The following is a 114,554-nucleotide window of genomic DNA, read 5'->3' as shown; positions in this document are numbered from 1 at the left end:
CGGTTCGGCCCGTGGCCCACAGCAGGGCCTGCCAGGGGTCCGCGTCGACCTGCACGTCGGGGAAGAGCCTGGTGAGCACGCGGCGGCACAGGTCCTGCGGCGGCTCCCAGCCGATGCCGAGGCCCTCGGCGACGTCGTACACGTGGACCAGGGTCTCCACGACGCCCATCGCCGCGAAGCCGCCCGCGTCCGCGACGCCGTACGGATGCCAGGCGCGCAGGTCCGGCGGTGCCGTGCGCACCATGGCCACCAGCAGCGCGCCACTCGCCTCCAGGACCCGCAGCAGGCCCGCCGTCCCCGCGTCCCGGTCCGCGAAGATCGTGTTTCGGGGGCCGCCCGGCTGTCGCGGCGCGAAGCTGAAGGGGATGCCGTCCGTCAACGGGGGGTTGTCCGGCGTGAGTTGAGTGGCATAGGTGAACAGGTCGTCGCTGAGATGCTCGACGGTGTCCCAGCAGTCCCACTCCAGGGGCCCTGCCTTGACGCTCCAGTCCGCCTCCGCCCCTTCGCTCAGGGCGGCCACGGCCAGCCGCACCACCTCGTGCACGTCTTCCGCTGTCACCAGCATGGTCCGGTATGTCCCGGCGTTTTCCGGCATGGCGTGAACGTATCAACGTGGTATGTGACGCCGCGCGCCGATTTCCGGACGGACAACGGCGGACGGAAAACCACGAGGGCGTTGTCAGTGGCCCGCCTTAGACTCGTGCGCGTTCGAGTGGGGACCGTGCGTCGCCGGGGAGCGCACGGTCCCTGCGGTACGAGAAGCGGAAGCGGTGGCGCGGATGGCAGGGCCCCCGAAGGACGGGCTCGCGCGGTGCGCGGCGGTCTTTCTGCCGGGGGAGCCGTCGCGTACGGGCAGGGTCGCCTTCTGGTATCCGGACGGCGCGGAACTGCCGCCGCCCGGTGAATGCGGGATCCGCGATGCGGTGCCGACGGAGCTGACGGTCGCACGGCGCCATGGAAAGGGCGCCCGTGCACGCACGGTCGCGGCCCTCAGCGTGGGTGTGGGTGACGCGCTGCCCCTGCTTGTGGGCGCACGCCAGGATCCGCAAGCACACCCGGCTGCCGCCTGCTGGGGTGCCGCCGCGCTGCACGCCCTGCACCTCGTCGCGCGGGGGCGTCTGCTGCCCGGCCTGGGCAGCGGGGACACCGACGCATGGCGGGCAGGACCGCTGGAGGCGCAGGACGTCGAGCATGTGCGGGCGATCGCCGCTGCCATGCCGGCCGAGGCGCATGCAGTGCCCGTGTCCGGCAGCGGCGGGCCGCTGCGGCTGCCGGCTCCGGAAGCCCTGGTGCGGTCCTTCCTCGACGCCGTCGCCGACACCCTGCCCCGCACCCCGGCGGCACCGCACGCCGTGGGCGCACCCTTCGCCGCGTCCGAGCCGCAGCGGCTCCCGGGAGCACGCGAGTGGGCCGCGGAGGTCGCGGCAGGCATGGATGTGGGCGTGCGGATCTCGCTTCGCCTCGACCTCGCAGCCCACGACCTGTTCGACACGGGCCCGGACGAGGAAGGCGCGGGCGACGGACCGGGCGGTGACGGGGTCCGCAGGAGTTCGGCGGCCGTCGTGCAGGTGCACAGCCTCGCCGATCCCGTACTCGTCGCGGATGCCGCCCAACTCTGGGCGGGAGCCGACCACTTCGGCCCCCGCGCCCGCATCGACACCCTGCTCGGGCTGCGCCGCGCCTCCCGCGTGTGGCCGCCGCTGGGACGGCTGCTGGAGCGTCCCGTCCCGGACGTGCTGCCGCTGTCGGAGGACGAGGTCAGCGACCTGCTCGGCAGGGCCGCAACGCGGCTCGCAGCCGCCGGTGTCGCCGTCCACTGGCCGCGCGAGGTGGCACGCGAACTGACCGCGACCGCCGTGATCCGCCCCGCCCCGGGCACGGCCTCCGACGGGTTCGGCTTCTTCGAGGCGGACGAACTCCTCCAGTTCCGCTGGCAGTTGGCGCTCGGCGGCGAACAGCTCAGTGAGGCCGAGATGGATGCACTCGCCGAGGCCCATCGGCCGGTCGTACGGCTGCGTGGTCAGTGGGTGCTGGTCGACCCCGGGCTCGTACGCAAGGCCCGCAAGCGCAACCTGGGCCTGCTGGAACCCGCCGACGCCCTGTCCGCCGCGCTCACCGGCTCGGCGGAGGTCGACGGGGAGAGTGTCGAGGCCGTCCCCGTCGGCTCCCTGGCGAAGCTGCGCGCACGCCTGCGCTCCGAACCGCCCCCGCTCGACCAGCCGGAAGGGCTGCATGCCATCCTCCGCGACTACCAACTGCGGGGTCTGGCCTGGCTCGACCTGATGACGTCCCTCGGCCTGGGCGGCTGTCTCGCCGACGACATGGGGCTCGGCAAGACCGTCACGCTCATCGCGCTCCACCTGCACCGCGCGCGGTCCGGTTCGCGGGCGCCCACCCTCGTCGTCTGTCCCGCCTCTCTCCTGGGCAACTGGCAACGGGAGATCGAACGCTTCGCGCCGGAGGTGCCGGTGCGCAGATTCCACGGCGCCGACCGCAGCCTCCCGGGGCAGGCCCCGGAAGACTCCGGTGCCGGCGGCTTCGTCCTCACCACCTACGGCACGATGCGCTCCAGCGCCTCCGAACTGGCCGCGCAACGCTGGGGGTTGGTCGTCGCGGACGAGGCGCAGCACGTGAAGAACCCGCACTCCGCCACGGCCAGGGCGCTGCGAACGCTCCCGGCTCCCGCACGGGTGGCTCTCACCGGCACACCCGTCGAGAACAACCTCTCCGAACTGTGGGCACTCCTCGACTGGACCACGCCGGGGCTGCTCGGCCCGCTCAAGTCCTTCCGCGCACGGCACGCCCGCGCCGTGGAGAGCGGGGAGGACGAGGAGGCGACGCGGCGCCTGGCGCGCCTGGTGGGACCGTTCCTGCTGCGGCGCAGGAAGTCCGATCCGGGCATCGCCCCCGAACTGCCGCCGAAGACCGAGACGGACCACCCCGTCGGGCTCGTACGCGAACAGGCCGGACTCTACGAGGCCGTCGTACGCGAGACCATGGCCAGGATCGAGGCGTCGGAGGGCATGGCCCGCCGCGGCCTGGTGATGAAGCTGCTGACCGCGCTCAAGCAGATCTGCAACCACCCGGCGCAGTATCTGAAGGAGACCGCGGTGGCACCGGGGCGCGAGAGCGGCGCCGTGATCGCGGGCCGGTCCGGGAAGCTGGAGCTGCTGGACGAACTGCTGGACGTCATCCTCGCCGAGGACGACGCGGTCCTCGTCTTCACGCAGTACGTGGAGATGGCACGGCTCATCGAGCGCCATCTGCAACAGCGGGGCGTGCAGGCGCAGTTGCTGCACGGCGGAACGCCCGTCGCGCGGCGTGAGGAGATGGTCGCCGGCTTCCAGAGCGGCGAAGTCCCGGTGTTCCTGCTGTCGTTGAAGGCGGCGGGCACCGGCCTCAACCTCACACGCGCCGCGCACGTCATCCACTACGACCGCTGGTGGAACCCTGCCGTGGAGGAACAGGCCACCGACCGTGCCTACCGCATCGGGCAGACGCAGCCCGTGCAGGTGCACCGCATCATCACCGAGGGGACGGTCGAGGAGCGGATCGCTCTGCTGCTCGACGCCAAACGGGAGTTGGCCGACGCGGTGCTCGACGGCGGCGACGCGACGGCGCTGTCCGAGCTGAGCGACGCGGAGCTGGCCGACCTCGTCTCCCTGAGGAGGCCGGTATGACCGGGCCAGGGAGCTCGCCGGGCGGCTTCGCCGCGGGCCGTGGTCACGGCGGTGCCCGCCCCGCCGTCGCCCGCACGCGCAGCCTCCCGCCCTTGCGTCCCCGCCCGGGTGCGCGCGGGCCCTTCGCGGACTCCTGGTGGGGCGACGCATGGGTGCGGGCTCTGGAGGAGTCCTCGCTGGACGCGGGCCGGCTCTCGCGGGGCCGCACCTATGCGCGCGCCGGGTACGTCGGCACGATCACGGTCACGCCCGGCCGGATCACTGCGCCCGTCAGCGGCACCCGTCCCCGCCCGTACCGCACGGTGATCCGGTCGCGGGTGCTGACCGCCCCGGAATGGGACGCGTTCCTGGACGCCGTCTGCGCGCAACCCGCCCACATCGCTGCCCTGTTGGACAAGGACATGCCGCACGAGCTCGTGGACGCGGCCACGGCGTCAGGGGTGCGGCTGCTGCCGGGGCCCGGCGATCTGGACCCCGACTGCTCCTGCCCCGACAACGGGCGTCCGTGCAAGCACGGGGCCGCCCTGTGCTATCAGACGGCGCGTTTCCTGGACTCCGATCCGTTCGTGCTGCTGCTTCTGCGCGGCCGTGACGAGGAGGAACTTCTCGACGAACTCGCGCGGCGCAACGCCAAATCGAGCGCGTGCGCCGCCCATGCTGTGGACGCCGCGGACGATCATCCCGACCACGCGGACAGCACACGGAAGGCGGTCTCCTCCGGCGTGCCGGCGCGCGACGCGCTGGCCACCTCCGTACGTCCGCCCCTGCCGGCACCTCTCGAGCCGCCCTCCGCGCCCGGCGAGCCGCCCCTGCTGCCCGAACTCCCCGGCGCACCCGATCCGTTGGACCTCGCCTTCCTCGCCACCGACACGGCAAGGCGGGCCCACACCGCCCTGACGACGACCGGTCACGCCGGGCTCGTACCGCTCCCGCCGCGGTACGACGCGATCCGGCTGGCGGCCACCCATCCCGATCTCACAGGGCGCGGCACGCTCTCCGCCCGCTTCGCCCGGCTCGCCCGCGAGAGCGGCCATACGGCTCCCGGCCTTGCACGGGCCGCAGCGGCCTGGCGGCAGGGGAGCGAGGGGCTGTCGGTGCTGGAGTCCGACTGGGACCCGCCGGCAGGCAACTTCGACCGCGCACGCGGGGCGCTGGCCGCGGCCGACCTGCCTCGGATGTCGGTCCACCGCAACCGCCTCACCGACCCCACCCGCACCTTCCAGCTCCGCTACGGCCGTGACAGCCGCTGGTACCCGTACCGCAGCGAGAAGACCGGTGGCGCGGGGTCGGAGGAGTGGTGGCCGGAAGGCCCGTCGGACACCGATCCGGCGGCCGCGTTGACAACGCTGATGGCGGGTTGAGGGCGCGCCTTCCGAACCCGCCGTCGGCTTCCCGTCGATACCATCAAATGCCGTGTGTGCACGTGGACTTCGGAGGGGGAGAGGCATGGACACTGCATCAGCGGGAGCGATCGCGGCGGCCGTCAGCGCGGCTGCCGCCTCCGCCGGTACGGAAGCAGGCAGACACGCGTGGGAGTCGCTGCTCGACCTGTGCCGACGCATCGGAAGGGGGCGGCCGGGAGCCGAGATCGCGTTGCCGGACGACGCAGATGACGAGGATCAGGTCCGTCAGCTGACCACTGGAGTGATCGACGAGAGCGAGAGGGACGAGGCCTTCGCGGCCGACCTGGAAACATGGGCCGGGCAGCATGGGTTCACCGTCCGCATCGACCGCGGCAGCGTCCACAACACCGTTTCCGGAAACGCCCGCATCAGCGGGCCTGTCATCCAGGGCCGCGACTTCTCCGGGCCCATCAGCTTCGGCGGCTAGACCGCGCATTCCGGCGCGCCTGATCATCTCCGTCCGTCGCACGTCGACTCTCAGCGGTCGTCGACGGCGGACGGGGGAACGCCGACCTCGGTGAACAGCCGGCGGTGGAAGGGGCCGAGGCCGTCGGGACGGTCACGGACCGGAATGCCTCCCGCGTCGGCAGCAGACGGCGGTGAGTCATCTCGAACTGCGGTTCCCACCGCTCCAGTTGCACCTCTGCCCGCCACATCGACCGGACCAGTACGAGGCCCTCCTGGTGGCCCCGGACGCATACGCCGCGGCTGAACCCGAGGAGCCGGCAGCCCGTCACCTCGCAGCAGGCTTCCTCACGTACCTCGCGGCGCATCGTCTCGACCCACTGCTCGTGCTGCTGGGGGCGGCCTGCGGTCAGACCCCAGCACCGGCCGTCGCGGCTGACCACGACGATGCGGTCGCCGGCGAAACACACCGCCTCGGCGCCGTGCGGAGTGCCAGGCGGAGGGTCCGGAGGCGGATGCCACGCGACGCGCCAAGTCTGGCCGTTGATGGCCGCGTTGAAGCCGACGCCGTCCTCGGCGGTTTCGGCGTGCTCGTCCATGTTCTTCTCCAGCGGAAGCGCGGAAGCGGTGGGTGGCCCGTGCGGGGTGCCGTCCTCAAGCTTCCGATGAAGCTCCGCTCACTGCCACGTCATCCGCATCGCCGTGGTGACCTCGAGCGGCGAGCCACCCGCCTGCGCGGCGAGGACACCCGCTCCCTCCGGCCCGCGCGTGTAGAGCGGTGTGCCCGTGCTGACGTACGTGTTCCACGCGGCCGCGAAGACGTCCGCGAGGCGGCGGTTCTCCGCGAGCGGCCCGGGCACGGCGTGGTGGACGACCGCATTCGCGGCGGGCATGCGGCACAGCGCGCGGAAGGCCGTGCCCACGGTGGGACGCGGCAGGAGATGGCGTGGCATCACATATCGGGGCGAGGTCAGGGGGGAGACGGCCTCGTCGAAGGCAGTCGCGAAGAGGGACGACGCCTCACGGGGCACCCCGCCCAGCTCGACGCGGTAGGCCCCGGTCTCGTCGGGCTCGAAGGAGACGCCCTCCGAACCGCGCGGTACCAGACCGGCCTTGTGCAGGGCCTCCGCCGTGGCCCACGCGATGTGCACGAGCACGGGTGCCCCCGCCACCGTCTCCAGGTGCCGCCGCGCCACGGCCGTGCGGGCCGTGGTGTACGCGGCGCACGCCGCGAGTCCGCCGGCCGCGGCGGCGAACGCCTCGGGAAGCGCGGCGGCCACCGAAGCCGCGGACCCGAGCGCCCCGGCGAGCGCCGCACCGGGAACGGCCGCACGGGAGAGCACGGAGCCGGAGGACGGACGGGCCGGACGGACCCCGTGCGGCGCGGGTACCGCCGCCGGAGGCGTGCCAGGTCGCGCCACGGGAGCGGCGGCCCTCGTGCGGGGGACGGTCACACGGACCGTGTGGATCAACTCGTCCTCGTACGGCTCGCCGAGCCGCCACCGCTCCCGTACCTCGTCACGGGCGGCGGCGCGCTGGAGCATCGTGACGTTGAAACGGTCGAACTCCGTTGTGGGCGGCGGCGCGTAAGGGGACAACTCGGGGTGGACGTGCGGCACGCCGACCATGACCTCACCCGCGTCCGTCAGCCCGAGATAGCCGTCGTGCTTGCGGACGAAGCGGTTCCAGTCGCGGTCGCCGCGCGGATGCGCGTCCGCGACGCACACCACCGACCAGGTGTTGGCGACCTTGCGGGGATGGTGAGGATCGAGCCGCAGCGCACGGCCCCGCGTCTGGACGACCGCGGTGGGCGTCGTCGCCTCGGTGAGATCGATCAGCGTGTTGACCCGGCGGGCGTCCCAGCCTTCGCCGAGCATGCCGCGGGTGCCGATGAGCACGCGGGTGCCGCCCCGCTCGAAGAAGCGGGTCACGAGCTCGACCCAGCGTCGGCTGTTCCAGCCCGACGTGCCCGCGAGGCGGACGAGCCGACCCGTACCGGCCACGACGCCGGCCATGCCTGTGTCCCCGGATCCCGGAACACTCCTGTCGACTTGACCGCCGTCGGCGGATGCGTTGCCCGCGTCCAACGGCTCGAGGCCCAGCTCCATCCTCGGAGGTCCCGCCTCACGGCAGTACGCCACCAAGCGCTCCGCGGTCTCCCGTGACGCGGCCACCGTTCGGCCCGTCACCAGCACCGGATCGAGCGATGCCGTGCGCGGATCGGCCGCCAGCTCCTCCAGCACCAGTACCGCCGAACCGGCCTGAGCCTCCAGCACTCCGGTCAGCCGCGCGGGCAGGGTCGCCGTCGCACGCTCGTGGTCGCAGACGACGACCGCGCGCAGCTGCTCGCCGAGCGCCGCGTCCTCCGCCGCGAGGATCTCCTTCACGGCCTGCGGCTTGGCCGCGCTGCGGGCCAGTACCCGGTCGACGGGCGAACGGCCGCCGCGGATGCCGCGCGCCGTCAACTGGTGCCCCACGGACGGGAGTGCCTTCCGCAGCGCCTCCAGGACCTCGGCGTCACGGGGCGAACCGCTGCGGCGCAGACAGTGCCGCACCCAGTCGTCCAGCAGCAGCACCCAGTCGTCCGCGCCGGGTGGGCGCCGGTGCTCCTCGTGCGGCCGTGCCCCTTCGGGCAGGGCGAGCAGCCCCGCGTGGTGGAACCGCAGTGCGGACGCCGTGAGTTCGGGACGTTCGCGTGCCAGCCGGGACCAGGGCATGCGTGCTCCGTCCGGGCCCTGGCGGATGACGAAGCGCTCGTCCAGCCAGCCGAGGAAGGGACGGTCGGCGAAGCCGGGGTCGAGGAGGCCGGTCGTCAGCTCGGTGAAGCGCTCGGCCTCCGCGGCGAGCCACTCACTCTCGACGGGCGTGGGTGCGGTCAGCCAGCACAGTTCGGCGTACGGGGCGAGGTTCCCCTCCCGTACGGCGGCGGGGATCGAGGGGCCCTGCACGGCGGGGCCGAACAGCTCGGCCACCAGCTCGGCCTGTGCGGGCGAGAGCCGGTCGGGAGGTGTGGCGGTGAGGCCTATGACCGTGGCGTCGGGAAGCTCACGCAGCAGCTCGGCCAGCAACTCGCCCCAGGTGTCGAGGAGATGGTGGCACTCGTCGAGGAGGAGCGTGAACGTCCCCGTGCGGCGCAGAGCTTCGACGAGTTCGAGGCCCTGTGGACGGAGTCTGTGCAGATGCCGGGCAGCCGCCGCGCGTGAGCCCGCCGAGTTCCGCTGCCTCCGCTCGCTGCCGTCCTCGTCGATCTCGGCGTCGGGGTCGAACGAGGCGAGCGACTGGTAAGTGAGCACGGTGACGGGGGAGTTGAGGCCCCGGTCCGTGCCGGCGGGCACGGTCGTCGCGGCTTCGCCGGGACCGTCGCCGGGGTCCGCCGGGGCACAGGTGCTTGCGTCGGGAACGAACGCCTCCCACGTCCGGAGCCACTGGCCCTGGATCGCGGTGTTCGGTGTGAGGACGACGACGGGGGCGCCGAGCCTGCGCGCGGCCTCCAGTCCTGTCAGCGTCTTGCCCATGCCGGGTGGCAACACGACCCAGGCACGCGCCTGTTGAGGCGAACTGCCGGAGCCGGAGGCATGGCCGGAGTCCTCGTCGGTCCTGTCGGGCTCGTCAACTCCAGCGCATCCGCGGGTCACCGATGTGAGGCGCGCCAGCGCGTCCTCCTGGTGCTTGCGCAGCGCGTACGGCGGGCGCAGGCGGCTCATTGCCTCGGCGAGGGAGTTCACGCACGTACCGTAGGGCGGCCCGCGAGCGCTCCGGGCAGCGGGGGCTTGCTCTCCCAGCTACCGCTGGCAGGTGCCCGCAGGCCGCGCCCGGAGCACTCACGGAGCGGTCCGGATGAACCGGCCCGGCCGGCGGGCAGCCTGCCCGCCGGCCGAGCGGTGTCAGCCGCGGTTCCCGAGCAGGTGGTGCAGCTCGGCGCCGCGGTCGGCGGTGCTGTTGGAGCCGTACGGTGCCGGCACGGCGGACTTGGCGTCCTCCGGGCTCAGCGGCTCCGGGTCGGGCAGTGCCTCACAGGTCGCGTCCGGTTCGCCGCTGCCCTGGCCCTCGGGCACCTTGCCGGTCGCGAGGTAGTCGGCCAGGAACTTGTCCAGGCACTCGCTGCCGCCCAGGCTGATGCCGTGGTTGCCGCCTCCGTCTTCGACGACGAGGCTCGAACCGCGCAGCTTCCGGTGCATGTTGACGCCGCCCTCGTACGGGGTGGCAGCGTCGTCGGTGGCCTGGAAGAGCAGCACCGGCGGAAGCTTCTTGTTCGTAACGTCCAGCGGCTTCTGGGACTTGGTCGGCCAGAACGCGCAAGGAGCGTTGTACCAGGCGTTGTTCCAGGTCATGAAGGGTGCCTTCTCGTACACCTTCGTCATGTCGCGGTGCCAGGTGCCCCAGTCCCGCGGCCAGGCAGCGTCACGGCACTGCACCGAGGTGTAGATGGAGTAGCCGTTGTCGCCCGCCGCGTCGACGGCTCCCATCGCCTCGTAGGCGTCGACGATGGGCGCGGTGTCCTTGTCGTTGACGAACGAGGCGAAGGCGGCGGCCAGATCGGGCCAGTAGCCGTTGTAGTAGCCGCCCGGGATGAAGGTGTCCTCGAGCTCGGAGGGGCCGACCTTGTCGCCCGCGGGGTTCTTGCGCACCGCGTCGCGCATCTTGTACCAGGCCTGCTCGACCTTGGCCGGGTCCTTGCCGAGCTTGTAGTCGGCGTCGTGCTTGGCGACCCACGCGGCGAAGGCCTTGTGGCGGGACTCGAAGGCGTAGTCCTGCGCGATGTTGTCCTCGTACCAGACGCCGTCGGGGTCGACGATGCTGTCCAGCACGACGCGGCGGACGTTCTCCGGGAACAGCTTGGAGTAGACGGCGCCGAGGTAGGTGCCGTACGAGTAGCCGAAGTAGTTGATCTTCTTGGCGCCGACCGCGGTGCGGATGCTGTCCATGTCCTTCACCGCGTTCACGGTGTTGATGTGGTTCAGCAGCTTGCCGTGCTTCTTGCCGCACGCCTCGGCGAAGCCCTTGGCACGCTTGATGTTGGCCTGCTCGCCCTTCGCGCTGCGCGGCACGCTGTCGGGGCGCACCGGGTCGAAGTAGCCCGGCTTGCAGTTGAGTGCGGGCTCACTCTTGCCGACTCCGCGAGGGTCGAAACCGATCACGTCGTACTGCGACGCGACCTTCTTCGGCAGCGACTTGGCGACGAAGCCCGCGAGAGTCAGCCCGCTGCCGCCGGGGCCGCCGGGGTTCACCAGCAGGGGACCCTGGGACTTGTCGGCGGTGTGCTGCACGCGCGAGAGCGCGATGGTGATCTTCTTGCCATCCGGCTTGTCATGGTCCAGCGGCACGCTGACCTTGGAGCACTGCAGGTCCGGGTAGTTCTCGGTGGCGCAGTCGGTCCACTTGAGTGTGCTGTTGGCACTGCCCGCCGTGTCCGCGGCGTCGGTGGATCCGGCGTTCGCCGCCACCGGAATGGCTGTGATCAGTCCGGCCAGCACGACCGCAGCGCCGCCGTATACGGCTATGACGCGTCTTTTCATCCGAGCTCCAGGGGGAGAGTCAAGGCCGCACCTGTCGCGGCCATATCGCATCGTGCAGCACTCCGCACCCGCTCGGGATGCTTCCGAGCAAAATAGGTCCGGTGCTGTGACCTGGAACGTGCCGCTCCCCCTCGCGTGCCGCCGCGCCGGAGCCGCGGGGCCGGGCCAACCGGCATGCCCCACGGACGAGTTGAGATCTGCCCGGAGCCTGTCGGGTTGCTTTGCGGCTTATGCCGGTTCCGAACCCCGGCCGGTACGAGAGCCGTCGGTCCCACCTCGCGCCCCGGAGCCCCGTCGCGTGCCCGGCCTCGCCTCCGCCCCGTCACCACCCGCGGCCTCGAGCGCCGTCGTCACCAAGGACTCCAGCCTGCCGCTGTGCGCGCCGCGCCAGAAGAGGCGGGAACACGAGCGGCAGCGCATGAACGTGTCGTACGTACGCCGTGTGCCCGGCCGCAGCAGCGCGGCGATCTCGGACTTCTCGACCGGCGCCAGCGTTCCGTTGCATGCCATGCAGCGTGTCCACGGTTTTAGGGCAGGGGCGAACCGGTCCAGGACGTCGAGGAGTTGATCGTCGGGGCGGGCTCCCCGCACATACGCACCCAGCCACAGGGCCCTGCGAAGGAGCAGCCCGCGGTCCTGCGTGAGCAGCACCCGCCGCTCGGCGTTGGCCTGTGCGAGTAGAGCGTCGTCGGAGCTGTCGTTGCCGTAGGCGGTGTCCAGCCCGACGAGCCGGAGGCGCCGTGCCAGCGCTCCCAGATGCACATCGAGGACGAAGCGCGGCGGAGCCGGCGGGGGAACGGGCTGCGGGCGGGCGGAGGTTGCGACGTCGGCGACCTCCGCGTCACGTGGACGGTACGAGGGTTCGACGCGGCGACCCGCGGCATTCTCCGGCCCGCGGACCGTCAGCTCGCCCACCTCCGTCAGCGGAACGCCGAGGGACTGGATGACATGGCCGAGCGTGGACGTCCCGTCGTGGGACAGGCTCGCCGCACCGGAACCGCGGTGGCGCGCGGCGAGGAAGAAGCGCAGGCCGTCGTCGAAGCGGAGCGTGATGTGCGCCGGTGTCACGGGCCGCTGTCGGGCGCGTCGCCGGGAGCAGGCTCGGCCGGTGGTGTCGGACGGACCTCGAAGGCGGTGAGCCCCTGAGGCTCCTCCTCGAAGTCCTCGACCTTCTCCACGTGGGCCGTCGGCGGCCCCTCGTGCGCCCAGTCGACGAGCTGCTCCACGATGCCCGTCTCACCTTCGAAGACGGCCTCGACCCGTCCGTCCGGGAGGTTGCGGACCCAGCCGTTCACCCCCTGTGCCTCGGCCGTCGCGCGGCAGGTGTCGCGGTAGAAGACGCCCTGCACCTCGCCTGAGACGATCACGCGCTTGCGGTACATCGTCCGGACACCTCCGGTGGGTCATCGAGTCGACGCCGGTGGACCACGCAACCAGGATAGGGACATTGCGGGCGGGTGATCCACCGGAGACCCTGCGCCTGCCGGACCGCCCGTCAGACGTCGCAGCCCACGCCGTCCCCGTCCCGGTCGAGATGGCGCCCGTAGCCCGGCTCACCCCGGTGCACGGGGGCGGCGCCCGCCTTGCGTGCCTCGGCGCAGTTGCCGTAGTGGACGGAGGCGGAGTCGCCCGTCCCGGGCTCCGCGTCCTGCGGGGCGGGCGCCTTCGCGGTGACGGTCACCGTGGTCCTGACCTTCACCTCCTTGGTCTCGGTGACGGTGGGGGCGGGCCCCGTCTCGGGGGAGGCCGCCTCGGGGGAGGCCGTCTCGGTGACGGTCGTGGTCGCCGCCGGGCGGGGACTCGCCCGCTCGGCCGGCCCGTCGCCGGGGGCGGAGCCGGACGCCCCGGAGGTGCCCAGGGCGAAGCCGAAGAACCACGTGAGGAAGAGGCCCGGTAACAGGACCCGCTTGCGTACCCAGCCCGGCCTGGGCGGCGGGCCGGGCTGTGGGCGGTACGGCTGGGGCTGCGGCTGACCGGGATGCATGACGACCCCCCTGTGATGTGAGGCCGCAAGTGTGGCCCGGTGTAGGGGAATTGAGGAGAAGAAGTGATGAAAAAGAGGGGATGTCAACCGAATTGAGACCCGCGAACTTGCCGGCCGCGCCCACCCCGAGGCAGCGGAGGGGACGGCACCCCACGCCGTGCGCACATGCACACCGTCGGCGGCGCACGTCAGGATGAGTGCGTGCGACTCGAAGCGATCACCTGGGAACGCCTCACCGAGCGGCTCGCCGGCCTCGTCGAGGAAGGCGCCGCCGGCTCGCGGGACGGCAGCGAGTGGCGCCGGGTCGCCGTCGACGGCGCACCGCCCGCCCGGCCCGGGGTCCTCGCCGGCCGGCTGGCCGAGGCCCTGCGCCTGCGCGGCCTGCCCACGCTCGTCGTGGACGCCGACACCTTTCCGCGGGCGGACTCCCTGCGCTTCGAGTTCGGCAAGCAGGACCCCGACGCGTACTACGACCTCTGGCACGACACCGGAGCCCTGTGGCGTGAGGTCTTCGGCCCTCTGGACCCGGGCGGCGACGGCCGGGTCCTCCCTGATCTGCGAACCTCGTCGGCCGACCGGCCCACCCGCAGCGCGCACGTGCAACTGCCCCCGGGCGGCGTGATGTTGCTGCACGGGCCGTTTCTTCTCGGGAGATGGTTCCCCTTCGACCTGTCGGTACATCTGGGGCTCTCCGGCGGGGCCCTGGAGCGGCAGACGCCGGCCGGGGAGCGCTGGACACTGCCGGCGTTCGCCCGCTACGAGGAGGAGGTGGCCCCGGGGGAGACCGCGGACGTCTTCGTGCGCGCGGACAAGCCGGAGCATCCCGCGTGGAACGGCCCACCGCGGCACGGCCGTTCGCTGCCGGACTGACGCTCCCGGCGCCGCGGCTCAGCCGCAGTGCACCACGGCGGCGAAGCGGCGCGCGAGCCCGTGCCAGATCCTGCGGGCCTCCGGTTCGTCACGTTCGGCCGAGCGGACCAACTCCTCCCGGTCGAAGCCCTGTTCACGAAGCCGTTCCGGGTCCCAACCCCGGATGGTGTGCGGTGTCGCCTCGGGATGGAACTGCAGGCCCCACGCGCGTGTCCTGACGCGGAAGGCCTGCACCGGACAGCGTTCGCTGCTCGCCAGCCAGTGGGCGTCCCGCGGCAGCACGGTGATCGCGTCGACACGGTGCTCGACGGCCTTCACCCGCGGCGGCAGCCCATGGAAGAGCCGGTCGTCCAACGCCTCGGGCAGCAGCGTCAGTTCGGTGCTCCCCGACTCCGGCAGTCCGTGCCGCGCCCGCACCGTCCCGCCGGCGACGTACGCGAGGAGCTGCGCCCCGAGGCAGATGCCGAGCGCCGGTACATCCTTTTTCAGTGCCTGCCCGGCCAGTTCGCGGACGGCGACGAGCCAAGGTGCACGGTCGTCTTCGTCGGGCATGTAGCCGCCGCCGAGCACGAGAAGACCCTGGTGGCCCGACAGGTCCTGCGGCAACTGCCCGCCGTCGTAGGCCTGCACGATGTCCAGCGTGAGGCCCTCTTCGCCGAGCCAGTCGCCGATACGTCCCGGCCCTCCGGCCGGGGTGTTCTGTACAACGAGAACCCGTGTCATCCCGCCCCGCCTTCCGTCGTCACCCCGGTTCCGGGACGGCGATAGGTTCCCGGCATGAGCAATTCAAGCAACGACGTCCGCGACGGCGCACCCGCAACCCCCGCGGCCCCGGGCAGCCACGGCTATGCGGCGACCGTAGCGGTGGAGCCGGCCGAGGTCGGCGCCGTACGCACCGCCTACGCCCCGGATCCGGACGGCGACCCGGACCCCGGCGAGATCGTCTGGACGTGGGTGCCGTACGAGGAGGACGACGGCAGGGGCAAGGACCGTCCCGTGCTGATCGTCGCCCGCGAGCGCCAAGGCACGCTGCTCGGCGTCCAGTTGACCTCGCGGGAACAGGACGGGTAGCGGGGCTGGCTGCCGCTCGGCAGCGGCCCGTGGGACCGCAGCGGACGCGACTCGTGGGTGGGTACGGAGCGGGTGCTGCGCGTGCATCCTGACGGGATGAGGCGCGAAGCCTGCGCGCTGGACCGGGCGCGGTTCAACCGCGTCGTGCACCGTCTGCAGCAGATATACGGGTGGCGGTGAGCAGGGGACGTCTCCGTACCGGGAACAACTTCGGAAACCGCATCCGGAACCGTGCCGGGAGCCGCGCCGCCCCGCCCGGCCGACCGGTGTGACGGGCTTGCCGGAATGGGCCGCGCGCAGGCGCGCGGGAACCTAACATGAGGTCCCCGTACATGTGTTCACCATGTGACGGTCCTGTGGCTACCGACTCACGCTTCCTGATGGGGATGACGGGCGATGTTCCGTACTGCTGCTACGCAGCCGGACGTTCTCACCTACGGACCGGTCACGCCGTTACTGGCGTACGGCATGGCCTGCGTCGGCAGCGCCGTCGGTCTCAGATGCGCCCTGCGGGCCCCCTTGCTCGGACGCCGAAGGGGAGCCGGGTGGCTGGCCCTGGGATCCCTCGCCATCGGAGTCGGCATCTTCACCATGCACGTCGTGGCGATGATCGGGTTCAGCGTGGGTGAGGTGCCCATCGGCTACGACATGCTGATGACGTACGCGAGTCTCCTCGTCGCCGTCCTGGTCTCGGCCGTGGCGCTCCTTTTGGTCTCCCTGCGCCGGTACACCTGGCTCGCCGTGCTCGGCGGAGGGCTGGTCCTCGGGCTGGGCGTCGCGTCCTCGCACTACGTGGGGATGATGGGGGTGCGGATCGCCGGTGCGGTCCGCTACGACGACCGGGTCATGATCATCTCCGCCGCCGTCGCCGTCGTCGTGAGCTCGGTGGCCCTGCTGTGCGCCAGGTGGGTGCGGCACATGGGCGCCTCGATCGCGGCGGCACTCATCATGGGGCTGGGCTTCGTCGCGATGCACTACACCGGCATGGCGGGGATGACGGTGAGCCTGTACAGCGACGACGGAGCCGTGGGCAGCTCTTCGCTGGGTACCCTCACACCCGTACTCATCGGACCCGTCCTCCTGTTGCTGCTCATCGCTCTGTTCGTCAGCCTCGATCCGATGATGGAACGGGACGGTCGGCGGAAGTGGGGAACACGTCCCGGGGAGGGGACGGGCGAGAAGCTGGAGTGGGTCCCCTTCGAACGCCGCTGACCCGTGCGGCCTGGCGGGCCGGCGCAGCCGGACAGGGAGTAGGTGGACGCGGTGGCCCCGAACAGCGGCGACCAACTGGCGGAGATGCCCGGCAACTGGACGAGGGCCCTCGCGGTCGTCGCACATCCCGACGACATGGAGTACGGGGCGGCCGCGGCCGTCGCCGAGTGGACGGCGCAGGGCAAGCAGGTCGCCTATCTCATGGTCACGCGCGGCGAAGCGGGCATCGACAATCTGGAACCCGCCGAGAGCGCACGGGTGCGAGAGGCCGAACAGCACGCGAGCGCTCGCAAGGTGGGCGTCGCCTCGGTCGAGTTCCTCGACCACAAGGACGGCGTGATCGAGGAAGGGGTGCCGCTCCGGCGGGACATCGCCGCCGTCGTACGCAAGCTGCGTCCCGAGCTCGTCGTCACGATCAACCACCGGGAGACCTGGGGCGGTACCGCTTGGAACACCCCCGATCACCGTGCCGTGGGCCGCGCCGTTCTCGACGCGGTGGGCGACGCGGGGAACCGCTGGATCTTCCCCGAGCAGCTGGAGCCCGGCGGAGAGGGCCCCTGGAGCGGAGTGCGTTGGGTGGCCGTCGCCGGGTCGCCGGAGACGACGCACGCGGTGCCCGTGGGAGAGGCGGCCGTGGAGCAGGCCGTGGCGTCGCTGTCCGAGCACCGCGCGTACATCGCGGCACTGAGCGACGAACCCGTGGAGAGCTACGCGCGCTCCTTCACCGAGTGGGTGGTGGGGCTGGCCGCGGAGCGGTTCGGCGGGCGGAGCTGCGTCACTTTCGAGCTGTATCCGCGGTGACGTCCGTGGCGTCGCCGCTCGCCTGTCCCGTGGGGTCACGGCGCGCCAGGCCCGCCAGCGTCATCACCAGGACCGGCAGCAGCAGCGCTGCCGAGAAGGCACTGAGCCAGCCGTAGCCCGCCGTCGAGACGATGAGTCCCGCGAGGGCGCCGCCGGCACCTGCGGCCGCGTTCATGGTCAGATCGGACAGGCCCTGCACCGCGGCGCGGGCCGGCTGCGGCACCGAGTCGGTCAGCAGCGCCGAGCCGGAGACGAGCGCCGCCGACCAGCCCAGACCGAGCATGAACAGGCCCAGGCCCGACTGGGTGTGGTGGCCGTCGGCGGTGCCCGCGAGGGCCGCCGCGCAGGTGAGCAGCGCGACGGAGAGCACGATGACGGTGAGCCGCCCGAAGCGGTCGGCGAGCCAGCCCATCACCGGCGAGAACGCGTACATGCCGACGATGTGGGCGCTGATGACGAGGCCGATCATCTCGATGCCCGCACCGTGGTGACCGAGGTCGACGGGCGTCATCACCATGATGGAGACCATCGCCGTGTGCGCCGCGGCGATCGTCACCAGGGCCAGCCGCGCATGCGCGGAGCCGGACACGGCGGCAAGTCCGGCGCGCAGCGAACGGTCGGCTCCTCGGGAGCGGCCCTTCCATGCCGGTGGCGGATGAACGCCGGTGCCCCCTTCGGGGCCGGTGGCCGACTCGCTGGATGCCGCATCCCGTGACGCGGCGTCCGCCTCGGCGTCGGCGAGGGCACGTGCCGTGAGCAGCGGATCGGGACGCAGCAGCAGATGGATCAGAACGGCCGTGACGAGGAAGACCGCCGACCCCCAGACGAACGCCCCCGCGGTCGCCGGAATGCCCAGCCCCGTGACGCTGTCCCCCGCGGGCCCGGCGATGTTGGGGCCGAGGACTGCTCCGACCGTGGTCGCCCATACGACGAGGGAGATGGCGCGGGCACGCCGATCCGGCTCGGCGAGGTCGGCGGCGGCGTACCGGGCCTGGAGGTTGGCGGAGCTCGACGCGCCGAAGGCGGTCATGCCCAGCAGCAGGAGCGGGAAGTTGCCGAGCACGGCTCCGGTGACGACGACGGCGCCGCCCGCCGCCCCGATCAGGTACGCGAGGCACAGTCCGGCGCGGCGGCCGCGCGCCGCCATGAGGGACGCGAGCGGCAGCGACAGCAGCGCCGTACCGATGACGGACGAGGTCGATGCGAGCCCGGACAGTGCCTCGGAGCCGCTGATCTCCTGGGCCAGCACGGCTGCCAGCGTGACGGCGGTGGCGACGCCGAGGCCGCCGAGCATCTGACTGACCACCAACACGCCCGCTGTGCGGCGACGCACCCGCGCCAGCTCGGCGCCCCGCGGCAGCGGGAGGTCGCCGGCACGGTCGGCGGAGCTGTCAGGTGCGTCCGCGGTGTTGTTGGTGTCGGTCACGTCGGGCAGTCTGCCAGCCGGCCGCACACAGGCCTACGGGGTTTCGCGCCTCGCCCGGACCGGTTCCCCACAGGCAGGCGGCATCTCGTACGCCGGCATCAGAACAGGGGCTCCGGGAGCAGCCCTTCGAGAGCCAGCAGGGTGCGTTTGGTCTCCAGGCCCCCGCCGAATCCGCCCAGGCCGCCGCCGCTCTCGACGATGCGGTGGCACGGGACGACGACCGGCAGCGGATTCGACCCCATGGCCATGCCGACGGCCCGGGCGGCACCGGGTTCGCCCACGCGGTCGGCGAGATCCTGGTAGCCGGCGGTGGCCCCGTACGGGACGGACGCCAGCAGCTCCCGCAGCACCTTCTCGTTGAAGCCGCCGGAGAGCGACCAGTCCAGCGGCACGGTGAACTCGCGAAGCTCACCACGGAAGTAGGAGTCCAGCTCCGCCGCGGCTAGAGCGAGAACGTGCCCGCGGGCCGGGTCTGCCGCCTCCGCGGGCGCCTCCACGTGGACCGGCGGCGCCCCGAGCCTGCCGGTGAGCCGGCCGAGGGTCCGGTCCGCCGTGCCCGGGTCGGCGTGGAAGACGACACCGACCAGGCCCTCGTCGGTCGCGGCGAGCAGCAGGGGGCCGACAGGGGTCTCCCGCACCGTCCAGATGCAGGCGCGGGCTGCCGTGCTCGCCGTTGTCTCAGTCATGCGGGAACCCTAGAGGGCACCTCTGACAACGGCCGGATCCGCGATGGACGGCCGCAGGAGGTGCTGAGGGGGGTTGAGGGGTTCACAGCGGTCGGGACGTGTGGGGGACAGAAGGGGAGTGGGGGATGGCGGGAAGTGGACAGACTTCCGGCCGGGGACACGGACATGAGGGCGCTGTGGGGGGTGGGGGTGGTGCTTCGCCGGCGCGACCCTCGGACCGGCGTCGCGCGTCAGCCGCCCGTCGCGTCCCGCACGACGTCCGGGAAGTTGCTGATGATGCCGTCCACCCCGGCCGCGTCGACCTTGCGGGCGGTCGCCGCGTCGTTCACGGTCCACGTGAGGACCTGCATCCGCTTACCGAGCGGACCCTTCCGTGCGTGCACCGCCTTGACGTAGTCCTTCGTCGCCGCGGAGTGCGTCGGGTTGATCTGGTCCGTGAACTTCGCGTACGCGTCCAGCTCCGAGACCTTCGGGTTGCCCAGGAACCCGGTCTTGACCCCGCTGTTGAGCACGTGGGTCATCTTGATCGAGTCGGCGTTGAAGCTCTGGATGATGAGCTTGCTCTTCATGTGGGAGCTGTCGAGCCAGCCCTCACTCTTCAGCTCTCTCAGGGTCTGGTACTCGATGCCGGGGTAGATCTCCGGGGACTTCAGTTCCAGCAGCAGTTTCTGGCCGCTCTTGGAGATCTGCTTCAGGTACTTCTCCAGAGTGGGGACTTTCTCACCCTTGTAGTCGTCGCTGAACCAGCTTCCCGCGTCCAGACGGGCGATCTCCTTGGACGTGAAATCTGAGACGTTCCACGGCGAGCGGTTCGGGTAGAGCTTCTCCACGTTCGTGGTACGGGCCAGCGTGGTGTCGTGCATGAGCACGAGTTCGCTGTCCTTGGTGCGCTGTACATCGGTCTCGGCCCAGTCGAAGCCGAGCTGGTCGGCCTTCTTGACCGCCGCGAGCGTGTTCTCCGGCGCGTAACCGGAAGCTCCGCGGTGGGCGACCGTTGTGGGCGCCCCGTCGCTCATGCTGTCCTGCCGCGCGGCCGCGTGGGCCGGGGACGCGGTGAGGGTGAGGGCGGACACACCCAGGAGCAAGCCGGTGGCGGCGGCTAGTGCACGGCGCATCGACATACGGGAACTCCTCGCGTTCGTGCGAACACTGTCGGCAAGAGACTTCCCGTTGTGCGATACACGGAAGCAGAACCGGAGTGGCGTGGGTGTGAACGTGACGCGACGCTTCGGTCCCGCTCCGTGACGCCGTTGACGGCGTCCCGCTGCGGAACGCCGTTGTCAGAGGTGGGTCGTACCGTTGTCTGCATGCGGCCGCAGATCCAGATCGAACGTACGGTGGCGCCTTTCGAGGTCGTCAGCCCCTACAAGCCCAGCGGTGACCAGCCCACCGCCATCGACGAGCTGGCGCAGCGCGTCGGCGGTGGTGAGAAGGACGTGGTGCTGCTCGGGGCGACGGGCACCGGCAAGTCGGCCACCACGGCCTGGATGATCGAGAAGCTCCAGCGGCCGACGCTGGTGATGGCGCCGAACAAGACCCTCGCCGCCCAGCTGGCGAACGAGTTCCGCGAACTGCTCCCGAACAACGCGGTGGAGTACTTCGTCTCGTACTACGACTACTACCAGCCGGAGGCGTACGTCCCGCAGACGGACACCTACATCGAGAAGGACTCCTCCATCAACGAGGAGGTCGAGCGGCTGCGGCACAGCTCCACCAACTCGCTGCTGACGCGGCGCGACGTGGTCGTCGTCGCGTCCGTCTCCTGCATCTACGGTCTGGGCACCCCCCAGGAATACGTCGACAGGATGGTGCCGCTCAGGGTCGGGCAGGAGACCGACAGAGACGATCTGCTGCGCCGCTTCGTCGAGGTGCAGTACACGCGCAACGACATGTCCTTCACGCGCGGCACCTTCCGGGTGCGCGGCGACACCATCGAGATCTTCCCGGTCTACGAGGAACTGGCCGTCCGCATCGAGATGTTCGGCGACGAGATCGAGGCGCTCTCCACGCTCCACCCTGTCACGGGCGAGGTCATCTCCGACGACGAGCAGCTGTACGTGTTCCCCGCCTCCCACTACGTGGCGGGGCCGGAGCGCATGGAGCGGGCCATCACCGGCATCGAGGCCGAGCTGGGGGAGCAGCTGGAGTCGCTCGAGAAGCAGGGGAAGCTGCTGGAGGCGCAGCGGCTGCGGATGCGCACCACGTACGACATCGAGATGATGCGCCAGATCGGCACCTGCTCGGGCATCGAGAACTACTCGCGCCACATCGACGGCCGCGATCCGGGCACCGCCCCGCACACGCTGCTGGACTTCTTCCCCGACGACTTCCTCCTCGTCATCGACGAGTCGCACCAGACCGTTCCCCAGATCGGCGCGATGTACGAGGGCGACGCCGCCCGTAAGCGCACCCTGGTCGAGCACGGGTTCCGGCTGCCCTCCGCGATCGACAACCGGCCGTTGAAGTGGGAGGAGTTCCTGGAGCGCATCGGCCAGACCGTGTACCTCTCGGCGACCCCGGGCCCGTACGAACTCTCCCGCGGTGACGGCTACGTGGAGCAGGTCATCCGCCCGACCGGTCTCGTCGACCCGGAGGTCGTGGTCAAGTCGACCGAGGGCCAGATCGACGACCTGGTGCACGAGATCCGCACCCGTGCGGAGAAGGACGAGAGGGTGCTGGTCACCACCCTCACCAAGAAGATGGCGGAGGATCTGACCGAGTACTTCCTGGAGCTGGGCATCCAGGTCCGCTATCTCCACAGCGACGTCGACACGTTGCGCCGCGTCGAGCTGCTGCGGGAGCTGCGCTCCGGGGAGTTCGACGTGCTGGTCGGCATCAACCTGCTGCGTGAGGGGCTCGACCTGCCGGAGGTGTCGCTCGTCGCCATCCTCGACGCGGACAAGGAGGGCTTCCTCCGCTCCGGCACGTCGCTGATCCAGACGATCGGCCGCGCCGCGCGCAACGTCTCCGGCCAGGTGCATATGTACGCGGACAAGGCGACTCCCGCGATGGAGAAGGCCATCGACGAGACGAACCGCCGCCGCGAGAAGCAGATCGCGTACAACAAGGAGCGCGGCATCGACCCCGAGCCGCTTCGTAAGAAGATCGGTGACATCGTCGCCGACATCGCCCGCGAGGACATCGACACTGAGCAGCTGCTCGGCTCGGGGTACCGCCAGGAGCACAAGGCAGGCGACCGTAAGGGCAAGGCGCCCGTTCCGGCGAAGTCGGCGGGCCGGAAGGAGCGCGGCGCCGAAGTCCTCACCGACCGCCCCGCGAGCGAACTGGCCGAGACGATCGAGCAGATGACGGAGCGGATGCGGGCCGCGGCCGCGGAGCTCCAGTTCGAGATCGCGGCCCGGCTCCGTGACGAGGTGTCGGAACTGAAGAAGGAGCTGCGGCAGATGAGGGAGGCGGGGCTCAAGTAGCGGCGGCAGCAGTTGCCGCCGGACGCCGGCCGGGCAACGCCCGGTCCGCCGCGTCGCACGTGAGTGTTGCAAGAGCGACACAAAGGAGTACGTCCTGACCGGGCGCTTCGCGTGCATGCGTAGGGTCGGAGCGTGACCGCCATCGCAAGCGGGATGGCAGCAGAAAGTCGAGAGGGGTAAGCACGTGTCGGTGAACTTGTCCAAGGGACAGGCCATCAGTCTGACGAAGAACGACGGTGGCAACCTGTCGGCCGTGCGCATGGGACTCGGCTGGAAGGCTGCCCCGCGCCGTGGCCTGTTCGGCAAGCGCAGCAAGGAGATCGACCTCGACGCCTCGGCGGTGCTCTTCGCGGGCACGGAGCCCAAGGACGTGGTCTTCTTCCGGCACCTGGTCAGCGACGACGGTTCCGTCAGGCACACCGGCGACAACCTCGTCGGCGGTGCCGGTCAGGGCGGCGACGACGAGGCGATCACGGTTGACCTGCAGCGCGTTCCGGTCCACATCGACCAGATCGTCTTCACGGTCAACTCCTTCACGGGGCAGACCTTCGCAGAGGTGGAGAACGCCTTCTGCCGCCTGGTCGACGAGACCAACGGCGAGGAGCTGGCGCGGTACACGCTCACAGGCGGCGGCGACTACACCGCGCAGATCATGGCCAAGGTGCACCGGCAGGGCAGCGGCTGGCAGATGACGGCCGTCGGCGCACCGACCAACGGCCGTACCTTCCAGGACCTGATGCCCGCGATGGTGCCTCACCTCTGAGCCGGGGCAGCGGCAGGCAGTAAGGGGGCGCGGCAGCGGTGGTCGTGGCCGGACCGTGAGACTTGGGGGAGAGGATGACGGCCGAGCTGGTGCGGGGGCAGAACCACCCCTTGCCCGGAGCGCGTCTGGAGATCCGGGTGTCCGTGGAGCGGCCGGTCATCGCCGGTGCGACGCTCAACGACGAGCACGGCAGGATGCGGGAAGAGACGTGGATAGCTCACCCCGCCCGGCCGCAGCTGCCAGGTCTGGAGGTGTCCCGGCAGGCCGCGGCCGAGCACCGGCTCGCCGTGGATCTCGACGCCCTCCCCGACGAAGTCCACCGCGTCAACGTGCTGCTGGCTCTGCCCGCGGCGGCGGACGGTCCGGCACGGTTCGGGGAGCTCGCACCCCCGTCCGTGAGCGTGACCGAGCTCGGCGGTGACGGGATCGCGAACTGCACACTCACCGGCCTCGACGCCGAGTCCGCCGTCCTCGCCCTGGAGCTCTACCGCCGCCAGGGCAGCTGGAAGGTCCGCTCGGTCGGGCAGGGTTTCGCCGGCGGGCTCTCCGCGATGCTCGCCGACCAAGGGCTCGTCCGCGCACAGGAGTTGGCCACGACGATCAATGAGGCGGTCGCGGCGGGCCGCGCCCGGTCCGTCGCTCCGCCCCCGCCCCGTACGGACGGGGGGCGCTCCCGCGAAGCCACGGTCGGCGGCGCGAGAGGCGTCGCCGACGGTGCAGCGGACACGGCCGCCCCGGGCGACGGGCGCATCAGCTACCAGCATCCCGGCCGCGCGTCCGCGCCACCGCCCCCGTCACCGCCGTACCCGGCCGCGGCCTCCTCCCCGGTACCCCCGCCGGTCCCGGCCGCAACCGGCAGCGGCGGCAGCGGCGGTCCGTATGTGCCGGTCGCCGGCGACGCCACCGGCTGGAGCATGGACGAGCGGCTCTACAACCAGATCTGGGACATGTTCGAGGACTTGGCCCGTACGGTCGCCGCCTACCGCTCCGCAGTCGACTTCGCCGAGTCGCGGATGGAGCAGGAGCTGGACAAAGTGCTCTCGGATCCGCGGACCCGCGTGGGCCCGGCCGCCGACTCGGCGCGCGACGAGGCACGCTCCAAGCAGACCCGGCTCGTCGAGCAGGCCCGCGAGGTGCTCGAACGGGACCTGGGGCAGCTGTGCGCGGAGGCCGCGGTCGTCGAGCCCGCGCTGCCACCCGCGTACGCCCGGTGGGACAACCCCGTCTGGCACGGCTACCGGCCGCCCACGCAGACGCCGATGGCCATGCGCCTGGGCGACCTGTGTCTTCCCGAGAGCGCGGGCCTGCGGATCCCGATGCTGGTGCGCCTGCCGCTGGAGCGGGGTCTGTGGATCGACAGCGGCCGCAGCGGTCAGGCCGGCTCCTCCGCGGCAGGTCCGGCAGCCGCCTCCGTCGTCGGCCCGGACGAGCTGCGCCGGCTCGCGGCCGAGACCGCGACGGCCGTCGCCGCACGTCTCGCCGCCGTCTATCCCGCGGGCGACTGCACGCTCCACGTGATCGACCCGGCCGGCTCCGCACAGGCCGCGCTCGCGCCGCTCATCGACAGCGGTGTGCTGCCGGAGCCGCCGGCTGCGGGCGCCGCCGGAGTGAGCTCGGTGCTCGGACAGCTCACCCGCCGCGTCGACCTGGTGCAGATGGCGGTCCGCAGCCGCGCCACCGACGCACTCCCCGCGGACCTCGACACCGCCGAACAGCTCCTCGTCGTCCACGACTTCCCGCACGGATTCGACGACCGTGGCGTCACTCAGCTGCGCTACCTCGCCGACGAAGGCCCGTCCGTCGGGGTGCATCTGATGATGGTCGCCGACCGTGATGACGCCCGCGCCTACGGCCCCGTGCTCTCGCCGCTGTGGCGGGCGCTGCTGCGCATCACACCCGTACCGGACGATCATCTGGCCGATCCCTGGGTCGGCCACCACTGGACGTACGAGCCTCCGCTCGTGCCGCACGGAAGCCAGGTGCTGACACAGGTGCTGAGTCAGGTCGCGTCCGCGCGGCGCACACACGGCACGGAGGGCTGAGCCAGGGTCAGCTCCGGGGCGGCTGCACCTCTGGCCAGCGTCTCTTTACGTTTCTTTGGTGTTGCTTTACTGTTCCTTGTGCGGAGGGGAGTACTCCCAGAACCCAGCGGCGTGCCCGTCAATACGGACCAGACGTGACCGGTCCCGGGGCGCCGGCCGGCCGGCACATGCGGTGCCCGCCAGGTGGAGGAGACCTCCGGCCGATGTGAGCACGCGAGCCGGAGGATGAGTACATGGATGTCTCCCTGACTGTCTGGGCGCTGACGATCGTGGGCCTCTGCGCCCTCATCGCAGCCGATTTCTTCATCGGCGGCCGCAAACCGCACGAGGTCTCCCTCAAGGAGGCGGCGGTATGGACGACCGTCTGGATCGTCCTCGCCGGCATCTTCGGGCTGGGGCTCTGGCTCTTCGGGACGGGCGAGGCGTCCGGTGAGTTCTTCGCGGGATTCCTCACCGAGAAGTCGCTGAGCGTCGACAACCTCTTCGTGTTCGTCCTCATCATGGCGAAGTTCGCCGTTCCGACGATCTATCAGCAGCGTGTGCTGATGGTGGGCGTCCTGATCGCGCTCGTGCTCCGGGCCGTCTTCATCGCCGCCGGCGCCGCGATGATCTCGGCCTTCTCGTGGATCTTCTTCGTCTTCGGTGCGTTCCTGATCTGGACGGCCTGGAAGCTCATCCAGGAGGCCCGTGAGGACAACGAGGAGGAGTACGAGGAGAACCGCTTCATGAAGCTGATCGAGCGGCGCTTCCCCTCCACCGACCAGTACCACGGCACCAAGCTGTTCATCGTCGAGAACGGCAAGCGGCTGATGACGCCGATGCTCATCGTGATGCTGGCCATCGGCTCGACGGACGTCCTCTTCGCGCTGGACTCGATCCCCGCGATCTTCGGCCTCACCCAGGACCCGTACATCGTCTTCACCGCCAACGCCTTCGCCCTGATGGGCCTGCGCCAGCTGTACTTCCTGATCGGTGGCCTGCTGAAGAAGCTGGTGCACCTGTCGTACGGGCTGTCGGTCATCCTCGGGTTCATCGGCGTCAAGCTGGTGCTCCACGCGCTGCACGAGTCCGGTGTGCCCGTGCCGGAGATCAGCATCCCCGTGTCGCTGGGCGTCATCTGCGCGGTCCTCATCGTCACGACACTCACGAGCCTCGCAGCCACGCGCGGCAAGAAGGACGTGGAGGTCTGAGCCCTACCCTGCTCGCGGCATATCCGGCTCGCGGGCGTACCGGGCATAGCCCGGCACGCCCGTCGAGCCGGACAGGATCAGCGGGTGATGCTCACCTGCCTCTCCGTCCGCTCACCGGCCACCTCGACCGTGAGCGTGACGGTTCCCGGCCGGTGAGCGGTGAGTGTGCCGGTCCGCGGATCGTACGAAGCCGAGCAGCGGACCTTCGCGTCCCCTCGGGCTTCGCCCGGGGGAGGCCCCACGTCCGCGGCGCTTCGGCCCCCTCTCACGCAGAGGTTGCCGGAGCCGGACCAGTCCGAGCTCAGAGGCCAGGCCACCGGCACCTTCCGTGCCGACTCGCCCTCTCCCTGGGTGATCGTGGCCGCAGCACGGGCCGATGCGCCCACCGGCATCTCGCCCGGTGCCTCCATCACGAGGCCGTCCACGTGCGCTCTGGTCTGGGCGGCCAGCCAGTCCACGTCGTGCCGCTCTGCGTTCTGATCGACGCCGAGCAGCGACCAGCCCGTGAAGCCGCCGCGGGAGGGCGGCGCGGCAGGTGACTTCCCGGAGTTGCCGTTGACCAGGTACGGGACGCCGTCGACCCGCGACGCGTCGAAGACGCCCACGTGTGCCCCGATGAACGCCGCCCTCTTGCCCGAACGGGCGCGGAAATCGCCCAGCCAGTCCTCCAGCAGGTCGGCTTCCATGCGGTCCGTGAGCTGGCTCGCCTGCTGCCCTGTCGGGTCCCGTGGCGGTACATGCTGCACGACCGCAACGGAGGAGACGGAAGGATCGTCCTCGGCGTCGTCCAACTGCCGTCGCAATTCCTGAAGTTGGGTGTAGCCGCCACCGCGCACCGTCAGCGACGAGGTGTCGAGCGTGATGAATCGGGTGCCCTTGTGGTCGAACGTGCGTTGTGCCGCGCCGAATTCGGCGGTGAAGTTCGCGATGCTGCCGCCCATCACCTCGTGGTTCCCGGGCACGTAGATCCAGTCGACGGCGTCCCCCAGTTCCTCCTCCAGCACGCGGTGGGCAAAGCTCAGATCCTCCTTCGACCCCTCGTCGACCAGGTCGCCGTTGATGACGACGAAGTCCGGTCCGGCAGTACGGATCTCCCTCAGGGTGCGGCGTGCCTGTCGCACGACGGCGCTGTCCGGATCACGGGCCACGAACTGCGCGTCGGACATCACCGCGAAGCGCCAGTCGCGCCCGGCCACGTCGGCCGCCGTCGAGATCAGCGGATCGTGCGGACGCTCGGTCTCCGGCAGTTCAACGTCGGGTGGTACGCGTGCTGTCAGTTCGTCGAGGACGACCTCACCGGTGTACTGCTCGGCGGGTCTGGTCTCGGCGAGGTAGAAACGGTGCAGCCGCAGCGGGTAGTTGACGGTTTCCGGCACCTCGAAGGTGGCCTGCTGCCAGCCCTCCTCGGTGAGGTGCTCGCCGCGCAGCACCTGGTCGGTACCGCTTGCGTCCTTCAGGTGCAGCGAGGGCCATGCGCCCTTGCCGTCACTCTTGATCCACATGGTGAAGCTCTGCGGCTGCCCCGGCACGGGCACTTCCGCCGGCGGAGTCGCGTACGCGGCGCGCGTGGCGGTCGAGAGGCTGAAGTCGTACGTCATTCTCAGCCCTGTGCCCTCCTTGCCCTCCGGGTCGGCCGCGAGGGCCCCCTCGGCACGGGCGGCGCTGAACTTCCAGTCCGTGGCGTCGTCGAAGCCGGCTGTCCTCTCGTCGTGGAGGCCGACCGTGACCGCGAGCTTCGTGGTGCGGCCCTTGACGTCGACGGTGACGATGCCGGACGCCGATTCCTGCCCGGGCCTGGCCTTCACCGTGAAGCCGCCGCCCGCATCGTCCGGTGAGATGGAGAACAGCGAACGGTCGTACCGCAGACGGGCGTCGGCCGGATCCACGGGAGCGCTGGTGCCCTGGGCGTCGAAGCCGATGATGCCGAACGAGCCCTCGGCCGTGCCGTCCTCCAGCCCGACACGTTCGCGGGTGGGGCGGATGCGGTCCAGCTCGCCGACGACGGACAGATGCGTCGAGCCCCGTGCGTCGCCCTGGTGTGCGGTGACCTTTGTCGAGCCCGTGCCACGGGCGTGGAAGACACCCTCACCGTCGACCCGTCCGACACCGGGGCGTGCCGCCGACCAGCGAGGGGTGCCCTCGGCCGGGCCGTAGGACTCGTCGTAGCCGGCAGCGGTCAACTTCCGCGTCAGACCCTGGAATACGCGGTCCGGGTGGCCGACGGGCATGTTGTCGGCGGTGGGCGCGGAGGCCGGATCGGCGGTGGTCTCCACCCAGAAGTGCTTGAGCGAACCGCTGCCCACCGGGGAGGTAAGCGCCACGCCGTTGGGCACCTCGCGCTCCTCCCCGTCGGACGGCGCGTTCTCCAACTGGAGGTCATCGGTGCCCGGTTCGCGTGCGAGGAGGGTGGACGAGCCGCCGCCGTCGAGGTTGAGAGCGTTGTATGCCCCCAAGTCCTTCATCATCAGGGCGAGTTCGGTGAGCGTCACACCGCCGGACGCCGCCTGGCGCCCGTCCACCGACATCACGTGCATCGTCGAGCCGTCCTTGGAGAAGCCCACGGCCGTGCGCGGTGCTGTCGCGTTGTTGGGTCTGCCCTCCCAGTTCTGCGGTTGCCCGTCGACGACGAGCAGGCCGCGTCCGCCGACTGCCGTGCGCGGCACGGGGCTGCCGTCGTCCGTACGCACGTGGTACTCGAGCGAGACCCGGTCGCCCACCTGCAGTCCGTCGAGCGTCTTCGCACCGGTGCCCCGGCCGACCAGAACGGTGGTGCCCTCGGCTATCGGGCCGCTGCCGGGCTCGTCGAGGATCCGGCTGACACGCCCGTGCCGCAGGAGTACCTCCGTGGACTCGGGGTCGCTGTCGGTGGTGAGGTCCCGGTCGGCCTCGCCCCACCGGGAGTTGTAGGCGCCGATGCCGTTCTCGGGGACGTTGGCGGCGTTGTACGCGGTCAGCGGCTGCGTGCCGCCGGCGAGGGTCAGGGTGCCCTCGAAGTAGAGCGCGAGTACCCGGCCGGCCGCGTCCGGTCCGAAGCCGAGGGACTCGCTGTTGCCGACCGCGGGGGAGTGCGTGACCTTGCCGTTCCGCACGCCGGGACCGAGCGGCGCCCCGGTCTCGTCGATGTCGAAGAAATCGGAGTTGAAGGCTGCCACCGTGCGGCGGCCCTTGCCGGGGTCGTGGCTCTCGGCCTGCTCGCTCAGCGGCGCACGGGTGGAGACCTCACCGCTGGACAGGTAGTCGGCGCGGGTGCCGCCGCCGCTGCCGCCTCCGAGATCCACACTGAGGGCGTCCGCCCGCAGCCACTTGTCCGACTCCAGCCGCTGGAAGGACGTGAGCCGGGCACCGGGTGCGATCGGACGGCTGGCGCGGGAGATCTCCATGCCGTCGCCGTCCGGGATGCCGGTCGGGGCGGGAGTCGTTGCCGCAGCCTGCGTCGTGGCGGTCCGTGCGGCGGTGGAGGGTGCGGCCGGTGCGGTGTCGGCCGAAGCAGGCTGCACGACCGCCAGAAACGAAAAGGCGGTCACTGCGGGGAGCAGTGACCGGGCGAGGACTCTTCTGCGTACGTTTACTCGTATCACAACATCCCCTGTAAACACGGGTGTTCCATGCGCTTCTGCGCACAGCGCCGCAAAGGGTCTCAGCGCTTACCGGGACGCACCAGATGCCGGGAAGAAATTCGAACAACGGCCGTAAACACGCCAACTACCGAGCCCTGGGCGAGTAGTTGAAGAAGGAAGCGGTGAGCGACGCCGAAGGAGCAGGTGAAGGAGAAGAAAGGGACGGAGGAGGATTCCGGTATGGCATTCCGCCGGGACGATCCCTCCGCGAACGAAAGCGGCGGCGGGGAGTTCGCGGACCGAACCGCGAACTCCCCGCAGCCTCAGCGGAATTCAGATGTGACTGTTCACGAGCCGTGACGGGGGAGGCCCGCCCGCCCCCGGGCCGCCACCCTTACCGCTTCGCCTTCGACGCCCGCTTCCGCGCGCCGCCACCGGACGTGGCCTTGCGCGCCGCCGGCGGCGGCGCGTCGCTCACGCGGTCGCCCAGCACGTCCCGCAGGAACTTCCCGGTGTGACTCGCCGGAATCGCGGCCACCTGCTCCGGGGAGCCCTCGGCGACGATCAGGCCACCCGCGTACCCGCCCTCGGGGCCCATGTCGACCACCCAGTCCGCGGTCTTGATGACGTCCAGGTTGTGCTCGATGACGATGACCGTGTTGCCCTTGTCGACCAGCCCGTCGAGCACCGAGATGAGCTTGCGGATGTCCTCGAAGTGCAGCCCCGTCGTGGGCTCGTCGAGCACGTACACGGTGCGTCCGGTGGAGCGCTTCTGCAGCTCGCTGGCGAGCTTCACGCGCTGTGCCTCACCGCCGGAGAGCGTCGGTGCCGGCTGCCCGAGCCTTACGTAGCCCAGGCCCACGTCGTTGAGGGTCCGCAGATGACGGGCGATCGCGGGCACCGCCTCGAAGAACTCCGTCGCCTGCTCGATGGGCATCTCCAGCACCTCGGAGATGTTCTTGCCCTTGTAGTGGACCTCCAGCGTCTCCCGGTTGTAGCGCGCGCCGTGGCAGACCTCGCACGGTACGAACACGTCCGGCAGGAAGTTCATCTCGATCTTGATCGTGCCGTCACCGGAGCAGTTCTCGCACCGGCCGCCCTTGACGTTGAAGGAGAAGCGCCCCGGCTGGTAGCCGCGCACCTTCGCCTCCATCGTCTCGGCGAAGAGCCTGCGCACATGGTCGAAGACCCCTGTGTACGTCGCCGGGTTGGAGCGTGGGGTGCGCCCGATCGGCGACTGGTCGACGTGCACGACCTTGTCCACCAGGTCGTCGCCGTCGACGCGGGTGTGCCGCCCCGGAACCGACTTCGCGTTGTTCAGCTCCCGCGCTAGGTGGGTGTACAGGATGTCGTTGACGAGGGTCGACTTACCCGAACCGGAGACGCCTGTCACCGCCGTGAGCACGCCGAGCGGGAACGACGCGTCGATGTCGCGGAGGTTGTTCTCGCGTGCACCGCGCACCGTCAGCTGCCGCTCGGGATCGGCCGGCCTGCGCATCTGGGGCAGCGGGATGCTCTTTCTCCCGGCCAGGTAGTCACCGGTGACCGATTCGGCGGTCTCCAGCAGCTCCTTCATCGGACCGCTGTGCACGACCTTGCCGCCGTGCTCGCCCGCGCCCGGGCCGATGTCCACGACCCAGTCGGAGGCCTTGATCGTGTCCTCGTCGTGCTCGACGACGATCAGCGTGTTCCCCAGGTCCCGCAGCCGCACCAGCGTCTCGATCAGCCGGTGGTTGTCGCGCTGGTGCAGCCCGATCGACGGCTCGTCCAGCACATACAGCACACCCACCAGACCCGAACCGATCTGTGTGGCCAGGCGGATGCGCTGCGCCTCGCCGCCGGAGAGGGTCCCGGCGGCGCGGTTGAGCGAGAGGTAGTCGAGGCCGACGTCGACGAGGAAGCGCAGCCGCTCGTTGACCTCCTTCAGGACCCGCTCGGCGATCTTCTTGTCCCTGTCGCTGAGAGTCATCTCCCGCAGGAAGTCGGCGCATTCGCTGATCGACATCGCGGAGATCTCCGCGATCGACTTCCCCTGCATCGTCACCGCGAGCACGATCGGCTTCAGCCGCGTGCCGTCACAGGTGGGGCAGGGCACCTCGCGCATGTAGCCCTCGAAGCGCTCCCGGCTGCTGTCGGTCTCCGCCTCCTGGTGCCGGCGCTTGACGAAGGGCACGACGCCCTCGAATGCCGTGGTGTAGGCGCGCTCCCGGCCGTACCGGTTGCGGTAGCGCACCTCGATCTGCGTCTTGTGTCCGTACAGCAGTGCCTTCTTGGCCCGCTGCGGCAGCCCGGCCCACGGGATGTCCGTACGGAAGCCCAGCGCGTCGGCGAGCGCGCCGATGAGGCGGCCGAAGTAGTCCCGGGTGTGCCCGTGCGACCAGGGGTGCAGAGCGCCCTCGTCGAGCGACTTCTCCTCGTCCGGGACGATCAGATCGGCGTCGACCTCCATGCGCGTACCGATGCCGGTGCAGTCCGGGCAGGCGCCGAAGGGGGAGTTGAAGGAGAAGGTGCGCGGCTCCAGCTCCTCGAACGACAGGTCGTCGTACGGGCAGTAGAGGTGCTCGGAGAACATCCGCTCGCGCTGGGGGTCGTCCTCTTCCAGGTCGACGAAGTCGAGGATGACCATCCCGCCGGAGAGCCCGAGCGCCGTCTCGACCGAGTCCGTCAGCCGCCGCTTCGCGCCCTCCTTCACGGTGAGCCGGTCGACGACGACCTCGATCGTGTGCTTCTCCTGCTTCTTCAGCTTCGGCGGTTCGGACAGCTGGATCGTCTGCCCGTCCACGCGTGCCCTGCTGTAGCCCTTCGTCTGAAGCTCGTTGAAGAGATCCACGAACTCGCCCTTGCGCTCGCGGACCAGCGGCGAGAGCACCTGGAAGCGGCTGCCGGGCTCCAGGCCCAGCACCTTGTCCACGATGGCCTGCGGCGACTGGCGGGCGATGGGCCGGCCGCACTCCGGGCAATGGGGCTTCCCGATGCGGGCGAAGAGCAGCCGGAGGTAGTCGTAGACCTCGGTGATCGTGCCGACCGTCGAGCGCGGGTTGCGCGAAGTCGACTTCTGGTCGATGGAGACGGCGGGGGAGAGGCCCTCGATGAAGTCCACGTCCGGCTTGTCCATCTGACCGAGGAACTGCCGGGCGTACGCGGACAGCGACTCGACGTAGCGGCGCTGCCCCTCGGCGAAGATCGTGTCGAAGGCCAGGGAAGACTTGCCCGACCCCGACAGACCGGTGAAGACGATGAGCGAGTCGCGCGGGAGGTCGACCGAGACATTCCGGAGATTGTGCTCGCGAGCGCCACGGACAAGGAGACGGTCAGAGGCCACGCCGGTTGGCACCTTTCGTGTGAGAAGCAGGGTGCCCCGACTGCGCAGGAGCCCCCCGCTCAAGACTAGAGGCGGTGCCGCCCGAGTGTGTCCCGGACAGTGTCGGTACCGCCTTCAGAGCTTATAGTACGTGTATTCGATTCTGAGCCTCCCTCGCGGGAAGTTCCGCGGTTCGCGCCGTCTTCCACCCGAAGGAGTGGCGGAGCTAGCTTGGGGATCATGACGCAGCCAGCGAACCCCGCCGCTCCCGTGCCCGACCCCTCAGCCGACACCGCTGCCGTGCGCGCCGCCACCGACCGGCTGCTCGCGGCCGTCGAACAGCTCGACGACGCCACCGCGTCCAAGCCCTCGCTGCTTCCCGGCTGGACCCGCGGCCATGTGCTGGCTCACCTGGCCCGCAACTCGGACGCCCTGCTCAACGTGCTCGCCGCGCGGCCCATGTACGCCAGCGCCGAGAGCCGCGACGCCGACATCGAGCGCGACGCGCACAGGAGTGTCGCAGAGCACCTGCTGGACCTGCGCGAGAGCGCGGCCCGTCTCGACGGCGCCTTCGGCGCACAGCGCGACCCGGACTGGGAACGAACGGTAGAGCTTCGTAACGGTGTGACGGACCACGCGTATTCCCTGCCCTTCCGCCGCTGGATCGAGGTGGAACTCCACCACGTCGATCTGGGCATCGGCTACGCCATGGACGATCTGCCCGCGACGTTCATCGAGCGTGAACTGGCCAACATGGCGCGGCGCTTCTCCGGCCACCCCGATCTCGCGGTGCCGGTCGAGCTCCGTACGGAGGACGGCGTCACCTGGCGCACGGGCGCGCCCGACGGCTCCGAGAAAACAGTGGTCGTCGTTGGCAGCCCCACCGCCCTGGTCGCCTGGCTCACCGGACGCAGCACCGGTTCCGGGCTCTCGGCGCGTGACCCGCTGCCCGATCTGCCGGCTCTCTGACGGGCCGGGGCGGGGGCCCGGCGTCGGTGCGTGAGCCTGCCCGCGCGCCGCCGCCCTCTGTTTCCGCGTCCCTCGCCGCAGCCCACGGCATGTCCTCATATCCGCCACGCCTCCGCTCTGGCGCCCGCCCGCGGGGCACGGCCTAGGGTGTCCCCATGGCTTACACCGGAGAGGTGCAGGTCGGGGGACCTGCCGACGTGCACGAGCTGACCGACTTGATGATCTCCAAGGTCGCGGTCGGCCCCATGAACAACAACGCCTACCTGCTGCGTTGCCGAAGGACGGGCGAACAGCTGCTGATCGACGCGGCCAACGAGCCGGAGACACTCCTCGAACTCATCGGCTCCGACGGGATCGCCTCCGTCGTCACCACCCACCGGCACGGCGACCACTGGCAGGCCCTCGCCCCCGTCGTCGAGGGCACACAGGCCCGCACGTACGCGGGCCGCTACGACGCCGAGGGAATCCCGGTGGGCACGGACGTGCTCGTCGAGGACGGCGACACGGTGAAGGTCGGCGAGGTCGGGCTGACGGCACGCCATCTCGTCGGCCACACACCCGGCTCCATCGCCCTCGTCTACGACGACCCGCACGGGCATCCGCATCTGTTCACCGGCGACTGCCTCTTCCCCGGCGGCGTCGGCAACACCCATGACGACCCTGAGGCGTTCGCGAGCCTGCTGCACGATGTCGAGACCAAGCTCTTCGCCGAACTCCCCGACGAGACCTGGGTCTACCCCGGTCACGGAGGCGACACGACGCTCGGTGCCGAGCGTCCCAACCTGGACGAGTGGCGCAAGCGCGGCTGGTGACGCGCCCCTTTCTGACGCCGCGGTAGGCGGGGTCGTCCGCCTGGATCCCGGGCGGGAGGCCCCGCCTCCGCACTCTGCCCTCCCTCTCTCCGCCGTGGGGGCGGGCGGGGGCTCCCGGCCGGAGGCAAGGCGAAGGTCTGTCAGGGCACGGACGTAGGCTGTGCTGCATGGCAGACCCCTCCAGCTACCGCCCCGAACCGGGCGAGATCCCGGACTCGCCGGGGGTCTACCGGTTTCGTGACGAGCACGGCCGGGTGATCTATGTCGGGAAGGCCAAGAGCCTGCGCCAGCGGCTCGCGAACTACTTCCAGGACCTGGCCGGTCTGCATGTGCGCACCCGCACGATGGTCACCACGGCCGCGTCGGTGGAGTGGACGGTGGTCTCCACGGAGGTCGAGGCGCTCCAGCTGGAGTACTCCTGGATCAAGGAGTTCGACCCCCGGTTCAACGTCAAGTACCGCGACGACAAGAGCTATCCGTCGCTCGCCGTGACCCTCAACGAGGAGTATCCGCGGGTCCAGGTGATGCGCGGCCCCAAGAAGAAGGGCGTGCGCTACTTCGGTCCGTACGCACACGCGTGGGCGATCCGCGAGACCGTCGACCTGATGCTGCGTGCGTTTCCCGTACGCACCTGCTCCGCCGGTGTCTTCAAGCGCTCCGCCCAGATCGGCCGCCCCTGCCTGCTCGGGTACATCGGCAAGTGCGCCGCGCCCTGCGTCGGGCGCGTCACCGCGGAGGAGCACCGCCAACTCGCGGAGGAATTCTGCGACTTCGTCGCCGGGCACACGGGTTCGTACCTGCGCCGCCTGGAGCGGGAGATGACGCAGGCGTCCGAGGAGATGGACTACGAGAGGGCCGCGCGGCTGCGTGACGACATGGACGCGCTGAAGCGCGCGATGGAGAAGAGCGCCGTCGTCCTCACCGACGCGACCGACGCCGACCTCATCGCCGTCGCCGAGGACGAACTGGAGGCGGCGGTCCAGATCTTCCACGTGCGCGGCGGCCGCGTACGTGGCCAGCGCGGCTGGGTCACCGACAAGGTCGAGGAGATCGGCACACCCGAACTGGTCGAGCACGCACTCCAGCAGCTCTACGGGGAGGAGAGCGGCGAGGGCGTCCCCAAGGAAGTGCTGGTTCCCGCGCTGCCCGACCCGCCGGAACCGGCCGCCCAGTGGCTCGGCGAGCGTCGCGGCAGCGCCGTCAGCCTGCGCGTGCCGCAGCGCGGCGACAAGCGCGCCCTGATGGAGACGGTCGCACGCAACGCCCAGCAGGCCCTCGCCCTGCACAAGACCAAGCGCGCCTCGGACCTCACGACGCGTTCGCGCGCGCTGGAGGAGATCGCCGAGGGCCTCGGCCTCGACTCGGCGCCGCTGCGCATCGAATGCTTCGACATCTCCCACTTCCAGGGCGACGACGTGGTCGCGTCCATGGTCGTCTTCGAGGACGGCCTCGCCCGCAAGAGCGAGTACCGCCGCTTCCAGATCAAGTCCGTCGCCGGCCAGGACGACGTCCGTTCGATGCACGAAGTCGTCAGCCGCCGCTTCCGCCGCTACCTCCGCGAGAAGCGCCGCACCGGCGAGTGGGGCGGCGAAGGGGACGAGCCCGGCGAGGGCGAGGGCCCGGAGCCCGCGGAGACGGAGAACTCCCAGGGGCTGCCGGACGGGGAGGCAGAAGGCGCCGGCACCGCCGGGCGCGACGAGGACGGCAGGCCGAAGAAGTTCGCCTACCCTCCCCAGCTCATCGTCGTGGACGGCGGCCGCCCTCAGGTGTCCGCCGCACGCAGCGCGATGGACGAGCTGGGCATCGACGACGTCGCCGTCTGCGGCCTGGCCAAGCGCCTCGAAGAGGTCTGGCTGCCCGGCGAGGAGGACCCCCTCGTGCTGCCACGTACGAGTGAGGGCCTCTATCTCCTCCAGCGCGTCCGCGACGAGGCGCACCGCTTTGCGATCAGGTATCAGCGCAGCAAGCGCTCGAAGACGATGAAGGCGAGCCCGCTCGACGCGGTCCCCGGACTCGGGGCGTCCCGTAAGCAGGCCCTGCTGAAGCACTTCGGCTCCCTCAAGCGGCTGCGTGCGGCGACGGTGGACGAGATCTGCGAGGTGCCGGGTGTGGGCCGCAAGACGGCGGAGGCCGTCGCCGCGGCGCTTGTCACGAAGTCCTCCGGGCCGGAGGTGAACACAGCGACCGGTGAGATCGTTGAAGAAGAGTGAGCCACGAGGTCGGGGGGCCAAGAGCATGAACGGTCAGCAGCATCAGGAACAGGAACAGCACACCCGCCCGGAGGCGGAGCCGGCGACGCCCGGCTTGGCCACCGGCACGGGACCGGACCCGGGTACGGGACCGGGCACGGCCAGGGACGCGGGTACGGAGATGGACACGGTCACGGACGCGGCAGGCGAAGCGGTGATCCCCGAACTCGTGATCATCTCCGGGATGTCGGGCGCGGGCCGAAGCACCGCGGCCAAGTGCCTGGAGGATCTCGGCTGGTTCGTGGTCGACAACCTGCCGCCCGCGCTGATCCCCACGATGGTCGACCTGGGGGCACGCTCGCAGGGCAATGTCGCGCGCATCGCCGTCGTCGTCGACGTGCGCGGGCGGCGCTTCTTCGACAACCTCAAGCAGTCCCTGGCGGACCTCGCACAACGGCAGGTCAAGCGCCGCATCGTCTACCTGGAGGCGAGCGACGAGGCACTGGTGCGGCGCTTCGAGTCGGTGCGCCGCCCCCACCCGCTGCAGGGCGACGGCAGGATCGTAGACGGCATCGCCGCCGAACGCGACCTGCTCCGGGAGCTGCGCGGCGACGCCGACCTGGTCATCGACACCTCCGGCCTCAACGTCCACGAGCTGAGGGCCAAGCTCGACGCCCGTTTCGCCGGCGACGAGGAGCCCGAACTCCGCGCCACGGTGATGTCTTTCGGGTACAAGTACGGGCTCCCCGTTGACGCCGATCTCGTCGCCGACTGCCGCTTCCTCCCCAACCCGCACTGGGTGCCGGAGCTGCGCCCGTACAACGGCACCAGCCCGGAGGTCTCGGAGTACGTCTTCGACCAGCCGGGCGCGAAGGAGTTCCTGGACCGCTACGCCGAACTGCTCCAGCTCATCGCCGCCGGGTACCGCAGGGAGGGAAAGCGCTACGTCACCATCGCGATCGGCTGCACGGGCGGCAAGCACCGCAGCGTCGCCGTCTCGGAGAAGCTGGCCCGCCGGCTCTCCGGTGCCGGCGTGGAGACCGTCGTGGTGCACCGCGACATGGGACGTGAATGAGGACGTGAGAAGCGCGAATGCCTCGTAGGACCATCCGGCTGCGGCGTCCGGTCAGCACGCGCGCGGCACAGCGCGGCACCCAGCCGAAGGTCGTGGCACTCGGCGGCGGCGCGGGCCTGTCCGCCTCGCTCACCGCGCTGCGCCGCATCACAGGGGACCTGACCGCCGTCGTCACCGTCGCCGACGACGGCGGCTCCAGCGGCCGGCTCCGCGACGAGCTCGGCGTGCTGCCCCCCGGCGATCTGCGCAAGGCGCTCGCCGCGCTGTGCGGCGACGACGAGTGGGGCCGCACCTGGGCGGAGCTGGTCCAGCACCGGTTCGTCAGCCGAGGCGACCTGCACGACCACGCGGTGGGGAATCTGCTGATCGTCGCGCTCTGGGAGCAGCTGGGCGACCACGTCCAGGCCCTCGACCTGGTGGGCAAGCTGCTCGGGGCGCACGGGCGGGTGCTGCCGATGTCCGCCGTCCCGCTGGAGCTCCAGGCGCTGGTGCGCGGCCACGACCCGGAACGCCCCGACGAGGTCTCGACCGTGCGCGGACAGGCCAACGTCGCGCTCACCACGGGCGAGGTGCAGCAGGTGCACCTCGTTCCGCACGATCCGCCCGCCGTCTCCGAGGCCGTCAAGGCCGTGCTCGACGCGGACTGGGTCGTGCTCGGACCGGGCTCGTGGTTCTCGTCGGTCATCCCCCATCTGCTCGTTCCGGAATTGCTCGACGCGCTGACGCAGACCAAGGCCCGCAAGGTGCTCTCGCTCAACCTCGCTCCGCAGTCGGGCGAAACGGAAGGTTTCTCCCCGCAGCGTCATTTGGACGTTTTGGCCCGACACGCCCCTAAACTCGCCTTCGACGTGGTGCTGGCCGACGAGGACGCCGTTCCCGACCGGGACTCCCTGTGTCAGGCCGCCGAGCGGCTCGGAGCGACAGCACAGCTGTCACCGGTCGCGGCGGCCGGAGGCGCTTCCCAGGGCGAAGGCCCCGCGGGAGGCGCAGCCAGGCACGACCCGGAGCTGCTGGCCGCCGCGTACGACCGTATTTTTCGGATGCATGGAAGGATCGGCCCATGGCGATGACGGCTGCGGTGAAGGACGAGATCTCCCGACTCCCCGTCACCCGGACCTGCTGCCGGAAGTCCGAGGTCTCGTCGATCCTGCGGTTCGCGGGCGGCCTGCACCTGGTGAGCGGGCGGATCGTGATCGAGGCGGAACTCGATACGGGCATTGCGGCCCGCCGCCTGCGCAAGGACGTACTGGAGATCTTCGGGCACAGCTCTGACCTGGTGGTGATGGCGCCGGGTGGTCTGCGGCGCGGCAGCCGCTACGTCGTACGTGTCGTGGCCGGGGGTGACCAGCTCGCCCGCCAGACGGGGCTCGTGGACAGCCGCGGCCGTCCGATCCGGGGTCTTCCACCACAGGTGGTCTCGGGGGCCACCTGCGACGCGGAGGCCGCATGGCGGGGCGCGTTCCTCGCGCACGGATCGCTGACCGAGCCGGGCCGCAGCTCCTCCCTGGAGGTCACCTGCCCCGGGCCCGAGGCGGCGCTGGCCCTGGTCGGCGCGGCGCGCAGGCTCCAGATCGCGGGGAAGGCGCGCGAGGTGCGCGGCGTGGACCGCGTGGTCGTCCGTGACGGTGATGCCATCGGCGCGCTGCTGACACGGCTGGGCGCCCACGAGTCGGTGCTGGCGTGGGAGGAGCGGCGGATGCGCCGCGAGGTCCGCGCCACCGCGAACCGGCTCGCCAACTTCGACGACGCCAATCTGCGCCGCTCGGCGCGCGCCGCCGTCGCGGCCGGTGCGCGCGTGCAGCGCGCGCTGGAGATCCTCGCCGACGACGTGCCCGAGCACCTGGCAGCGGCCGGCCGGCTGCGCATGGACCACAAGCAGGCGTCCCTGGAGGAACTGGGCGCGCTGGCCGACCCGCCGCTGACGAAGGACGCCGTGGCCGGCCGCATCCGGCGGCTGCTGGCGATGGCCGACAAGCGGGCTCAGGACCTGGGGATTCCGGGTACGGAGACCAGCCTCACGGAGGAGATGGTCGGCTGACCTCCCCCTCGGCCCTTCGGGCCCGGGGGACCCCACCCCGGGCCCGAAGGGCCGAGGGGCATCGCCCCGCTCGACACGCTTCGACCCTTTCTCCGCCCCCGGTCTCCGGCGCCGTGTCACGGCCCGTGGACCCCGGGTGGCCGATGTCACCGTAAAGAGTGGAGCGCGGTAGGGTCGGAAGCGGTCGGGGACATCCCATACAGCTTTGCCGGTGTCCGTACCGGCGTACCAACGAGGAGATCGGTTCGTGACGATCCGCGTAGGCATCAACGGCTTCGGCCGCATCGGTCGCAACTACTTCCGCGCACTGCTCGAGCAGGGGGCGGACATCGAGATCGTCGGTGTCAACGACCTGACCGACAACGCGACCCTGGTGCATCTGCTGAAGTACGACAGCATTCTGGGACGCCTCAAGCAGCAGGTCAGCCACACCGACGACACGATCACGGTGGGCAACCAGACCTTCAGGACGATGGCGGAGAAGGACCCGGCCCAGCTGCCCTGGGGCGAGCTGGGTGCCGACGTCGTCGTGGAGTCCACGGGCATCTTCACCAAGCGCGAAGACGCGGCCAAGCACCTGGCCGCCGGCGCGAAGAAGGTCCTCATCTCGGCTCCGGCCAAGGAAGAGGACATCACCGTCGTCATGGGCGTCAACGAGGACTCCTACGATCCGGCCAAGCACCACGTCATCTCCAACGCCTCCTGCACCACCAACTGTGTGGCGCCGATGGCGAAGGTCATCGACGAGAACTTCGGCCTGGTCAAGGGCATGATGACGACCGTCCACGCCTACACCAACGACCAGCGCATCCTGGACTTCCCGCACAAGGACCTGCGCCGCGCCCGCGCCGCCGCCGAGAACATCATTCCGACCTCGACCGGCGCCGCCAAGGCCACCGCTCTCGTGCTCCCGCAGCTCAAGGGCAAGCTGGACGGCATCGCCATGCGCGTGCCGGTGCCCACGGGCTCCGTCACCGACCTGGTCCTGGAGCTGGACCGCGAGGCGAGCAGGGACGAGATCAACGCGGCCTTCCAGAAGGCCGCCGAGGGCCAGCTGAAGGGCGTCCTGGAGTACACCGAGGACCCGATCGTCTCCTCGGACATCGTCAACTGGCCCGCGTCCTGCACCTTCGACTCGGCACTGACGATGGTCCAGGGCAAGCAGGCCAAGATCGTCGGCTGGTACGACAACGAGTGGGGCTACTCCAACCGTCTGGTCGACCTGACGACCTTCGTCGGCGGCAAGCTCTGAGCGTTCCCCCCGGGGTAGCCGACCAGCGCCGAGAGATGGCAGACCATGGCAGGGCTCGCGGGGCGCGACGACGCGCCCTGCGAGCCCTGATCCATGAGGCCGCCATGTGGGACACCGAGGGCCTGAACTCCAAGGAGAACAGCAGCAAGCATGAAGACGATCGACGAACTCATCGCCGGGGGAGTGGCAGGCAAGCGGGTCTTCGTCCGCGCCGACCTGAACGTCCCGCTGGACGGGGAGACCATCACCGACGACGGCCGTATCAGGGCCGCCGTGCCGACCATCCGCAAGCTGGCCGACGCGGGCGCCCGTGTCGTCGCCGCCTCGCACCTGGGCCGGCCCAAGGGGGCGCCCGACCCGCAGTTCTCTCTCGCTCCGGTGGCGAAGCGGCTCGGTGAACTCCTCGGCGCGGACGTCACGTTCGCTTCCGACACCGTCGGCGACAGCGCCACGGCAGCGGTGGAGGCGAGCACCGACGGCAGCGTGACCCTCCTGGAGAACCTTCGCTTCAACCCGGGGGAGACCAGCAAGGACGACGCCGAGCGCGCGGCCTTCGCCGGTGAACTCGCCGCGCTCGCCGACCTCTACGTCGGTGACGGCTTCGGTGCCGTCCATCGCAAGCACGCGTCCGTCTACGACCTTCCGGCACGCCTTCCGCACGCGGCCGGCGGCCTCATCGCCACCGAGGTCGGCGTGCTGGAGAAGCTCACCGAGGACGTGAAGCGCCCGTACGCGGTCGTGCTCGGCGGGGCGAAGGTCTCCGACAAGCTGGGCGTCATCGAGCACCTGCTGCAGAAGGCCGACCGCATCCTCATCGGAGGCGGCATGGCCTACACGTTCCTGAAGGCCCAGGGGCACGAGGTGGGCGGCTCGCTGCTCCAGGAGGACCAGATCCCCGCCGTCCAGGGCTATCTCGAGCAGGCGGAGAAGCTGGGCGTGGAGTTCGTGCTGCCGGTGGACGTGCTGGTCGCGGAGAGCTTCCCCGACCTCAAGACGAAGGCGCCGGCGTCGCCGGAGACGGTCCCCGTCAGTGCCATCCCCGCCGGTCTGATGGGCCTGGACATCGGCCCGGAGACCCGCAAGCTGTACGCCTCGAAGCTCGTCGACGCCGCGACCGTCTTCTGGAACGGCCCGATGGGAGTCTTCGAGCACCCCGACTACGCCGAGGGCACCAGGGCCGTCGCGCAAGCACTGCTGGACAGCGGCTCGTTCAACGTCGTCGGCGGCGGTGACAGCGCTGCCGCCGTCCGCCTGCTCGGCTTCGACGAGAACGCATTCGGCCACATCTCGACCGGCGGCGGTGCGAGCCTCGAGTACCTCGAGGGCAAGACGCTGCCCGGCCTCGCCGCACTGAAGGACTCGTGAGCGATGCGCGTGCGGCCGCCGCGCCGCAGGCCGCACTCTGCCCGCACCTCTGCTCCCCCTGCCTTCGGTGCGCGGTACACCCAGCCCGCCGGAGAAGCGAACAATGGAGGACTGACTCTTGACCACCCGCACCCCGCTGATGGCGGGCAACTGGAAGATGAACCTCAACCACCTCGAGGCCATCGCCCACGTCCAGAAGCTCGCCTTCGCCCTGAACGACAAGGACCTTGCGGCCGTCGAGGTCGCGGTTCTGCCGCCCTACACCGATCTGCGCTCCGTCCAGACGCTGGTGGACGGCGACAAGCTGAAGATCAAGTACGGGGCGCAGGACCTCTCCGCGCACGCCTCCGGGGCGTACACCGGTGAGATCTCCGGCGCGATGCTCGCCAAACTGAAGTGCTCCTTCGTCACCGTCGGCCACTCCGAGCGCCGCCAGTACCACGCCGAGGACGAGCCCCTGGTCAACGCCAAGGTGAAGGCCGCCTTCGCGAACGACCTGACGCCGATCCTGTGCGTCGGCGAGGAGCTCCCGGTGCGCGAGGCGGGCGATCACGTCGCCCACACGCTGGCCCAGGTCGACGGCGCGCTCAAGGATGTCCCCGCCGAGCAGGTGTCCACCCTCGTGATCGCGTACGAGCCCGTGTGGGCCATCGGCACCGGCAAGACGTGCGGCGCCGACGACGCGCAGGAGGTCTGCGGTGCCATCCGCGCCCGCGTCGCCGAGCTGTACGGGCAGGAGGTCGCCGACGCGGTCCGTATCCAGTACGGCGGCTCGGTGAAGTCCGGGAACGTCGCCCAGATCATGGCGCAGCCCGACATCGACGGTGCGCTGGTGGGCGGTGCCTCGCTGGACGCGGACGAGTTCGTCAAGATCGTGCGCTTCCGCGACCAGTGACACGTCCCCGCACGGGCGGTGGAGCGTAGCCCGAAAGGGCAGGCGTATGACGGCGGGCCGTGACCCGTCGTAGGCTGTCGGGGGCCGGGCGTGCGTCCGGCCCCCGTACATGTGAAGTCTTTCCCGCGAAGTCCGAGAGAGTTGGTCCAGCCGTGATCATGGGGTTCTCTATCGCCCTCATCGTCTTCAGTTTCCTGATGGCGCTGCTGGTTCTGATGCACAAGGGGAAGGGCGGCGGCCTCTCCGACATGTTCGGCGGCGGCATGCAGTCGTCCGTCGGCGGTTCGTCGGTCGCCGAGCGCAACCTGGACCGGCTGACCGTGGTGGTCGGGCTGATCTGGTTCGCGATCGTCGTGGTGCTCGGTCTGCTGATGAAGCTGCAGAGCTGACCCACCGGGCCGAGCCGCGGGGCGCGCGCACCCACCGTCCCGCCTCTCACCTGCCGCCTTCGGGGCCCGGCGCCCGGCCGCGCCCCGAGGGGTGTCCCGGGTTTGCAAGAGCAGCCGCAAGTTGCCGAACCCGGCCTATCATGAGGCTCGCGTCCTGAGCCGACGCAGTAACTCCGGTCACTGGACGCGCGTTGGGCCCTACGTACACTAGGGCGCCCGCGACGACTCATCGTCGATGTTCCGCGGCACCGCGAGGCAGGGAGTTGGACCGTGGCAAGTGGCAACGCGATCCGGGGGAGCCGGGTCGGGGCGGGGCCGATGGGCGAGGCCGAGCGGGGCGAGACAGCGCCCCGGCTTCGCATCTCCTTCTGGTGCTCCAACGGACACGAGACGCAGCCCAGCTTCGCCAGCGACGCACAGATCCCCGAGACCTGGGACTGCCCCCGCTGCGGCTTCCCGGCCGGCAAGGACGAGGAGAACCCGCCGGACCCGCCGCGCACCGAGCCCTACAAGACCCACCTCGCATACGTGCGTGAGCGGCGCAGCGACGAGGACGGCGAGGCGATCCTGGCCGAGGCCCTCGCCAAGCTCCGGGGCGAGATCTGAGGCGGATCACGCCGGGGTCGTCCCGGGCCTCCATCCGGCTCTGACGGACGACCTGCCCCCTCGCGGGGCACCCTGACACCCGCTCGTGCGCCCCGTCGTCCCGCGCCCGGGTGCTCCGGCCGCACCGTCCCCTCGTCGTCGCTTCCCACCTTCTCCACGGCCCTTCCGGCGTCACCGCCCGGTCGTCCCTTGCGGTGCGCGCCGCCGGGTTGCCCGTCAATTAGGTTGGTGCGCGGCGTATCCAGGACGAGGAAAAGGTGACGACCGCCGATGAACGCAGCACGCCGCACCCGGCTCGATCAGCTGCCCGAGTGGCACGCGCTGGCCAAGCACCGTGAGGAGTTCGGCGACACACATCTGCGAACGCTCTTCGCCGACGACTCCGGCCGTGCCGAACGGTTCGGTGTGCAGGTGGGCGACCTCCACCTCGACTACTCCAAGCATCTGGTGACGGACGAGACGCTGCGGCTGCTCGGGGAGTTGGCCGCCGCGTCCGGCGTGGCGGAGCTGCGCGACGCGATGTTCCGCGGCGAAAGGATCAACGTCACCGAGGACCGCGCCGTCCTCCACACTGCGCTGCGTACCCCTGCCGCGGCCCACGTCCGCGTCGACGGCGAGGACGTCGTGCAGAGGGTGCATGCGGTGCTGGCCAAGATGGCGCTCTTCGCCAACAAGGTCCGCAACGGCCACTGGACCGGCCTCACCGGCAAGCGCATGAGGACCGTCGTCAACATCGGCATCGGCGGCTCCGACCTGGGGCCGAAAATGGCCTACGAGGCGCTGCGTCCGTACACGCGGCGCGACCTGGACTTCCGCTTCGTCTCGAACGTGGACGGTGCCGACCTGCACGAAGCTGTCCGTGACCTGGACCCGGCCGAGACCCTGTTCGTCGTCGCGTCGAAGACCTTCACCACCATCGAGACCATCACCAACGCGACCGCTGCCCGCCGCTGGCTGCTGAGCGGCCTGGGTGCGGGCGAGGACGCCGTCGCCAAGCACTTCGTCGCGGTCTCGACGAACGCCGGGAAGGTCTCCGAGTTCGGTATCGACACGGAGAATATGTTCGAATTCTGGGACTGGGTCGGCGGACGCTACTCGTTCGACTCGGCCATCGGGCTCTCCCTCATGGTCGCCATCGGGCCGGACCACTTCAACGAGATGCTGGCCGGCTTCCACTGCGTCGACGAGCACTTCCGCGAGGCGCCCCCCGAGGCCAACGGGCCTTTCCTGATGGGCCTGCTGGGCATCTGGTACAACAACTTCTTCGACGCGCAGTCGCATGCCGTGCTGCCCTACAGCCACTACTTCTCGCAGTTCACCGCCTATCTCCAGCAGCTGGACATGGAGTCGGACGGGAAGTCCACCGACCGCGAAGGCCGCCCCGTGAACTGGCAGACGGGCCCGATCGTCTGGGGCACTCCCGGCACCAACGGCCAGCATGCCTATTACCAACTGCTGCACCAGGGCACCAAGATGGTCCCCGCCGACCTCATCGGCATCGCGCGCCCGGCTCCCGGCCTCGGCGACCTCGCAGGTCAACACGACTTGTTGATGGCCAACCTGTTCGCTCAGGGGCAGGCGCTCGCCTTCGGCAAGACCGAGGAGGAGGTACGGGCGGAGGGCGTCGCGGACGAGCAGGTGCCGCACCGCACGTTCCCCGGCAACCGTCCGACGACCACGATCCTCGCCGAGGAGCTGTCACCGTCCGTCCTGGGCCAGCTGATCGCGCTGTACGAGCACAAGGTCTTCGTCCAGGGCGCGGTGTGGAACATCGACAGCTTCGACCAGTGGGGAGTCGAGCTGGGGAAGGTCCTCGCCAAGCGGCTGGAGCCGGCCCTGACGGACGGGGCGGAGGTCGAGGGCCTGGACTCCTCGACCTCGTCCCTCGTCGGGCGGTACCGGGAGCTGCGGGGTCGCTGATCCCTCCTGGACCCGGGACCATGCCGCGAGGAGCAATGTCCCGGGTCCAGGCGAACCTGGGCCTGGTCCGAGTGAATCGGCAACCTACCCCATTCCAGGGACGGTTCGACTCGGCGAACGTAGCTGCTGTGAGTGGCCGCAGACGTCAGTCGGCTCTCGGGCGGCACAGGTCGCATGAAGATAAGGTCGACCAGGCAATCTGCACGCCCTGAAAGGGAACGGACACGCGGAGGTCGGACCGTTGGCGGCAGCGAAGAAGCCCTCAACACACAAGCCCGGGCAGCCCCGCAAGAAGCGCTGGTTCCAGCCCCGCCGCTCGGCGTACTCGTGGGAGCAGGACGGACTCGACCACATCCGGCAGTTGATGCCGAAGGCCGAGCCGTACAGGGCTTGGGCGAATTTCTCTTTCACCGCCGCTTCCGGCCGGACCAACGAGTGCGACCTGTTCATCGCCGTCCCAGGGGGCCTGTATCTCCTGGAGCTCAAGGGACACCCGGGCCGCGTCGTCAACCACGGTGACACCTGGCAGTTCCACGACGACCGCATCCGGACGCTGAAGACCCCCCCTTCACCTTACCGACCTGAAATGCAAGGAACTCAAGGACCAACTGCAACGTGCCGCACGGGACATGGGCGAGGACCCACGCCGCGTCCCGTTCATCAAGCCCGCTGTCTTCCTGCACGCTCCGGGGCTGGTCAGCGGACTTGACCAGTTTCAGCGGATCAACGTCTACGGACGCAACGACGCAAGCGGCGGACTGAAGCGGATCTGGGACGACCTCCTTGGCATGCCGCCGCAGCGCGAGAGTTGGCGCGTGACCCCGCAGAGGGCGCAGTGGCTGGAAGAGCTGATGCTGAGGATCGGCGTCACCCATTGCACCGCTCACCTGCGATACGGGGACGACCCGCTGGAGTACGACGCCGACCGTGAGCGATATCTTTCCGCCCCCTGTCGAGGGCGCCCGCTGGTCCAGCTCGACCTATACCCGTACCAGCGTGCTCGTCGCCGAGGCGAGGGCGGCGGCAGCGGCGGGGCAGGACCCGCAGGCCGCTCTGCGCGCCAGGATGACGGCGTCCGTGCGGCGTGGCGGATTCCTCGCCCTCACCCTTAAGGGAGCGGACCTGCCCGGTACGGCTGCCGAGTTCGGCGTCGTACCGGTGGACCTCAACGCCGAGTTCCTGGCTATCTTCCGGTCTCTGGCGGAGGAATTCGGCACGGACTAGTCGAAGGTGCTGCGCGCGGACGCCGCGTTCGGCGCGGGCGGCGAGCTGAAGCCAGGGCTGCGCTCCTACGTACAGCGCGTCACCGAGCGGCTGTGCAGGCCAACTGACCGCGCTCGCTGAGAAGTCGGGCCCCAAGGCGGTGCTTCGTGCACAACTCGAGTTTGCTCGCCCGCTATTTCGACGGCGGCGGTCACGATCTGCTCGTAGGACCCCAGCAGGTGTCCAGGCGTCCTGCGCAGTCACCGCACGGACTGTGGTGGCTGTGTCCCATGGAGGACCCGAAGCAGACGCCGACGCTGGACGGCCGCACCGTGGAGGTTGTCGACCGTGGCACCGAGTGGGTGGTTCTGGACTCGCTGTTCGTCAAGGAGTTGCACGGGAGCGCGCGCACCTGAGAGGTCGTGATCTTCAGGTGGCGACGTTCTCCATCCGGCGAAGGAGATGGATCACTCCTCCCGCACCTCCAGTGCTGCAACCTGTTTGACGAGAGACACCCTTACTGCTTTCAGTGCAGACAGCGACGCTTGGAAAGCCACAGTGTGAAGTCCTTTACCGCCTTCTCAACTCAGAAGAGACAAGGTCACCAGGCAGGCAACACAGGATACAACCATCCCCGCAGTTCCAAAATTCACCAGCTTCCGACGTTTGCGCCTCCAGCCGACCACCACGACAGCGAGTCCCGAATATGTACACGCGAGGTTCATCAGCGTGACCCAGAGATGATGTCCGGTTGCAATTGAGAGATACACAAGCAGCAGCGGCGCCAGGATACCCAGAACGAGCAGGATGATGCTGAACTGCCCCGCCTCGCGTGCGGCGAGGTCTCGTGTCGGGCTGGACGCCCCCAGGTCAGGGAGTTCGGAGTTCATTCTTTCTCCTCATTGTCAGTGAACTAGATAGGGTTTGCGATGCAGGAAATGCTGAACGCGCATTCTGCCACTCACTCAGTAAAGACTCCACCCCTTTGCACGGTGTCGCATTCTCGACTGCGGAACCTGGGAACCCGACTTCTCGCGCTGCTCTCGGTCGATCTCCTTCTGGCACTCGTCAAAGATTCTCCTTCCTTCCTCCTCGGCTCTCATCTTCTCCTCTGAAGACATCTGGTCCACATTCCTCTGAGTCTCATTCATGTGAGAAATGATCTCCTGCTCGTACGAGCTGATTTGCACGGCTTGTCGGAGGTCCAGACGTCCCGACAGTACCTCCTTCGCCATTTCGCTCAGAGTCTGGCCGCCTTCTCCGTGGGCAAGTGCATCGAGCTTCTTTCCCAGCAGTCTGGCAATGGCTGGGTTTCGCGCGACCTGCAGGAATTCTTCGTCGTCGACCCGTGATGCGTCTCGGTGATCATTCATGACTTGCTCTCCTGTGATCAAACAGCCGGGTTGTCATACCCACTCCTCGGAAGTGGGAATTTGACCATCTTTGCCTCGACCAGTCGATTTACCTGCACGACGGCCCCGGTGGATCCGCTGACCACGGTTTGAACAGTCGAAATCACGGCTGTGAATTTCGCATAGAGTGTCGCCATCATCGCGAGCTCTCCGGCAATTGCGCCTCCTGCGATGGCCGGCCCCACGAGCGTCCAACTCGTGGAAGCACCAGCTGCAGCGGTGAGCCCAATGATCAGAGCAAGGTCCAGCATGCCACTGAGGATGTCGCCGGATGCTTCAGTCGCGTGCCATACGGCTTCCGTGAGAGCTTCGTAGTGCTCCTTGAGGGAATCAAAAGATTCCTTCATGTCCGCGATGTCTTTGGACAACTTTTCAAAATAAACGTGGGTGCCGTCTGCGGCATTTCCGGACCAGGAATCCTCAAGTGCTCTATTTCCCGCCCCGATATTTCTTGCGAGCTCGTCACAGAACTTCCCGAGCACCGTCCAGGCTTCGGCGCACTCGGCGTACTCTTCCCAGTTGCCGGCCAAGACCTTCTTGGCCTCGTCAATGGGGTTGAACTCAAGCCCGAACCAGCTGCAGAAGATTTCGATACCCTTGCTCGCCACCCACGAAGGACTGAGAGCGTCGCCGTACTTCGTCAGCTCACGGTAGGCCATGGTGGGCTCATCCGCTTCGGAGTCGACGGTGGGAGGAACGAGGCGCTCTGCTGGTTCCGCCACATCATTGAAACTGCTCTTACCGGTCCCAGCTCCCCGTCCGGGAACAGTGCGTCCGGAAGCTCCCCCACTGATGGCCGGATACGTCGCATCCACCGCGAAGCTTCGCTTCGGTCGGTATTTGCGTAGTACTTTGCGCTCTGCGACATCTCTCGCTTTGAGGAGTCGAGAATTTTTCCCAGTTTCTCGAGACTGGACTTCGTACTGCTGAATACTTCTTCGTGGCCTGATTTGAACATCGAAGCGATTTCCGACAATGGTCCCCTGTCGAAGGGGCCGATCGTGCATTCCTTCTGCATGTAGTCAAGTGCACTGCGAACGTCGCCCGATGCCCTAGCCAGCTGCCTGGAGAAGGCCTCCAAGTCGTCCGGGTCAACCTCGAATCCCACCGTTGATTCCTCAAGTAGTCGCGCTGCCAGGACCGTTGGACATGTGGCGTACTACTTGGCTGGCCAGCGAGGCAGGGCAACCAGATCTCCTTCGCCAGGGCGCCGAATACCCGGGTATACGAATTCCGTGGTTTGTGGTGCAGATGTGTTTGTGCTGTTCATGGAGAAGTTGCTTGTGTGACGACGGTGTTCCACCGCTCGTGACATGCGCGGACGACGGGTTGATGCCGTCCGACGGACAGCGCGGGACTTGGTGGGCGGTGGGCCGCAGCATGTCAGCAGATGACGGATGGTCGGCATCGACGGTGGCGGTTGTGCTGGCTCACGAGTCGCTTTGCCGGACTGGGCCGAGTTGTGACGGCTTGGGTTCTCCCGCGCAACAATGATGTCGAGCACCCCGGGGAACGTGAGTCGAGGAGTATGCGTTGGTGGACAAGGCCGCACTGCTGAAGGATCTGCGCCCGCAGGTCGCCGCACTTGAGGACGATCTGCGGGCGCGGACCGACTCGGTGGCTCGTCTTCTGCGAATCGCGCAAACTGGTGGAGGAACTCGGTGAGAAGCTCCGGCTTCGAGGTGTGACCACCTTCCTGTCCCATGCGTCGCTGTCGGCGGACGAACGACGTCGCTCGGAGCAGGCGTTCGCCGAGGTCCGGGACTGCGTCATCATCTCCACGAGCACGCTGGAACTCGGCATCGACGTGGGCGACTTGGACCGCGTCATCCAGATCGACGCGCCGAGTACGGTGGCGTCCTTCCTTCAACGGCTCGGACGCACCGGACGTCGCGCGGACACCAAGCGCAACTGTTTCTTCCTCGCCCTGTCCGAGGACGTGCTGGTGTCCGCAGCGGGTCTGCTGCTGCTGTGGTCGCGTGGCTGGGTGGAGCCGGTCGCCGCACCGCCAGAGCCCAGCCACATCGTCGCCCTATGTCTGCAGGAACATCAGGTCGGCAACCGACTGTGGAACGAGTGGTGGAAGGAGTTCGGGCTCTTCGGACAGCCCGCCGAGGCGATCGTGCGGCACCTGGTGGACGAAGGCTATCTGGACTGCCACGGCGGCATGCTCTTCATCGGCCCCGAGGCCGAACGCCGCTTCGGGCACCGGCACTTCATGCTACTGACCGCCATCTTCACGGCACCGCCGCAGTTCACCGTGCTGAACGGACGTACGGAGATCGGCGGGACGGACCCCGACCTGCTCACCGAGGAGATCGACGGCCCCCGGAAGTTGCTGCTCGCGGGCCGCAGCTGGATGGTGACCTACATCGACTGGACCCGCAAACGCTGCTACGTGGAGCCGGCTGATGGCGGCGGCAAAGCGAAGTGGAGCAGCTTCGGGTTCGTGCAGGCAACATCGTTCGAATTGACCCGCGCGGTGCGTGAGGTGCTGCTCGGCACCGAACCGGCCGTGAGGCTGACTAGCCGAGCTAACGTCTGCCTTCGGCAGGCAAGGGAACACTTCATGGACGCCGTGCACCCGGGGGGAACGCTGATCACACGCGGCAGCGGTGGTCACACGCGATGGTGGACTTGGGCCGGGCACGGGGCGAACGCCACGCTCGCCGCGTCTCTCAAAGCGATCACGGTGCCCGCACAGCGCGTCAACGACTGCTGGATCCGGCTGCGCGAGGACATCGACCCTGGTGCCTGGAGGCAGGCCTTTGCGGACGCGTCCGACCGGCTGTACCCGCCCGATGTCGACGCGCAGGCGGTGAAGGGGCTGAAATTCGCCGAGGCGCTGCCGCCCGGTGTCGCCGAGAAGACGCTGGCAGCCCGGTTCTCCAATGGCGCGGGGGCACGGGCGGTGTTGGAGGAGCCGACACGGTTCGTGAGGGGTCTTGTCGGTTCCTGACCTATTCCCTTTCGCGTTTCCTGAGCCTCATCAGGTCGGGCAGGGTGAAGGCTGGCCTGTCAACTTGTGGTCAACCTGTTCGCTCAGGGGCAGGCGCTCGCCTTCGGCAAGACCGAGGAGGAGGTACGGGCGGAGGGCGTCGCGGACGAGCAGGTGCCGCACCGCACGTTCCCCGGCAACCGTCCGACGACCACGATCCTCGCCGAGGAGCTGTCACCGTCCGTCCTGGGCCAGCTGATCGCGCTGTACGAGCACAAGGTCTTCGTCCAGGGCGCGGTGTGGAACATCGACAGCTTCGACCAGTGGGGAGTCGAGCTGGGGAAGGTCCTCGCCAAGCGGCTGGAGCCGGCCCTGACGGACGGGGCAGAGGTCCCGGGCCTGGACTCCTCGACCTCGTCCCTCGTCGGGCGGTACCGGGAGCTGCGGGGTCGCTGATCGCCCCCTTTCCCGGTGAGGCGGGGCCGGCTCCTGCCGGATGGTTCCGGCGGTGGAAGCCGGCCTTTGCTTCCGGGGTGTAAAAGGTAGGTTGCGGCGGTCGGTCAGGGCCTGAGTCCGGGCGGTCCGTCCGGCCGAGCGACCGCTCTGAGCTGCGCTTTCTTTTCTGTTCGAAATAATGAACCGACAGCGGAAAACCGTCCCCCAAGAGACCGCTTGACAAGGGGCGAAGCGTGACCTCACAGTAGGCGCTACGCACAACGCAACCAGATGCGTTCTCTGCGTAATTCCGATTAACCTTCTAGCGCCGTTTGAGGGCCCGCCACAAGTGTGCCCTGCGGCGTAATTCTTCCTGCCCGTACGGTCGTCGATTGCCTGCGAGCGAGCCAAGCCGCTCGAATCAGCGGAAGAATTCCGCGAGTTCCCTGGGAATCAGCCCTGCCCTGGCCTTCCATGCCAGGACGGCTCCGAACGTGTACGTGCGAGTAAGTGCCTATCAGTGACCGGAAAGGGTGAGTGCCAAGTGACACATTCAGCTGTCGAGACGCCGCTGCAGGTTCTCGAGCATGAACCCTATCTGCAGGTCACATGGCGCGACACCAAGACTTCCGCTCGCGGTTTCGTCGTGATCGACGAGCTGGTGTGCGGTATCGCCACCGGTGGTCTGCGTATGCGGCCCGGCTGCACACTGAACGAGGTCGGTGAGCTCGCCCGGGAAATGACCCTGAAGATGGGCGCCTTCGGAATTCACGTCGGCGGCGCCAAGGGCGGAATCGACTTCGACCCTTCGGACCCGCGGGCCGAAGAAGTGCGGGAGCGGTTCCTGGAAGGCGTCCGGCCGCTGCTGGAACGCTTCTGGGTGACGGCGGGCGACCTGGGGACGGGGCAGGAACAGCTCAACCGCGCCTTCTCCCGTGTCGGCATCGGTGAGACCTCGTTCCACGCGGCCGTGGTCCGCTCCACGGACGAGGCCGAGGTGCGCGAGCGCATCCACCAGGCATTCACCGCGGAGACCGAGGGCCTGAAGCTGTCGGAGCTGATCGGCGGCTACGGCGTGGCCGAGGCCGCGCTGGCGGCCCTGGAGCACCGGGACATCCCCGCCGGGACGGCCCGCGCGGTCGTGCAGGGCTTCGGTGCGATGGGCGGATCCACGGCGCTCTACCTCGAGCACGCCGGGGTGAAGGTCGTCGGGATCACGGATGCCCAGGGCATGATCCTCAACGAGTCCCGCGGCCTCGACGTGGAGCTCCTGCTGTCCGCGCGGACGACCAGCGGCATCATCGACCGCTCCGTACTGCGCGAGGACGACGTGGAACGTCCCGGCGACGAGTGGCTGGGCCTGGACGTGGACGTGCTGGTGCCCGCTGCCGTCGGCCACACGATCACCGCGGACAACTGCGACCGGATCCGGGGCAAGTTCGTGGTGGAGGCGGCGAACGTGCCGACGACTCCCGAGGCCGAGCAGCTTCTGCTGGAGCGCGGGGTCACGGTGATCCCCGACTTCATCGCCAACACCGGTGCCGCCGCTGGGGCCTGGTGGGTCATCCTCGGCGAGGTGGTCAGCCCGTCCGGTGCGTGCATCCGGCTGTCGGAGCAGATCCGTCCGCTGGTCCGCGACCTCATGTACCGGGCCGACGGGTCCGCGCTGTCGGTGCGGACCGAGGGGATCCTGTTCGCGAAGGAGAACTCGCAGCGCATGATCGACGAGTACGGCGGAGCGGTGGCGTTCCGTGACCTCTTCCCCGACATGGGGCAGGAGCAGTACCTCGCCGACGGCGACGCGGAGCCGGCGGTCGAGCTCGAGACCGTCGCGGACATCGCCGAGACCGTCGTCCACCCGCCGAACGGTGTCGCCTTCCCGGCGTCGTCCGATCTGGCCGACCCCTCCCTGGTGGAAACCGGACGGCGGCCGGCCGCAGCGTTCCCGGCGTACTGGCCGGGGCCTGCCGACGAGGCGGCCGACGGCCAGGCCTGAGCCCGCAGCGCGCACGAATGACGGTGCCCTTGTGACCGGAACTCTCCGGTCACAAGGCACCGTCGCGTCGGTTGAGGAACACCGGGCGGCTGCGCTTCTTCCGGTCCGTCGTGACCGGCGGAGACAGCCGGTGGCGGCTCCCCCGCTTCAGGAACGCGCGGACGGCGGCAGGAGACCGCTCGGCAGCTTCGCCGCTGCCGCCTCGTCGAGGAGCCAGAGCGTTCCGTCGCGGCCGCGCGCACCCGCGGCGGGGGCTTGGGGTGCCTGTGACTCGTCTGTCTCCGACAAGGCGCGAGCCACCGCCTGAGCCTTGTCCTCGCCTGCCGCCAGGAGCCACACCTCACGTGCCGCCCGGATCGCGGGCAGCGTGAGCGAGATGCGTACGGGCGGCGGCTTCGGCGAGTCGGACACGCCGACGACCGTGCGCTCCGTCTCCCGGACTCCGGGGTGCCCCGGGAAGAGCGAGGCCACATGCGTGTCGGGACCGACGCCCAGCAGCAGCACGTCGAAAGAGGGGACGCGCCCTTGGTCCTCCGGGCCTGCTGCTGCGGCGAGTTCGGACTCGTACGCTCCGGCCGCGGCCTCCACGTCGTTGCCGTACGCTCCGTCGGACGCAGCCATCGGGTGGACGCGGGCGGGGTCGAGCGGCACGGAGTCGAGCAGGGCGTCACGCGCCTGAGTGACGTTGCGCTCCGGATGGCCCTCGGGGAGGAACCGCTCGTCGCCCCACCACACGTCCAGCCGGGAGAAGTCGACGGAGCCGCGGGAGGGCGAGGAGGCCAGCGCGGCGAGCAGCCCGTTGCCGTTGCGCCCGCCTGTCAGCACCACCGAGGCGCTTCCGCGTGCCGACTGTGCTTCGGTCACCCGGGCGACGAGCCGTTCCGCCGCCGCGCGGGCCATCTCGTCCTTGTCGCCATGCACGAAGACCCGGGCGGCGGGGCTCACTTCTTCGCCGCCCTCTTCGCGGTGGACCTGGCCGCCTTCTTCGCAGCCGCGGGCTGTTTCGCCGACTCCTCCTCCGCCTGCGACTGCGTCTGCTTGCGGCTGCGGCTGCCGCTGCCGCCACCGTTTCCGCCGGTCCGCGTTCCGGAGCTCCTGCCTTTGCCCTTGCCGCGCTCCTTCGTGCCGGACTGCACGGCCGACGCGTACGCCTCGTCCGGGTCCAGGCGGCGCAGCTCCTCCGCGATCAGCTCGGACATGCCACGCCGGTGCAGCGCCACATGCCGGTCCGGCTGTCCCGGTACGGCCAGTTCGGCGAGCGAGCCGTCCGCGCGGTCCAGGCAGATCGAGCCGTCGGCGGTCTCCATCCGTACGGCCGTGATGCCGGGGCCCTCGGTGACCTTGCGTTCGACGGACACCCGCAGTCGCTCGGACAGCCACATCCCGAGCAGCTCCGCCGAGGGGTTGTGCCCCTCGCCCTCGACCACGGCGGAGCGCACCTTCAGGGACTGCTGGTCCAGACCCGCCGCGAGCACGCTGCGCCAGGGCGTCAGCCTTGTCCACGACAGGTCGGTGTCGCCGGGCGCGTACGTCTCGCCGCGCAGCTTCAGCTCGCCGACCGGGTCCTCCGCGGCGGCGGCGTCGGTGATCCTCCGCTGTGCCAGGGTGCCGAGCTTGTCGTCGGAGGGATGCTCCGGGGCGTCGTCCGGCCACCAGACCACGACGGGCGCGTCCGGCAGCAGCAGCGGCAGCACGACGCTGTAGGCGTGCGAGGCCAACTCGCCGTGCAGGCGCAGCAGTACGGTCTCTCCCGTACCGGAGTCGCTGCCCACCCGCACCTCGGCGTCGAGCCTGGCCATTGCGCGGTCACGCGGCGAGCGGCCGGGACGGCGGATGACCACGAGGATGCGCGAGGGGTGTTCCTTCGACGCCTCGCTCGCTGCCTTCAGAGCGTCGTAGTGGTTGCCCTCGTCGGTGACGATCACCAGCGTGAGCACCATGCCGACGGCGGGGGAGCCGATCGAGCGCCGTGCCTGGACGAGGGTGGTGTTGATCTGGCTGGAATTGGTGTCCGTGAGGTCGATGTTCATGGCCGGCGCCAGCTCCGTCCGTCGCGTGCGAGCATCTGGTCGGCGCCCTGGGGACCCCAGGTGCCGGCCGCGTACTGCTCGGGCCTGCCGTGCTTCTCCCAGTAGTGCTCGACGGGGTCGAGGATCTCCCAGGACCGCTCGACCTCCTGGTGCCTCGGGAAGAGATTCGCGTCGCCGAGCAGGACGTCGAGCAGCAGGCGCTCGTACGCCTCGGGGCTGGACTCGGTGAAGGACTCGCCGTACGCGAAGTCCATCGTCACGTCGCGGATCTCCATCTGCGTGCCGGGCACCTTCGAGCCGAACCGGATGGTGATGCCCTCGTCCGGCTGTACGCGGATGACCAGGGCGTTCTGGCCGAGTTCCTGGGTGTCGGTCGCGTCGAAGGGGGAGTGCGGCGCGCGCTGGAAGACGACCGCGATCTCGGTGACGCGCCGGCCCAGGCGCTTGCCCGTGCGCAGATAGAACGGCACTCCGGCCCAGCGGCGGTTGTCGATCTCCAGACGCATGGCCGCGAAGGTGTCGGTCTTCGACTTCGGGTCGATGCCCTCCTCCTCCAGATAGCCGCGCACCTTCAGGCCGCCCTGCCAGCCGGCCGTGTACTGGCCGCGCACCGTGTGCTTGCCCAGATCGTTCGGCAGCCGCACCGCGTTGAGCACCTTGAGCTTCTCGGTGAGCAGGGCCTTGGCGCCGAAGGAGGCGGGCTCCTCCATGGCCGTGAGCGCCAGCAGCTGCAGCAGGTGGTTCTGGATCACGTCGCGGGCCGAGCCGATGCCGTCGTAGTAGCCGGCGCGGCCGCCGATGCCGATGTCCTCGGCCATGGTGATCTGCACATGGTCGACGTAACTGCGGTTCCACAGCGGCTCGAACATCGTGTTGGCGAAGCGCAGCGCCAGGATGTTCTGGACGGTCTCCTTGCCCAGGTAGTGATCGATGCGGAAGACCTGGTCGGGGTGGAAGACATCGTGCACGATCGCGTTCAGCTGCTGGGCGCTGGGCAGATCGCGCCCGAAGGGCTTCTCGATGACCGCGCGGCGCCACGAGCCTTCGGCGCTCTCCGAGAGGCCGTGCTTCTTCAGCTGCGAGACCACGGTGGGGAAGAACTTCGGCGGCACAGAGAGGTAGAAGGCGAAGTTGCCGCCCGTGCCACGGGACTTGTCCAGCTCCTCGATCGTCGACTTGAGGGTGCTGAAGGCCTCGTCGTCGTCGAAGACACCGGGCACGAAGCGCATGCCTTGCGACAGCTGCTCCCAGACCTCCTCGCGGAACGGCGTCCGCGCGTGCTCCTTGACGGACTCGTGCACGACCTGGGCGAAGTCCTCGTGCTCCCAGTCCCGGCGGGCGAAGCCGACGAGGGAGAAGCCCGGCGGGAGCAGACCACGGTTCGCGAGGTCGTAAACGGCAGGCATCAGCTTTTTACGTGACAAATCACCCGTGACGCCGAAAATAACCAGTCCGGACGGTCCCGCGATGCGCGGGAGCCGCCGGTCCAGTGCGTCACGCAGCGGGTTGGCTGCGTCGGTCAACTTCCTTACGCCTCCTTCGGCGTGAGGCGCTTGAGTTCCGCCTCGGTGGAAGACAGCAGTTCGTTCCAGGACGCCTCGAACTTCTCCACGCCCTCGTCCTCCAGGACCTGCACGACGTCGTCGTAGGAGATGCCCTGGGAGGCGACCGAGTCGAGGACCGCCTGGGCGTCCGCGTAGCTGGTGCGCACGGTGTCGCCCGTGATCTCGCCGTGGTCGTCGGTGGCCTTCAAGGTGGCCTCCGGCATGGTGTTGACCGTGTTCGGGGCGACCAGCTCCGTGACGTAGAGGGTGTCCGGGAGCGTCGGGTCCTTCACGCCCGTCGAGGCCCACAGCGGGCGCTGGCTGTTGGCGCCGGCGCGCTCCAGGGCCTTCCAGCGCTCCGGAGGCTCGGCCGACCCGTCGGCGGGGCCGAAGACCTGCTCGTAAGCCTGGTAGGCGAGGCGGGCGTTGGCGATGGCGGACTTGCCCTTGAGCTCCTTGGCCTCCTCGGTGCCGACGGCGTCCAGCCGCTTGTCGATCTCGGTGTCCACGCGGGAGACGAAGAAGGACGCGACGGAGTGGATCGTCGAGAGGTCCATGCCCAGAGCCTTGGCCTTCTCCAGCCCCGCCTGGAAGGCGTCCATGACCTCGCGGTACCGCTCCAGCGAGAAGATCAGCGTGACGTTGACGCTGATGCCCTTCCCGATGGTCTCGGTGATGGCGGGCAGGCCGGCCTTTGTCGCCGGGATCTTGATGAAGGTGTTGGGGCGGTCCACCAGCCAGGCCAGCTGACGCGCCTCGGCGACGGTCGGCTTGGTCTTGTGCGCCAGGCGCGGGTCGACCTCGATGGAGACCCGGCCGTCCTTGCCGCCGGTGGCGTCGAAGACCGGACGCAGCACGTCCGCGGCGTCCCGCACATCGGCGGTGGTGATCATGCGCAGCGCCTCCTCGACCGTGACGCCGCGGGAGGCGAGGTCGGAGACCTGCTGGTCGTACTTGTCGTCGGAAGAGATGGCCTTCTGGAAGATCGTCGGGTTCGTCGTGACGCCCACCACGTGCTGCTCGTCGATGAGTTCGCTCAGGTTGCCCGACGTGATCCGGTGACGGGACAGGTCATCCAGCCAGATCGCGACGCCTTCGTCGGAGAGGCGCTTGAGAGCGTCTGTCATGGGAATTACATCTCCTGCTTGTCGTAGCTTTCTGTACGTGTCGGGGGCGTCAGCGGGACGCGGCTTCGAGTGACTCCCGTGCGGCAGTGACGACCGCCTCGGCAGTGAGGCCGAACTCCCGGTAGAGCGTCTTGTAGTCGGCGGAGGCGCCGTAGTGCTCCAGCGAGACGATCCGCCCCGCGTCACCGACGTACCGGTGCCAGGTCAGACCGACGGCCGCTTCGACCGCCACCCGTGCCCGCACGGTCGGCAGCAGCACGGTGTCCTTGTACGCCTGGTCCTGCTCCTCGAACCACTCGACGGACGGCATGGACACGACCCGCGTACGCACACCCTCCGCCTGGAGGACGTCGCGGGCCTCGACGGCCAGCTGCACTTCGGAGCCCGTGCCGATGAGGATCACCTGCGGCTCGCCGCCGTCGGCCTCGAACATCACGTAACCGCCCATGGCGGCCTCGGGGTTGGGCTCGTAGGTCGGCACGTTCTGCCGGGTCAGCGCCAGGCCGTGCGGCGCGGGCTTGTCGGCGTGGCGGCGCAGGACCTCGGCCCAGGCGATCGCCGTCTCGTTCGCGTCGGCCGGACGGACGATGTTCAGGCCCGGGATGGCGCGCAGAGCGGGCAGCTGCTCGACGGGCTGGTGTGTCGGGCCGTCCTCGCCGAGACCGATCGAGTCGTGCGTCCACACGTACGTCACGGGCGCCTTCATCAGCGCCGCGAGACGCACCGCCGGACGCATGTAGTCCGAGAAGGTCAGGAAGGTCCCGCCGTAGACGCGAGTGTTGCCGTGCAGCGCGATGCCGTTCATGGTCGCGCCCATCGAGTGCTCGCGGATCCCGAAGTGCACCGTGCGGCCGTAACGGTCCGCGCCCGGCAGCGGGTTGCCCTCCGGAAGGAAGGAACTCTCCTCGAACGAGGTGTTGTTGGAGCCGGCCAGGTCGGCCGAACCGCCCCACAGCTCCGGGATCTTCGGGCCGAGCGCCTTGAGTACGGCGCCCGAGGCCTTCCGGGTGGCCATGTCCTTGCCCGCCTCGAAAGAGGGCACTGCCTTCTCCCAGCCGTCGGGCAGGTCGCCGGCGCGGATGCGGTCGAACTCGGCGGCACGCTCGGGGTTCGCCGAACGCCACTCGGCGAACTGCTTGTCCCAGGCGGTGCGCGCCTCGCGGCCCCGGTCCCACGCGTTGCGCGTGTGCTCCAGCACGTCCGTGCCGACCTGGAAGTGCTGCTCGGGGTCGAAGCCGAGGACCTTCTTGGTCTTGGCGACTTCTTCCTCGCCGAGCGCGGCACCGTGAGCAGCCCCTGTGTTCTGAGCATCGGGCGCGGGCCAGGCGATGATCGAGCGCACGGCGATGAAGGACGGACGGGAGGTCTCGGCCCTCGCCGCCTTGAACGCCTTGTAGAGGGCCTTGGGGTCGAGGTCGCCGTTGGGCAGCTGGTCGACGCGCTGCACGTGCCAGCCGTATGCCTCGTACCGCTTCACCACGTCCTCGGAGAAGGCCGTCTCCGTGTCGCCCTCGATGGAGATGTGGTTGTCGTCCCACATCACGACGAGGTTGCCCAGCTTCTGATGGCCCGCGAGGGAGGAGGCCTCGCCCGAGACGCCTTCCTGGAGGTCGCCGTCGCTGGCGAACGTCCAGATGGTGTGATCGAAGGGCGATTCGCCGGCGGGCGCCTCCGGGTCGTAGAGGCCGCGTTCGTAGCGGGCCGCCATCGCCATGCCCACGGCGTTGGCGACGCCTTGGCCCAGCGGGCCGGTCGTCGTCTCGACGCCCACGGTGTGCCCGTGTTCGGGGTGGCCGGGCGTCTTGCTCTCCCACGTGCGGAAGCTCTTGAGGTCGTCCAGCTCGAGGCCGTAACCGGCGAGGTAGAGCTGGATGTAGAGCGTCAGGCTGGAGTGGCCGACGGAGAGTACGAACCGGTCACGGCCCGACCAATCGGGGTCGGACGGGTCGTGACGCATCAGCTTCTGGAAGACCAGGTAGGCCGCCGGTGCGAGTGCCATCGCCGTGCCGGGGTGGCCGTTGCCGACCTTCTGCACGGAATCCATGGCCAGAACCCGGACGGTGTCGACAGCCCGCTGGTCCAGATCGGTCCATTCGAGGTCTGCGGTGGTCGGCTTCGTGCTCACCCTGAGTCAGGGCTCCTCTCCACAAGTCGGTGACCGGTGCCGTTGCGCTCACCGGCGGTGTCGAGCGTACCCCTGTGCTACACGCATCTCTTCCGGGTGCTCACCAACGGCGCACCGACAGTTGTGGGAACAACACGCGTTGCGCCGCGATTCCCTGCGCAAGGCGGCGAGCCGCTCCTCGCGCGGCGTAGCGGAGCATCCGGCGGCGACTCCGCGCGGGCGGTGCGGCAGCAGCGTCGTGAGACCCCCCGCGCAAGGCGCATACCGGCGCGGTCTAAAGTGGCGTGGTACGCGCGAGCCTTACGGAACGTGCACCGTTCCCGCTCGCATTTCATGTATTGATCAGGGGTGTTCGTGACGGCCGTCGGATCCCGTCCTGCGGGGGTGCTCGAGACCAGCACCGTGGACCGGTCGTTCTCTGCCCGGCTCAAGGCGTACGTCGCGCTGACCAAGCCCCGCATCATCGAACTGCTCCTCATCACCACGATCCCGGTGATGTTCCTCGCCGCCCAGGGCGTGCCGGACCTCCTGCTCGTGCTGACGACGTGCGTCGGCGGATACCTGTCCGCCGGCGGCGCCAACGCGCTGAACATGTACGTCGACCGGGACATCGACGCGCAGATGCACCGCACCGAGAGCCGCCCCCTCGTGACGGGCGTCCTCACCCCGCGCGAGGGCCTCGTCTTCGGGCTGAGCCTGGCGGTCGTCTCCACGCTGTGGTTCGGACTGCTCGTCAACTGGCTCTCGGCGGCGCTCTCCCTGGGCGCGCTGCTCTTCTACGTGCTCCTCTACACGATGGTGCTCAAGCGGCGCACCTCGCAGAACATCGTGTGGGGCGGCATCGCGGGTTGCATGCCGGTCCTGATCGGCTGGTCCTCGGTGACGAACGACGTCAGCTGGGCCGCCGTCATCCTCTTCCTCGTCATGTTCTTCTGGACGCCGCCGCACTACTGGCCGCTGTCGATGAAGGTGCGCGAGGACTACGCGCGCGTCGGCGTGCCGATGCTCCCGGTCGTCGCGACGAACAGAGTGGTCGCGCGCCAGATCGTGCTCTACAGCTGGGTGATGGTCGCGGTCTCGCTGCTGCTGTGGCCGCTGGGCTACGTCGGCTGGTTCTACACCGGGGTCGCCCTGGTCTCCGGCGGCTGGTGGCTCTGGGAGGCACACGCGCTGCTGGCGCGCGCCAAGTCCGGGGCGACAGGCGCGAAGCTGAAGGAGATGCGCCTCTTCCACTGGTCGATCACATACGTCTCGCTGCTCTTCGTAGCGGTCGCGATCGATCCGTTCCTGCGCTGACTGCCGCGCGTCCCGCTGATTCCCAGGCGTCCTGCTCTGATTCCCGTACCGGCTCCCTTGCCGCGGGGGCACTCACGGGTACGCGATGCTCCGGACCCGGCCGCACCGGCACCCTCGTGCATGAGTGAGGGCCCGGACCAGTGACGGTGGTCCGGGCCCTCACCGTTCCCCGGCGGAACGTGTGTGGTGAGTGCGCCGTGTCAGGCGCGGGCGGTGCTGCCGCTGGGGCCTCCGAGCTGGATGCCCGCCATGCGGCTCCACTCGTAGGGGCCGGTCTTCACCTTGTCGGCCATCTCGCCGGCGAAGGACTCGTTCACGGTGATGCCCGCCTGCTCCGTGGCCTTCCGGGCGGTCTCCACCGAGGGCGCCATCAGATCGCCCCAGGTCCCGTCGGCACCGACGAGCGAGATACGGGCGCCCGCCTGTCCCACGTAGGCGATCTGCCCTTCAGCGCTGCCGCCGTGCCGCTGCGCGAACGCGGTGATCTCCTTGGCGAGCCTGGCCGCCCGCTTGCTGCTGTCTGCCATACCTCGATGCTACCGGCGGGTAGTCGGTGCGGCCACAGCGTCTGCGGGTGCGAGACCCATGCCACACGGGCCGCGTCGTGATTCTGGACACCCAGCGGCGCCTCCGTTGTCAGTGGCGGCGCCTAGGGTCACGGCATGATCAATGGTGGACACGTCATCATCTACAGCCGCGACGCGGAGGCCGACCGCGCCTTCTTCCGCGACGTACTGGAATACCCGCACGTGGACGCCGGGGGCGGCTGGCTGATCTTCAAGCTGCCTCCCGCGGAGATCGCCGTACATCCCGCCGACGGTCCCGGTGCGCACGAGTTCTACTTCATGTGCGACGACGTCGACGCGACCGTGGCCGAACTCACGGCCAAGGGCGTCGAGTTCACCCAGCCGGTCACCGACGCCGGCTGGGGGCGCCTCACGAGGTTCCGGCTGCCGGGAGGCGGCGAGGCAGGCATGTACGAACCGAGGCACGAGCGGGCCACGGAGCTCTGAGGCCACTGGCCGCTGTGCACTGGCCGGTCGCCGGGCAGGGGTCGGGTCCGGCCAGAGGGCCGCGCGCCCGACTTGGGACAGGGGATCCGGTCAGCGGGGCTGGGTGACGGTGGCGGTCCGGTCCGGCTCGTCGTCCGCCGCGGCCGGGCCGGGAATCAGGGCCTCCTGTGGACGGCTCGGGGCCTCGCCGGACTGCTTCTCGGCGACGTCGGTCGCCCGCGCAACGGGGGTGACGCCCGGCGGCAGTCCGCGCTCGCGCAGCGACATCAGCAGCCGCAGGGCCGCGATCCACACCAGCGCCGCGCCGAACAGGTGCAGCCCGACGAGCACTTCGGGCAGCTCGGTGAAGTACTGCACGTAGCCGATGACACCCTGCGCCAGCAGGACCGTCAGAAACTCACGGGTGCGCTGCCGCGGGCCCGACGGGGCGTCGAACGCGCGCAGCAGGAGCCACACCGCCAGCGTCAGTGCGACCACGATCCATGCCAGGGCGGCGTGCACCTGTGTGGCCGTCTCCGGATCGACGGGCATCCGAGGCACCTTGCTGCTGTCGCCCGCGTGCGGCCCCGAGCCCGTGACGACGGTGCCGGCCGCCACCAGCAGGGCGGCCGTGACGGTCAGCGCCCGCACCAGCTTCCTCACCGTGGTGCCCGCGAGCGGATGCGGCTCCGTGTCACCCTCACCGGCACGCAGCCAGGTCAGGGTGGCGACGGTGAGAAGCCCGGTGGCCAGAAGGAAGTGCCCCGCGACCGTGTACGGGTTGAGCCCTGTCAGCACGGTGACGCCGCCGATGACGGCGTTGCCCATCACGAGCCAGAACTGCGACCAGGCCAGGCGGCTGAGGCCGCGTCGCCGCGGCCTCGCGGCGCGCGTCGCGACGATGGCCCAGCCGACGGCGGCGCTCAGCACGTACGTCAGCATGCGGTTGCCGAACTCGATCGCCCCGTGCACGCCCATCTCGGACGTGGCGTACAGGCTGTCGCTGCTGCACTTGGGCCAGGTGTCGCAGCCCAGTCCGGAGCTGGTCAGCCGCACGGCGCCGCCGGTCACGATGATGACGACGCTCATCACGAGCGCCGAGAGGGCGGCGCGCCTGACCGTGGCAGGTGCGGGCGTCCAGCGCTTGGAGATGTACGCGATCGGGTTGCGTACGAGTTCGAACAGGCTCGGCACGAGATGCACGGCAGACATCGTACGGGTGAGCTTGTGCGCGCATTCACGAGGGGCCCCTGAGGCCTCAGGACGGGCCTCGGGCGGTACGACGCCGGTGGGTGCGCTCACTCCCACTTGAAGAAGCGTGCTGCGGCGCCCGTTCCCGCCACGGCCCAGACGGCCAGCACGCCCAGGTTCTCCCAGGGAACGCCGGCCCCGTGCTGGAGCACGTCTCGCAGACCGCCCGACAGCGCGGAGATCGGCAGCAGCCCGAGGACGCCCTGCGCGGCCTCCGGGAACCGCTCCAGCGGCACGATGACGCCGCCGCCCACGAGCAGCAGGATGAAGACAAGATTCGCCGCGGCGAGGGTGGCCTCCGCACGCACGGTCCCCGCGAGCAGCAGTCCGAGACCCGAGAACGCGGCCGTCCCCAGGATCAGCAGCAGCGCCACCGCCGGCAGGCTCCCGTGAGGCGACCAGCCCAGCCCCAGCGCGGCCGCTGCCAGCAGCAGCACCTGCAGCACCTCGACGACCAGCACCGAGCAGGTCTTCGCCGCCATCAGTCCCCACCGGGGCAGCGGCGAGACGCCGAGCCGCTTGAGCACCCCGTAGCGGCGTTCGAACCCGGTGGCGATGGCCTGCCCGGTGAAGGCGGTCGAGAGCACGGCCAGCGCCAGGATGCCGGGGGTGAGGAAGTCGACGCGGGCGCCGCCGCCCAGCTCGACGATGTCGGCCGAGCTGAAGACCACGAGCAGCAGCGACGGGATGACGATGGTGAGCAGCAGCTGTTCGCCGTTGCGCAGCAGCATCCGGGTCTCGAGGGCGGTCTGGGCGCCGATCATGCGCCACAGGGGTGCCGCCCCGGGCGCGGGGGTGAAGGTGCCGGCGCTCACGAACGAAGCTCCTTGCCTGTGAGTTCGAGGAAGACGTCCTCGAGGGTGCGGCGCTCGACCGAGATGCGGTCGGGCATGACGCCGTGCTGCGCGCACCAGGAGGTGACCGTGGCCAGCAACTGCGGGTCGACGGTGCCGGTGACGCGGTAGCCGCCGGGGACGAGCTCGGCGGCGGCGGCGTTGTCGGGGAGTGCCTTGAGCAGTGAGGCCAGATCGAGGCCGGGGCGTCCCGTGAAGCGCAGGGAGTTCTCGGCGCCGCCGCGGCACAGCTCGTCGGGCGAGCCCTGGGCGACGATGCGGCCGCCGTCGATGATGACGACGTCGTCGGCGAGCTCCTCGGCCTCATCCATGTGGTGCGTCGTGAGTACGACGGTGACGCCGTCGTTGCGCAGCGACCGCACCAGCTCCCATGTGGCGCGGCGCGCCTGCGGGTCGAGCCCGGCGGTCGGCTCGTCGAGGAAGACCAGTTCGGGGCGTCCCACGACGGCCATGGCCAGCGAGAGCCGCTGCTGCTGCCCGCCCGAGAGGCGCCGGTAGGGCGTGCGGCCGCAGCTGTCCAGTCCGAGGGTGTCGACGAGCGCGTCGGTGTCCAGGGGATTCGCGTACAGGCCGGCCATGTGGGCCAGCATCTCCTCGGCGCGCGCCCCTGAGTACACGCCTCCGCTCTGCAGCATGACGCCGATGCGGGGGCGCAGCTGCGACGCCTGGGCGACCGGGTCGAGCCCGAGGACCCGGACCGTTCCGCCGTCCGGTCTGAGGTAGCCCTCACACGTCTCGACCGTTGTGGTCTTCCCCGCGCCGTTGGGCCCGAGGAGCGCCGTGACCGTGCCGTGCGGGATGGACAGGCCCAGACCGTCGACTGCCGTCTTGCTGCCGTACCGCTTCACCAGGCCCACGACCTCGAGGGCCCCACCGCTTCCCATATGGGGGAGTCTAGGGATTCCCAAGTGCCTTCCGTGGCCGGGGGTTGAGATGCGTTACAGACCCCGGGGCGAGGCGCGCGGAGCCTGGGCCGTAAGTGATGAGTAAGGGTCCCCTTACGTGACGCAGGCCATCCAGCCAGGTCAGGACGCGGCTTGCCGTGTCCCGAAGAATTACGCAACAATGGCGTTGTGAAAAAGACGGCTGAGGGACACGAGACGCGATCGGCGGCCGGAGCGGCCGCCGACGGCCCGTTCGTGTCCGGTCCGGCCGGCCAGTCCGGGGCCCCCGGAGGCCATGACGAGCAGCACGGTACGCGCAACAGGGTGGCCCGATCGATCCTCGACCACGGGCCGTCCACCGCCGCGGAGCTGGCGCTGCGCCTGGAACTCACCCAGGCGGCCGTCCGCCGCCACCTCGACTCGCTCGTAGGAGAAGGAGTCGTCGAGCCGCGTGAGAAGCGGGTCTACGGCTCGCGAGGCAGGGGCCGGCCCGCCAAGGTCTTCGCGCTCACCGACTGCGGCCGGGACGCCTTCGAACAGGACTACGACAATCTGGCTGCTGACGCCCTGCGCTGGATAGCGCGGAGTGCCGGCGGCGGAGAGCGCGGCGACGCCGCAGTGGCGGACTTCGCGCGCGCCCGCGTGGCCGCACAGGCCGAGCAGTACAGACGCGAACTGGAGCGTGTGCCGCCCGAGGAGCGCACACGGGCGCTGGCCGAGGCACTGACCAAGGACGGGTACGCTGCCACTGCGCGCAGTGCGCCCGCCTCCGCCGGGGGCACGGCCGCCGGCGAGCAGCTCTGCCAGCACCACTGCCCGGTGGCGCACACCGCGGAGCAGTTCCCGCAGCTGTGCGAGGCGGAGACGGAGGTCTTCTCCCGCCTGCTCGGCACGCACGTCCAGCGGCTGGCGACGATCGCCCACGGCGACGGGGTGTGCACGACCTTCGTCCCGCAGGGCCATCCCCTGCCTCCGGCGCGGAGACCCGGCGGGTCTTCCGCGGGTGGACACCGAGGCGGATCCCCGTCGCAGCCCCGGAACGTCACAGAGACCAGCAGCACGATCACCGGCAGCCCAGCCGGTGAGGCCCCGAGCAAGACGAGCAAGAACGCAAGCAAGACCGACAACAGCAGGACCAAGGCGAGCAACGCCACCACCGCACCTGCGAACACCGCCGGGAGGAACCCCGCATGACCTCTCCTACGGAGACTGCTCACCCGGAGCTTGAGGGACTGGGCAAGTACGAGTACGGCTGGGCCGACTCCGACACGGCCGGTGCCACCGCGAAGCGTGGCCTCTCCGACGAGGTCGTCCGCGACATCTCGGGCAAGAAGAACGAGCCGGAGTGGATGCTCAAGCTCCGCCTCAAGGGGCACAGGCTCTTCGAGAAGAAGCCGATGCCGAACTGGGGCTCGGACCTGTCGGGCATCGACTTCGACAACATCAAGTACTTCGTGCGCTCCACGGAGAAGCAGGCCCAGACCTGGGACGACCTGCCCGAGGACATCAAGAACACCTACGACAAGCTCGGCATCCCCGAGGCGGAGAAGCAGCGTCTCGTCGCCGGTGTCGCGGCGCAGTACGAGTCCGAGGTCGTCTACCACCAGATCCGTGAGGACCTGGAGCAGCAGGGTGTCCTCTTCCTGGACACCGACACGGCGCTGCGCGAGCACCCGGAGATCTTCCAGGAGCACTTCGGCACCGTCATCCCGCCCGGTGACAACAAGTTCGCCGCGCTCAACACCGCGGTGTGGTCGGGCGGTTCGTTCATCTACGTGCCGCCGGGCGTGCACGTCGACATCCCGCTCCAGGCCTACTTCCGCATCAACACCGAGAACATGGGCCAGTTCGAGCGGACGCTGATCATCGTCGACGAGAACGCCTACGTGCACTACGTCGAGGGCTGCACGGCTCCGATCTACGACTCGGACTCGCTGCACTCCGCCGTCGTCGAGATCATCGTCAAGAAGGGCGGCCGCTGCCGCTACACGACGATCCAGAACTGGTCGAACAACGTCTACAACCTGGTCACCAAGCGTGCGGTGGCCTACGAGGGCGCGACCATGGAGTGGGTCGACGGCAACCTCGGCTCGAAGGTCACCATGAAGTACCCGGCCGTCTACCTAATGGGCGAGCACGCCAAGGGCGAGACGCTCTCGGTCGCCTTCGCGGGTGAGGGCCAGCACCAGGACGCCGGCGCGAAGATGGTCCACATGGCGCCGCGCACGTCCTCCAACATCGTCTCCAAGTCGGTGGCCCGCAGCGGTGGCCGTACGTCCTACCGCGGTCTGATCGAGATCGCCGAGGGCGCCGAGGGGTCGAAGTCCAACGTGCTGTGCGACGCGCTGCTCGTGGACACGATCTCCCGGTCGGACACCTATCCGTACGTCGACGTCCGCGAGGACGACGTGACGATGGGCCACGAGGCCACGGTCTCCAAGGTCAGCGACGACCAGCTCTTCTACCTGATGAGCCGGGGTCTGTCCGAGGACGAGGCGATGGCGATGATCGTCCGCGGCTTCGTCGAGCCCATCGCGAAGGAGCTCCCCATGGAGTACGCGCTGGAGCTCAACAGGCTCATCGAGCTGCAGATGGAGGGTGCGGTCGGCTGACGCCGGCCCCGCGGCCCGCACCGCAAGCGACTTGACCCCAGGCAGCTTCCGCAGAGTCCCTTCGAGGCTTCCGATCCCAGAGAGTGAGCAACACGAGCGCCATGGCTGAGGCTCAGAACTCCCCCAAGGACGTCGTCCAAGGGGGACCCCCGCCGGTCGGTTCGAACACCGCCGGATCTATTGCGGTGGCAGCTGAGTCCACCGTCGCCACCCGGATGAGTGCACCGCCCTCCTTCGACGTGGCGGACTTCCCCGTGCCGCACGGCAGGGAGGAGGAGTGGCGCTTCACACCGATCGAGCGGCTCAAGGGGCTGCACGACGGTACGGCCGAGGCGTCGGGTTCGCTCAAGGTCGAGGTCGACGCGCCGGAGGGCGTGACGGTCGAGACCGTCGGACGCGACGACTCACGGGTCGGCCGGGCGGGCAAGCCGGTCGACCGGGTCGCCGCGCAGGCGTTCTCCTCCTTCGAGAAGGCCGCGGTCGTCACCGTGCCCAAGGAGGCCGTACTGAAGGAGCCGGTGCGGGTCTCCCTGCACGGTGAGGGCGGCGTCAGCTACGGGCACACGGTCTTCGAGGTGAAGGAGTTCGCCGAGGCGGTCATCGTCATCGACCACACCGGCGACGCGGTGCGGGCCGCCAACGTCGAGTTCGTCGTCGGCGACGGCGCCAAGCTGACCGTCGTGTCCGTGCAGGACTGGGACGATTCGGCCGTCCACTGCTCCCAGCACAACGCGCTGGTGGGCAGGGACGCCACCTTCAAGTCGGTCGTCGTCACCTTCGGCGGTGACGTCGTCCGTCTCCACCCTCGCGTCAACTACGCGGGCCCGGGCGGAGAGGCCGAGTTCTACGGCCTGTTCTTCACGGACAACGGACAGCACCAGGAGCACCGCCTCTTCGTCGACCACGACAGGCCCAACTGCCGCAGCAACGTGGTCTACAAGGGCGCCCTCCAGGGCGCGGAGGCGCATGCGGTGTGGATCGGCGACGTGCTGATCCGCGCGGCCGCCACCGGCACCGACACATACGAGCTGAACCGCAACCTCGTCCTGACGGACGGCGCGCGGGTCGACTCGGTGCCCAACCTCGAGATCGAGACCGGTGAGATCGTGGGGGCCGGTCACGCCTCGGCCACCGGCCGGTTCGACGACGAGCAGCTGTTCTACCTCCAGGCCCGGGGCATCCCGGAGCAGGAGGCGCGGCGGCTGGTCGTGCGGGGCTTCTTCGCCGAACTCGTCCAGCAGATCGGTCTGCCGGACGTGGAGAAGCGCCTCATCGAGAAGATCGAGGCGGAGCTGGAGGCGTCCGTATGAGCGGCGAAGGCTTCGTGCGCGTCGCGGCACTCGGCGAGCTGGAGGAGGACACCCCCAAGAGGGTGGAACTCGAAGGCGTGCCGGTGGCCCTCGTCCACACGGAGGGAGAGGTGTTCGCGGTCAACGACATCTGCTCGCACGCGAACGTCTCACTGTCCGAGGGCGAGGTCGAGGACTGCCAGATCGAGTGCTGGCTGCACGGCTCCAGTTTCGACCTGCGCACGGGCAAGCCCTCGGGCCTGCCAGCTACCCGGCCCATCCCCGTATACCCCGTACGAATCGAAGGCGACGGCCCCGATGCGGCCGTGCTCGTCTCCGTCACACAGGAGTCCTGAAGTCCCCATGGCAACGCTTGAGATCAACGACCTGCACGTCTCCGTCGACACCGAGAACGGTCCGAACGAGATCCTGCGCGGAGTCGACCTGACTGTGAAGCAGGGCGAGACGCACGCGATCATGGGGCCGAACGGTTCCGGCAAGTCCACGCTCGCCTACTCCCTCGCGGGTCACCCCAAGTACGCGATCACCGGCGGCTCGGTGAAGCTGGACGGCGAGGACGTCCTCGAGATGGCCCCGGACGAGCGCGCCCGCGCCGGCGTCTTCCTCGCCATGCAGTACCCGGTCGAGGTGCCCGGTGTCTCCGTCTCCAACTTCCTGCGCACGTCGGCGACGGCGCTGCGCGGCGAGGCCCCCAAGCTGAGGCTCTGGGTGAAGGAGGTCAAGGAGGCCATGGAGCGCCTCCAGATCGACCCGTCCTTCGCCGAGCGGAACGTCAACGAGGGCTTCTCCGGCGGTGAGAAGAAGCGGCACGAGATCCTCCAGCTGGAGCTTCTCAAGCCGAAGATCGCGATCCTCGACGAGACCGACTCCGGCCTCGACGTGGACGCGCTGCGGGTAGTCTCCGAAGGCGTCAACCGCGTCCGTGAGAACGGCGAGGTCGGCACCATGCTGATCACCCACTACACGCGCATCCTGCGCTACATCAAGCCCGACCACGTGCACGTCTTCGCCAAGGGCCGGATCGCCGAGTCCGGCGGCCCGGAGCTGGCCGACAAGCTGGAGGAAGAGGGCTACGAGGCATACGTGAAGGGGGGCGCCGCTTCGTGAGCAAGGTGACGCTTCCGGGTCTGCTCGACACCGAGGCGATCCGCAAGGACTTCCCCATCCTGGACCGCACGGTCCACGGCGGGCAGAAGCTCGTGTACCTGGACAACGCGGCGACGTCGCAGAAGCCGCGCCAGGTGCTGGACGCGATGAGCGACTACAACGAGCGGCACAACGCCAACGTCCACCGCGGCGTCCACGTCCTGGCCGAGGAGGCCACGGCGCTGTACGAGGGTGCGCGCGACAAGGTCGCGGCGTTCATCAACGCGCCCAGCCGTGACGAGGTGGTCTTCACCAAGAACGCCTCGGAGTCGCTCAACCTCGTGGCCAACATGCTGGGCTGGGCGGACGAGCCCTACCGGGTGGAGCACGACACCGAGATCGTCATCACGGAGATGGAGCACCACTCCAACATCGTTCCCTGGCAGCTGCTTTCGCAGCGCACGGGCGCGAAGCTGAAGTGGTTCGGCCTCACCGACGACGGCCGGCTGGACCTGTCCGCGATCGACGAGGTCATCACCGAGAAGACCAAGGTCGTCTCCTTCACCCTCGTCTCCAACATCATGGGCACCATCAACCCGGTCGACGCCATCGTCCGGCGCGCCCAGGAGGTCGGCGCCCTCGTCGTCGTGGACGCCTCGCAGGCGGCGCCGCACATGGTGCTGGACGTGCAGGCGATCCAGGCCGACTTCGTCGCCTTCACCGGGCACAAGATGTGCGGTCCGACGGGCATCGGCGTGCTGTGGGGACGGCAGGAGCTGCTGGACGACCTGCCGCCCTTCCTGGGCGGCGGCGAGATGATCGAGACGGTCACGATGCACTCGTCGACCTACGCGCCCGCCCCGCACAAGTTCGAGGCGGGGACGCCTCCGATCGCGCAGGCGGTCGGTCTCGGCGCCGCGGTCGACTACCTCTCGTCCATCGGCATGGACCGCATCCAGGAGCACGAGCACGCGCTGACCGCGTACGCCGTGGACAGGCTGAGCCAGATCCCCGACCTGCGCTTCATCGGTCCCACGACGGCCGAGGACAGGGGCGCGGCGATCTCCTTCACCCTCGGGGACATCCACCCGCACGACGTGGGCCAGGTCCTCGACGAGCAGGGCATCGCCGTCCGCGTCGGACACCACTGCGCACGGCCCGTCTGTCTGCGGTACGGAATTCCTGCGACCACGCGGGCGTCGTTCTATCTGTACTCCATGCCGGCCGAGGTGGATGCCTTGGCCGAGGGCGTGGAACACGTACGGAACTTCTTCGCCTAGGACGACGGGCGCGGCCGCAGAGGACTGGACGGACGGACTGACTCGTGAAGCTGGACTCCATGTACCAGGAAGTGATCCTGGACCACTACAAGAACCCCCACGGCAAGGGCCTGCGGGAGGGCGACGCGGAGGTGCACCACGTCAACCCCACGTGCGGTGACGAGATCACCCTGCGTGTGCGCTACGACGGGGAGACGATCCGCGACGTCAGCTACGAGGGCCAGGGCTGCTCCATCAGCCAGGCCAGCGCCTCGGTGCTCAACGAGCTGCTGGTCGGCAAGGAGCTCGGCCAGGCGCGGACCATCCAGGAGACCTTTCTGGAGCTGATGCAGTCCAGGGGACAGGTCGAGCCTGACGACGCCATGGAGGACGTGCTGGAGGACGCCGTCGCTTTCGCCGGGGTCTCGAAGTACCCGGCGCGCGTCAAGTGTGCTCTGCTGAGCTGGATGGCATGGAAGGACGCCACCGCCCAGGCGCTGGGCGAGGACTCGGTAAAGGAGAAGACCGCATGACCGAGACCACCGCGAAGCCCGCGAGCGAGGACGAGGTCCGTGAGGCTCTGCTCGACGTGGTCGACCCGGAGCTGGGCATCGACGTCGTCAACCTGGGCCTGATCTACGGGGTCCACATCGACGATTCGAACATCGCCACGATCGACATGACGCTCACGTCGGCGGCCTGTCCGCTCACGGACGTCATCGAGGACCAGGCGAAGTCCGCCACCGAAGGCATCGTCGACGAGCTGAAGATCAACTGGGTCTGGATGCCCCCGTGGGGCCCGGACAAGATCACCGACGACGGCCGCGAGCAGCTGCGGGCGCTGGGCTTCAACGTCTGAGCGCGGCTCACGCAGCCGCCGTCATCGGCACGCGATTCGTGTGCGTCACGGCCATGCCGCCAGGACCCTGGCGGCATGGCCGTTTCTTTGCCCCAGATCATCGTCGACGCCCACGATCTGCCGGGTCTGGCCCCCAGTGGCCGACCCCGAGAGCAACGAGTTCTGCGTGCTGCGGCCGCGCAGGAACCTGGTGGAATTCGCGGACTGAGCGACTCGCGAGGAAATGTCGTGTACGAGCGTACACATCGTTGTGTACGCTCGTACGCATGGTCTATCTGACGCTCGGTGGAGCGATCCTGGCCGAGGTCCTGGGCACGACCGCGATGAAGTACAGCGACGGCTTCAGCAGACTGTGGCCCTCGGTGATCACCGCCCTCGGCTACCTCGTGGCCTTCGCCCTCCTCGCACAGACGCTGAAGTCGATGGCCGTCGGCACCGCCTATGCGATCTGGGCCGGTGCCGGCACCGCCGCCATCGCCGCGATCGGCATCGTCTTCATCGGCGAGTCCGTCACGGCGGCGAAGATCATCGGCATCGTGCTCGTCATCGCGGGAGTGGTGGTGCTCAACCTCGGGGGGATCCACTGATGGCACGCCGGTACGACCCCGAGCGGCGCGAGCGCATCATCGACGCCGCCATCCGGATCGTCGAGATGAAGGGCATCGGTGCACTCAGCCACCGCACCGTCGCCGCCGAGGCCGGTGTGCCGCTCGGGTCGACCACGTACCACTTCGCCGGCCTCGACGACCTGCTGGTCGCCTCCCTCGAGCAGGTCTGCAGCGGGCCTCGCAGCGCCATGAAGGACTGGGAGGGGGCGCTGTCGGCGGAGGCGCCGTCCGTCGATCACGGCCTGGGGGAGAGGGCGCCCGAGCCGGGGAACCGCAGACCCCTCGCCGATGTGCTCACAGGACTGCTGGAGGAGTACGCGCGCGGGGCCAGCGGGCGTATCCGCCTGGAGTACGAGCTCTATCTCGCGGCGCTGCGGCGCCCGGCTCTCCAGCCGGTGGCCGCCGCCTGGCTGGACGAGATGGTCGAGGTCATCGGCAGACACACCGACGAGGTCGCCACGGCCCGCGCGCTGGTCGCCCTGATCGACGGCCTGCTGCTGCAACTTCTGCTGACCGACAGGCCGTTCGACCGGGACGCCGTCCGGTCGGCCCTCGCGCGCGTCACCGGCGAGACCTGAGGCGTCAGCGGGGTGCGTCTTCCGTGGGCTGAGACCGGTTGGCCCTGCCCGTGCGAGGGCCGATAACGTGCCCGGCATGACGCAAGCAGCCAGCACAGCCCGCACGACCGGCGCCGTCGGCGTCGGGCTCGCCACGATCTCCCGCGGAAGCGACGGCGAAGAGACCGTTCTCGACACCTGGTTCCCCTCCCCCGAGCTCGTCGGGGAGCCCGACGGGCCGGCCGGGAGCGAGCGCCTGAGCCCGGAGCGCGCCGCCGAGGCCCTGGGCGAGTCTGCGCCGAAGGCGCTCGGCGCCGACCCGGTGCGCGGTGTCGAGATCGTGGCCGTGCGTACGGTCATCGGCTCGCTCGACGACAAGCCGGCCGACACCCACGACGTGTATCTGCGGCTGCATCTGCTCAGCCACCGCCTCGTGCGTCCCCACGGGCTGAACCTGGAGGGCCAGTTCGGGCTGCTCGCCAATGTCGCCTGGACGAACCTCGGCCCCGTCGCCGTCGACCGGCTGGAGCAGGTGCGGCTGGCAGCGCGGGCCGCGGGCAAGCACCTGAGCGTCACCAGCGTGGACAAGTTCCCGCGCATGACGGACTACGTGGCGCCGAAGGGTGTGCGCATCGCCGACGCCGACCGTGCCCGGCTCGGGGCGCACCTGGCCGAGGGCACGACGGTCATGCACGAGGGCTTCATCAACTTCAACGCGGGCACGCTCGGGACGTCCATGGTGGAGGGCCGCATCAGCGCCGGCGTCGTCGTCGGCGACGGCTCCGACATCGGCGGCGGCGCCTCGATCATGGGTACGCTCTCGGGCGGCGGCAAGCAGACGATCTCCATCGGAGAGCGCTGCCTGCTCGGTGCCGAGGCCGGTATCGGCATCTCACTCGGCGACGACTGCATCGTCGAGGCGGGGCTGTACGTCACGGCCGGTACGCGGGTGTCCCTGCCCGACGGGAAGATCGTGAAGGCGCTGGAGCTCTCCGGCGCCGACAACCTGCTCTTCCGCCGCAACTCGACGACCGGAAGGGTCGAGGTCATCCAGCGCAGCGGATCGTGGGGCGGCCTGAACGAGGCGCTGCACAGCCACAACTGACCGCGGACGGCCCGCATCCGTCAGGGCGGGCAGGCAACTCGGCCCCTGATCAGCCAAGTTGATCGGGGGCCGTTGTCGTGGGTGCTGCCCGTCCCAGACGTGCGAGCGGGGACAAAGCCATCACGGCCGGGGACAGCATCATGCCTGCGGCCGTCACCAGGAGGCTGATGCGCATCCCCCACTCCTGTGCGAGGAATCCGCCGAGCACAGATCCGAGCGGCGTCAGCCCCATGCCGACAAACGTGATCGTCGCGGCGGCGCGGCCCTGCATTCCGGCCGGAGTGACGGCCTGCCGGACGGCCATGAGCGTGACGTTCACCAACTGGCTGCCGACACCGAAGACGAAGTTGATCGCCAGGAGCGCGGGGACCGTCACGCCAGATGCACTGTGCAGCGCGGGCACGCACAGGAACACGCCGTCGCCGACCACGGACGCGGATACGAGCACCGCGCCAGGTCCGAACCGGCTCGGCAGGCGGGCGGCCAGCATCGAGCCGAGGAGCGCGCCCGGCCCCGTCGCCGCAAGGGCCAGCCCGACGGTCGTGCCTGACAGATGCAGTTCCCGTGTCAGGAAGAGCAGATAGGCGGTCATCATGGCCGCGAAGGAGAGCTGGAAGGCGGCCGAGGCGAGGCACACGGTCCGCAGCAAGGTATCGCTGACGACAAAGCGGAGGCCTTCACGGATTCGCCGCCAGACCCAAGGGGGACGTTTCGAGCGCTCCGGGATCGACTCGCGGCGATGGATCTGTCGGATCGACAGGAACGACATCGTGAAAAGCAATGCACTGGAGGCGGCGGCGATCGGCGCCGACAGGAGTGACACCAACGTGCCCCCGAGGGCGGGACCACCGATCTGGGCGGCGGACCGGCTGCCTTCGAGCGCGCTGTTGCCCTGCACCAACTGATCGCGTCTCACCAGCCGTACGAGAGACGCCTGGTATGCCAGGTCGAAGAACACGGACAGGGTCCCGACGGCGAAGGCGACCACGAACAGCGCGGGCAGGCCGAGCCGGCCAAGGAGGCCGGCAACTGCCACGGCTCCCAGTGCCAGGGCCCGGCCGACGTCCGCCAGGACCATCACGGTGCGGGTCCGCCATCTGTCCACCCACGCGCCGACGAAGAGCGACAGCAACAGGATCGGCGCCTGCCCCACCGCGCGGAGGACGCCCAGCTCGCCGGCAGCGGCGTCGAGCGTCAGGACGGCGAAGAGCGGGAGGATCACCAGGCTTGCATGTTCGCCGAGTTGGGAGGCGGTCTGGCCCGCCCAGAGTCTGCGGAAGTCGTGGTCCCGCCACAGGCTTGACGGAACGGGCAGGCTGGAACCGGATTCAGCGGAGGAATCGGACGGCACGGAGACCCTTGGATTGCCGACAACGAGGCCCGGTACCCGGCGCACAACAGTGCACCGACGGTTCAGGCAGAGAAAGGCTCGCTGTGCCGCGCATCAAGGGCAGCACGCGATGACAGGCCGATCACGGCCCCACAACGTCAACGCGCGCTCGGACGACCGACCATTTCTGCAACTCCTCATGGGTCAACTCGCTGCACCCGACACTAACTCCCGGCGGATCGGTGCGAAAGGCGGTTCAGTACCGGGGCGGAGGGCGAAGTCCCCGTCCCGGCTCGTCGGCATGGAGTCGTCAGGGCGCACGTTGAACGCCCGCCAGTTGTCCGCGGCGGCCGCTGAGTTGTCCGTCCGCGTGCAAGGGCGAGGTCATGTGGTCCCGACTGCCGTTCGGGGGCGGGTTGCGGGCCGAGTTGGGCTCAACCGAGCGCTCGTGGCGCCTGGGCAGCAGTCCGCGCTCACGTGTGTGGCGCGTGCAGCTGGCCGGAGCACCGGTGGTGGTGAAGCAGATCGTCGGTGGTCCCGACGCCGATGAGCGGTACGCCCGCGAGGTGGCCGCGCTGCGCCTGGCCGCCCGGGCTGACACACCCGTGGTGCCCGCGCTGGATCCGCGAAAGCCCTCGGTACGTGCGCCGGGGACGCAACCGCCGTCACCGCCCGTGCCCGCGTCAGTCCGCGCCGGGTCTTTGCTGCACCTGCACCGCCATCAGCGCCATGTCGTCCGCCGACGCACCGCCCGTATGTGCCTGTACGTCCACGAGCACGGCGTCGAGGAGCATCTCCGGGTTGTCGAAGACACGCTCCGCGAGCGCCTTGTCCGGCTCGAAGAACTCGCCGCCACTGTCCCGCGCCTCGGACAGGCCGTCCGTGTAGAGGAGCAGCTGCGTGCCCCACGGGAAGGGGACCTCGTCGGCCCGTACCGGCCCGTCGCCCAGCTCGGACATCCCAAGGGGCAGAGCGGCCTCGCCCGGGTCGATGAAGCGGGTGCGGCCGTCGGCGAGGAGCAGCGGCGGAGGGTGGCCGCGATTGACGATGCGCAGTGTCTCGGGACGTCCGGTCGGGATCTCGGCGAGCGCGGCCGTGGTGAAGCCCTCGTCGTACTCCCGGCTGTGCTTCTGCTGGGCCTCGCGGTGCAAGGCATGCTCCAGGCGTGCGACGACGGCTGCGAGGTCCACCTCCTGCTCAGCGGCTTCCCGGAAGGTCCCGATCACGACCGCCATCGCCTCGACCGCGTCCATGCCCGCGCCGCGCACATCCCCGACGATGAGCCGTACACCGTACGGGGTCTCCTGCACGGCATACAGGTCACCGCCGATGCGTGCGTCGACCTGCGCGGCCCGGTAGCGCGCCGCGACCTGGAAACCGCAGAGCCGGGAGGGCGGCACAGGCAGCACCGCGAGCTGAGCGGCCTCGGCGATGGTCCGTGCGGAGGAGGCAGCGGCACCGCTGCGGTGCAGCAGGCGGCTGATGGCGACCGCGAGAAGGGCTACGACGGTGGTGGAAGAAGTCTCGGCGAGGTCCATCTCTCCGGTGGACATCTCATCGAGTACGCGCATGAGTGCGACGGCCCCGACCGAGAGCATGCCGATCAGCGCCGTGCCGATGGTCGTGAAGAAGGGAGCGGCCACGAGCGGTGCCGCACAGAAGAGGGCGGAGCCGGTCAGCGTGGGAGCGGTGGCCAGGTCCAGAGCGACGGCGACCAGGATCATCACGATGGGTAGCGGATATACGACGCGGCGGACCAGCGACGAGGCTGCGAAGCGGCCCTCGCCTGGGATCCGCCCGCCCCACCTGTCCGTCTGCCGCTCTTTCCCGCGCCGCAGCTTCCAGTGCCTGTTCTGGTCCTCCACCCTCTCAATGTGACCGGGGTCCCCAGGGACGGCCACTCGAGCGGTGGTCCCACGGGGCGTCCGCCCAGTTCGTGGACGTCACGTCGCTATGGCGTCGCAGTCCGCGTGGTGAGTCGATTCGCCACCGCCTGCCGCAGGCCGGCGGCCTTCGTCATCCGCCTCGAGTGGTTCCTCGCCGCTGCGTCGAATGACCGGCAACGGGCCGAGATCCGCGCTCACGATCCTCCAGCGGTTCGGCTGGAGCGCCGCAGGCGGCCGGCCCGGCAGCGGGCTGCGCGCTTCTGCTGCTCATCACAGTAGTGGGGATCGCTCCTGAGACCGCCCGGTTCAGCGGACGGTGGCCACGAGGGCCTCCGTGACCGCCCGGCACATCTGGGGGTCCTCGGTCAGGCCGATCCCGAGGGCCCAAAGCCAGTAGTCCACCGTGCGTACGACCGTCCAGGCGTGTGCCCGGTCGGCGTCGAGGACGGCCGTTTCCGTGAGGCAGGCCAGACGGGTCGTGATGCCGGCGGCGCCGTCCATGTCCGCGAACCGCCGCCAGATCAAGGGCGCCACCGCGTACTCGGGGTCGCCGGCGAGCGGCTTGGGGTCGATGGCCAGCCATGGCTCCCGGCGGCCGGCCAGGACGTTCTCGTAGTGCAGGTCGCCGTTGACCAACTCCCGGGCGGTTGTTGGGCCGTACCCGGCGGCGAGACGGGCGGCCGCGTCGAGCAGACGACGGGGGAAGGGCCGGCCGAGCTGCTCCCACCGCCGGTCCAGGGAGTCGGGGAGCTCCTCAGCCACGTCCCGCAGTCCGGAAAAGCCTGGCGGGGCCGGGATCGACAGGCGCCGCAGCAGCTGCCCGGCGGCGGTGACGGCCTCGCTCGCGGGTACGTCCGCGAGGGTTCGTCCGGAGTCGAGTCGCTCCAACAGCAGGGCGCCGGCGGCCGGTTCCTGGTCCAGCAGCAGCACCGTCCCCCGGCCGTCCCAGGCCGTGAGGGCCGGCCCTTCGTCGAGTGTCGTGGCGTCCTGCCAGGAGACCTTGAGCGCGCAGGGCTCGTCGCCGCGCCGCACCGGCAGCACCAGGCCAAGGTGGCCGTGGAGCACCGAGCCTTCCACGGTCAAGTCCCACCGGGTGCACAGACTCTCCACCAGTGCGGGCAGGGAGTCGGCCCACTCCTGCCCGTTTCGGCCTGCGCGCTTCACCGCCGCCGTCGCGAAATCCGCGGGAACTTCGATCATGTTCCTGATCCTCCCAGGATCCGGCCCGTATGTGCGGTCACGAGCGACATCGAGCGGTCTCCGGACTGCCCCTGAGCTGTGATGACTCGTGCCTCGCTGCGACTTCGGACCCGCCACAACTGCTCGCCGACCGCGTCGCGTTCACCGCCGCCGCGGTCCGCCGTAACGCCCACAGGGCGGCCCGCACGTCCGGAGGCCATAGGCTTACGGCATGCGAGATCTCGCCGCGGGGATGCGGTACTTGGGGCGTGGGCAGCGTTGGGCGTTCGGCCACGGACGGTGGTTCGGCTTCGGGCTGCTGCCCGCGCTGGTGACTCTGGTTCTCTACGCTGCCGCGCTCACCGCGCTGGCGTACTTCGCCGACGACGTCGCAGCCTGGGCCACGCCCTTCGCGGACGACTGGGACGAGCTGTGGCGGGACTCCCTGCGCGGACTCTTCGCGGTGCTGCTCTGGCTCGGCGGGCTGCTGATCTCGGTTCTCACCTTCACGGCCGTCACGCTCGTGCTCGGCGAGCCCTTCTACGAGAAGCTCTCGGAGCAGGTCGAGGAGTCGGAGGGCGGCGCGCCCGCCGCCCTGGACCGTTCCCTGTGGCGGGAGGTGTGGATCTCGATGTGCGACAGCCTCTACGTGCTGTGGCGCATGCTGATCTTCACCGTGCCGCTCTTCCTCCTGGGCTTCCTGCCGGTCGTCGGACAGACCGTCGTCCCCGCGATCGGCTTCGCCGTCTCCGGGTTCTTCCTCACCGTCGAGCTGGTCTCCGTGGCCATGCAGCGCCGTGGGATCCCCGTACGCGAACGGCTGCGCATCCTGCGCACCCGCAGGGGCCTGGCGTTGGGCTTCGGCGTCCCGCTGGTGCTGGCGTTCCTGGTACCGCTGGTCGCGGTCGTGCTGATGCCGGGCGCGGTCGCGGGCGCGGCCCTCCTCGTACGCGACCTCATGGGCGGGGACGAGCAGCAGCCGGACCGCGACGGCCGGGACGGGGACGACGCTCTCCGGCCCGGCGGCGCACCGCACTTCGGGCCCGGGATCGGTGCTCCGAAGGGCACCGCCCCGTCCGAGCCGTGGGGCCACGGGACAGGTCCCCGGTAATCCCCGCAGACACAGCAGCCGGCGGGCGCCCACCCTCAAGGGCGCCCGCCGGTGGCCGTGCGGCCGGTGCTTGGGCCGGTCGGAGTCCGCCTTACGGCTTGATACGGATGACGGACGGGTCGTGGTCGCTGGCCTGGTCGTGGAACTCGGCGTTGATGTGCACGATGTCGTACTTGACGCGTCCTGTGCCCGGGCTGGTCACCGCGTGGTCGAGCACCTGCGAGTTGCCGTTGAAGACGTAGCCGTAGCGCTCGCCCGCGGGCAGTTCGTCCATGGGGCTGGTGAAGACGCCGCCCTTGCGCATGGCGTCCAGGCTGGGGGAGAAGGGGAAGTCGTTGAAGTCTCCCAGCGCGATGACCGAGGCCTTCTTGTCGACGGACTCGACCTTCCCGGCAAAGGAGTTGACCAGCTTCGCCTGCGCGGTGCGCTGCTTCTCGGACTCGCGCACGGGGGGCTGGTTGCGGCCCTCCATCGGCTGGTCGCCGCCCTTGGAGCTGAAGTGGTTGGCGACGACGAAGACCTGGCGGCCCTTGAAGGTGAACTCACCGGCCAGCGGCTTGCGGCTCTCCGTCCACGCCTCCTCCTCGGGGGCGATGCGGCCGGGGTTCGCGGACAGCTTCGGGGAGCCGCCGTCGTCCGTCACCTTCACCGGTGTGGTCGCGTCGCCGCCCTTGCGGTCCGCGAACTCGACACGGTCGGGGTTGAAGAGGAACGCGACGCGTATGTTGCCGCCGGGCTGGCCGCCGTCGGCGTTGTTCTCGGGGTCGATGGAGCGTGACTCGTAGGAGGGGCCGCCTGCCTTCGCGATGGCGGCGGTCAGCTTCTCCAGGGTCTTGTCGGCGGCGACCGTGCCGTCGTCCTTCGGGCCCGAGTTGTCCTGCACCTCTTCGAGTGCGACGACGTCGGGGGAGGCGAGGTTGTCGACCAGAGCCTCGGCGAGGCGGTCGAACTTCGCGGGCTCGCTCTCGGGGGAGAGGTTCTCCACGTTGTAGGTGGCGACGGACAGTTCGTCCTTGCCCGCCTTGCGCGTCTTCTCCCGCTTGAGCTTGTTGTCCTTCAACTCGCCCATGGTCGTGGCCCGTATGCCGTAGCCGCCGAAGTTGTCGTAGTCGACGGGTCCGGCGGTGGCGCCGCTCAGGGCGTCGCCCACGTTCGCCTTCGGGAAGGGGTGCTCCTCGCGCGGCAGCAGCGAACTGACCTTCATGCGGGCGCCGTTCTGCTGGTCGTAGTCGCCGTAGAGCGTGCCGCCGCGCGGTGTCGGGTGCTCGTCGGGGTCGGCCGTGACCCACAGCTCGCCGAACTCGGTGGTGGGGCCGGTGACCGGTGCGTTCTTGATGCCGGCGCGCATGCCTTCGAGGGACTCGTAGAGGTCCAGGGCGTACTTGCGGGGCTGGAGCTTCAGGGACTCGACGTTCCCGTCGTCGCCCTTGCCCTCGGGCACGTACGCGCCAGGGACGCTGCCGGCGGTCAGGGCGAAGGCCTTGGGCAGCTTCTTCTTCTTCGCCTTGCCTGCCGCCTTCCACGTCGCGCCCGTCAGCTGGGTGACGGACTGGCCGCCTGCCTCCTCGCCGCCCGGGTAGAACTCGCTCACCTTCCCGGATATCCGTAGGGAGTCCCCGGCCTTCACGTCGGGTGTCTCCTCGCCGGTGAAGACGAAGATGCCCTCGCTGGTGGCGGGATCGTCGTCCGGCTTCGGATCCTGCAGCCAGAATCCGCGTGCCTTGCCGAAGCCGCGCACCGCCGTGACGACTCCCGGTACGTCCGAGACCTCCTTGCCGGCAAAGGGCGAAATCCGGGTGTTGCCCTGGATGTCGTGGAGACGTGGCTCCTCGGCCGTGTTGCCGGACGCGGTGACGGCGGTGACGACGAGCAGTGCGGAGCCGCAGACCGCAGCGGCGGTGAGTGCGGAGGTTCTGGCGAGACGGGACGACAACGGTGCCTCCGGAGGGGGGTGGCGGACGACGAACTGTCCAGTTCCGGGCGTTCATTACGGGCCGGTAATCTCTACGCGCGTAAAAGTCTGTCGTGCTCATCTCACTTGTCAAGCGGATGCAGGACGATTGAGTACAGCGCCACACAACTCAGCGTCGCCGTGCCCCCGATGACACACAGGGTCGTCCCGGGGTGACTCAGGGACGCCGGGGACGACGGGCGCGCGATTCGGGAGCCCGGGACACATCCCGTCTACGCTGGGGGTCGCATCTTTCCGCAGCATGCAGCACCCCGTAGGAGATGAACGCGCTGATGTCCGGTGAAACGACCGGGGGCGACCGTCCCGCCATGCCGCCCGTGCGGCTGTCCTCCGAAGCCGAACTCGCGCGGGACGCACTGGCCGCACCGCTCTTCTCCTGGGCCGCACGGCTCTCGGCGTGGGCCGGTGAACCGGGCAGCGGCGCCGCGGGCGCGGACGGGCCCGGCGTGCCCGTCGGCGCCGGAGGGGAGCTGCTCGCGCCCCAGTTGAAGGAGGCCGTCGCCCATCTCGGCCTCTCCGACGACGAGGACGGCGAGATGCACACGGCTCAGGCCTGGCAACTCGCCGTCGACACGGGCCTGCTGGAGGTCGAGGAGGACGGCGACGGGGCCGGTGAGGAGGGCGGCGGTACGCGCGCCGTCCTCACCGAGGAACCCGTGGGTACCGCACGCCCCGGGGAGGAACTGGCCCAACTCCGAGGCGAAGGCAGCCCCGAGGACGTTCTGGAGATCTGGCAGGGCGGCCTGGAGAGCGTGCTCGCCGACGCCGCTACCCCGAGTTTCGAGGACCTGGTCGGCGGCCTCGAGGACGTCACCGGCGAGGACGGGCAGATCGATCCGGAGGCCATCGACCTCGACTCGCTCGACTGGAACCCGGAGAAGGAAGCCGACTTCCTCGACGGCGCGCTGGGCAACCTCTACGTCCTGACCGCCGGCGACCAGGCCGTCTCCGCCGGTGCGATGGTGCCGCTGCCGGTGCTCGCGGCGTCGATGATCGTCCCGGACGACATGGACGAGCCGACGGACGCCGTCCTCGAAGAGGTCTCGGCGGCGATGATGAAGCTCGACGAGCAGTTCCGGATGCTCGCTCCCGCCGGGCTCGTCGAATACCAGCCCGTCGACGAGGCGTTGACGGAGGAGAGCGACGAGGACGCCGAGCTGCCGGAGAACCTCGACGAAGAGGACGTCTCCCGCTACGGCATGGTGCGGCTGACCCCGCTGGGCATCCACGGTGTGCGGGTGCGCCTGCGGGAGGCGGGCGTCGAGGCGCCGGCCGTAGGGGACCTCGCGGACGCGGACGCGGAGAAACTGCTGAGCGCACTGCCGGTGTACACCGAGGAGAACGCACAGGCCGAGATCGAGTCCTGGCTCGCCGCCCGTACACCGTTGGAGTCCGCCAGGGACCTTCTCGCGGCGGCACGTGGCACCGACGAGGACGCCCCCTCCCGCCGCCTCGCGTGCCAGCAGGCCCTTTCCCTCATCGGCACGGAGGCCGAGCCCGCGCTGCGCGATGTGCTGGAGGACCGGCAGCTGGGCGGGCTGGCGCGGGTGTGGCTCGTCGAGCACGGGGCGCAGGACGTTCCGCAGCCGGACGAGGAGATGGTGTTCTGGCTGACCGTCGACACCATCGCCGCACAGCTGGCGACGGCCGGCGAGGCCGCCGAACTCCAGGGCCTGGTACAGGGGTTGGTCGACCAGCACGCCGGCTTCTTCGACAAGGCGTGGAAGGTCGACCACCCGGCCACAGCCGATGTCCTGGAGGCCATGGGCCGCGTCCACCCCGACAGGCAGGCCGCCAAGGAGGCCCGCAAGGCGGCCTTCAAGGCGCGCAGCCGGCTGGGCTGAGCGCCCGGCGCGGACTCAACCGGCCGGAACACAGTCGGGCCTGGCTCGGACCGGCCCGGATCAGATCGATTCGAAGTCGCCGTGGCGGCCCGCACCCGCCGCGAAGCGGGCCGCTCCTTCGGCTGCTTCCGCCAACGCGGCCTGCCCGTACCGGAGTTCGCGGGCCATCGCCTCTTCCTCAGGGAGACCTTCCTGCTCGTGCACGGAGGCGAGGTCGCCGCGCAGGCAGGTCTGCGGGAAGCGGGCCAGCTGGGCGGCGAGTTCCTCGGCCGCCGCGCGCGACTGCCCCTGCGGCACGAGCCGGTTGGCGAGGCCCATGCCGTACGCCTCGGCAGCCGGGACGGGACGGCCGGTGAGGATGAGGTCGAGGGCCCGGCTCGTGCCGATCAGACGGGGGAGGCGTACCGTTCCGCCGTCGATCAGCGGGACGCCCCAGCGCCGGCAGAAGACGCCGAAGACGGCGTCCTCCTCGGCCACCCGCAGATCGCACCACAGGGCGAGTTCGAGCCCCCCGGCGACCGCGTGGCCGCTGACCGCGGCGATGACGGGCTTGGACAGCCGCATCCGGGTGGGGCCCATCGGGCCGTCGCCGTCCGGCGCGACGCGGTTGGCGCGGTCGGTGCCGATGGCCTTCAGGTCGGCACCGGCGCAGAATGTGCCGCCCTCGCCCCACAGCACCGCCACCAGGGCGTCCGGGTCGGCCTCGAAGGCGCGGAAGGCGTCTGCGAGTTGGGAGGCCGTGGCACCGTCGACGGCGTTGCGTGCGGCGGGGCGGGAGAGGACGACGGTGGTGACCGGCCCCTGCCTCTCGGTACGTACGGCCATGCGGGCTGGACCTCCGGTGGGGACGGGCAGGTGCGGGCTACGGCGGAGCGGTGCCGACCCTACCGGCGGCGCGGGGATCTCCACGGGCGGGCTGGATCACGACTGGAGGCGGGGGCCCGCGGAGCCTTCCGGGGACTCGCCGAGCCGGGGGCCGCGGCTGATCAGGCCGACCCGCGCGAGGCGCGGGACAGGGCGTGCCGAACCTGTCTCGTACGACCCGCGCCCGTCTCGTACGGCCGGGGAGGGGCGCCCGACGGCAGAGGCCGGGCGGGCGGACACGCGCCGCGGTATGCGCCGCGTGCGGTCCGCCCGCCCGGTCCCCGCCGGACCGACCCGGTCGGCCGCAGGCCCGGCCTGCTCCTCACAGACCGGGATGTGGCCGTTGTCGCTCCTGCCGTGCCGTTTCCTCCGGCGTCACTCCTCGGGCCCGAACCACACCGTGGTCGCGTTGCAGAACTCGCGGATGCCGTGCCCGGCGAGCTCCCGCCCGTATCCGGAGCGCTTGACGCCGCCGAAGGGCAGGCCCGGGTGCGAGGCCGTCATGCCGTTGAAGAAGACGCCGCCCGCCTGCAGGTCGCGGGTGAGCCGCTCCTGCTCGGCGGAGTCCCGCGTCCACGCGTTGGAACTGAGGCCGAACGACGTGTCGTTGGCGAGTTCGACCGCCTCGTCCAGACCGTCCACGCGGTACATGGTCGCGACCGGACCGAAGGCCTCCTCGCGGTGGATCCTCATCTCCTCGGTGATTCCGGTGAGCACGGTCGGCTCGTAGAACCAGCCGTCCGGGAGGTGCAGCGGACGTCCGCCGCCGCACAGGGCCGTCGCACCGTGGTGCGTGGCGTCGTCGACGAGCTCCTCCAGATCGGCGCGGCCCTGCGCACTGGAGAGCGGTCCGATGTCGGTGTCCTCGGCCAGGGGGTCACCGACCTTCAGCGCCGACATGCGTTCGACGAACCGGGCCGTGAAGGTGTCGTAGACGTCCGTGTGCACGATGAAGCGCTTCGCGGCGATGCAGGACTGCCCGGCGTTCTGCACGCGGGCGGTGACTGCCGTGCGTACGGCCTTGTCCAGGTCCGCCGAGGGCAGCACCACATAGGGGTCGCTGCCGCCGAGCTCCAGCACCGTCTTCTTGATCTCGTCGCCCGCGATCGAGGCGACCGAACGCCCGGCGGGCTCGCTTCCCGTGAGGGTCGCGGCCACGATCCGCTCGTCGCGGAGCAGCCCCGCGACCGCGCCCGAGCCGACGAGGAGGGTCTGGAAGGCGCCCTCGGGGAATCCGGCGCGGCGGAAGAGGTCCTCGATGTACAGGGCGGTCTGCGGAACGTTCGACGCGTGCTTGAGCAGACCGGTGTTGCCGGCCATGAGGGCGGGCGCCGCGAAGCGCACCACCTGCCACAGCGGGAAGTTCCAGGGCATGACCGCCAGTACCGTGCCCAGCGGCCGGTAGCGCACGAACGCGCGGGCCGCGCCGGAGTCCTTCACGTCCGCGGGAGCTGGATGCTCGTCGGCGAGCTGCGCCTCGGCGTGCTCCGCGTACCAGCGCATCGCCTTGACGCACTTGGCCGCCTCGGCCCGCGCGGCGGCGAGCGGCTTGCCCATCTCGGTCGTCATCGTGCGGGCGATGGCATCCTGGTCCGCCTCCAGCAGGTCTGCCGCCCGGTGCATCCGCGCGGCCCGCTCCGCGAAGGGCGTGAGGCGGTACTCGCGGAAGGCGCGGTCCGCCCTGGAGACCCGCTCCTCGATCGCGCCGGCGTCGAGCGGTTCGAATGTCTTCAGGGTCTCGCCCGTGGCCGGATTCACCGTGGCGATGGCCATGTGAGCGCCTCCTTCGGCTGCTTCGGTGCCTGTGCACGAGCGCGTACGGAGGCGGTCCGGCCCCAGCCCGTCAGGGCCGGTGTCCGGGCGCCGGCCGGGGCGGGGCACGGACGGCCGACCGGGATCCCGCGGGGCGAGTGCGCACTCGTGCGTCCCTCTTCTCGCGGTACCCCGGATCGGCGTCGGTAAGGCTCAGAGCGCGGCGGCAGCCGGTTTGACCATGCCGCGGACCGTGCGGGAATCGACGTACTCGCCGAGCGCCGTCATGTCCCACTCGCCCGAGAACTGCCGTACGAGCTTGCACATCAGCACTCCGGTGCGCGGCTCGGCGTTGCTGAGGTCGAAGCGGACCAGTTCCTGGCCGGAGGCGGCGTCGACGAGACGGCAGTAGGCCTTGGCCACCTCGGTGAACTTCTGCCCCGAGAAGGAGTTGACGGTGAAGACCAGGCCGGTGACCTGCTGCGGCAGATCCCCCAGGTGGACGGTGATGGATTCGTCGTCGCCGCCGCCCTCTCCCGTCAGGTTGTCGCCGGAGTGCTGCACGACTCCGTTGAGGATGGCGAGCTTGCCGAAGTAACAGGCGTCGAGCTTCTTGCGGTTGGCGTCGTAGGCGATGACGGAGGCGTCCAGGTCGATCTCCTTCGCCCTTCGGCCCGCGCGGAAGACGGGCTCCCAGCCGAGGCCCATGCGGACGCTGCTGAGCATGGGACGGCCGCCCTTGGTGAGCGAGACCGTCTGGTTCTTCTGGAGGCTGACCTTGCCCTTGTCGAGGTTGATCTTGCCCGCGCCGGCCGCCGGGGCAGCGGGTGCCGCGGGAGCGGGCGGGGGAGCCTGGACCGCCTGCGGGGCCGCCGGGGGCGGAGGCGCCTGGGGGGTGGGCGCCGGTGCCGGGGTGGCGACCGGCGCGGCGGGCTCCTCGACGTTGACACCGAAGTCCGTCGCGATGCCGCCCAGCCCGTTGGCGTAGCCCTGGCCGACCGCGCGTACCTTCCAGTCGTTGCCGCGCCGGTAGACCTCGACCACGACGAGAGCCGTCTCGTTGCCGAGCGACGGCGGGGTGAACGTGGCGATCACTTCCCGCGTGGAGGCGTCCCGGACGGTGGCTGTCGGCTCCATGCCCGCGAAGGATGCGCCGGGGGCGTCGGGGCTCGCTGTGACCACGACCTTCTGCACATCGGCCGGCACCTTGGCGGTGTCGACGGTGATGGTGTCAGCGGCACCGCTGCTGTGTGTCACGCCGGGGGCGGTCGGCTGGTTGTAGAAGACGAAGTCGTCGTCGGAGCGGACCTTTCCGTTCTCGCCGAGGAGCAGTCCTGAGACGTCCAGGCGGGACGGTGCGGTCACCTCCACCGCCACCTGGGCCGTGCTGAGCGGGAGGTTCGAGCCGGGAGTCATTGCCGTCATGCCGGTCGTAACGAGCGGCCCTGCTTTGCAGTTCCTTTGCCGGACGCTGCTCTGACTCCGGTGCCGCGGTCGCGGGCTCCCGCGAACTCGGCCGGCCGTGCCTGCTCCGCGCCGAGCCGGACCGTCGCGGAGCGGGGGACCGCACCGCGACCACCACGCCGGCCAGCGCAACAGCCATCCCCGCGACCGCGAAACCGCCCGGTGCCTCGCCGAACATCACGTAGGCCCACACGACAGTCGTTGCAGGCGTGAGGTAGATCAGCGCACTCGTACGGGTGACGCCGCTGTGCTGCAGGCTCAGCCAGTAGAAGCCGTAGCCGCCGAGCGTGGAGAACACCACCACCCAGGCCACTGCCAGCCAGAACGCCGAGGTCAGCGGGGGAACCAGGTGCCCGTCGCCCGCCAGGGCGGCGAGCCCCGTGAAGACCACGGCGCTCACCGCGCAGTGGATCGGAAGCGCGTCGGCGGCACCGACCCGGTGACGCGTCCGGCGGTCCAGGAAGCTCGCTGCCAGCAGGCCGGCCATCCCCACGAAGGGGAGCAGATAGGCGGGACCCGGTGCGGCGGAGGGCGAGCCGAGGTCGTCCCGTACGACGGCGGCGACCCCCGCCAGGCCGAGCACGAGCCCGGCCCACTGGCGGCCGGTGACCGTCTCCCCGAGCAGCCGGCCCGCGAGGGCGCCGGCGGCGAGCGGCTGAAGGGCGGCGATGAGCGCGGACGTCCCGGCGGGTACGCCCAGGCCCACGGCCCAGACGATCGCGCCGAGGTACACACCCTGGGAGAGCAGGCCTATCAGGGACTGCTCCGCCAGGGCGCGCAGCGGGAGCCGTGCGCCGCCGGCTGCTCCGTCCCGTCCCCCGGGTCCGTTCTGCTCCGCCCCCGGCTCGTCGCTCCGCCGGCGCCGCAGCGCGGGCGCGGCGACCGCGAGCAGTGCGGCGGCTGCGAGGAATCGCCACATCAGGAGGGTGTCGGCCGGTGCCTCCCGCGTGCCGAGTTCCGCGCCTATGAATCCCGAACTCCACATCACGACGAGCCCCGTCGCGACGAGGTGCGTGCGCATGGTCGTCGGCATGGGTTCGCTCCCTGCTCCCTCGGTGCCGCGGTCATCAAGATCAAGCATGGTAAACCGATCTGTTTACCTCCCTGGGTATAGAGTGAACTAGACCGATCGGTTTACCGCAAGAGGAGGAGGCGGAAGCGATGACGGAGGCGACGCCCGTGGGGGCCGGTCTCACGCCGGGAGCCCGGAAGATCCTTCAGGCGGCGGCTCGGCTGTTCTACTCGCGCGGCATCACGGCCGTCGGTGTCGACCTGATCGCCAAGGAGGCCGGCGTCACCAAGAAGACGCTCTACGACCGGTTCGGCTCCAAGGAGGCCCTCGTCGAGGCGTACCTGCGGGAGCGCGACGAGCGGTGGCGGGGGTGGCTTGCCGGGTGGGTCGCGGCGAAGGGAGAGGCGAGTGCGTCCGAGCGCATCCTCGTCACCTTCGACGCGCTGGAGGAGTGGATGCGGCGCGAGAACCCGCGCGGCTGCGGCTTCGTCAACGCGGCGGCCGAGCTGCCCGATCCGCAGCACCCGGGTCGCGCGGTGATCGGCGAGCAGAAGCGCTGGCTGTGCGCCTACCTGCGGCAGCTGGCGGTGGAGGCCGGTGCCCGGGAGCCGGACCGGCTCGCCGAGGAGCTGCTCCTGCTGCACGAGGGTGCGACGGTGCTGAACGGGCTGCACGTCGTGGCGGAGCCCGTCGCCCGCGCCAGCTCGATGGCCCGTGCGGCGCTGGAGCGGGAAGGGTGCGCCCCGGTGCCGCCCCACTAGCACGCAGGGCTGGGCCGCAGGTGGAGGACATGTGGGGCATGCGAGTGGTGTCACTGTCCGGATATGTGTGACTACTCTGTGGCGTGGCAGTACGTCCCGCATGACTTCTGAATCACGTACGAGCAGGAACAGCAGACGCGTCTTCCTCGGCGGGATGCTCATAGCCGGTGCCTGTGTCGCGAACCGCGCGCAGGCCGCAGCGGGGGGATCCGGTTCCTCCGGGGCTTCCGGCGCCGATGCGAAGGGCGCCGCTCCGCACCCGCTCCGCCAGCAACGGGCCGTGACGCAGCCGCAGTCCTATCGGCTGCGGCCGGAGGCGGGGCAGGTCCATCCCCAGGCCCGTGGAAGCACGTCCGTCGCCTACACGCTGGACTCCGAAGAGCGCGAGATAGCCCTCACCTTCGACGACGGCCCCGACCCCGAGTACACGCCGCAGGTGCTGGAGGTGCTGCGACGCTGGGGCGTGCAGGCCACGTTCTGCGTCATAGGCAGGGAAGCGGCGGCGAATACCTGGCTGCTGAACGCCATAGCCGACGGCGGCCACCTGATAGCCAACCACTCCTGGAGCCACCCGCAGCTGACGCGGATGCGCCCCGCCGAGATACACGAACAGCTCGCCCGTACCTGCGATGTCATCGACCAGGCGGTCGGTACGGCACCCGCGCTGGCGCGCGCGCCCTTCGGTGACTGGAACCGCCGGGCCCTCGGGATATCGGCCTCACTCGGCATGAGCCCGCTCGGCTGGTCGATCGACACGTTCGACTGGGAGGAACCCGGCACGCGGAAGATCACCTCGACCGTCATGAAGTCCGTACGGCCCGGGTCGATCGTGCTCCTGCACGACGGCGGCGGGAACCGCAAGCAGACCGTCGCCTCGCTGCGCGACCATCTTCCCCGGCTCCTCGACTCCGGCTACATACCCGTACTGCCCCCCAGGACGAATGTGTTCGAGGACCGTGCGGGGAAGGGCTGGGGCATCTGAGGGCCAGGCACGTGACCCGGCGGCGGCGGATACGGGGCGGCAGCTTCCGCGGCGCGCCCCGCGGTCCTCAGCGCCGGCGTTCCCGGGAGTGGCCGAAGAAGATCCGGTACCCGATCAGGAGCACCAGGGATCCGGCGATGGCCGAGAGCCACAGCGCCGGGTCCACGAAGTCGTGGTCCACGGAGCGGTCGAGGAAGGTGGAGGAGAGCCAGCCGCCGATGAACGCACCGGCGATGCCGATGAGGATGGTGCCGAGCAGGCCGCCCGGATCGCGTCCGGGGAGGATGACCTTGGCGATGGTGCCCGCGATCAGACCGAGGATCAGCCAGCTGAGCAGCCCCGAGTCCACGAGTCCGGAGAGCGCGGATTCCGGATCGGTGTCTGCGATGAAGTTCATGTGGGCCCTCCCCGTGAGCGACCTTGCGTGATCGGTTCGGGTCCATCATGCCCTCAGACTTCCGCGTCAGTGCGGCCAGATGGGCGGCTGCGTGCAGAAGTGCCCTCCGAGACGGGCGTGTTCGGGGCGCTCCCAGTCCGGTTCCCCCTGCTTTGCGATGAGTTCGGCCGCGTACGGCTCGGAGTCGTCCTGCGGCTCGTACCCGAGCGCGCGGGCGCTCGAAAGGTCCCACCACAGGCGGGTGTTGGCGGACGAGCCGTAGACGACGGTGTGGCCCACGTCCCTCGCCGTCAGCGCGGCATGGAAGAGGCGGGCCCCGTCGGCAGGGCTGAGCCACAGCGAGAGCATCCGCACGGAGGTCGGTTCGGGGAAGCAGGACCCGATGCGCACGGAGACGGTCTCGATGGAGTGCAGGTCCCAGTAGAGCTGTGCGAGATTCTCCCCGAAGGACTTGGAGAGCCCGTAGTAGGTGTCGGGGCGGTGCGGGGTGTCCACCGGGATGAGGGGGCCGCCGTCGGCCGGGCGCGGGGTGAATCCCACGGCGTGGTTGGACGAGGCGAAGACGATGCGGGAGACGCCTTCCTCGCGTGCGGCCTCGTAGAGCCGGTACGTGCCCTCGATGTTGGAGTGCAGGATCTTCTCGAACGGGGCCTCCAGCGAGATCCCCGCGAGGTGGACGATCGCGTCGACGCCGCGCACGGCTTCGCGCAGTGCGGCCGCGTCGGTGAGGTCGGCGGTGACGGCATCGGGCTCACCCTCGACGGGGCGCAGATCGAACAGGCGCAGCCGGTATCCGTACCGGGGGAGCAGGCCGCGCATCAGAGTGCCGAGGCCGCCTGCGGCGCCGGTGAGCAGGACGGTGCGAGGGGCGGGCATCGACAGATCTCCGTCCATAGACGTGATTCATATATGGAGACAAGCTATGGATGGGGTGGCGGGTCGTCAAGGATCGCGTGGCCCATTCCCGCGGTCTCCGAATGTCGCTGCTTCGCATTGTCGCCGGTGATCGCCGTGCTTGACCGGGGCGTGCGGTCTGACCTACGGTTTTTGGGTTCAGAAATATAGACGCAGATCAGAAACGTGTACGGATTGGTGGGGTGCGGTGACACGCTGCCCGTCCGGCCTCCGTACCGCCCTGAGCAGGAGCGCGCAATGACCACACCCTCCTCGTCCTCGGCCTCCTCCTCACCGGGGGCCTCCGCGCGCGAGCCCGGCTCGCTGGCCGCGCGACTCGACGGGCTGCTCTTCTTCCCGGTCACCGCCTACGGGCGGGACGGCGCGCTCGACCTCGACGCGTTCCGCTCGCACGTGCGCGGGGGCCTGGACGCGGGGGCGGGCGCCGTCTTCGCCTGCTGCGGCACCGGTGAGTTCCACGCGCTGACTCCGCAGGAGTTCCGCGACTGCGTCGCGGTCGCCGTCGAAGAGGCGCGCGGCGAGGTGCCGGTCGTCGCCGGCGCGGGCTACGGCACCGCGCTGGCCTGCCAGTTCGCGTCGCTGGCCGAGGAGGCCGGGGCGGACGGTCTGCTGGCGATGCCGCCCTACCTCGTCGTCCCCTCGCAGGAGGGCCTGCTGAAGCACTACACGGCGCTGGCATCCGCCACCGGTCTGGACGTCATCGTCTACCAGCGCGACAACGCCGTGTTCGCCCCGTCCACGGTCGCGCAGCTCGCGCGCACCCCCGGCATCATCGGGCTCAAGGACGGCCATGGCGACCTGGACCTGCTGCAGCGCATCATCAGCACGGTCCGCAGCGAGGTGCCGGCCGAAGTCGCGGGCAGGTTCCGCTACTTCAACGGACTGCCCACCGCCGAGCAGACGGGCCTCGCCTACCGGAGCCTCGGGGTGACCCTCTACTCGTCCGCGGTCTTCTGCTTCGCGCCCGAGATCGCCCTCGACTTCCACCGTGCTCTCACGACCGGTGACGACGCCCGCGTGAACCGTCTGCTGGACGGCTTCTTCCGCCCCCTCGTCGAACTGCGTGACCGCGGCCGCGGGTACGCGGTCTCGCTGGTGAAAGCGGGAGTGAGGCTGCGCGGACTGGACGTGGGCCAGGTGCGCCCGCCGCTGTCGGAACCCTCCGCGGCTCATGTGGACGAGCTGGCCGAACTGATCGAGCGCGGGCTCGCGTTGGTGTCCGGAGACGGTTCCGGTGGCGGCGCTCCCGTGCGCGAGGGCGACGGGCGCCGCTGATGCGGGCCGGCGCGTTCGTCTATCCCTGGGACGTCGTGGGCGACCCCGACGCGCCGCGTCGCCTCGCCGGCCTCGGCATCCGTCAGGTCACTCTGGCTTCCGCCTACCACTCCGTGCGCGCGCTGACGCCGCGCCATCCGCGCCACCGCATCGTCACGGCACGGCACTCCGCGGTGCTCTATCCGCCCGCCCCGGACCGCTGGAACGGTCGCCGTCTGCGCCCGTACGAGCAGGGCTGGGTGGACAGCGGCGACCCGGGGGGCCCGTACGGGGAGGCGGCGCGGGCGCTGAGCGAGGCCGGTCTGGAGGTGCACTCCTGGGTCGTGATGGCCCACAACTCCCGCCTCGGTGAGGAGCACCGGGACATCACGGTCCGCAACGCCTACGGCGACCGCTACCCGTGGGCGCCCTGCGTCGCCCGCCCGGAGGTGCGCGAATACGCGGCTACCCTGGCCGCCGAGGCTGCGGTGCGGCCCCATACGGCGGGTACCGAGCTGGAGTCGTGCGGCTGGTACGGGCTGGCGCATCTGCACGCGCACGACAAGACCGCGGGAGTCCGGCTGAGCGGCGCCGGCCAGTACCTGATGTCGCTGTGCTTCTGCGGGGTGTGCCGGGACGGATATGCCTCGCTCGGCGCCGATCCCGAAGAGCTGCGCTCCCGTGTGCGCGGCGCCCTGGGACCCGCATGGAGCGGCGCCGGACCGGAGGCGGGGGCAGCCGGGGCGGGGCAGGACCGGGAGGGCGAGTGGGGCCGGGTGCGCGAGCTGCTGGGGCCGGATACGGCAGCGGTGTGCGCCTCGTGGCGCGACTCAGCCGCGCGGCAGCTGCGCAAGGAGGCCGTCGCGGCGGTACGGGAGGAGGCGGCGGCCGGCGCGCGAACGGGAGAGGATTTCCGGGTGATGCTGCACGCCGATCCGGCGCCGCACCGCCTAGGCGCGAACGCGGGCATGGCCCCCGCGGACGCCGTGGAGGACGTCGACGGAGTGGTGGTTCCCTGCGCGGGCGGCTCCGCCGACCCCGCCGCCGCCGAACGCACCGGTGCCATCGGGCCGTTCGCCGCCGCGGCCCACAACTGCGCCACCGCCACCGGCAACGGTGGCGGGCGGGCCGCTCCGTTCACCGTCGCCGCGAACTTCACCGTGGTGTCCGGCATGGGCGGCTCCCCGCACGGCCTCGCCGCCGACGCGGCGCACGCCCGCGGCCTGGGGGCGGACGAGCTGCGGCTCTACCACGCGGGCCTGGCCCCGGATTCCGACCTCGCTGCCGTGAAGGAGGCGCTGCGCGCACTCCGCGAGGGGCACCCGCCCGGGTGACCCACCGGCGCGTGTCACATCCGCACGCCCTGTCCCGTCGTAGGGGTGTCAGCCGGGCCGGAACCACGTTCCGGGCACAGACACCGCGAACCAAGGGACGAAGGAGCGCCAGCCATGGCACGCATCTCGCTCGATCCGCCGCGCGGCACCATGCTGCGCATCGCCGAGTGGTACTCGCGCCGCAAGTACGGAAAGATCATGGACCCCCTCAGCGCCACGGGACACAACCCGAAGGTGCTCGGCGCCGTCGCCCTGTACGAGTCCCGCGTCGCCAAGTGGCGCGACCTCGACCCGGGGCTCAAGCACCTCGCCGAGATGGTCACCGCGTCCCGCATCGGCTGCTCCTGGTGCATGGACTTCGGATACTGGCTGGCCGACGACCTGGGCATGCCGATGGAGAAGATCCGGTACGTGCCGGTCTGGCGTGAGCACCGCGAGCGGTTCAGCGAACTGGAGCTGCTCGTCATGGAGTTCGCCGAGGCGATGACGGAGACCGAGCCGACGGTGACCGACGCCATGACCGAGGCGCTGATCGGCAAGCTGGGGGAGAGGGCATTCATCGAGCTGACCGCGATGGTCGCGGTCGAGAACCACCGCTCGCGCGTCAACGCCGCCCTCGGCCTCGTCGGCCAGGGATTCTCCGACCAGTGCGCGGTGCAACCCGTTCAGAAGGGGGCAGCGGGAGCGGCGGGAGCCGCGGCCCCCTGACGGGTCGGCCCCACCGGGCCGGCCACGGCCCGTACGGCCGCGCCGCCGCACGGCGTGGAGGGGCGCCGGTGCGCCGCGGCCGTACGGGCTCGCTCGCGCGAGTCTGTCAACGCCCCTAAGCCGTCGGCGAGTTCCCGTTCCAAGGCTCCTCGGAGACGACCGCCGACACGGGCAACGGCCCGTAGATGTGCGGGAATTCCTCGACCCCGCCTGCCCCGGCGTCCTTGTCGTCCGCGCACGGGACTCCCGGCTCGGGCGGCTCGTAGCGCACCGGCGCGGCGATGCGCTCGCTGTCGATGACGAGCACCACCAGCTCCGCCGGATCGCAGTCGCTGTACAACATCTTTGCGACCTGCGGCAGTTGATGCCGCAGTGAGCAGTGGATGAAGCCGACCTCTTCCAGGGTGCGGCCACGCGTGGACATCTCGTACGTGCCGGTGGCGCGCGCGGCCTCCCAAGAGGAACGCTCCGTGATGTGCAGCAGCTCAGCCATGAGGCAACGGTAGCCGCTGCGGCTCCGGCCCCGGGCACCCAACTTGGCGAGTAGGGACGCCACATGGCTCTTCACCGTGGCGTGGCCGACCGCGAGCTCCGCGGCGATCTCCGCGTTCGTCCGCCCCTCCGCCAGCCGCAGCGCGTCCGCCTCCCGCCCGGTGAGCCGTGCCCGCCGCGCGGCGGAGGCGCCCTCGTCCCCGGATGCCTGGCGGCGGGCCGGCTCTACAGCCTGCGGGTGGCGAGGGTCAGCCGGTCGCGGGCGTCGAACAGCGCGTCTTTGATCATCTGCTCGTGCGCGGGCGTGAGCCTGGCGACCGGGACCGAGCAGCTGATGGCGTCCCGCGCGGGCGTCCGGTAGGGGATGGCGACGCCGAAGCAGCGCAGCCCCAGCGTGTTCTCCTCGCGGTCGACGGCGTAGCCCTGCTCCCGCACCAGGGCCAGCTCCTCGATCAGCGCCTCGCGGTCGGTGAGGGTGTTCCCGGTGAGTGAGGGAAGCGTCTCGGGAAGCATCTTGCGCACCTGCTCGTCGTCGTACGTCGCGAGCAGCGCCTTGCCCAGGGACGTCGAGTGCGCCGGCAGCCGCCGTCCGACGCGCGTGAACGGACGCAGATAGTGCTGCGACTGGCGGGTGGCGAGGTAGACGACGTTCGTGCCGTCCAGCCGCGCCATGTGAATGGTCTCCGTGGTGTCGTCGGAGAGCCGGTCGAGGGTGGGCCGGGCCGCCGCCACCGCCTCGTCGCCGTCGATGTAGGAGGTGCCGACCAGCAGGGCGCGAACGCCGATGCCGTAGCGTGTGCCGGTCGAATCCGTCTCCACCCAGCCGAGATCGACGAGGGTGCGAAGCAGCATGTAGAGACTGGACTTGGGGTACCCGACGGCTTCTTGGACATCGGCGAGGGAGTGCATCCCGGGCCGGCCCGCGAAGTACTCGAGCAGCTCCACAGTGCGCACGGCGGACTTGACCTGCGATGCACCCGTCTCGCCAGCTGACATCGTCCTTGACCCCTCTGTTGCGGCGCTCATAGGCTCCCCGGCAGGTTCACTGACAGGGATGGTGTTCAGCATATCGAACGCCGTCTCTTCGGAGACAAGTACGTGGCAGGAGGAACCGCTGTGGCAGCAGCACCAGTGTGGAGTGTCGATCCCAGGACCGGAAAGCAGCGTGAACAGGTCGGCACCGAGGCCACGGCCGGTGAGGTGGACGCGGCCGTCAGGGCCGCACACGCCGCCAGGGAGCCGCTCGCCGACCGGACCGTGCGCGCAGCCCTGCTCCGGGCCGCCGCCGGACAGCTCGACGCGGCGAGCGAGGAGATCATCGTCACCGCGGACGCCGAGACCGCGCTGGGACGCCCGCGGCTGACCGGCGAGCTGGCGCGCACCCAGGCCCAACTGCGCGCCTTCGCCGACGAGGTCGAGGACGGCGCGTACCTCGGCATCACCATCAACCACAAGGACGCCGACGCGACGCCGCCGTGCCCCGACCTGCGCCGCTACAAGATCCCGCTCGGTGTCGTGGCCGTCTATGCGGCGTCCAATTTCCCGCTGGCCTTCTCCGTGCCCGGCGGCGACACCGCGAGCGCACTCGCGGCGGGCTGCCCCGTCGTGGTCAAGGCGCACCCGGACCACCCGGCGACGTCCGAGCTGACGGGCGCCGCGCTGCGTCGTGCCGCTGCCGAAGTGGGCCTGCCGGACGAGGTGCTGAGCGTCGTGCACGGCTTCGAGGCCGGCGTCGAACTGGTCAAGCACCCGCTGGTCTCGGCGGTCGGCTTCACCGGTTCGGTACGGGGCGGGCGCGCCCTTTTCGACGCCGCCACCGCCCGGCCCACGCCCATTCCCTTCCACGGCGAACTCGGCTCCCTCAACCCTGTGGTCGTCACCGGCGCCGCCGCCGCCGAGCGCGCGGAGGAGATCGGTGAGGGGCTCGCCGGGTCGATGACGATGGGCACCGGCCAGTTCTGCACCAAGCCGGGCTTCGTGCTCGCGCCCCAGGGCGAGGCCGGCGACCGCATGCTGGAGGCGCTGCGGGGCGCGGTGAGCAAGGCCGCGCAGGGCCCGCTGCTGGACAGCAGGATGCGGGAGGCGTTCCTCGCCGGGGTCGGGGCGCGTACGGAACTGGAGGGCGTGGAGGCGCCCGTGCTCGCCGGTGCGGGTGACGACGAGCAGTCGGTCGGCGCCGGCTTCCTCACCGTCCCGGCCGAGAAGCTCGGACAGCCGCAGTACGAACTGCTGCTGGAGGAGTGCTTCGGGCCCGTCACGGTCGTGGCGCGCTACCAGGACGACGACGAGGTCGTCTCGGCGCTCTCCCGGCTGCCCGGCAACCTCACCGCCACGCTGCACCTCGGCGCCGCCGAGGCAGCGGGAGACGGCGGCCAGGGCGCGCGGCTGCTCGCCACGCTGACGCCGCTGGCGGGCCGCGTTCTCGTCAACGGCTGGCCCACGGGTGTGGCCGTCGCCCCCGCGCAGCACCACGGCGGGCCGTACCCGGCCACGACGTCGACGTCGACGTCCGTCGGCGCCACGGCCATCGAGCGCTGGCTGCGCCCCGTCGCGTACCAGGATGCGCCCGAGGCGCTCCTGCCGCCCGAGCTGCGTGACGCGAACCCACTGGGTCTGCCGCGCCGGGTGGACGGCCGCAGGGAGAACTGAACGACAGCCGTGCGTCCCTGAGTCCGGCGGGACTCCGCCCCCTAACTCCCAGAAGAACCGGGGGCGTTCAGGATCCGGACTCAGAGGACGGGCGTTCAGGAGTGCCACTGGAGGTCCCTCCGGGGCCGAGGGGGAGGGTCATGCCGTGCATGCCGCCGTACGCGGCCGGCTGCGGTGGCGCCCAGTCCGTCAGCAGGGCCGGGTCGGCGCGGTCGACCTCAACGCCGACGGGATGGCAGAACTCCACGGGGTCCACGTCCGAACCGGGCCCCCACATCGGCACGGACAGATCGCCGCCCGGACACGTCGAGATCGCGCACAGCAGGTCGATCTCGGCGAAGAACTCGAAGTGGTCGCCGGGGCGTGCGGGGCAGTCCTTCATGAAGTACTGGTCGTCCTCGTTGAGTCCGGTGCACTGGAAGACGTTCAGCACGTCGTGCACGTCGAACTCCGTGAGGCCGTACGGCAGTACGGCCCGCACCAGATTCGAGTGGCAGTGGAAGTCGAAGTCCTCGCCGGTCAGCATGCGGTTGACGTACGGGTCGCAGCGCGTGCCCAGCAGGTCGTGCACCCTGCCGCCCTCGGCGTCCCGCCCGTAGGAGGCGAGCGTGTCCGCGGTGACGGTCAGCAGAGGACGCAGGAAGGGCAGCGTCGACCACAGCCGGTCGTACACGCTCACGTGTGCGCGCTGCAACTGCCGTGTACGGGAGGCCCACAGCCGCTCGCGCGGATCGTGCCGGTTCCACACGTTCAGGTCCGCGACCTGGGGACCGTCGACCGTCACCAGGCGGCACAGATGTCCCGCCGGGACCTCCCATGCGCGGCCTGAGCGTATGGGCACGGTGAAGCGTTCGACAGGTTCCCGCGGGCCGGCGGCGACTCCGTCGTAGAAGGGGCGGTCGACGTCGAGCGGACCGCCCTCGTCGGACTGGTAGGCGGCGGCGGTACTGGCCATGCGCGCGGACTCTCCCTCGGTCGGGCTCCTGGACTGTGCTGGGAGATCGCAGCAGAAAGCGCCCGGACGGAAAAGGGGGGAGGCCGTCATGCGGCCTCCCCCCTCATCCACCGGGCTCAGTGCGCCACGTACCGCGTCACCTCACCGGGGTGAAGTCGCGCGCGCCGATGAAATCGGGACGGCGGACCGGTGCCGCGAAGGGCTCCACGGCCTCGTTCTCCACGCTGTTGAAGACGATGAACACGTTGCTCCGCGGGTACGGAGTGATGTTGTCACCGCTGCCGTGCATGCAGTTGCAGTCGAACCAGGTCGCCGAGCCGGCCTCGCCCGTGAAGAGCTTGATGCCGTGCGCGTCGGCGAACTTGGCCAGGTACTCGTCGGACGGGGTGCCCGCGTTCTGCATCTGCAGCGACTGCTTGTAGTTGTCCTTCGGCGTCTCGCCCGCGCAACCGAGGAAGGTCTTGTGTGACCCCGGCATGATCATCAGGCCGCCGTTGGTGTCGTAGTTCCGGGTCAGCGCGATCGAGACCGAGACGGTCCGCATCGCCGCGAGCCCGTCCTCCGCGTGCCAGGTCTCGAAGTCGGAGTGCCAGTAGAAGCCAGTGGCACCGAAGCCCGGCTTGACGTTGATCCTGGACTGGTGGACATAGACGTCCGAGCCCAGGATCTGTCGAGCCCGGCCCACTACGCGCGGGTCCCGCACCAGGTCGGCGAAGACCTCGCTGATCTTGTGCACCTCGAACACGGTCCGGATCTCGTCCGACTGCGGCTCGATGATCGAGCGCTCGTCGGCACGGATCTCCGCATCCGTGGTGAGCCGTTCCAGTTCCCTGCTGTACATGTCGACCTCATCAGGGGTGATGAGCTGGTCGATCGCAAGGAACCCGTCCCGCTCGTATTCCGCCAGAACCGCGGCCTCGATGGGCCCCGGCGTACCCGGCTCGGACCACACGACGGGGTCCATCCGTGGAGTGGCCACCTCGGTGGCTCCGCGAGTCGGGTACAGGTCGGCGGTGCGCTCGGGTGCGGTGGTCATGGTGTTGCCTTCCTCTCCTCTCGTACGGCCCTGTTCGGTGGGCGAGCGGCCGTAGCCGCGGACGGCAGACGCCGCCGTACTGGCCTGCGCAGGCCGAGCTCTGGGCTCAGTCGTCAGGCTCGGTGAGAAGCGGGTAGACGCCGTTCTCGTCGTGATCCTCCCGGCCCGTCACGGGCGGATTGAAGACACAAATGCACCGGAAGTCGGTAATGGGCCGCATTGTGTGCTTCTCGTGCCCGTCGAGCAGATACATGGTGCCGGGGGTGATCAGATGCTTCTCACCGGTCTCATCATTGGTGAGTTCGGACTCGCCCTCGACGCAGAGTACGGCTTCGATGTGGTTTGCGTACCACATCGATGTCTCCGTCCCCGCGTACAGCACGGTCTCGTGAAGGGAGAAGCCGACGCGCTCCTTCGCCAGCACGATCCGCTTGCTTTCCCAGGTACCGGATGCGGATTTGATGTGACGCTCGGTGTCCTCGATGTCCTTGAAAGAACGAACAATCACGGTGTGGCGTACCTTTCTCTATTCATTACGGGGTCGGCCCGCCCCGGACGCAACCGGGGCGGGCCGTGAGCGGATCAGTTACGCGGTCTCGCGCACCGCTCGGGCCAGCACACGGAGCCCTTCGTCGAGCTCCTCGGCGGTGATCGTGAGAGCCGGCAGCAGCTTCACGACCTCGCTCTGGGGCCCCGAGGTCTCGATGAGCAGCCCGAGCTCGAAGCACCGCTTGGCGACGGCGTCGGCACGGTCCTTGTCGTGGAACTCCAGTCCCCACACCAGACCGCGCCCGCGGAAGTCTGCGACATCCTCGCTGTGTTCCTCGGAGATGGCGCGCAAAACCGCCTCGACCTGCTCACCACGCGAGAGAGTCTGCTTCTCCGTCTGGTCGTCGGTCCAGTACGTCTCGAACGCGGCCGTGGCCGTGACGAACGCCGGGTTGTTGCCGCGGAAGGTGCCGTTGTGCTCGCCCGGCTCCCAGATGTCCAGCTCGGGCTTGAACAGCGTGAGCGCCAGCGGCAGTCCGTAGCCGCCGATGGACTTGGACAGCGTGATGATGTCCGGCTTGATGCCCGCCTCCTCGAAGGAGAAGAAGGCGCCGGTACGGCCGCAGCCCATCTGGATGTCATCGACGATGAGCAGCATGTCGTGGCGCTGGCACAGGTCGGAGAGGTCACGCAGCCACTCGGCACGCGCGACGTTGATGCCGCCCTCGCCCTGCACGGTCTCCACGATCACGGCCGCCGGCTTGTTGAGGCCGGAGCCCTGGTCCTCGAGCAGCCGCTCGAACCAGACGAAGTCCTCCGTGGTGCCGCCCAGGTAGTCGTCGAACGGCATCGGCGTGCCGTGCACGAGCGGGATGCCCGCGCCGGCGCGCTTGAAGGCGTTGCCGGTGACGGCGAGCGAGCCCAGCGACATGCCGTGGAAGGCGTTGGTGAAGGAGACGATCGACTCGCGCTCCTTGACCTTGCGGGCCAGCTTCAGCGCGGCCTCGACGGCGTTGGTGCCCGTCGGGCCCGGGAACATGACCTTGTGGTTCAGGCCGCGGGGCTCGAGGATCTTCTCCTTGAAGGTCTCCAGGAAGGCGCGCTTGGCCGTGGTGCTCATGTCGAGGCCGTGGACGACCCCGTCACGCTCCAGGTAGTCCAGCAGGGCCCGTTTGAGCACCGGGTTGTTGTGGCCGTAGTTGAGCGTGCCGGCTCCGGCGAAGAAGTCCAGGTACGTATGGCCGTCCTCGTCGTACATGTGTGAGCCCTGGGCCCGGTCGAAGATCGTGGGCCAGCCACGGCAGTAGCTGCGGACTTCCGACTCGACGGTCTCGAAGACACTGAGGTCGGGCTGGGTGATGGTCACGGCGTGCTCCTGGGAGTGAGTTTCGTGCGGTCGAAGTGGTCGGGATGCGGATCGGATCGCGGGACTGCGGGGATCGCTGACGGTTCGGAGATGTGGGGCGCGAAGCGCCGGCGGAACGCGGCAGTCTCAGCGCACGGTCAGTGGGGCCCTGTCCTTCAGGGACGCCACCGGGCCGATCCGGTAGAGGACTTCGGGCTCGTGGCCGCTCTCGGGGAACACTCCGGCATCGAAGAGCACCTCCTTCTCCGTCGCCGCGCCGTGGCGCTCCGCGAAGGAGGTGAAGAGGCGGTTGGAGGGAGTGTTGTCGGGGGTGACGGTGGTCTCGATCCCGTCGATCCCCAGTTCCCGGGCCGTGCGGGCGGTCAGCCCGTCCAGCATCGCCGCCGCCAGTCCCCGGCCGCGAGCCGCCTCGTCGACGGCCACCTGCCAGACGACCAGTGTCCGCGGGCGTGCGGGGCGCACATAGCCGGTGATGAATCCGACCGGCTCACCGTCCTCGTCACGCGCCACCACTGTGGTGGCGGCGAAGTCGCGACACCACAGGAGGTAGCTGTAGGAGGAGTTGAGGTCGAGCGTCCGCGAGTCGCGGGCGATGCGCCAGAGCGCCGCTCCGTCCTCGAGCTGCGGAGCGTCCAGTATCAGCCCCTCCGGCATTTCCCGGAAATCACTGTGGGCACGTGCACGGTCTGCTTGTGCGGCGGTCATGGGTATTAAATTTACCCAGCAGAATCCGAAAACGCACGGCGGGGTGGGGTTACACAAGAGGGGGAGGGTGTGTTATCGCGCGCAGGCGCACACGTGAGTCAGGGGTTGTGTTTCGCCCTGATATTTCCGCATTTTCCCGGGTCAATCGGGCCGCCTGTGGAGTCCGTCACATTGCCGTAACGACCTTGAACCTCAGGCGAATTCCGCCACGATAACCCTGTGAAAAATCCTGGCGTTTAAAGAAACGGAAAGCGGGAAGAAGAATACGGGAAGCTACGCTCATTATAGATGCGGAAATGTATTCTCCCGCAACGGCTTCGATGTCGCACCTTTTCCTCCCGGACTCGCGGGAATCACCACCGTGTGCATGCCTGCCACCGTAGCGCCCGTGCCGGGCGGGTGCAGGAACACCGGTGCGGGCTCATAGGGTGCGGGACATGAGCGACCGCGGCAATCTCCACATCAAGGGACGCGTGCTGGCAGGGCCCGAGGACATACGGGACGAGCTGTGGGTGGTGGACGGGCACGTCACCTACGAGCGCCCCTCAGGCAGCGACCGCGACACCGTCAGCGCCGAGGGCTGGGCGCTGCCCGGACTCGTCGACGCGCACTGTCACGTCGGCCTCGACCAGCAGGGACCGGTGGACGAGTCCACCACCGAGAAACAGGCCCTGACCGAACGCGAAGCCGGCGCCCTGATGCTCCGCGACGCGGGCTCGCCGTCCGACACCCGGTGGATCGACGACCGCGAGGACCTGCCGCGCATCATCCGCGCGGGGCGGCACATCGCCCGTACCAAGCGCTACATCCGCAACTACGCCCACGAGATCGAGCCCGGCGACCTGGCGGCGTACGTCCGTCTCGAGGCCCGGCGCGGCGACGGCTGGGTGAAGCTCGTGGGCGACTGGATCGACCGCGGCGAGGGCGATCTGGCTCCCTGCTGGCCCCGCTGGGCGCTGGAGGAGGCCATCGCCGCCGCACACGAGGAGGGCGCCCGCGTCACCGCGCACTGCTTCGCCGAGAACTCGCTCCGCGACCTGGTCGAGGCCGGCATCGACTGCATCGAGCACGCGACCGGACTCACCGAGGAGACGATCCCGCTGTTCGCCGAGCGCGGCGTCGCGATCGTCCCCACGCTCGTCAACACCGCGACGTTCCCGCGGCTGGCGGAGGGCGGCACGAAGTATCCGCGCTGGTCGGAGCACATGGTCCGGCTCTACGAGCGCCGCTATGAGACGGTGCGCGCCGCCTTCGACGCGGGTGTCCCCGTCTACGCGGGCACGGACGCCGGGGGCTCCCTCGCGCACGGGCTCGTCCCTGTCGAGGTCGCGGAGCTGGTCACCGCCGGGATTCCGCCCGCGGACGCGATCTCGGCGGCCACCTGGGGCGCGCGTCGCTGGCTCGGACGGCCGGGACTGGAGGAGGGCGCCCCGGCGGACCTCCTGGTCTTCGCCGAGGACCCGCGTGCCGACGTCGGGGTGCTGACCGATCCGCGTCACGTGGTGCTGCGGGGGCGGGTGATCCGTTAGGCGGTGCGCCGGGGGAGCGGGCCGGGTGCGGCACCGCGCTCGGTGAGTACCGGGAGGACCGGCAGGGACCGGCGAAGAGGAGGGCGGGGAGCCACCATGAAGGAGATCGTCTCTTGGGACGCGATCGAGCTGTCCCGTGCCATCGCGGACCGCGATGTCTCGTGCGTCGAGGTCATGGAGGCGTACCTGGAGCACATCGGCACGGTCAATCCGCACGTCAACGCCATCGTCGCCACGCAGGACCCGGAGCTCTCCCTGCGGCAGGCGCGTGAGCGCGACGAGCAGCTGCGGCAGGGCCGGCACCTGGGCTGGATGCACGGGTTCCCGCACGCCGTGAAGGATCTGACCGAGGCTGACGGGCTGCACTGGACCGAGGGTTCACCCCTGCACAGGGACCGCGTGGCGCAGCAGGACGCGCTGTTCGTGAAGCGCATCAAGGCGGCGGGCGCCGTGGTGATCGGCAAGACGAACACCCCCGAGTTCGGGCTGGGTTCGCACACGTACAACAGCGTCTGGGGGACGACGGGCAACGCCTACGACCCCTCCCGCACGGCAGGCGGTAGCAGCGGAGGTGCGGCGTCGGCGCTCGCGCTGCGGATGCTGCCGGTGGCGGACGGAAGCGACTACATGGGGTCGCTGCGCAATCCCGCGGCCTTCAACAACGTGCTGGGCATGCGTCCGAGTTGGGGCCTGGTGCCCTCGCCGGGCTTCTCCACACAGCTGAGCACCGCCGGGCCGATGGCGCGTACGGCCACGGACCTGGCGTGGCTGCTGTCCGTCATGGCGGGGCCCGACGAGGGCGCACCCCTGGGCAGCGCCGAGGACGGCGGACGGTTCAGGGAGAGCCTCGAAGGCGGCGATTTCCGCGGCGCCCGTATCGCCTGGGTCGGCGACTGGGGAGGCCGGCTGGCGACGGAGCCCGGCGTGCTGGACGTGTGCCGTTCGTCCTTCGCGGCCTTCGAGGCCCTGGGGTGCGACGTCACCGAGGCACGGCCCGACTTCCCGCTCGAGGAGATCTGGCGGACGTTCCTGACGTGGCGCGGGCTCGCGAACCTCGAGCGGCACGGCCTGTACGGGGACCCGGAGACCCGCGGGCGCATGAAGCCGGAGGCGGTCTGGGAGATCGAACGCGCGCTGGAGTTCGGTGTCCTCGACATCGCCGCCGCGGCCGACTCGCGGGACCGCTGGTTCGCGGCGCTGACGGAGTTCCTCGCGGGCTACGACTACATCCTCGCCCCGTCCGCGCAGGTGTTCCCGTTCGACAAGGAAGCCCACTGGCCCGAGCGGGTCGGCGGTCGGCAGATGGACACCTACCATCGGTGGATGGAGACCGTGGTGCCCTGGACGCTGGCCGGGGTGCCCGCGATCGCCCTGCCGGCCGGATTCGGTGCGGACGGGCTGCCGATGGGCGTCCAGCTCATCGGCAGGCACAGCGGCGACTTCGGGCTGCTGCGCCTGGCGCACGCCTACGAGCGGGAGACGCGCTGGGTGGAGCGGATGCGGCCGGCGCTGCTGGGCTGACCCGGGCTCGGCGCAAGTGTCAGCGGGGCGGCTGCAGTTGGTGCCGTCAGGTGCGTCGAGGCGAGGTCGCGTCGAGGTGAGACCGGTCGCGGTGCCGGGCGGGCCCTCGGGCGGATCGGACGGGCGTCAGTTCCGGTCCGGTTCGCCCTTGCCGGCCTCGTCCGGATTCCACTCCAGCAGGCGGACCTTGGCGACCGTACGCACGTGACGGCGCATCGCCGCCGCCGCGGCCTTCGGGTCGCCGCGCTCGATGGCGTCGAGGATGCGCGCGTGCTGCTCCAGTGAGCGCGTGGGCCGGCCGGGCTGGCGCAGCGATTCGTTGCGGCTCTCGGCGACCGGTTCGGAGATCGAGCCCATGAACTCCGCGAGCAGAGTGCTGTGTCCGGCGGCGGTGACGGCCGCGTGGAACCGGCGGTCGCCGTCCACGCCATGGCCTCCCGTCGAGATGTCCGACTCCATGGCACGCAGGGCGGTGCGCATCGCCTCGAGATCCTCGTCGGTGCGGCGCTCCGCGGCCAGTTCGGCGAGCTTTGTCTCCAGCGCCTCGCGTGCCTCGAGCACGTCCGGCAGGCGCCGCCGACGCTCCACAAGCCGTTCGACGGGCTCGGCGTCGAGGGTGTTGCGCACCAGGTAGGTGCCGCCGCCGTGACGTGTCTCGACGAGTCCCTGCACTTCCAGGACGACCACGGCCTGCTTGACGGAGGAGCGGCTCACCCCCAGCCGCTGGGCGAGTTCGCGTTCGGGCGGGAGGCGGTCCCCGGCGCTCAGTTCGTGATCGACGGCGTACGCACGCAACCGGTCCAGAACCTGCTCGTACAGGCGTGGGCGGGTCATCGGTCGCAGCGCGTCGTCGGTCATGCGGCCCCCTCAGCCCCCTGGATTTCCTGGCCAGGAGCCTAACACCGGCAGATGAGTGGCCCGGCGGCCAGGTGGTCAAGTGGCTGGGCCAATTCTGGCCCAAGCATTGACACCGGGCAGATGGGCGGGGATTTTGGTTCAGCCACTTGGCCATTGCGCCAGTCCGGCTCAACCTCAGATCCGAACCGCTGCACGCCCTCCGGCGCCCAGGGACGGGAGCCCCATGTCTGCCGAACTCATATCGATCCTGGTCCTGGCGGTGATCTTCGTCGTCGCCACGACCCGCTCCGTCAACATGGGCGCCCTCGCGTTCGCGGCCGCCTTCGGCGTCGGCACGCTGGCCGCCGGATTCGACGCGGAGAAGGTCTTCGCCGGATTCCCCGGTGACCTCTTCGTCGTGCTCGTCGGCGTCACCTACTTCTTCGCCATCGCGCGCGCCAACGGCACGACCGACTGGCTGGTTCACGCCGGGATCAGGGTCGTGCACGGCCGGATCGTGCTCATCCCCTGGGTGATGTTCGCCGTCACGGGCGTGCTGACGGCCATCGGCGCGGTCAGCCCCGCGGCGGTCGCCATCATCGCGCCGATCGCGATGGGCTTCGCGGCCAAGTACCGCATCCACCCGCTGCTCATGGGCGCGCTCGTGGTGCACGGCGCCCAGGCGGGCGGCTTCTCGCCGATCAGCATCTACGGATCGACGGTCAACAGCATCGTCGCCAGGGAGGGCCTGCCCGGGAACGAGCTGGCCCTGTTCTCGGCCAGTCTCGTCGTCAACCTCGTCATCGCCGCCGTCATCTTCGTCGCCTGCGGAGGCATGAGCCTGCGCGGCACCAGGGCCGAGGACGTCGCGGGCGAGGACGGCGGCGCGGGTGCCGGTGACCGGACCGGCGCCGGCGGTGCGACCGGTGGCTCCGGTGCCTCTGCCGCCGCAGAGGCACCGGCCGACGGCGGTGGCGGCACTGCCGTGGCCACGCGGGCCCGCGAGAGCACCGGCCAGGACGGCTCCGGCGGCGACGGCAGCCTGCCGGCAGGCGCCGAGCGCCTTACCCCCGCCCGCACCGCCACGCTCACCGGCCTCGTTCTGCTCGTGGTCGCGGTGCTGGGCTTCGACCTCGACGCGGGTCTGACCGCGATCGCGCTGGCCGTCGTGCTCGCCGTGATCTGGCCCGCCGACAGCAAGCAGGCGATCAATGGCATCACGTGGCCGACCGTCCTGCTGGTGTGCGGCATGCTCACCTACGTCAACGTCCTGGACGAGATGGGCACGATCGAATGGGCCGGCGAAGGCGTCGCCGCCATCGGCGTACCGCTGATCGCCGCGCTGCTCTTCTGCTACATCGGCGGGTTCGTCTCGGCCTTCGCGTCGTCCGTCGGCATCATCGGGGCCCTCGTCCCGCTCGTCGTGCCGTTCCTGGAGAAGGGCGAGATCGGAGTCGTCGGCATGGTCGCCGCGCTGTCGGTGTCCGCCACCGTGGTCGACGTCAGCCCGTTCTCCACCAACGGAGCGCTGGTACTCGCAAGCGCCGAAGAGGCCGACAGGGACCGCTTCTTCCGCCAGCTGATGATCTACGGCGGAGTGGTGACCGCCGCGGTACCGGCACTGATCTGGCTGGCCATGGTCGTACCCGGGTTCGGGTAGCCGGTACTCGGGCACCGGGACCGTGAGGAGGCGGCGGCACCCGGTCCGCGCCCACAGCCGCAGCGGCCGCTCCGGCCGCACAGTCCACACGCCACAACGCGAGCAAGACCCTGTGAGGAGCCACCGTGTCCACCCTCTTCCCGGCGCTGACCCGGCCGTCCGAAAAGACCGCGCTGCGGTTCGGCGAGCAGTCACTCACCTACTCCGAACTCGCCGGTGTGGCGGGGGCCCTCGCCGCCGAGCTCACCCCCGGGCAGAGGGTCGCCGTCTGGGCCACCCCAACCATGGAGACGAGCGTCGCCGTGCTTGCCGCGCTGTTCGCCGGAGCGCCCGTCGTCCCCCTCAACCCGAAGATCGGCGAACGCGAACTGGCCCACATCCTCGGCGACAGTGAACCCGGTCTCGTACTCGCCGAGCGCGACGCGGAGCTTCCCGCCGCGCTCGACGCGCTGCCGCGCACCGCCGTCGACACCACGCCCGGGCCGGGCCCGGTCGCGCTGCCCGCCGCACCCGATGAGGAAGCACCGGCGGTGATCGTCTACACCTCCGGCACCACGGGGCCGCCCAAGGGCACCGTCCTGCCCCGCCGAGCCCTGACCGCCACGCTCGACGCGCTCCGGGACGCCTGGCAGTGGACGGAGGAGGACGTGCTCGTGCACGGCCTGCCGCTCTTCCACGTGCACGGGCTCATCCTCGGCATACTCGGCCCGCTGCGCCGCGCGGGCACCGTCCAGCACCTCGGCCGCTTCTCCGCCGATGGTGTGCGGCAGGCCCTGGAGGGCGGGGCCACGATGCTCTTCGGCGTACCGACGATGTACCACCGCATCGCCGAAGAGGTGGGCGGCGACGCGGAGTTGGCCCGGGCGTTGGCCGGCGCCCGGCTCCTGGTGTCCGGGTCGGCGGCTCTGCCGGTGCACGACCACGAGCGGATCGCGGCCGCCACGGGTCAGCGCATCGTCGAGCGGTACGGCATGACGGAGACGCTGATGAACACCAGCGTGCGGGCCGACGGCGAGCGCCGGCCGGGCACGGTGGGCGTCCCGCTGGACGGGGTCGAGCTGCGGCTCGTCGACGAGGAAGGGCAGACCGTCGAGGCCATGGACGGCGCGACGGTGGGCGAGATCCAGGTCCGCGGACGCAATCTGTTCACCGAGTACCTGAACCGGCCCGACGCCACGGCCGAGGCCTTCGACGGAGGCTGGTTCCGCACGGGCGACATGGCCACACGTGACCCCGACGGGTACGTACGGATCGTCGGCCGCAAGGCCACCGACATCATCAAGAGCGGCGGCTACAAGATCGGGGCGGGTGAGATCGAGAACGCGCTGCTGGAGCACCCCGACGTGATGGAGGCCGCCGTGACCGGCGAGAGCGACGACGACCTCGGCGAACGCATCGTCGCGTGGATCGTGCCCGGAGCCCGCCGCCCCGGAGAGCAGGAGCTGGCCGACCATGTGGCCAAGCAGCTCTCCCCGCACAAGCGGCCGCGAGTAGTGCGCTTCCGCGAAACGCTTCCGCGCAACGACATGGGCAAGCTGATGAAGCGTGCGCTCCATGGCTGACACGACCCGCGACGTCCGCGACCCCGGGTCGTCGGCGCGCGCCGCCATCCGGGCCGTCGCGAGCGGCTTCACGGAATTCGAGCACCCGTCACCCGACCCCGCCGCGCCCGCCGGTCGTGGGGAGCCGGACGGGCCGCTCGGCTGGCACGGCTACGGCGCCTCACGCGAGCGGGCGCGTGAGCGGACCGGCGAGAGCGAGTCCGTGGTGTGCGGCACCGCCCGGATCGGCGGCGGCACGGGAGCCGGTGGCGACGACGGCGCCGAAGCGGTGCTGATCTCCTTCGAGTTCGGGTATCTCGGAGGCTCGCTCGGCGCACACACGGGCGACCGCATCGCCGCCGCCTACGAGCGTGCCCGTGCGCACCGCCTGCCCCTGGTGTCGCTGATCGCCACCGGCGGCAGCCGCATGCAGGAGGGGATGGTCGCGCTCAGCCAACTGCAGCGTGTGGCACGGGAGTCGGTGCTCACGCGTCGCGCCGGAGTGCCGCAGCTCGCCGTGCTCCGCGACCCCGCCACGGGCGGCGGCTGGGCGACGCTCGGCGCGGGCGCGGACGTGGTGCTGGCCCTGCCGGGCGCACAGGTCGCCTTCGCCGGCTCCCGGGTACGGCCCGGTGACGCCGACCCGGCGGCCTACACGGCGGAGGGTCAGCACGCCGCCGGGCACATCGACCAGATCGTGGAGCAGGAACTGCTGGGCGCAGCCCTGGGGCGCTGGCTCGCCCTGCTGGCCGGCGGCTCCGGCAGTCCGGCACCTCCGCCACAGGCCCTGCCGCCGCGGGACGCGTCCGCGAACCCGCCCTCGCACGGCAGGTCCTCCGGGACCCCGCAGAACCTGCCCGCCGGAGCCTCTCCCCCTGACTCGGTCAGCGGGGACGCACAGGCTGTCCCCCTGAGCGGGCAGGAGGCGGTGGCGCGCGCCCGTTCCGCTCAACGGCCGCGCGCCACCGCCTACTTGGACGACTACTTCGATTGGCGCGAAGAGGTACGGGGGGACCGCTGCGGCGGCGTCGACGAGGGAATGCTGTGCGGCTTCGGGCGCCACGGCGGCCGAACGGTCGCGTACGCGGCCCAGACCGGCACCGCCACACGCCCGGCGGGTTTCCGCACCGCGGCCCGGCTCATCCGTACCGCCGACCGGCTCGGGATCCCCGTACTGACCCTCATCGACACTCCGGGAGCCGCCAACGATGCCGAGGCGGAGAGCGCCGGGGCCGGACCGGCGATCGCCGAGGTGTTCGCCGCCGTCGCCGAGGCGGCGGTGCCGGTGACCTCGCTGCTGGTCGGCGAGGGCGGCTCGGGCGGAGCGCTGGCTCTGGCCGCACCGGACAGGCTCTGGGTCACACCCGACAGCTACTTCTCCGTCATCGCCCCCGAACTGGCGGCGGCGATCCTCAAGCGTCCGGAGCATGAGACCGCCGCGACCGCGGACGAGCTCATGCTGCGCCCGCAGGACGTCGTACGGCTGGGTGTCGCCCGGGCGGTCGTCGTTCCACGCGGAGGAGCGTCGCGGAGCAACGCCGCCTGAACCGCGGCGCGTCGGTGTTCGGACGCCTCCCGGCGTGCTTCCGCTCTCAGCCGTCCCCGCGGGCGTCCCGATGCGCTGCCGCGACTGTGTCCCCGCCGAGAAGCTCGCGGAGCGCCCCGGCCAGCCGGTCCGTGCACTCCTCGTCCCGGACGGCGATACGGAGCCATTGAGGCCCCAGCCCCGGGAAGGTGTCGCCGCGCCGCACCGCCAGCCCCAGCGACCGCAGGTCCTCGCGGAGAGCGTCGGCACGCGGGTGCCGCACCAGTACGAACGGAGCCTGCGGCGACCCGTGCACGGACAGGCCGGCCGGTTCGAACTCGCCCAGCCGCGCGAGCAGATGACTCCGGTCACGGGCGACCTGCTCTGCCGCCTCCTCGGCCTCGCTCAGCGCCTGCGGTTCGCAGCACGCCTCCGCCGCGGTCAGCGCGGGAGCCGACACCGGCCACAGAGGCTGGTGCCGCGCCAGTTCGGCGACAGTGGCGGGACCGGAGAGGACGTACCCGATGCGCAGACCCGCCAGGCCCCACGTCTTGGTGAGGCTCCGGAGCACCACGACGCGGCCGGGAAGCGGCGCGTGCTCCGGCCCGGCGGCCAACAGCGGCGCCAGGGACTCCCGTTCGCCGGGCACCGCGTCGATGAACGCCTCGTCCACCACCAGCGTCCGTCCCTCGCGCGCCAGTCCGGCGAGAGTCTCCGCGGGATGCAGAACGGAGGTGGGGTTGGTCGGATTGCCCACGACGACGAGGTCCGCATCCGCGGGCACGGCCGCGACGTCGAGCCGGAACCCTTCGGCGGCGTCCAGCAATACGCGTTCCACGTCGTGCCCGGCATCCCGCAGCGCGGCCTCCGGCTCGGTGAACTGCGGGTGGATGACGGCCGGTCGACGCACGCGGAGCGCGCGGGCAAGCAACACGAACGCCTCGGCCGCCCCGGCGGTGAGCAGCACCTGCTCCTCGGCGAGGCCGTGCCGGGCGGCCACAGCCCTACGGGCGGAGCGGCCGTCGGGATAGGCAGCCAGATCGTCGAGCGAGGCGACGATGCGGTCCTTGAGCCAGCGTGGCGGAGTGCCCGTACGTACGTTGACCGCGAGGTCCGTCAACTCCCGTCCGGCGTCCCGTACTTCGGCGTCGCCGTG

General features: G+C 70.1%; 98 protein-coding genes and 5 pseudogenes (2 of these 103 only partly in view). 57 read left to right on the top strand and 46 right to left on the bottom strand.

Features of this window, described 5'->3' with window-relative positions; translation table 11 throughout:
- A protein-coding gene (locus tag I004_RS0111565; protein WP_028435627.1) for a maleylpyruvate isomerase N-terminal domain-containing protein crosses the window boundary here: on the bottom strand, positions 1-595 show its 5' portion. It extends 86 nt beyond the left edge of the window; the window shows 595 of its 681 coding nt (coding positions 1-595); it begins with the start codon at positions 593-595; the stop codon falls past the left edge of the window.
- Between the two features lie 184 nt (positions 596-779).
- On the opposite strand from I004_RS0111565, the gene I004_RS0111560 reads away from it, so the two are divergent.
- From I004_RS0111560 to I004_RS0111550, 3 genes are all read left to right on the top strand, one after another.
- Entirely contained in the window at positions 780-3,680 is a 2,901-nt protein-coding gene (locus I004_RS0111560) for a DEAD/DEAH box helicase (RefSeq protein ID WP_028435626.1), read from the top strand.
- Positions 3,677-5,041, top strand: a complete 1,365-nt coding sequence (locus I004_RS33460) for an SWIM zinc finger family protein (protein WP_078511023.1) — start codon at positions 3,677-3,679, stop codon at positions 5,039-5,041. The genes I004_RS0111560 and I004_RS33460 overlap by 4 nt, the downstream gene beginning before the upstream one ends.
- A gap of 85 nt (positions 5,042-5,126) precedes the next feature.
- Positions 5,127-5,510, top strand: a complete 384-nt coding sequence (locus I004_RS0111550) for a hypothetical protein (RefSeq protein ID WP_028435625.1) — start codon at positions 5,127-5,129, stop codon at positions 5,508-5,510.
- Here the strand turns inward: I004_RS0111550 and I004_RS0111545 are convergent.
- From I004_RS0111545 to I004_RS0111520, 6 genes are all read right to left on the bottom strand, one after another.
- Entirely contained in the window at positions 5,494-6,087 is a 594-nt protein-coding gene (locus I004_RS0111545) for an NUDIX domain-containing protein (RefSeq protein ID WP_028435624.1), read from the bottom strand. The two genes, I004_RS0111550 and I004_RS0111545, sit on opposite strands and share 17 nt — an antisense overlap.
- A 78-nt stretch (positions 6,088-6,165) precedes the next feature.
- A complete protein-coding gene (locus I004_RS0111540) occupies positions 6,166-9,213 on the bottom strand; it encodes a DEAD/DEAH box helicase family protein (RefSeq protein ID WP_028435623.1) in 3,048 nt (1,015 codons plus the stop codon).
- 159 nt (positions 9,214-9,372) lie between these two features.
- Positions 9,373-11,004, bottom strand: coding sequence for an alpha/beta hydrolase (locus I004_RS0111535; RefSeq protein ID WP_028435622.1), 1,632 nt, complete (start codon positions 11,002-11,004; stop codon positions 9,373-9,375).
- A gap of 228 nt (positions 11,005-11,232) precedes the next feature.
- Positions 11,233-12,072, bottom strand: a complete 840-nt coding sequence (locus I004_RS33455) for a Mut7-C RNAse domain-containing protein (RefSeq protein WP_199779373.1) — start codon at positions 12,070-12,072, stop codon at positions 11,233-11,235.
- Positions 12,069-12,386: an acylphosphatase gene (locus I004_RS33450; protein WP_199779372.1), complete on the bottom strand. Its 318-nt coding sequence runs from the start codon at positions 12,384-12,386 to the stop codon at positions 12,069-12,071. The genes I004_RS33455 and I004_RS33450 overlap by 4 nt, the downstream gene beginning before the upstream one ends.
- Positions 12,387-12,499: 113 nt before the next feature.
- Positions 12,500-12,988 carry an excalibur calcium-binding domain-containing protein gene (locus I004_RS0111520; protein ID WP_028435621.1) on the bottom strand — a complete coding sequence of 163 codons (489 nt, stop codon included), beginning with the start codon at positions 12,986-12,988 and terminating at the stop codon, positions 12,500-12,502.
- Between the two features lie 201 nt (positions 12,989-13,189).
- On the opposite strand from I004_RS0111520, the gene I004_RS0111515 reads away from it, so the two are divergent.
- A complete protein-coding gene (locus I004_RS0111515) occupies positions 13,190-13,858 on the top strand; it encodes a uridine kinase (protein ID WP_028435620.1) in 669 nt (222 codons plus the stop codon).
- A gap of 18 nt (positions 13,859-13,876) precedes the next feature.
- Here the strand turns inward: I004_RS0111515 and I004_RS0111510 are convergent, their stop codons facing one another.
- Positions 13,877-14,581: a type 1 glutamine amidotransferase gene (locus tag I004_RS0111510; protein WP_028435619.1), complete on the bottom strand. Its 705-nt coding sequence runs from the start codon at positions 14,579-14,581 to the stop codon at positions 13,877-13,879.
- 54 nt (positions 14,582-14,635) lie between these two features.
- Between I004_RS0111510 and I004_RS33445 the strand changes: the two are divergent.
- The 3 genes and pseudogenes from I004_RS33445 to I004_RS0111495 all read left to right on the top strand — a co-directional run bounded on the left by I004_RS33445 (position 14,636) and on the right by I004_RS0111495 (position 16,942).
- A pseudogene (locus tag I004_RS33445) lies at positions 14,636-15,109 on the top strand (type II toxin-antitoxin system PemK/MazF family toxin).
- 216 nt (positions 15,110-15,325) lie between these two features.
- On the top strand, positions 15,326-16,141 hold the full coding sequence (locus I004_RS0111500) for an MHYT domain-containing protein (protein WP_028435618.1): 816 nt from the start codon (positions 15,326-15,328) through the stop codon (positions 16,139-16,141).
- An 84-nt stretch (positions 16,142-16,225) separates the two neighbouring features.
- Positions 16,226-16,942, top strand: a complete 717-nt coding sequence (locus I004_RS0111495) for a PIG-L deacetylase family protein (protein WP_037975945.1) — start codon at positions 16,226-16,228, stop codon at positions 16,940-16,942.
- Here I004_RS0111495 and I004_RS33440 read toward each other — a convergent pair.
- From I004_RS33440 to I004_RS0111480, 3 genes are all read right to left on the bottom strand, one after another.
- On the bottom strand, positions 16,917-18,368 hold the full coding sequence (locus I004_RS33440) for an MFS transporter (RefSeq protein ID WP_486579925.1): 1,452 nt from the start codon (positions 18,366-18,368) through the stop codon (positions 16,917-16,919). The genes I004_RS0111495 and I004_RS33440 overlap by 26 nt on opposite strands.
- Before the next feature lie 98 nt (positions 18,369-18,466).
- Positions 18,467-19,054, bottom strand: coding sequence for a methylated-DNA--[protein]-cysteine S-methyltransferase (locus tag I004_RS0111485; protein ID WP_051344941.1), 588 nt, complete (start codon positions 19,052-19,054; stop codon positions 18,467-18,469).
- 230 nt (positions 19,055-19,284) lie between these two features.
- Positions 19,285-20,175, bottom strand: a complete 891-nt coding sequence (locus I004_RS0111480; protein WP_028435615.1) for a glycerophosphodiester phosphodiesterase family protein — start codon at positions 20,173-20,175, stop codon at positions 19,285-19,287.
- A 186-nt stretch (positions 20,176-20,361) separates the two neighbouring features.
- On the opposite strand from I004_RS0111480, the gene uvrB reads away from it, so the two are divergent.
- The 4 genes from uvrB (at position 20,362) to I004_RS33435 (ending at position 26,477) form a co-directional block, all read left to right on the top strand.
- On the top strand, positions 20,362-22,482 hold the full coding sequence (gene uvrB / locus I004_RS0111475; protein ID WP_028435614.1) for an excinuclease ABC subunit UvrB: 2,121 nt from the start codon (positions 20,362-20,364) through the stop codon (positions 22,480-22,482).
- Positions 22,483-22,666: 184 nt separating this feature from the next.
- Complete coding sequence (locus I004_RS0111470; protein ID WP_028435613.1) at positions 22,667-23,245, top strand: TerD family protein; 579 nt, start codon at positions 22,667-22,669, stop codon at positions 23,243-23,245.
- 74 nt (positions 23,246-23,319) lie between these two features.
- A complete protein-coding gene (locus I004_RS0111465; protein WP_028435612.1) occupies positions 23,320-25,287 on the top strand; it encodes a TerD family protein in 1,968 nt (655 codons plus the stop codon).
- A 233-nt stretch (positions 25,288-25,520) separates the two neighbouring features.
- Complete coding sequence (locus tag I004_RS33435; RefSeq protein ID WP_037975819.1) at positions 25,521-26,477, top strand: TerC family protein; 957 nt, start codon at positions 25,521-25,523, stop codon at positions 26,475-26,477.
- 77 nt (positions 26,478-26,554) lie between these two features.
- On the opposite strand, the gene I004_RS0111455 is transcribed toward I004_RS33435, so the two are convergent.
- Complete coding sequence (locus I004_RS0111455) at positions 26,555-29,857, bottom strand: phosphodiester glycosidase family protein (protein WP_037975940.1); 3,303 nt, start codon at positions 29,855-29,857, stop codon at positions 26,555-26,557.
- Positions 29,858-30,428: 571 nt separating this feature from the next.
- The gene (gene uvrA, locus I004_RS33430; protein WP_078511022.1) at positions 30,429-33,368 is read right to left on the bottom strand and encodes an excinuclease ABC subunit UvrA; all 2,940 of its coding nucleotides are present in this window, start codon (positions 33,366-33,368) and stop codon (positions 30,429-30,431) included.
- Between the two features lie 207 nt (positions 33,369-33,575).
- Between uvrA and I004_RS0111445 the strand changes: the two genes are divergently transcribed.
- The 15 genes from I004_RS0111445 to I004_RS39460 all read left to right on the top strand — a co-directional run bounded on the left by I004_RS0111445 (position 33,576) and on the right by I004_RS39460 (position 48,464).
- Positions 33,576-34,304: a maleylpyruvate isomerase family mycothiol-dependent enzyme gene (locus tag I004_RS0111445; protein WP_051344939.1), complete on the top strand. Its 729-nt coding sequence runs from the start codon at positions 33,576-33,578 to the stop codon at positions 34,302-34,304.
- Positions 34,305-34,459: 155 nt separating this feature from the next.
- The gene (locus tag I004_RS0111440; RefSeq protein ID WP_028435609.1) at positions 34,460-35,116 is read left to right on the top strand and encodes an MBL fold metallo-hydrolase; all 657 of its coding nucleotides are present in this window, start codon (positions 34,460-34,462) and stop codon (positions 35,114-35,116) included.
- A 167-nt stretch (positions 35,117-35,283) separates the two neighbouring features.
- A complete protein-coding gene (uvrC, locus tag I004_RS0111435; RefSeq protein ID WP_028435608.1) occupies positions 35,284-37,326 on the top strand; it encodes an excinuclease ABC subunit UvrC in 2,043 nt (680 codons plus the stop codon).
- A 160-nt stretch (positions 37,327-37,486) separates the two neighbouring features.
- A complete protein-coding gene (rapZ, locus tag I004_RS0111430) occupies positions 37,487-38,380 on the top strand; it encodes an RNase adapter RapZ (RefSeq protein ID WP_028435607.1) in 894 nt (297 codons plus the stop codon).
- Positions 38,381-38,397: 17 nt separating this feature from the next.
- Entirely contained in the window at positions 38,398-39,450 is a 1,053-nt protein-coding gene (locus I004_RS0111425; protein ID WP_028435606.1) for a uridine diphosphate-N-acetylglucosamine-binding protein YvcK, read from the top strand.
- The gene (gene whiA, locus I004_RS0111420; RefSeq protein ID WP_028435605.1) at positions 39,441-40,418 is read left to right on the top strand and encodes a DNA-binding protein WhiA; all 978 of its coding nucleotides are present in this window, start codon (positions 39,441-39,443) and stop codon (positions 40,416-40,418) included. The genes I004_RS0111425 and whiA overlap by 10 nt, the downstream gene beginning before the upstream one ends.
- A 247-nt stretch (positions 40,419-40,665) precedes the next feature.
- Positions 40,666-41,670, top strand: coding sequence for a type I glyceraldehyde-3-phosphate dehydrogenase (gap, locus tag I004_RS0111415; protein WP_028435604.1), 1,005 nt, complete (start codon positions 40,666-40,668; stop codon positions 41,668-41,670).
- 150 nt (positions 41,671-41,820) lie between these two features.
- Positions 41,821-43,035 (top strand): phosphoglycerate kinase, encoded by a 1,215-nt coding sequence (locus I004_RS0111410; protein WP_028435603.1) that lies wholly within the window; start codon positions 41,821-41,823, stop codon positions 43,033-43,035.
- A 118-nt stretch (positions 43,036-43,153) separates the two neighbouring features.
- On the top strand, positions 43,154-43,930 hold the full coding sequence (tpiA, locus tag I004_RS0111405; protein WP_028435602.1) for a triose-phosphate isomerase: 777 nt from the start codon (positions 43,154-43,156) through the stop codon (positions 43,928-43,930).
- A 158-nt stretch (positions 43,931-44,088) separates the two neighbouring features.
- Complete coding sequence (gene secG, locus I004_RS0111400) at positions 44,089-44,319, top strand: preprotein translocase subunit SecG (protein WP_037975933.1); 231 nt, start codon at positions 44,089-44,091, stop codon at positions 44,317-44,319.
- A gap of 318 nt (positions 44,320-44,637) precedes the next feature.
- The gene (locus tag I004_RS0111395; RefSeq protein WP_028435600.1) at positions 44,638-44,925 is read left to right on the top strand and encodes an RNA polymerase-binding protein RbpA; all 288 of its coding nucleotides are present in this window, start codon (positions 44,638-44,640) and stop codon (positions 44,923-44,925) included.
- A gap of 270 nt (positions 44,926-45,195) precedes the next feature.
- Positions 45,196-46,845, top strand: a complete 1,650-nt coding sequence (gene pgi, locus I004_RS0111390) for a glucose-6-phosphate isomerase (RefSeq protein ID WP_028435599.1) — start codon at positions 45,196-45,198, stop codon at positions 46,843-46,845.
- 364 nt (positions 46,846-47,209) lie between these two features.
- Positions 47,210-47,554, top strand: coding sequence for an NERD domain-containing protein (locus tag I004_RS39845; protein ID WP_486579969.1), 345 nt, complete (start codon positions 47,210-47,212; stop codon positions 47,552-47,554).
- Positions 47,555-47,772: 218 nt separating this feature from the next.
- Positions 47,773-48,069, top strand: coding sequence for a hypothetical protein (locus I004_RS39840; RefSeq protein ID WP_028435598.1), 297 nt, complete (start codon positions 47,773-47,775; stop codon positions 48,067-48,069).
- Positions 48,070-48,215: 146 nt separating this feature from the next.
- A complete protein-coding gene (locus tag I004_RS39460; RefSeq protein ID WP_158677027.1) occupies positions 48,216-48,464 on the top strand; it encodes a hypothetical protein in 249 nt (82 codons plus the stop codon).
- 165 nt (positions 48,465-48,629) lie between these two features.
- Here the strand turns inward: I004_RS39460 and I004_RS39455 are convergent, their stop codons facing one another.
- The 4 genes from I004_RS39455 to I004_RS39445 all read right to left on the bottom strand — a co-directional run bounded on the left by I004_RS39455 (position 48,630) and on the right by I004_RS39445 (position 50,568).
- Positions 48,630-48,938: a hypothetical protein gene (locus I004_RS39455; protein ID WP_158677026.1), complete on the bottom strand. Its 309-nt coding sequence runs from the start codon at positions 48,936-48,938 to the stop codon at positions 48,630-48,632.
- Between the two features lie 75 nt (positions 48,939-49,013).
- Positions 49,014-49,421: a hypothetical protein gene (locus I004_RS39450; protein ID WP_158677025.1), complete on the bottom strand. Its 408-nt coding sequence runs from the start codon at positions 49,419-49,421 to the stop codon at positions 49,014-49,016.
- 17 nt (positions 49,422-49,438) lie between these two features.
- The gene (locus I004_RS0111365) at positions 49,439-50,119 is read right to left on the bottom strand and encodes a hypothetical protein (protein ID WP_028435596.1); all 681 of its coding nucleotides are present in this window, start codon (positions 50,117-50,119) and stop codon (positions 49,439-49,441) included.
- Positions 50,101-50,568 (bottom strand): WXG100 family type VII secretion target, encoded by a 468-nt coding sequence (locus I004_RS39445; protein WP_158677024.1) that lies wholly within the window; start codon positions 50,566-50,568, stop codon positions 50,101-50,103. The genes I004_RS0111365 and I004_RS39445 overlap by 19 nt, the downstream gene beginning before the upstream one ends.
- A 428-nt stretch (positions 50,569-50,996) precedes the next feature.
- Here I004_RS39445 and I004_RS40250 point away from each other — a divergent pair, with 428 nt between their 5' ends.
- The 4 genes and pseudogenes from I004_RS40250 to I004_RS33420 all read left to right on the top strand — a co-directional run bounded on the left by I004_RS40250 (position 50,997) and on the right by I004_RS33420 (position 54,829).
- Positions 50,997-51,125, top strand: a complete 129-nt coding sequence (locus I004_RS40250) for a hypothetical protein (protein WP_486579976.1) — start codon at positions 50,997-50,999, stop codon at positions 51,123-51,125.
- Positions 51,064-52,419, top strand: a pseudogene (locus tag I004_RS33425) (helicase-related protein); the annotation flags it as partial. The gene I004_RS40250 and the pseudogene I004_RS33425, both read left to right, overlap by 62 nt.
- A gap of 63 nt (positions 52,420-52,482) precedes the next feature.
- Positions 52,483-52,854: pseudogene (locus tag I004_RS0111355) on the top strand (glucose-6-phosphate isomerase); the annotation flags it as partial.
- Between the two features lie 523 nt (positions 52,855-53,377).
- Positions 53,378-54,829, top strand: a complete 1,452-nt coding sequence (locus I004_RS33420; protein ID WP_051344938.1) for a Glu/Leu/Phe/Val dehydrogenase dimerization domain-containing protein — start codon at positions 53,378-53,380, stop codon at positions 54,827-54,829.
- A 147-nt stretch (positions 54,830-54,976) separates the two neighbouring features.
- Here the strand turns inward: I004_RS33420 and pgl are convergent, their stop codons facing one another.
- From pgl to tkt, 5 genes are read right to left on the bottom strand one after another with little or no spacing between them, the layout of a single operon-like run.
- The gene (gene pgl, locus I004_RS0111345; protein WP_051344967.1) at positions 54,977-55,729 is read right to left on the bottom strand and encodes a 6-phosphogluconolactonase; all 753 of its coding nucleotides are present in this window, start codon (positions 55,727-55,729) and stop codon (positions 54,977-54,979) included.
- 41 nt (positions 55,730-55,770) lie between these two features.
- Entirely contained in the window at positions 55,771-56,859 is a 1,089-nt protein-coding gene (opcA, locus tag I004_RS0111340) for a glucose-6-phosphate dehydrogenase assembly protein OpcA (protein ID WP_028435593.1), read from the bottom strand.
- Positions 56,856-58,382, bottom strand: a complete 1,527-nt coding sequence (zwf, locus tag I004_RS0111335) for a glucose-6-phosphate dehydrogenase (RefSeq protein ID WP_028435592.1) — start codon at positions 58,380-58,382, stop codon at positions 56,856-56,858. Before zwf ends, opcA begins: the two co-directional genes overlap by 4 nt.
- Positions 58,383-58,387: 5 nt before the next feature.
- On the bottom strand, positions 58,388-59,530 hold the full coding sequence (tal, locus tag I004_RS0111330) for a transaldolase (RefSeq protein ID WP_028435591.1): 1,143 nt from the start codon (positions 59,528-59,530) through the stop codon (positions 58,388-58,390).
- 49 nt (positions 59,531-59,579) lie between these two features.
- The gene (gene tkt, locus I004_RS0111325) at positions 59,580-61,655 is read right to left on the bottom strand and encodes a transketolase (protein WP_028435590.1); all 2,076 of its coding nucleotides are present in this window, start codon (positions 61,653-61,655) and stop codon (positions 59,580-59,582) included.
- Between the two features lie 354 nt (positions 61,656-62,009).
- On the opposite strand from tkt, the gene I004_RS0111320 reads away from it, so the two are divergent.
- Positions 62,010-62,951 (top strand): heme o synthase, encoded by a 942-nt coding sequence (locus I004_RS0111320; RefSeq protein WP_028435589.1) that lies wholly within the window; start codon positions 62,010-62,012, stop codon positions 62,949-62,951.
- Between the two features lie 200 nt (positions 62,952-63,151).
- Here I004_RS0111320 and I004_RS0111315 read toward each other — a convergent pair whose 3' ends face one another.
- The gene (locus I004_RS0111315; protein WP_028435588.1) at positions 63,152-63,478 is read right to left on the bottom strand and encodes a hypothetical protein; all 327 of its coding nucleotides are present in this window, start codon (positions 63,476-63,478) and stop codon (positions 63,152-63,154) included.
- A 135-nt stretch (positions 63,479-63,613) separates the two neighbouring features.
- Between I004_RS0111315 and I004_RS0111310 the strand changes: the two genes are divergently transcribed.
- Positions 63,614-63,964 carry a VOC family protein gene (locus tag I004_RS0111310; protein WP_028435587.1) on the top strand — a complete coding sequence of 117 codons (351 nt, stop codon included), beginning with the start codon at positions 63,614-63,616 and terminating at the stop codon, positions 63,962-63,964.
- A 90-nt stretch (positions 63,965-64,054) separates the two neighbouring features.
- Here I004_RS0111310 and I004_RS33415 read toward each other — a convergent pair whose 3' ends face one another.
- From I004_RS33415 to I004_RS0111295, 3 genes are all read right to left on the bottom strand, one after another.
- Positions 64,055-65,155, bottom strand: a complete 1,101-nt coding sequence (locus I004_RS33415; protein ID WP_078511019.1) for a COX15/CtaA family protein — start codon at positions 65,153-65,155, stop codon at positions 64,055-64,057.
- Between the two features lie 86 nt (positions 65,156-65,241).
- The gene (locus I004_RS0111300; protein ID WP_028435586.1) at positions 65,242-66,009 is read right to left on the bottom strand and encodes an ABC transporter permease; all 768 of its coding nucleotides are present in this window, start codon (positions 66,007-66,009) and stop codon (positions 65,242-65,244) included.
- Positions 66,006-66,932 (bottom strand): ABC transporter ATP-binding protein, encoded by a 927-nt coding sequence (locus I004_RS0111295; RefSeq protein WP_028435585.1) that lies wholly within the window; start codon positions 66,930-66,932, stop codon positions 66,006-66,008. Before I004_RS0111295 ends, I004_RS0111300 begins: the two co-directional genes overlap by 4 nt.
- A 189-nt stretch (positions 66,933-67,121) precedes the next feature.
- On the opposite strand from I004_RS0111295, the gene I004_RS33410 reads away from it, so the two are divergent.
- The 11 genes from I004_RS33410 to dapD all read left to right on the top strand — a co-directional run bounded on the left by I004_RS33410 (position 67,122) and on the right by dapD (position 76,328).
- Positions 67,122-68,126, top strand: coding sequence for a helix-turn-helix transcriptional regulator (locus I004_RS33410; RefSeq protein ID WP_486579917.1), 1,005 nt, complete (start codon positions 67,122-67,124; stop codon positions 68,124-68,126).
- Positions 68,123-69,544 carry a Fe-S cluster assembly protein SufB gene (sufB, locus tag I004_RS0111285; protein ID WP_028435584.1) on the top strand — a complete coding sequence of 474 codons (1,422 nt, stop codon included), beginning with the start codon at positions 68,123-68,125 and terminating at the stop codon, positions 69,542-69,544. Before I004_RS33410 ends, sufB begins: the two co-directional genes overlap by 4 nt.
- 101 nt (positions 69,545-69,645) lie before the next feature.
- Positions 69,646-70,854 (top strand): Fe-S cluster assembly protein SufD, encoded by a 1,209-nt coding sequence (gene sufD / locus I004_RS0111280; protein WP_028435583.1) that lies wholly within the window; start codon positions 69,646-69,648, stop codon positions 70,852-70,854.
- Positions 70,851-71,189: a non-heme iron oxygenase ferredoxin subunit gene (locus tag I004_RS0111275; protein ID WP_028435582.1), complete on the top strand. Its 339-nt coding sequence runs from the start codon at positions 70,851-70,853 to the stop codon at positions 71,187-71,189. The genes sufD and I004_RS0111275 overlap by 4 nt, the downstream gene beginning before the upstream one ends.
- 7 nt (positions 71,190-71,196) lie before the next feature.
- Positions 71,197-71,961, top strand: coding sequence for a Fe-S cluster assembly ATPase SufC (sufC, locus tag I004_RS0111270; protein ID WP_028435581.1), 765 nt, complete (start codon positions 71,197-71,199; stop codon positions 71,959-71,961).
- Between the two features lie 5 nt (positions 71,962-71,966).
- Positions 71,967-73,220, top strand: a complete 1,254-nt coding sequence (locus tag I004_RS0111265) for a cysteine desulfurase (RefSeq protein WP_106965329.1) — start codon at positions 71,967-71,969, stop codon at positions 73,218-73,220.
- 44 nt (positions 73,221-73,264) lie between these two features.
- Positions 73,265-73,732, top strand: a complete 468-nt coding sequence (gene sufU, locus I004_RS0111260; RefSeq protein WP_028435579.1) for a Fe-S cluster assembly sulfur transfer protein SufU — start codon at positions 73,265-73,267, stop codon at positions 73,730-73,732.
- Positions 73,729-74,058 carry a metal-sulfur cluster assembly factor gene (locus I004_RS0111255; protein WP_028435578.1) on the top strand — a complete coding sequence of 110 codons (330 nt, stop codon included), beginning with the start codon at positions 73,729-73,731 and terminating at the stop codon, positions 74,056-74,058. Before sufU ends, I004_RS0111255 begins: the two co-directional genes overlap by 4 nt.
- Positions 74,059-74,324: 266 nt before the next feature.
- Positions 74,325-74,645, top strand: a complete 321-nt coding sequence (locus I004_RS0111250) for a DMT family transporter (protein ID WP_028435577.1) — start codon at positions 74,325-74,327, stop codon at positions 74,643-74,645.
- Positions 74,645-75,244 (top strand): TetR family transcriptional regulator, encoded by a 600-nt coding sequence (locus tag I004_RS0111245; protein WP_028435576.1) that lies wholly within the window; start codon positions 74,645-74,647, stop codon positions 75,242-75,244. The genes I004_RS0111250 and I004_RS0111245 overlap by 1 nt, the downstream gene beginning before the upstream one ends.
- Before the next feature lie 76 nt (positions 75,245-75,320).
- On the top strand, positions 75,321-76,328 hold the full coding sequence (gene dapD, locus I004_RS0111240) for a 2,3,4,5-tetrahydropyridine-2,6-dicarboxylate N-succinyltransferase (protein WP_028435575.1): 1,008 nt from the start codon (positions 75,321-75,323) through the stop codon (positions 76,326-76,328).
- Between the two features lie 49 nt (positions 76,329-76,377).
- Here dapD and I004_RS0111235 read toward each other — a convergent pair whose 3' ends face one another.
- Positions 76,378-77,679 carry an MFS transporter gene (locus I004_RS0111235; RefSeq protein WP_028435574.1) on the bottom strand — a complete coding sequence of 434 codons (1,302 nt, stop codon included), beginning with the start codon at positions 77,677-77,679 and terminating at the stop codon, positions 76,378-76,380.
- Positions 77,680-78,044: 365 nt separating this feature from the next.
- On the opposite strand from I004_RS0111235, the pseudogene I004_RS40245 reads away from it, so the two are divergent.
- Positions 78,045-78,302, top strand: a pseudogene (locus tag I004_RS40245) (aminoglycoside phosphotransferase family protein); the annotation flags it as partial.
- A gap of 39 nt (positions 78,303-78,341) precedes the next feature.
- Here I004_RS40245 and I004_RS0111230 read toward each other — a convergent pair.
- Both I004_RS0111230 and I004_RS33400 read right to left on the bottom strand, forming a co-directional pair.
- Entirely contained in the window at positions 78,342-79,523 is a 1,182-nt protein-coding gene (locus tag I004_RS0111230) for a PP2C family protein-serine/threonine phosphatase (protein WP_486579913.1), read from the bottom strand.
- Between the two features lie 327 nt (positions 79,524-79,850).
- Complete coding sequence (locus I004_RS33400; RefSeq protein WP_051344937.1) at positions 79,851-80,744, bottom strand: aminoglycoside phosphotransferase family protein; 894 nt, start codon at positions 80,742-80,744, stop codon at positions 79,851-79,853.
- A 211-nt stretch (positions 80,745-80,955) separates the two neighbouring features.
- Here I004_RS33400 and I004_RS33395 point away from each other — a divergent pair, with 211 nt between their 5' ends.
- Positions 80,956-81,834 (top strand): EI24 domain-containing protein, encoded by an 879-nt coding sequence (locus I004_RS33395; protein ID WP_078511018.1) that lies wholly within the window; start codon positions 80,956-80,958, stop codon positions 81,832-81,834.
- Between the two features lie 91 nt (positions 81,835-81,925).
- Here I004_RS33395 and I004_RS0111215 read toward each other — a convergent pair whose 3' ends face one another.
- Positions 81,926-83,767, bottom strand: a complete 1,842-nt coding sequence (locus I004_RS0111215; protein ID WP_028435572.1) for an endonuclease/exonuclease/phosphatase family protein — start codon at positions 83,765-83,767, stop codon at positions 81,926-81,928.
- 311 nt (positions 83,768-84,078) lie between these two features.
- Here I004_RS0111215 and I004_RS0111210 point away from each other — a divergent pair, with 311 nt between their 5' ends.
- On the top strand, positions 84,079-85,650 hold the full coding sequence (locus tag I004_RS0111210) for a hypothetical protein (RefSeq protein ID WP_028435571.1): 1,572 nt from the start codon (positions 84,079-84,081) through the stop codon (positions 85,648-85,650).
- Positions 85,651-85,710: 60 nt separating this feature from the next.
- Here the strand turns inward: I004_RS0111210 and I004_RS0111205 are convergent, their stop codons facing one another.
- The 4 genes from I004_RS0111205 to I004_RS33390 form a co-directional block, all read right to left on the bottom strand.
- Complete coding sequence (locus tag I004_RS0111205; protein WP_028435570.1) at positions 85,711-86,475, bottom strand: crotonase/enoyl-CoA hydratase family protein; 765 nt, start codon at positions 86,473-86,475, stop codon at positions 85,711-85,713.
- Between the two features lie 414 nt (positions 86,476-86,889).
- Entirely contained in the window at positions 86,890-88,287 is a 1,398-nt protein-coding gene (locus tag I004_RS0111200) for an NADP-dependent succinic semialdehyde dehydrogenase (protein WP_028435569.1), read from the bottom strand.
- A gap of 192 nt (positions 88,288-88,479) precedes the next feature.
- Positions 88,480-89,598 carry a TerD family protein gene (locus I004_RS0111195; protein WP_486579967.1) on the bottom strand — a complete coding sequence of 373 codons (1,119 nt, stop codon included), beginning with the start codon at positions 89,596-89,598 and terminating at the stop codon, positions 88,480-88,482.
- The gene (locus tag I004_RS33390; RefSeq protein WP_486579909.1) at positions 89,498-90,763 is read right to left on the bottom strand and encodes a DMT family transporter; all 1,266 of its coding nucleotides are present in this window, start codon (positions 90,761-90,763) and stop codon (positions 89,498-89,500) included. The genes I004_RS0111195 and I004_RS33390 overlap by 101 nt, the downstream gene beginning before the upstream one ends.
- Positions 90,764-90,891: 128 nt before the next feature.
- Here I004_RS33390 and I004_RS0111185 point away from each other — a divergent pair, with 128 nt between their 5' ends.
- Both I004_RS0111185 and I004_RS33385 read left to right on the top strand, forming a co-directional pair.
- Positions 90,892-91,503, top strand: a complete 612-nt coding sequence (locus tag I004_RS0111185) for a TetR/AcrR family transcriptional regulator (protein ID WP_028435567.1) — start codon at positions 90,892-90,894, stop codon at positions 91,501-91,503.
- A gap of 100 nt (positions 91,504-91,603) precedes the next feature.
- Positions 91,604-92,485 (top strand): polysaccharide deacetylase family protein, encoded by an 882-nt coding sequence (locus tag I004_RS33385; RefSeq protein WP_078511017.1) that lies wholly within the window; start codon positions 91,604-91,606, stop codon positions 92,483-92,485.
- 67 nt (positions 92,486-92,552) lie between these two features.
- Here I004_RS33385 and I004_RS0111175 read toward each other — a convergent pair whose 3' ends face one another.
- Together I004_RS0111175 and I004_RS0111170 are read right to left on the bottom strand one after the other, a co-directional pair.
- On the bottom strand, positions 92,553-92,882 hold the full coding sequence (locus I004_RS0111175; RefSeq protein WP_051344935.1) for a GlsB/YeaQ/YmgE family stress response membrane protein: 330 nt from the start codon (positions 92,880-92,882) through the stop codon (positions 92,553-92,555).
- A gap of 66 nt (positions 92,883-92,948) precedes the next feature.
- A complete protein-coding gene (locus tag I004_RS0111170) occupies positions 92,949-93,758 on the bottom strand; it encodes an NAD-dependent epimerase/dehydratase family protein (protein WP_028435565.1) in 810 nt (269 codons plus the stop codon).
- Between the two features lie 276 nt (positions 93,759-94,034).
- Between I004_RS0111170 and I004_RS0111165 the strand changes: the two genes are divergently transcribed.
- From I004_RS0111165 to I004_RS0111155, 3 genes are all read left to right on the top strand, one after another.
- Positions 94,035-95,072: a 5-dehydro-4-deoxyglucarate dehydratase gene (locus tag I004_RS0111165; protein WP_078511016.1), complete on the top strand. Its 1,038-nt coding sequence runs from the start codon at positions 94,035-94,037 to the stop codon at positions 95,070-95,072.
- Positions 95,072-96,385 (top strand): hypothetical protein, encoded by a 1,314-nt coding sequence (locus I004_RS0111160; protein ID WP_028435563.1) that lies wholly within the window; start codon positions 95,072-95,074, stop codon positions 96,383-96,385. The genes I004_RS0111165 and I004_RS0111160 overlap by 1 nt, the downstream gene beginning before the upstream one ends.
- Before the next feature lie 114 nt (positions 96,386-96,499).
- Entirely contained in the window at positions 96,500-97,093 is a 594-nt protein-coding gene (locus I004_RS0111155) for a carboxymuconolactone decarboxylase family protein (protein ID WP_028435562.1), read from the top strand.
- Positions 97,094-97,208: 115 nt separating this feature from the next.
- Here I004_RS0111155 and I004_RS38980 read toward each other — a convergent pair whose 3' ends face one another.
- From I004_RS38980 to I004_RS0111145, 3 genes and pseudogenes are all read right to left on the bottom strand, one after another.
- Complete coding sequence (locus I004_RS38980; protein WP_028435561.1) at positions 97,209-97,586, bottom strand: DUF952 domain-containing protein; 378 nt, start codon at positions 97,584-97,586, stop codon at positions 97,209-97,211.
- Positions 97,587-97,619: 33 nt separating this feature from the next.
- Positions 97,620-97,916: pseudogene (locus I004_RS39440) on the bottom strand (response regulator transcription factor); the annotation flags it as partial.
- The gene (locus tag I004_RS0111145; protein WP_028435560.1) at positions 97,811-98,581 is read right to left on the bottom strand and encodes an IclR family transcriptional regulator; all 771 of its coding nucleotides are present in this window, start codon (positions 98,579-98,581) and stop codon (positions 97,811-97,813) included. The pseudogene I004_RS39440 and the gene I004_RS0111145, both read right to left, overlap by 106 nt.
- A 120-nt stretch (positions 98,582-98,701) precedes the next feature.
- Between I004_RS0111145 and I004_RS0111140 the strand changes: the two genes are divergently transcribed.
- On the top strand, positions 98,702-100,234 hold the full coding sequence (locus I004_RS0111140) for an aldehyde dehydrogenase (NADP(+)) (protein WP_028435559.1): 1,533 nt from the start codon (positions 98,702-98,704) through the stop codon (positions 100,232-100,234).
- A 67-nt stretch (positions 100,235-100,301) separates the two neighbouring features.
- Here I004_RS0111140 and I004_RS33380 read toward each other — a convergent pair whose 3' ends face one another.
- The 5 genes from I004_RS33380 to ectA form a co-directional block, all read right to left on the bottom strand.
- Complete coding sequence (locus tag I004_RS33380) at positions 100,302-101,189, bottom strand: urea carboxylase-associated family protein (RefSeq protein WP_051344933.1); 888 nt, start codon at positions 101,187-101,189, stop codon at positions 100,302-100,304.
- A gap of 136 nt (positions 101,190-101,325) precedes the next feature.
- Positions 101,326-102,225 carry an ectoine hydroxylase gene (gene thpD / locus I004_RS0111130; protein ID WP_028435558.1) on the bottom strand — a complete coding sequence of 300 codons (900 nt, stop codon included), beginning with the start codon at positions 102,223-102,225 and terminating at the stop codon, positions 101,326-101,328.
- Positions 102,226-102,331: 106 nt separating this feature from the next.
- Entirely contained in the window at positions 102,332-102,733 is a 402-nt protein-coding gene (locus I004_RS0111125; RefSeq protein WP_028435557.1) for an ectoine synthase, read from the bottom strand.
- 78 nt (positions 102,734-102,811) lie between these two features.
- Positions 102,812-104,080: a diaminobutyrate--2-oxoglutarate transaminase gene (gene ectB, locus I004_RS0111120; protein ID WP_028435556.1), complete on the bottom strand. Its 1,269-nt coding sequence runs from the start codon at positions 104,078-104,080 to the stop codon at positions 102,812-102,814.
- A gap of 126 nt (positions 104,081-104,206) precedes the next feature.
- On the bottom strand, positions 104,207-104,785 hold the full coding sequence (gene ectA, locus I004_RS0111115) for a diaminobutyrate acetyltransferase (RefSeq protein ID WP_028435555.1): 579 nt from the start codon (positions 104,783-104,785) through the stop codon (positions 104,207-104,209).
- 437 nt (positions 104,786-105,222) lie between these two features.
- Between ectA and I004_RS0111110 the strand changes: the two genes are divergently transcribed.
- Entirely contained in the window at positions 105,223-106,314 is a 1,092-nt protein-coding gene (locus tag I004_RS0111110) for an amidohydrolase family protein (RefSeq protein ID WP_028435554.1), read from the top strand.
- Between the two features lie 96 nt (positions 106,315-106,410).
- Positions 106,411-107,835, top strand: coding sequence for an amidase (locus I004_RS0111105; protein ID WP_028435553.1), 1,425 nt, complete (start codon positions 106,411-106,413; stop codon positions 107,833-107,835).
- Between the two features lie 126 nt (positions 107,836-107,961).
- On the opposite strand, the gene I004_RS0111100 is transcribed toward I004_RS0111105, so the two are convergent.
- Complete coding sequence (locus I004_RS0111100; protein WP_028435552.1) at positions 107,962-108,693, bottom strand: FadR/GntR family transcriptional regulator; 732 nt, start codon at positions 108,691-108,693, stop codon at positions 107,962-107,964.
- A 223-nt stretch (positions 108,694-108,916) separates the two neighbouring features.
- On the opposite strand from I004_RS0111100, the gene I004_RS0111095 reads away from it, so the two are divergent.
- From I004_RS0111095 to I004_RS0111085, 3 genes are all read left to right on the top strand, one after another.
- A complete protein-coding gene (locus I004_RS0111095) occupies positions 108,917-110,332 on the top strand; it encodes an SLC13 family permease (RefSeq protein WP_028435551.1) in 1,416 nt (471 codons plus the stop codon).
- Positions 110,333-110,457: 125 nt separating this feature from the next.
- On the top strand, positions 110,458-111,894 hold the full coding sequence (locus I004_RS0111090; protein WP_028435550.1) for an acyl-CoA synthetase: 1,437 nt from the start codon (positions 110,458-110,460) through the stop codon (positions 111,892-111,894).
- The gene (locus I004_RS0111085) at positions 111,887-113,419 is read left to right on the top strand and encodes a carboxyl transferase domain-containing protein (RefSeq protein WP_051344932.1); all 1,533 of its coding nucleotides are present in this window, start codon (positions 111,887-111,889) and stop codon (positions 113,417-113,419) included. Before I004_RS0111090 ends, I004_RS0111085 begins: the two co-directional genes overlap by 8 nt.
- A gap of 46 nt (positions 113,420-113,465) precedes the next feature.
- Here the strand turns inward: I004_RS0111085 and cobC are convergent, their stop codons facing one another.
- A protein-coding gene (gene cobC, locus I004_RS33375) for an Rv2231c family histidinol phosphate aminotransferase CobC (protein ID WP_051344931.1) crosses the window boundary here: on the bottom strand, positions 113,466-114,554 show its 3' portion. 54 nt of this gene lie beyond the right edge of the window; the window shows 1,089 of its 1,143 coding nt (coding positions 55-1,143); the start codon falls outside the window, past its right edge — the gene reads right to left on this strand; the stop codon is at positions 113,466-113,468.

This window comes from Streptomyces sp. TAA486, assembly GCF_000426165.1.
This window is presented reverse-complemented; position numbering and strand designations above follow the sequence as displayed.

Bases quoted from the DNA above. Each gene is read 5' to 3' on its own strand.
- I004_RS0111560 (WP_028435626.1), top strand. From the start codon at position 780: ATGGCAGGGCCCCCGAAGGACGGGCTCGCGCGGTGCGCGGCGGTCTTT.
- I004_RS33460 (WP_078511023.1), top strand. From the start codon at position 3,677: ATGACCGGGCCAGGGAGCTCGCCGGGCGGCTTCGCCGCGGGCCGTGGT.
- I004_RS0111550 (WP_028435625.1), top strand. From the start codon at position 5,127: ATGGACACTGCATCAGCGGGAGCGATCGCGGCGGCCGTCAGCGCGGCT.
- I004_RS0111545 (WP_028435624.1), bottom strand. From the start codon at position 6,087: ATGGACGAGCACGCCGAAACCGCCGAGGACGGCGTCGGCTTCAACGCG.
- I004_RS0111535 (WP_028435622.1), bottom strand. From the start codon at position 11,004: ATGAAAAGACGCGTCATAGCCGTATACGGCGGCGCTGCGGTCGTGCTG.
- I004_RS33450 (WP_199779372.1), bottom strand. From the start codon at position 12,386: ATGTACCGCAAGCGCGTGATCGTCTCAGGCGAGGTGCAGGGCGTCTTC.
- I004_RS0111520 (WP_028435621.1), bottom strand. From the start codon at position 12,988: ATGCATCCCGGTCAGCCGCAGCCCCAGCCGTACCGCCCACAGCCCGGC.
- I004_RS0111510 (WP_028435619.1), bottom strand. From the start codon at position 14,581: ATGACACGGGTTCTCGTTGTACAGAACACCCCGGCCGGAGGGCCGGGA.
- I004_RS0111500 (WP_028435618.1), top strand. From the start codon at position 15,326: ATGTTCCGTACTGCTGCTACGCAGCCGGACGTTCTCACCTACGGACCG.
- I004_RS0111495 (WP_037975945.1), top strand. From the start codon at position 16,226: ATGCCCGGCAACTGGACGAGGGCCCTCGCGGTCGTCGCACATCCCGAC.
- I004_RS0111485 (WP_051344941.1), bottom strand. From the start codon at position 19,054: ATGACTGAGACAACGGCGAGCACGGCAGCCCGCGCCTGCATCTGGACG.
- I004_RS0111480 (WP_028435615.1), bottom strand. From the start codon at position 20,175: ATGTCGATGCGCCGTGCACTAGCCGCCGCCACCGGCTTGCTCCTGGGT.
- uvrB (WP_028435614.1), top strand. From the start codon at position 20,362: ATGCGGCCGCAGATCCAGATCGAACGTACGGTGGCGCCTTTCGAGGTC.
- I004_RS0111465 (WP_028435612.1), top strand. From the start codon at position 23,320: ATGACGGCCGAGCTGGTGCGGGGGCAGAACCACCCCTTGCCCGGAGCG.
- I004_RS33435 (WP_037975819.1), top strand. From the start codon at position 25,521: ATGGATGTCTCCCTGACTGTCTGGGCGCTGACGATCGTGGGCCTCTGC.
- I004_RS0111455 (WP_037975940.1), bottom strand. From the start codon at position 29,857: ATGGAGATCTCCCGCGCCAGCCGTCCGATCGCACCCGGTGCCCGGCTC.
- I004_RS0111445 (WP_051344939.1), top strand. From the start codon at position 33,576: ATGACGCAGCCAGCGAACCCCGCCGCTCCCGTGCCCGACCCCTCAGCC.
- I004_RS0111440 (WP_028435609.1), top strand. From the start codon at position 34,460: ATGGCTTACACCGGAGAGGTGCAGGTCGGGGGACCTGCCGACGTGCAC.
- uvrC (WP_028435608.1), top strand. From the start codon at position 35,284: ATGGCAGACCCCTCCAGCTACCGCCCCGAACCGGGCGAGATCCCGGAC.
- rapZ (WP_028435607.1), top strand. From the start codon at position 37,487: ATGGACACGGTCACGGACGCGGCAGGCGAAGCGGTGATCCCCGAACTC.
- I004_RS0111425 (WP_028435606.1), top strand. From the start codon at position 38,398: ATGCCTCGTAGGACCATCCGGCTGCGGCGTCCGGTCAGCACGCGCGCG.
- whiA (WP_028435605.1), top strand. From the start codon at position 39,441: ATGGCGATGACGGCTGCGGTGAAGGACGAGATCTCCCGACTCCCCGTC.
- I004_RS0111410 (WP_028435603.1), top strand. From the start codon at position 41,821: ATGAAGACGATCGACGAACTCATCGCCGGGGGAGTGGCAGGCAAGCGG.
- secG (WP_037975933.1), top strand. From the start codon at position 44,089: ATGGGGTTCTCTATCGCCCTCATCGTCTTCAGTTTCCTGATGGCGCTG.
- I004_RS0111395 (WP_028435600.1), top strand. From the start codon at position 44,638: ATGGGCGAGGCCGAGCGGGGCGAGACAGCGCCCCGGCTTCGCATCTCC.
- pgi (WP_028435599.1), top strand. From the start codon at position 45,196: ATGAACGCAGCACGCCGCACCCGGCTCGATCAGCTGCCCGAGTGGCAC.
- I004_RS39845 (WP_486579969.1), top strand. From the start codon at position 47,210: ATGCCGAAGGCCGAGCCGTACAGGGCTTGGGCGAATTTCTCTTTCACC.
- I004_RS39455 (WP_158677026.1), bottom strand. From the start codon at position 48,938: ATGAACTCCGAACTCCCTGACCTGGGGGCGTCCAGCCCGACACGAGAC.
- I004_RS39450 (WP_158677025.1), bottom strand. From the start codon at position 49,421: ATGAATGATCACCGAGACGCATCACGGGTCGACGACGAAGAATTCCTG.
- I004_RS0111365 (WP_028435596.1), bottom strand. From the start codon at position 50,119: ATGGCCTACCGTGAGCTGACGAAGTACGGCGACGCTCTCAGTCCTTCG.
- pgl (WP_051344967.1), bottom strand. From the start codon at position 55,729: ATGGCCCGCGCGGCGGCGGAACGGCTCGTCGCCCGGGTGACCGAAGCA.
- opcA (WP_028435593.1), bottom strand. From the start codon at position 56,859: ATGAACATCGACCTCACGGACACCAATTCCAGCCAGATCAACACCACC.
- tal (WP_028435591.1), bottom strand. From the start codon at position 59,530: ATGACAGACGCTCTCAAGCGCCTCTCCGACGAAGGCGTCGCGATCTGG.
- I004_RS0111315 (WP_028435588.1), bottom strand. From the start codon at position 63,478: ATGGCAGACAGCAGCAAGCGGGCGGCCAGGCTCGCCAAGGAGATCACC.
- I004_RS0111310 (WP_028435587.1), top strand. From the start codon at position 63,614: ATGATCAATGGTGGACACGTCATCATCTACAGCCGCGACGCGGAGGCC.
- I004_RS33415 (WP_078511019.1), bottom strand. From the start codon at position 65,155: ATGTCTGCCGTGCATCTCGTGCCGAGCCTGTTCGAACTCGTACGCAAC.
- I004_RS0111295 (WP_028435585.1), bottom strand. From the start codon at position 66,932: ATGGGAAGCGGTGGGGCCCTCGAGGTCGTGGGCCTGGTGAAGCGGTAC.
- sufB (WP_028435584.1), top strand. From the start codon at position 68,123: ATGACCTCTCCTACGGAGACTGCTCACCCGGAGCTTGAGGGACTGGGC.
- sufD (WP_028435583.1), top strand. From the start codon at position 69,646: ATGGCTGAGGCTCAGAACTCCCCCAAGGACGTCGTCCAAGGGGGACCC.
- I004_RS0111275 (WP_028435582.1), top strand. From the start codon at position 70,851: ATGAGCGGCGAAGGCTTCGTGCGCGTCGCGGCACTCGGCGAGCTGGAG.
- sufC (WP_028435581.1), top strand. From the start codon at position 71,197: ATGGCAACGCTTGAGATCAACGACCTGCACGTCTCCGTCGACACCGAG.
- I004_RS0111255 (WP_028435578.1), top strand. From the start codon at position 73,729: ATGACCGAGACCACCGCGAAGCCCGCGAGCGAGGACGAGGTCCGTGAG.
- I004_RS0111250 (WP_028435577.1), top strand. From the start codon at position 74,325: ATGGTCTATCTGACGCTCGGTGGAGCGATCCTGGCCGAGGTCCTGGGC.
- I004_RS0111245 (WP_028435576.1), top strand. From the start codon at position 74,645: ATGGCACGCCGGTACGACCCCGAGCGGCGCGAGCGCATCATCGACGCC.
- dapD (WP_028435575.1), top strand. From the start codon at position 75,321: ATGACGCAAGCAGCCAGCACAGCCCGCACGACCGGCGCCGTCGGCGTC.
- I004_RS33400 (WP_051344937.1), bottom strand. From the start codon at position 80,744: ATGATCGAAGTTCCCGCGGATTTCGCGACGGCGGCGGTGAAGCGCGCA.
- I004_RS33395 (WP_078511018.1), top strand. From the start codon at position 80,956: ATGCGAGATCTCGCCGCGGGGATGCGGTACTTGGGGCGTGGGCAGCGT.
- I004_RS0111210 (WP_028435571.1), top strand. From the start codon at position 84,079: ATGTCCGGTGAAACGACCGGGGGCGACCGTCCCGCCATGCCGCCCGTG.
- I004_RS0111205 (WP_028435570.1), bottom strand. From the start codon at position 86,475: ATGGCCGTACGTACCGAGAGGCAGGGGCCGGTCACCACCGTCGTCCTC.
- I004_RS0111200 (WP_028435569.1), bottom strand. From the start codon at position 88,287: ATGGCCATCGCCACGGTGAATCCGGCCACGGGCGAGACCCTGAAGACA.
- I004_RS33390 (WP_486579909.1), bottom strand. From the start codon at position 90,763: ATGCCGACGACCATGCGCACGCACCTCGTCGCGACGGGGCTCGTCGTG.
- I004_RS0111185 (WP_028435567.1), top strand. From the start codon at position 90,892: ATGACGGAGGCGACGCCCGTGGGGGCCGGTCTCACGCCGGGAGCCCGG.
- I004_RS33385 (WP_078511017.1), top strand. From the start codon at position 91,604: ATGACTTCTGAATCACGTACGAGCAGGAACAGCAGACGCGTCTTCCTC.
- I004_RS0111175 (WP_051344935.1), bottom strand. From the start codon at position 92,882: ATGAACTTCATCGCAGACACCGATCCGGAATCCGCGCTCTCCGGACTC.
- I004_RS0111170 (WP_028435565.1), bottom strand. From the start codon at position 93,758: ATGCCCGCCCCTCGCACCGTCCTGCTCACCGGCGCCGCAGGCGGCCTC.
- I004_RS0111165 (WP_078511016.1), top strand. From the start codon at position 94,035: ATGACCACACCCTCCTCGTCCTCGGCCTCCTCCTCACCGGGGGCCTCC.
- I004_RS0111160 (WP_028435563.1), top strand. From the start codon at position 95,072: ATGCGGGCCGGCGCGTTCGTCTATCCCTGGGACGTCGTGGGCGACCCC.
- I004_RS0111155 (WP_028435562.1), top strand. From the start codon at position 96,500: ATGGCACGCATCTCGCTCGATCCGCCGCGCGGCACCATGCTGCGCATC.
- I004_RS38980 (WP_028435561.1), bottom strand. From the start codon at position 97,586: ATGGCTGAGCTGCTGCACATCACGGAGCGTTCCTCTTGGGAGGCCGCG.
- I004_RS0111145 (WP_028435560.1), bottom strand. From the start codon at position 98,581: ATGTCAGCTGGCGAGACGGGTGCATCGCAGGTCAAGTCCGCCGTGCGC.
- I004_RS33380 (WP_051344933.1), bottom strand. From the start codon at position 101,189: ATGGCCAGTACCGCCGCCGCCTACCAGTCCGACGAGGGCGGTCCGCTC.
- thpD (WP_028435558.1), bottom strand. From the start codon at position 102,225: ATGACCACCGCACCCGAGCGCACCGCCGACCTGTACCCGACTCGCGGA.
- ectA (WP_028435555.1), bottom strand. From the start codon at position 104,785: ATGACCGCCGCACAAGCAGACCGTGCACGTGCCCACAGTGATTTCCGG.
- I004_RS0111110 (WP_028435554.1), top strand. From the start codon at position 105,223: ATGAGCGACCGCGGCAATCTCCACATCAAGGGACGCGTGCTGGCAGGG.
- I004_RS0111105 (WP_028435553.1), top strand. From the start codon at position 106,411: ATGAAGGAGATCGTCTCTTGGGACGCGATCGAGCTGTCCCGTGCCATC.
- I004_RS0111100 (WP_028435552.1), bottom strand. From the start codon at position 108,693: ATGACCGACGACGCGCTGCGACCGATGACCCGCCCACGCCTGTACGAG.
- I004_RS0111095 (WP_028435551.1), top strand. From the start codon at position 108,917: ATGTCTGCCGAACTCATATCGATCCTGGTCCTGGCGGTGATCTTCGTC.
- I004_RS0111085 (WP_051344932.1), top strand. From the start codon at position 111,887: ATGGCTGACACGACCCGCGACGTCCGCGACCCCGGGTCGTCGGCGCGC.